We start from the raw sequence: 115,343 nt of genomic DNA, 5'->3' as shown, positions 1-115,343 counted from the left end.
AAACCAATCAGGGGAAATTAGTCATGAATGAACTGGTATTTACTAATCAAGCCAATAAAAAATCGAGTAAATCAGAAAATGACACCAGTTATGAGTATTTAAATCATTTGTGGCAGAAAATAAAGAAACATGAAAAGCGTAATCAAAACTTAGTGAACAAGCAAGCTAAGCTTTATCTGGAGTTTGTTGAGCGTATTGAACCATATGAGCATGCCTATTGTTTGGCTATAGCCAATAAAGCAAAACGTTTGATCAGCTTTATGCCAAGGAAGTCCTTTTCTCATGCCCAACAGCAAGCATTAATTGAGTGGATTGAGGAGGAAATTTCAGATATTGAATATCACCCATTTATTGGCAATGTTGATATTGGGGAGTTGAGAGTTCTATTTCAAAACGGGCTTAGTCACTCGCTAAAAAGCATTGATGTAGATGAGGATACGATTGCTCATATGCGAACCATGTTTAACGACATGTTTGATGGAAAAATTAATTTTTCTGACGAAGAATTAACAAAAATAGCACGCCAACCTGAGTTGCTTAAAGAGTTGGCGATGCAGAAGTTTAATGAACTTTATAGCCGGCAAGAAACAGAGTTTCAGGACGAAAATAGAAAAGGTGAGTACACTGAGCAAAACAGGGATCAAGATGATTTTGATAACGACGAAGATTTCGAGTCCTTCTTTCACAATAATCACCAGCAAGACATGGAAGAAGAAAGACAAAAAGAGCTTGACCAACTGTTTAAATCCAGCCAACTCAATAAAATGTATAAGCGATTGGCATCTGTCCTTCACCCCGATAAAGCTCAGGACAAAGCGCAAAAAGCAGCACGAAAAGAATTAATGCAGTGTTTGTCAGATGCGCGACAAAACAAAGATGCATTCACACTACTAAAACTTTATCAAGAATATATACCTGATGCCGAGTTTAGCTTTGATGACAAGACGCTGGCTGCAATTAAGGACCTGCTAGTAGACAAAGCTGCTATACTGAACGGGCAGTATCATGATTTAAAATCAAATAATACACCGCAGGCTATAGTTTGGAGAAAATTTTCTGCGCGTTCAAAAAAAGCAATAGACCTTAATTTTACGGAACATTTAGAGCTACTACTAAACGAAACGGCTGCTGCCGAAGCTTTCCTCGATAAGGGAAAAACGGTCAAAATAGTCGGCAAAATGCTTTCTGAAAGGCTCAATCAACAACAGCAGTGGTTTTTTTCAAAAGTGGATGGCGATTTTGAGAGTAGTACATCGGATCAATATTTTGATCTATAAGCTGAATTAGTTCAGACCTGAACAAACTGCCTTATGGCAGTGCCAAAGCTCGTTTATTTGTAACGTTGGAATACGGCACTAGTGAGAGTTATATTGAGGCTATTGTTCACCTCATTGAGCGTTCAAATATGTCGTTAGTTTCAACACCTGTGGTGATCAAAGAACGCAGTGTTGGCTAGTCTCGGAAGCCATCACCTTATTGTATTACCCAATGCTAACAATGCAGGCACCTTACTTTTAACAAAACATTAAATCTGTTTACGCATATTATTGATTATCGGTTGTTGGAAAATAGGTTAGCCTCTGCTGCCTTATTCATCTGTCGTACCTAGGTTATTTCCATGCCCAATCACACGTTAGCAATTGCCAGCGCAGTGCTTTATTCACTGTTTAGCTACACAACATTTGCAACCCCGATGGTGGCGAATCAGGCTCCAAGTGACGCTAAAATTGTGTCAGCTGAAAATGTTGATTGGGGTTACCTAAACCCGCTGCGCGGTGACAAAAGCCCCGGTGCCGCAAATTTGTGGGGGGATCGTACAAAAGATACAGCAACAGGTATGTTAGTTAGGTTTAAGAAAGGGTTTTTTTCACCACCACATATTCACAATATTACCTATCGCGGTATTGTTATTAACGGCTTATTGCATAATGACGACCCTACAGCAGCAAGAATGTGGATGCCAACAGGATCTTACTGGACGCAACCTGCGGGCGAAGACCACATTACTGCAGCCGACGGCGAGAGCAATTTAATTTATCTAGAAATTGATCGCGGCCCCTATTTAGTTAAGCCGTCAAACCAAGCGTTTAACAATGGTGAAGCGCCGATTAACCTTCATGCAAATAACTTGGTATGGCAGCCATATGGTGCGGGCAAGCGCGCTTTCTTGTGGGGAAATACCAGCAAAGGTGAAATTAATGGCTCGCTGATTAAACTCCCCGCAGGCTTTGCCGGACAATTAATTAGTAGCGCTCAAGAATTTAGAGCGGTTGTCATTACAGGGCAGCTAGGTTTAGTTGATAGCCATTTGGTTGATGGTAATAATGCCAAGGTAAGTCATGCCAACAAAGTGAAAAGTTTAGCGCCAGGTAGCTATTTTGGTGCTGAACAGTCCAATAACTACCAGCTTCATAGTGCGCACGAAACCATTCTTTATATTCGCACCGATGGCCATCTGATGCTAAATACCAGCAATTAGCTTGTTCGTTTATTTAATACCACAAAAACAAAGGAAGCGCATGGTGTGCTTCCTTTTTGAGCTCAGCGTCACTTGATACCTAGTCAGTGAGCGTTAATAAATTTTACCTTCACCGGCAACTTTAGCGGAATCAACTCGGCTCGGGGTTGCGACGCCTGAAACAACTGGCGTGATACCTTTGGCAATTGTGGTTAACACTTGCTCAAGTGAGGCTAGGTTTAATGTCGCGACTTCGTCGCTAACTGCATGATAGTGTTTGTCTTGGTCGAGCTGAACCGTACTAAAACTGTGTGCTGGCACGCCCAGCCTTGCAAACGTGGCATTATCCGAGCGATAAAATAGTTGCTGCTCAGGGTAAGGGTCTGCTTGAATGTAGTGAGCTTGATGCGCGATTGCTTGATTCATAATTGCCGCTAGATTAGAGCGTTCAAAGCCTGTCATCCATAATTTTCCTGCGCCAAACTTAGACGTTTTACCAATCATCTCCATGTTCACCATAGCCACGACATTATCTGCTGGTAAATGTTTAGCAAAGTGCTTGGAGCCGTACCCGCCAATTTCTTCCGCGGTGAAGGCGACGAATATTAGTGTCCGATCATTATTATTCGCTGCGGCAAAATATCTAGCGAGATTAAGCACACCCGCTACACCTGAGGCATTATCGTCAGCACCATTATAAATAAGGTCTTGTTGAACCTTGGTATTGCTGTGCTCATCACTACTTTTGTGGGCACTGAGCTGAGTACCAATATGATCATAATGAGCAGTAAACAACACAACCTCCTCAGGTTTGGTTTTGCCCGGCAACACACCAATAACATTGGTTAGTGCCTTTGTGGTTATTGCATTGCTGCCCGATGCGCTGTATTCATCAATCTGTTGGCTATCGTCAAGCACCATCAAAATAGTGCCTGTTGGGGTATTGTTTAGCTTGGTTAACCCTTTTGCAAAATAGGCTTGATAACGTTGAAATAAGTCTTGGTGGCTAGGGTGAATAACAAGGAAATGGTCGTCCCCTTGCTGGTTAATCTTACTCAGTGTTTGGCGCAGGTCTTGTTCTTTGCCAACAACATGCGTCACGATTTTACTATTCGCAGTCCAATTCAAGCTTTTCGCGGTACTTGCCAATGCGAGCTTTTCTGCGGGCACTTTTTTCCCATTAAGCGTCACCGCTAAAGCAGCTGGTTTGATATTGTAAATATCGAACTGCTGGCGGTAACTTGCTTTAAAAGGCTCAAGTTGGGCTTGTTTAAAGCGGGCGGCGATGTAATTTGCCGCTCGGTCTAGTTCCGGCGTAAATACTTTGCGACCTTTCAGTGCATCACTTGCTAAAAACTCAATATCTTTTTTAATGTTGGCGAGTGAAATGATGTGGTCTTGAGGTGCAGATATTTCGGCATTATGTGACGTTTCTGCATGTGTTGGCTGGCTAATAAAAGCTAATGTGGCTGTCAACACACAGCAATAACTGGCTAAATGTTTGAATTTCATCATGGTTATTATTGTTTACTTTAGGCTGATCTAATCTTACTATTTTTCAAACTGTCGACAAGCGCGATAAACGCTTAGTTTGCAATAGATAAAATAAAATTTGTGAATACGTTACATAGTTTGGATTAATTTAATTGATGGCGTATTCACATGTTACATTGCCCAAAAGACAATATCGGATATTATTGCTATGAATTATTCTTCGTTTATTCCACCGCAACGTACCTTGATGGGCCCTGGCCCTTCGGATGTAAGTGCCCGTGTATTATCTGCTTTAGCGAGACCAACTATTGGTCACCTCGATCCTAAATTTGTCACTATGATGGACGAGGTTAAAGCGCTTTTACAATATGCTTTCCAAACTAAAAACCCATACACAATTGCACTTTCTGCTCCAGGCTCTGCGGGTATGGAAGCCTGTTTTGTCAACTTAGTTACACCTCAAGATACGGTTGTTGTTTGTCGCAACGGTGTATTTGGTGCTCGTATGATTGAAAATGTTGAGCGTATCGGTGCTAAGTTAGTTGTTGTTGATTCACCATGGGGTCGAGCAGTTGACCCACAACAATTAGAAGATGCCTTAAAAGCGAATCCAGACGCCAGTGTTGTGGCATTTGTGCACGCTGAAACTTCTACGGGTGCGCGCTCTGATGCGAAAACACTTTGTGAAATTGCGGCTAAACACGACTGTTTAACGATTGTTGACGCGGTAACATCATTAGGCGGCAGCGAGTTAAAAGTCGATGAGTGGGGAATTGATGCCATCTATTCAGGTAGCCAAAAATGTTTATCTTGCGTACCGGGTATTTCGCCCATTAGCTTTAGTGAAAAAGCGGTCGAAAAATTAAAAGGCCGTACGGATAAAATCCAAAGTTGGTTCTTAGATCAATCACTGGTGATGGGTTACTGGTCTGGCGATGGTAAGCGCGCATACCACCATACCGCGCCTGTTAATTCGCTTTATGCCTTGCATGAATCCTTGGTGATGCTGCACGAAGAAGGTATTGAAAACAGCTGGCAACGTCATCAAAACATGCATAACAAACTGGCTGAAGGTCTAGCGGCGTTAGACATTGAATTTATCGTACCGGAAAATGAGCGCTTAGCTCAGTTAAACACCATTAAAATTCCAACTGGCCTTGATGATGCACAAGTGCGCTCGTACTTATTAAACGAATTTAATCTTGAAATTGGTGCTGGCCTTGGGCAATTTGCTGGCGAAGCGTGGCGCATTGGCTTGATGGGCTTTGCTGCTCGCCAAGAAAACGTCACCTTGTGCTTAGCGGCATTAGAGCAGGCGATCAATAAGTTTAAGTAAAGTTTATACTACCTTTAAATCGCTTAAAAACCATCCAGCGCGGTAAAAACCCAAAGTGCTTTTTACCGCATGGGTGGTTTTTTTATTTCATGTAGTCAAGCGCTTGAGTTTCCCGATGAAGCAACATCACCACTTCACCACGCGTGGCTTCTTTAGCAACTTTTTTCGCTTTACTGGCTTGTAATGAGACGTCGTGAACTGAGTTAATTGAGTCAATATTGGGGCTGATAATGCCGCAGGAAAGCGACAACAAAGGAATGAGGCTATAGTTGCCGGCGCGGTCAACGGCAAAGTAACCTGATTGCTTGACATGCTCCAATGCAAAGTACTGAATGATACGCTTTTCAAAAACTAACAGAATTTCCTGACAGCAGGCAAAGGCGTCACCAGATTGAAAAACAGCGACAAAGTCATCGCCGCCAACATGGCCGATAAAACTGTCTTGATGGTATTTCTTACTGTGCTTATTACTGTATTCAACAATGACATCGGCGACTAATTTAATGACCTGATCGCCTGCCGCATAACCATAAACATCGTTAAACGGTTTAAAGTTATCAAGGTCGAAGTAGGCCAGCTGAAAGTTCTGTTTATGGCTAATTAGTTGATTAACTTTGCGCTCAATCACGATATTACCCGGCAGCATAGTTAAAGGGTTAGCCTGTTGAGCGTGCATAATTTTTTCTTCGGTCATCATCTTGAGTATTGAGCGCACGCTTGCCAAGCCGGAGTATTTTCCGTGAGCGGTGACGATAAACTCTGGATGTAAATCAAATTCACTGTGATCGGTAATAAACTTACTGACGTTATCTAGATCTGAGTTTTCATCAACCATCAAGCTCACTTGACGCATTACTTTGCTGATTGGCTGCTTATCGTAAAGTGCGTGGCCATAATCCGACGACAGTAAGTCGGTCAGCTCATCGCGATAGACCATACCAATAGGTACTTGTGCATTATCGACAACGGCAATACTTTTTAGAGTAGTGTCGCTTTTAAACTGGATATAGACGGCCTTGCACGATACTTGAGCACTAATAGGCTCAATGCGCTGAACAAGCGTACTTAGCTCAAACTGCGTGCTTGACTGTGTCCCCGTGGCTTGTGATGGCTTGTCGATAAATATGTTTGGCAGCTCAGTTATGGGTTCATGTTGCGGCCTACCTAGCAAATACCCTTGCGCATACTTCATGCCCAGTTTGCGCAAAAATAGGTATTCATCTTCATTTTCAATACCTTCGGCGATCACGCTGACGCCAGTGGTTTTACCTAATTCGAAAATAGTTCTGATCAGCTCGCGCTTAACAATGTTGTGTTGGCAGCCACTGATAAAATAACGATCGATTTTGACAATATCGGGCCTCACTTCTGACCATTGTTTTAACCCAGAGTGGCCAGTGCCCAAATCGTCAATTGCGATTTTAAAACCGAGATCTCGATATCGCTGTAACCCCGTTTGTAACAGGTTCTCATTGGTTGCTTCATAACGTTCGGTAATTTCAATCACAATGCGCTGTGGATCTAAACCATAGTCCAGCAAAATAGCAGGCATGGTGCTGGCTTTGTGCTTGGTTTGCTCAATGGCGAGCGGACTGGCGTTGAGAAAGAGCAGGCCAGTTAAGTCTAGCTCAACAAATCGTTTGATGGCGATGCGGCGGCAGCACTGCTCTAACTCTGCCAATAAGTCGTATTCAAAAGCTTTATCAAACAGCTCTGCAGGATTAAACGTCGGGGCAGGGTAAGGGCTGCGAATCAGAGCTTCATAGCCGATAGCCGTGGTTTGGTGAACGTCGAAAATAGGTTGGAAAAAGCAAAGAAAGTTATGCGATTGAATTAATAATTCTAGCTGCGAACGGGTTATCTCTGAACACTTCATAAAGGCCTACGGGTACAACATGGTGGCGCAAAAGCAATAGTGCTGCTGCTAATTTAGCCTTGATGATATGAAAGTTATATGACTAAAAAATGACAAAGAACCTAACTTGGTACTCGTAAATTGCTAATTTAACTCACAAAAAAAGTCAGTGAGTAACTGACTTTAAAAAAGTTGTCGTGCTGGCGATAAACATTCGTTAGCCAATACTTAGGTTAGCTGCTACCAAGTACCAGTGTTTTCCATACTTGCCCATGGCTCTTGTGGCGGTAGGTTACCTTCTTGCAATAGCTCAATAGAAATACCGTCTGGTGAGCGCACAAACGCCATATGACCGTCGCGTGGCGGACGATTAATGGTGACACCTGCATCCATCAATCGCTGACAAGTGTCGTAGATATTTTCAACGCGCAGGGCTAGGTGGCCAAAGTTTCGGCCATCACTGTAAGGCTCTGTTTCACCCCAGTTATAAGTCAATTCAATTTCATGGCCGCCTTCCTCAGCCGCCAAAAAAACGAGCGTAAATTGACCTTGCGGCACTTCGTGGCGACGCAATTCTTTTAAGCCCAGTAAATCGCAGTAAAAATGCAGAGATGCGTCGATATCTAGCACGCGCACCATGGTATGTAATAGTTTCATAGCGGTCTCTTTTGTTCCAAGCAAACGGCTGAAATTCAGCCATCAAAACATCGCAATTATAGCGCTAAGTGGCAGGAAACCAAGGAGAAAGGCGATATGAAAGGTTTACATTGCCAGTTCAGCGTTGTGAAAAATGTATGTTTTGTACCTGTCGGTAGGGTGTTTGTTGCAATAATCTGGTAATCAATTCATGATTGGTTTAATCGTTTGACTTATAAGGTTGCTTTATCTGATGTCCTCATTAGCTTTTGCCGTGGTCGGCTTGGCCGTTTTGTTAGTCGCAATGGTGCAGTACTTTGTTAAAGTAAAGCAGAGTAAAACACCGCGACAGCCGTTATTTTTGCTTGGGGGATTACTACTGAGCTCGGTGTTTTCAGTGATCGCCTTGGCTGCTCACCCATTCGCTCTAAATCTTAATACCATTGTTGTTATTGCGCTGACGTTCAACAATTTATCAACTGCTGGTATGTTTGCGTATTTTCTCGCAACACGAAAGACGCCGCTCGGTGATATTAACGTTAGCCTAGGTGAGCCACTGTTGCCCTTTGCCAGCGGTGAGTTTGATTCAAAAACGCTGGCGGGTCAGCGCAGTTTGATAAAATTTTACCGTGGCTCGTGGTGCCCATACTGCTCTGCCGAGCTTAAAATGCTTGACGATATGCAACCCAAGCTTACGCAATACGGCATCAAACTCATCGCCATTGCCAATGACACAAGTGAACAGCAAGCGCAGCATAAAGTGCGCGATGAATTGACTTGTACGCTGGTATCAGATCAAGATCTCAGGGTTATTCGTCAATACGGCGTAGAGCATCACAAAGGCCTTGGGGCATCGGCTCAAGATACCTTATCTGTGTTTGGTATTGCGATGCCTTTGCCGTGGAAAATGCGCTTCAAAGCTATGGCGATCCCAACGAGTCTGCTGGTTGATGAAAGTGGCAAAATCGTTTGGATAGATCAATCGGATGACTATCGTATTCGTGCGAGTGAAGAGCGCATTTTAGCCGCCGTTTCCAACAGTTTTAGTTAGGCTGTGCACTTACTTAAAGCGAACGAGCGACAATCAGGCATGAGCGCTTATCGCTATCATTTATTGTGTTTTAGCCGATGCGATTAATTTCAGTTTAAGCTGCTTGAATTCTCTGTGCTTTAGAGCAGGTTAGGCCGCGCAGACATAATAAAATAGTATTTACTTGGCTGCTTTGGCTGCTTTGGCTGTTTTACGATCAATACAGCCAAGGTCTCGCGCTGGCGCAACAACATCGCGAACGGCTTGCTTTAACTCTGTTATTTCGGGAAAGCGCCCCATGGTTTTACGTGACCAAATGAGTTGGCCGTTGGCCACAATTTCGTAAATACCACCAGTGCTGGGTTTTAAGCTCACCTCGTCAACTTCTTCTTCAAAGGTAGTGAGAATTTCTTGTGCCATCCAGCTGGCGCGAAGTAACCAGCGACATTTAGCGCAGTAGGTAATTTCAATTTTGTTCATCTTGGGGCAATTAAAAAAGTTATAAATGAAAGTGGCTAGTATACAAGTACAAAGCCTCTATCGCGCAATACTGTTTTGGTAAACCGCCTTATTTAACTCCATTAGATAGAAGAGGGTTGGCTCACCATTAATCTCCATTGCAACCGTTTTTTGGTTTTCAAATCCAAGCTTTTGGTAGAGTGCGATACCGACTTGGTGATTTAGCCGAACTTTGAGGAAGAGCTTCTCAAAGCCAAGTTCGAAGCTTTTGTTAATGGTCGCTATCATGAATTGTTTGCCGTAACCCTTGTTCAAACAACTTGGTTTAATCGCGATATAGAATTCTGCTTGTCCACCTTCAAAAACATCCAGCAAGCTCAGCCCGACCAGATCTGGCGTGTAATAACCAAATGCATGGCAAGTGGCTTTGTTGGCTATGGTGTCTAGCCAACCGCCCGGTTGAATGGCGTAGTCTAAGTCACGAAAAATTTCTGGGTAATGGCCCCATGTGTGAATTTCATCGCGCGCTTGAATGGGTAATGGTTTAAGCATATTCATGGCGTTTAGATTGGTGTTGCTTGGCTGAACATATGATTGTAAAAGGCTTTGTACCTGACTAATTCTTCTGATTTTAGCTTAATTTCGCCACCAACAAACGAGCGCTCCTTGAGTTTCCAAATAAACACTGAGCTATCGTCAAAAATACCAAAATCAATGGATTCGATTTCATTTGATTCTGCTTTTAAGGTGATCGAATTTTCAATATCGTTTTTAAGAATATAACGAGTGTTAATACCCGCGTCTTTTTGGGCTTCAATTGTTGGCATTAGCCGCGCTAATTCGTCTTCTGAGTCAACTATAAAGACCTTTTTAATATCGACGTTTTCACCAAAGGTTTTGGCTTTTTGAATGGCTAATGCAGCATCCGCCCAAGGATTGTTGTAAATATCATCGCTTCGAATATAGTTAGTCGCGTAGTAACAACTTTTGACGTTCCAGAGTAGCTCTCGCCAAACACTTGGCATGTCTCTATCTTCAAAGGAGACGATGCCGTATTTTAGAATGTACGACATTTTTTGTTCGACTTGGTGCTTGGATTCACTAATAATTTTGATCAGTTGCTCGTAGGTGGATTTTACATCTTTAATATCCGCATGCTGGCGATAGGTTTCTACAAAAAGTACCATGATTAAGGTACTGAGTAGGCCGACAACTACGCTAAGCAAGGCGGATAAAGAAGAGCCGTCGTCGGCTAATTTATAAGTTAAATAGCCCGATGCTAAACCAACAAGGATCTCTATTCCCTTGATAATGTATTCGCTCTCTAAACGCATTATTATTTTTCCATACAAACAAAACTCGTGAAATGGAAAGCTATCAAATCTTTAGTGTGATAGAAACAACTTATATCACTGAATTTTATAAATATTTGTGAGTTGCTAAAAGTTAGTCCGAGTCCCTGTTTATTTCTAGTGAGTGAAAACGCAATTGACTGGCGGTATTCGTTTAATCGAGCGCCAGTTTGCATGAATTTTATTGCCTTCGACAAAGCTCATTGAATAACCTTGATTTTATCGTCGTCACTGATGCAATGAATAGCTGTCCTTTGGTTTTGCCGTAATACTCAGGTGTTTAACCTAGGTACTTTACTTTAATGCTTTACTTTTATTTCGATGATAACAAAAAGTAAACTCAAGAGTGTAGTTAGGTTATTCTGAGTTGAATCATAGAATAAGCTAAATTACACTGTGAGGTGTAAAATAATATGAGGTCGAGAAGTTGTCTGCAATTAAACGCCGCGATACCAGTAAAAAAAGAAATACGATCCTAGATGCCGCTATTGAGTGCTTTATTGAGCTTGGCTATGAGCGCACCAGCATGGACTATATCGCAGAGCGCGCGTGTGCGTCTAAACGCACCGTATACAATCACTTCGCTAGCAAAGAATTGTTGTTTAATGCGGTTATCGCTCGGTTTATTGTTGCCAATGAAGAGCAAAAGCAAATTGATTATCAGCCAGCGACTTCTTTAGCAGTGCAACTGCGCCAGTTTGCCCAATTGAAAATTGCGGTCTCGCAAGATGCTAAGCAATTAAGCTTTATGCGTATGGCATTCGGGGTTTTGCTAACGCACCCAGAAATTGCAGAGCGCGTGATGCAAAATACCGATAAAAGTGAAGATGGTTTACATCATTGGCTGCAAGCGGCGGTTGATGATGGCAAATTAGCGATCCGAGATATCACACTTGCTGCTGAAGTGTTCTGGTCAATGTTTTCATCATCATTTTTTTGGATGGCATTATTGCAGGGGCCTCAAGAAAAAGAGCGTACCGAGCAGTTAACGCAAGAATTCCTCGAAACATTTTTAGCTAAGTATCAAGTTGTATAAGCTGCTCTATCGCATAATTGCTGCCGTTTGGGCTGTAGCGGTTTGTGATTTACATTGGGTTTGGAAAGACCAACAAAAATGCCGCGTTAAAGCGGCATTTTTGTTTTAATGTTAGGTTTTATTGCTAGGTTTTAGTGTTAACTTAACGAGCTAAGCGCGATTGACCTAGGTATGTTTTATCAACATTTGTCTTTTAGTAAGCGAACTAGCGGCGGTGTGCCAGCGGTTGGGCCAATGTAGTTCACAGAGCACTCGGTTTCACCAGCATTTATCCCTTGTGGAATAATTCTGACAATGTCGACTAAACCGCCATCACTCACTGCACACCAATCATCAGGGCAGGCCTCGTTTGCACTAAGTGGCTGAGTGTCCAAGTTTCTAATATTGTTAGTGTTAACAAAATGCCTAAGCGATTCGTTCCAACGGCCAAGTGGGAAACCATTTAATAACGGTACGTTGACAGTTTGTGAACTGCCCGGAGTAGTAGGTAGGGCGATAGTATCTGAGCCAGAAGTGGCATTTTCGATAGTCGCTTTTGCATTGGCGAGCTCTATTGTGCCTCTAAGTGCACCTTCCATTCCTTCTAATGCGGAAATGCGGGCATCTCTACTAAGATTAATAAATCTAGGAACAGCAACCGCTGCTAGAATACCGAGAATCACGATAACAACCACTAACTCGATAAGGGTAAAACCTTTTTGCGACTGAACTTTTGGGGAACTGCTATTAACCAACAAAATAATACCTTTAGTTTTGTTTGTTTATTTATGACTAATCAATTCGATTGTGGACATGCATCTTACTCAAAGCCACAAATAAAGATATTGATCACTATCAACACTTTGACAACTGCCCGAAAAACTTAAAGAATTTGTGGTTAACTTTGTCTTTTCAGTCAATCGTCGGCGGTGGATTTTAGACAATCATGAAGCAAAATAATATTGCTATTTTGCACGATTCAAACAGGTCGGATGAGTGGTTAGTGACCTCACTTGCTCAATTGGGTATATAAGCCTGCTCTTCGCGTTACATCATACGGGCTAACACATTGTGTGTTAGCCGATTTTTTGCCAATAGCGGCTAGTCTATTATTTCGAGGTTTCGTTAATCAGTTTTATCTTTATATTCACAAAGATCTTCAATAATACACGAACCGCATTTGGGTTTAAGAGCGGTGCACATATAACGAACGTGTAAAAATTAGCCAGTGATGAACATCAACGTTAAATTCTTTTGGCACGACTTTTAAAAGCTTTTGCTCTACTTCTACTGCGTTTTTACCCATGGCAAATTTTTTGCGATTTGAGACGCGGTCAATATGAGTATCAACGGCAATTGTTGGTTAGCCAAACGATAGTGAAAGTAGATGTAAATAAACATTTACTAAGACCTAAAATCACGCTATATCAGCATTTTACTTAGATTGTGATGATTAACGTAAAATGTTGGTTAACACCTCAATCAGCTCTTGATCTTGCCAATCATCTAACGCATCTCCTACTTGAATTTCAAAGCGGCAGCTCTTACCTCCTGTGCTTACAATTCTGTCGAATAACCAAATCTTGTCAGTTTTAGCGAGCGCAAGTGCTTTGCGTTCTAATTCATCCGCTTCAATAGGTAGCTCAACTAAAAATCCATTGCACTGTACAGGATAAGGAATCGCTTGGGAGCCAAACACTTGTTGAATTGAGTTGCTCAATTTGAGCGCTCGTTCATGAAATTCTGGAATTCTCGGCAAATAGTTTTCTATCCCCCATAAAGCGGTCAATACATAAGGAAATGCCGTAAAAAAATCCCCGCCTAACCGACTTCTCCAAGGCTTTATTTGCTCTATGAAATCTGCATTTCCAGCAATAATTCCGCCAGCCGCTGCACCGAGTGTTTTATACAAAGAGATGTATACGGAATCTCCAAGTGCGGCAACTTCTTCATATGGTTTTTTATAGTGACATGCGGCCTCCAAAAGCCTAGCTCCATCGATATGCAATGGAATGCTATTCTCTATTGAGAATTGCTTTAAATCTATGAGCGATTGCCATGTAGGTAATTTAAACCCGGCTCTTCTAGTAGGTAATTCTACACATATAGCAGAAAGGTCTTTAGGGAGTTTTTTGATATCTGTGTCGTCAATTGCTTTATCAGGTTTGCCGAACATAACGGCTTCTAACCCTAGCAGCTCTTTGTAAGCAAGCTCTTCGTCAACTTCCATATGTGATTGAGGGTGTATCGCAATTGTTTTGAAATTAGAAAGTGATGACCAGTGCAGCAATGCACTATGCTGACCAACCATACCTTTATGAACAAAAAGCGCGCGCTCTTTTCCTAAAATATTTGCTACTTTTTGCTCAAGTAACTCAACTGTCGGCCCTGTACCAAAGAAGTCAATCTGTTGGTCTAATTCTGGACTTTGCGCCAATCTTTCAAGCCACTGCCTATGACTGAGTGGCTTGTGGCGAGTTAAGAACTTATTACATTCCGACATTAATGGGTGACCGAGTAAAATTCCTTTGTACATCTAGTATCCTTTTCTTCAGTGTTGAAAACTAACAGTCTACATATAGAGAAAACTGCTGATTATTCCGTTTTTTCCTTAAACTCACATAGATCTTCAATAATACACGAACCACATTTTGGCTTGCGGGCAGTGCAGACATAACGGCCGTGTAGAATCAGCCAGTGATGAACATCGACTTTAAATTCTTTTGGTACGACTTTTAAAAGCTTTTGCTCTACTTCTACTACGTTTTTACCCATAGCAAATTTACTGCGATTTGAGACGCGATCGATATGGGTATCAACGGCAATTGTCGGCCAGCCAAATGCGGTGTTAAGCACAACGTTAGCAGTTTTACGGCCAACGCCAGGTAGTGCCTCTAGTGCTTCGCGGTTTTCTGGTACTTCGCCGCCATGTAAGTCCACCAACATTTGGCAGGTTTTGATGGTGTTTTCGGCTTTAGTATTAAACAGGCCAATGGTTTTTATGTAATCTTTAAGCTTGTCTAAGCCTAAATCCAATATGGCCTGTGGTGTATTTGCCGCGGCATAAAGCTTTTCAGTGGCCTTATTAACACCCACATCGGTGGCCTGTGCTGATAGTAATACCGCGATTAGCAGTTCAAAAGGCGTTGAGAAGTTAAGTTCGGTAGTAGGGTGCGGGTTGTCATCCCTTAACCGAGTGAGAATTTCCAAGCGTTTTTCTTTATTCATTTTTCTTATCTGTGATTGGTTTTCTTATTCTGCGATGGTATTAATGAGTAAGGTGACTAGTGTGCCTTGCTAGTCTATGTTTACTCGGACATCGAATGGTAACATTTTAATAGGTAAATCTGCTGTCCAGTAGCTAAATATCGCCTTAGGTAGCTATTGCCCTTTATCGCGATAGTAGCTTGGCGTTACCCCAGTATTTTCTCTAAACATATAGGTAAATGCAGACGGGGATTCGTAGCCAAGGTCACTCGCTATGTTTGAGATTGCGTCACCATGACTTAGCTTGCTAATGGCAATTTGCACATTCAGCCTTTGTCGCCAAGCGTTGTAGGTAAGCCCTGTTTCTGCCTTAAATAGTCGAGATAGTGTTCTGCTTGAAGCGCCAACAACCTTTCCCCATTGCGTTAGATTATTCTTGTTTGCCGGGTTGTTTTGGATAATTGAGAGCATAGTAAGTAGTCGTTTGTCTTGCGGGTAAGGGAGTTGCAGCTTAACTTTTGGCGCGATGGCTAGTTTTAATCGAATGAGTGACAGCAATAAATCGTCTGCATCATCGCTTTGATAGTCATTGCGACAGCTTTTTGCTTCCAGAATGAGTGTTTTAAGAAAATGATTAATTTCAAATACGCAACACTCGTTAGGGAGTTTATTGTTTGCATCATTACCAATATAAAAACTTGTGAGTTCGACTTCTGTGAGCGCTGTGACTTCATGGCTAATGTTAGGGAGCACCCACACACCTTGCTCGGGCGGTACTATATATCGGTCAGTGTCTGTTACCACAGACAAAACCCCTTTGTTAGCGTAGATAAATTGCCCCCAGTCATGGCTGTGCCGTTTGACGACTGTGTTACTGGCAATAGATCGGTTAACGACTTTGACTGGCCTGTCTAAGCGTTGTTCACTTTCGATAGACGGAGGAATGGTTGGCATAAATTCGACATATGTTTACTCGGTGTCGATACCTTACCATTTGATTTACTGATTAGCATGAACAACTTCATTTGATAGACGAGGTTAACATGTTAGAAGTAAGTGCTATTTTAGTGTTTTTAGCGCTGGGAAGCGTGGTTGGTTTTTTGGCTGGCTTACTTGGCGTGGGTGGTGGCGGCATATTAGTACCAGCGCTATCTTATTTTTTTATATGGACAGGCGCAGGGGGCGATAACCTGATGCATATTGCACTGGGTACCTCAATGGCTTGTATTATCGTTACGTCATTCTCTAGCTTGCGTGCTCATCAGCAAAAAGGAGCGGTTGTCTGGGATATTGTCAAGGTTATGTCGCTTGGCATTGTACTCGGTACTTTCGCCGCAACTTATATCGCCTCGTATATAAATTCACTTTATCTGGCGATATTATTCTCATGCTTTATGTTTTGGACTGCGATGCGCATGATAAAAGGTCAGGCTCACGTAGAAACACAACCGACTTTAGACAAGGCTAATATGTTTTATACCGCAAACGGCATTGGGGCAATGTCTGCGTTGGTATCAATTGGGGGAGGGTCGTTAACTGTCCCTTATTTGGTAAAGCACAGTGTTGATGTAAAAAAAGCTATTGGCACATCAGCTGCGATAGGTTTACCTATTTCAGTGACTGCAACTTTGGGGTATTTACTTAACGGTTGGAGTGCCGAATTAGCAATGGTTCACACGATAGGGTTTGTGTATTGGCCTGCGGTTATTTTTATATCAATCACCAGCTTTTTCTTCGCTCCGCTGGGCGCAAAAGCCGCACACTATTTACCTGTTGACGTATTAAAGAAAATATTCGCCGCTTTACTGATATTACTGAGCGTTAAGATGACGTTGCTTTTACTTTAGAGGGGGCCTAAAAAGTGAGTAAGCTATTATTTTTATAGGTGAACCTGCCGATTACTGCTAGATGCTGAATGGGCCAGCTTACTCTGTTTATCCTTAAACTCTCGCCAGTATTCTTTAAAAAGTGCGCTGCAACTGATGCGATTCACCTGTTTTTGCTGTCTGCATAAGTGTGCGAGAGTGTTTAGGTAGCGCTGACTTTACTTCTGCTTTTTGGCTTGCTCTTTTAGCACTTCGTTAATAAAGCTTTTGCGGCCATATTGGCGAGTGATAATACACTTGTCTAAGTTAAAGCCTCTCGCTGGGCAATATTCTCGGCCGTAGTAGATAATTTGTAGGTGCAAGTCGTTCCATCTTTCTTTGGGGAATAAGCGTCTACCATCGCGCTCTGTTTGCTCTACGCTTTTGCCATTTGATAGGCCCCAGCGATACATCAAGCGATGAATGTGGGTATCAACGGGAAATGCTGGTACATTGAAGGCCTGCGCCATTACCACCGACGCGGTTTTATGACCAACACCTGGCATGGCTTCAAGCGCTTTGAGGTCTTGCGGCACTTCGCCGTTGTGTTGCTCGATAATCATTTGTGACAGGTGCCAAATGCCTTTTGACTTCATTGGTGATAAGCCACACGGTTTGATGATAGCTTTAATTTCATCAATGGTCATTTTCACCATGTCGTAGGGATTATTGGCTTTAGCAAAGAGCTTGGGGGTGATTTGATTAACGCGCTCATCGGTGCATTGGGCGGATAAGAGTACAGCAACTAAGAGCGTGTAGGGATCTGTGTGATCTAACGGGATGGGGACTTCTGGATAAAGTTCGTCAAGAATCTCAATGATTGCCTGTACTTTTTCCTTTTTTGAAACGGGTTTAAGCGTGTTCGTCATACAATAAATTCTCTAGTCTTTTCTGGCTGTTGGGGGAAGCAGGCGCTGTGTTTTAGCCTCTAGCCAAGGCGTATAAGAACTCACCTCAGCGTGTTTCTACGTTGGTGAGTTCAGTGCTAGTTGTAGCTTTAGTCCCTTACTAGTCAAAGTTGACGCGCACGCGCTCAATGTTTTCTTGTTGCTCTGGTGCAGGTTGGCGCGCTGCGGCTTGGCTATCAATATAGTTTTTAATCGCGATTAGAAAGCCCATGCCAATAAAGGCACCGGGGGGGAGAATGGCTAATAAAAACTGACTGTCTAGGTGCAATACTTCAATGCGCAAGCTGGTTGCCCATTCGCCAAAGAGTAAGTTTGCGCCGTCAAATAACGTACCTTGGCCTAGTAATTCACGCATTGCCCCCAAAACAACGAGTACAGCGGCAAAGCCAAGACCCATCATCAGGCCGTCAAAGCTCGCTTGCTTGATTGGGTTTTTCGAGGCATATGCTTCCGCGCGGCCGATAATGGCGCAATTAGTTACAATCAGTGGTAAGAAAATACCAAGTGATTCGTAAATACCGTAGGTAAAAGCATTCATTAATAATTGAACGCAGGTTACAAAAGCCGCAATGATCAACACGAAAATAGGGATGCGTATTTCTTTTGGCACCCAGTGTCGAATTGCTGATACCGTTGCGTTAGAGCCGATCAATACCAGCAAAGTCGCCAGTCCTAAACCTAGCGCATTGGTAACCGTTGAGGTTACGGCAAGTAGCGGACACAGGCCCAATAATTGCACAAGCCCTGGGTTGTTTTTCCACAAGCCTTGCCATGCCAGTTCTTTATATTCTTGCGTTAATTTCACTGCTCAACCTCACAGGCATTTTCTCGTTGAAATAGTGTGGCTTTGTGTTGCTCAAAGTATGTCGTTGTATTTTTAACGGCTTTAACCACAGCGCGAGGTGTGATAGTCGCCCCAGTAAATTGATCAATCATGCCGCCGTCTTTTTCCACTGCCCAGCGGCTGCTCGCGAGTTCAGCTTGGCTGCGGTTGTCGAAGCTGAAAATCCAATCGCTTTTTCGCTCTTCAACTTTATCACCTAAGCCAGGTGTTTCTTGATGCTTTAATACACGTACTGCGCCGAGTTTGCCATCAATGTGCATAGCGACCATCAAGAATATTTTTCCGCTGTAGCCATCAGGTGCAACGCTGGTGATTGCTGCTGCCACAGGGGCGTCATTTTGGGTTGCGAGATAAGCGAGCTGATTTTCATCGGTGCCAAGTAGCGGGTCATTGATGCTAACGCAGCGCTGTGACATGTCATTGTCGTGAATATCATCAGGCACTACAGCGTGCAGTGTGCTCAAGAGTTGTTTCTGCTCTTGTTGTTTAATGCGATTTTTCGTTAGCTCAAAGGTCAAGGCAACAACGGCAGTACAAGCAATCGCAAATAGCGCGAGAATTTTGGCGTTCTTGGTAATGGCTAGTTTCACGAGTTGCCTCCTGCTTGATGTCCGAAAGTGCGCGGGCGAGTGTAAACATCAATCAGCGGTGCCGCCATATTACAGAGCAACACAGCAAACGCGACGGCGTCTGGATAGCCGCCAAATTTTCGGATTAAGAACACCAAGGCACCGGCAAGGGCGCCAAAAGCTATACGCCCTTTAACACTTGTTGCACCTGAAACAGGGTCGGTGATGATGAAAAATGCACCGAGCATTGTTGCCCCCGATAACCAGTAAAACATGGTTGAAGGGTTGAGATCTGGGCTAATTAAATGAGCGATTAGGCTGCAAACAAATAAGCTCGCTAAAAAGCTTAATGGTGTCGAAAGGGGAATGGCTTTTTTAGCCAGTAGTAATAGGCCGCCAGCTAAAAACCCTAAATTAACCCACTCCCAGCCAAGCGCAAAGTGCTCGCCAAAGACAGGCGATTTTGCTGCTTCTGCTAATGTAAAGCCTGTGGCAATCGTCGTTTTTAACGTATCTAACGGCGTTGCCATGGTAAAGCCATCAACGTGGGTACGCAGCTGCTCGGCTGAGTAGCCTAGGCTGGTACTTTCAGTGAAAATCATCCACAAGGTATCATTGAAGCTGTATTCAATTGAGAGCAGTGGTGCTGGCGGTAACCAGGTGGTCATTTGCACAGGAAAAGATATTAACAACATCACGTAAGCCGCCATCGCAGGGTTGAACGGGTTGTGACCCAGTCCGCCATAAAGCTGCTTGACGATCAGAATGGCGAATGCTGCGCCAATGATCGAAATCCACCAAGGAGCGACTGCGGGCAAACAAATGCCCAATAACACTGCCGTTAAAATGGCGCTGCCATCAAAGAGCTCAGTGTTAATTGGTTTATCGCGCAGTGATAACACTAAAAACTCACACAACAGGGCAGTAATTACTGCCAAGCCTATGTGAATGAGGTTACCCCAGCCGAAAAAATACCATTGTGCCGCAATGCCAGGAATGGTGGCGAGAATAACCAAGCGCATTAGCGCTGACGTTTGCTTTTGTATGTGGTTATGGGGGGAGCTTGCTATCCAAAATGCCATGGCTTACTTTGACTCTTCTCTTTGTTGCTTCTTTGCTTTGGCTTTGGCAACTGCCGCGGCGATTCGTGCTTTTTTCTGCTCAGCAGCACTGACTGGCTCACTATCTGTTTCATTACCTGAATCAGGGGCGTTTATTTTAACTTCAGCAGTAGTTTGGCTAGTTGAAGTTAGCTTATTATCAGTGTTGATATCCGTAGTGTTAGCTTGCTGGCCTGCATCGTCTTGCTCTGCTGATGTGTTGACGTCTTCACTTACTAAAGAGGCACTATCTTGAGATGGTGACGATTGCTTCGCCTGCTTTTTCGCTTTGGCTTTCGCTACCGCGTTGGCGATGCGTTGTTTTTTTGCAGCCGCTGCACTGTCTTGTGGTGGCATACGCTCTTCTGATGCTGCATGCTCTTGTGGTGATGCACTTTCTTGAGCTTGAACTGTCTCTAGCGCGTCTGTCGACAGCTTTGGCGCATCTTCTTGTTTGCCTGTGTCTGCGTCACGCGGGTCGCCCGCTTTTTCAGCAATGTTATTGCTATCGGCCTGCTTCGCTTGTGCTTGCTTTTTAGCCTTGGCTTTCGCTATTGCCGCGGCAATTTTCGCCTTTTTATTATCAGTGCTATTCGCTGAACTTTCGTCCTCAGGTTGTTGTCTATCTCCCTCATGCTCAGCTGTAGCGTCATTTTGGGTCGATGAGTCACTAGTTTCAGCGGCTTTCGCAGCTTTCTTGGCTTTTGCTTTGGCAATAGCTGCCGCTACGCGATCACTTTTGGCGTTGCCTTTATCGTTAGCTTTATCTTTAGTTTCAGGGTCACTAACGACCTTATTAGCTGAACTTTCCGACGCTTGTACTTCACTCTCTGCGCTTTGTGTCGGTAAGCTTTCACTCTCGGCTTTAGCGGCTTTTTTGGCTTTCGCTCTGGCAATAGCCGCTGCAACGCGATCGTTTTTAGGAGCCGCAGTCGCATTACTATTGGCTTGGGTTTCAGTGCTTGGTGCTGCAGTTAAAGCCTCAGTTTGAGGTGTATCAGCTGATGTACTTGCCGATTGGTTTGCTTTAGCGGCTTTTTTTGCCTTGGCGCGTGCGATGGCGGCAGCTGCTCTTGATTTCTCAGGGCTAACTGACTGGGTTTCATTTGTTGGCGCTTGCGGGGCATCATCCGTTTGTGCTTTTTTCGCTTTCACACGAGCAAGTGCCGCTGCTACAGCTGACTTGGCTGAAGCGCCTTCACCTGAATCCGCATTCATTGCTGCTCTGCGCGCTTCCGATGCCTTGCGCTGTTTTTCTTCACGCGCTTTTTTCTCGCGCTCTAGCCTTGCCTTGCGCGCTTCAAAACGCGCTTTCGCTTTTTCTGCTTTTAAATCTTGCAGTTCTTGCTGGCGTATTTCTGCCTTGGCAATACGGTAGTAGTGTACTAGTGGTATATGACTAGGGCATACATAAGCACACGCACCGCAATCGATACAATCAAAAAGGTTGAGCGCTTTTAATTTACTTTGATCTTTGGCTTTGGCAGACCATTGTAATTCTTGTGGCAGTAATCGGCTTGGACACACTTCTGCACATTGACCACAACGAATGCATTCAACTTCTTTGTTGTTGAGGTTCAATTCGTGACTTGCTGGCACCAACACACAGTTAGATGTTTTAACGACTGGTACCATGTCTGTTGGCAGGGTAAAGCCCATCATTGGCCCACCCATAATAACGGCTTGTTGTGAGCCGTTTACGTTTGCCGGAAGGCATTGGGTAATCAAATCTTTGACAGGTGTCCCAATGGCGGCCCAAACATTTTGTGGCTTTTCAAGTCCTTGGCCAGAGACGGTAACAACACGTTTGATCAGCGGCGTGTCGTGAATGACGGCTTCGGCAATGGCAAAGCAGCTTGCCACGTTTTGCATCACTATGCCTTGGTGAATCGGCAGGCTGCCACTTGCCACTTCTTGCCCGGTGAGCGCTTTGATCAATTGCTTTTCACCACCCGTGGGGTAAACCGTTGGTAGCACGCACACTTTCACGTTATCAAGATCTGCCGTTGCATTGCGCAGTGCTGCAATCGCTTGTGGTTTGTTGTCTTCAATGCCGATAAGCACCATACGTGGGATTAACAAGTGCTTTAAGATATTAATACCATCGACGATGGTTGCCGTTTGCTCCCGCATCAATAAATCGTCGGCAGTGATGTATGGTTCACACTCAGCGGCATTGATAATCAGAAAATCAATGTGGGGTTTGCTGTCTACTTTGATGTGCGTTGGGAAGCCAGCACCCCCCATGCCACTGATGCCGGCACTGGCAATTTTTTGGATAATGTCAGTGCGCTCAAGTGTTGTGAAATCTTCACAAACGTGACGCTCTCGCCAGCTATCAAGATTATCTGGCTTGAGGAAAATACAAAGTTCGCTTAGCCCAGAAGGGTGAGCAATAACGTGTAAGGCAATTTTCTCAATCGTGCCGCTTGTCGGCGCGTGAATGGGAACCGCCATTGGTGAACTAGGCGCTGTTAGCGGTTCACCTTTGAGTACATGATCGCCTACTTTTATTTGAATATCGCCGGGCACGCCAATGTGTTGCTGTACCGGGATAATTAATAGCTCTGGTAGTTGTAGCGGCTTGATCGGCTTGTCTGCCGTCAGAAATTTTTGCTCTGGCGGGTGCACGCCACCGTGAAATTTCCAGAACTGATTATTTTGGATTCGACTAATAATATTTTGCACAGAAATACCTAACCAAGCGCTATGACTTTAATTCTACAACGGGAATTGCGTTTAGATCCCATTGCCAGTTCTTTGTTGTTTGGGCGATAGGGCGCATTTCGATACAATCAACAGGGCAAGGTGCGACACATAAGTCACAACCAGTGCACTCGTCGCTGATAATAGTATGCATTTGTTTGGCTGCCCCGATAATGGCATCGACCGGACATGCTTGAATACATTTAGTACAGCCAATGCAGTCTTCTTCAATAATAAAGGCGACTTTTGGCGTGTTGTCATGCTCGTGGCTGGCATCTAGTGGCTCTGGCTCTACGCCCATTAAATCGGCGATTTTTTTAATGGTATCTTCACCGCCGGGCGCACATTTATTGATGGCTTCGCCATTGGCGACGGCTTCAGCATAGGGCTTACAGCCGGGGTAACCACATTGACCACATTGCGTTTGGGGCAATAGCGCGTCAAGCTGCTCGACAAGCGGATCGCCTTCTACTTTAAATTTTACCGAGGCAAAGCCCAGTAACGCACCGAATAGGGCAGCGATCACCCCAAGTACTAAAATTGCAATTATCGCTGTCATTAAAATTTCACCAAACCAGTGAAGCCCATAAAGGCAAGTGACATTAAACCTGCGGTAATCATCGCGATAGCTGATCCTTTAAATGGCCCAGGTACATCGGCATCGGCGAGCTTTTCTCGCATCGCAGAGAACATGATGAGTACGAGTGAGAAGCCTGCAGCTGCACCAAATCCGTAGACAATCGAGGATAGGAAGTTGTGCTGTTCTTTAATATTAAGCAGGGCGACACCGAGCACGGCGCAGTTGGTTGTGATCAGGGGCAAAAATATCCCTAACAAACGATATAAGTTGGCGCTGGTTTTGTGCACTACCATTTCGGTAAACTGCACAACCACGGCGATAACCAATATAAACGCCATGGTTTGCAAAAATTCTAGACCAAGCGGTGCGAGAATATAAGAGTGAACTAGGTAACTCAGCATTGACGCCAATGTCATTACGAACGTGGTTGCGAACGACATACCAATAGCGGTTTCTGTTTTTGAAGAAACCCCCATAAACGGACACAAGCCCAAAAACTGAACTAAAACAAAATTATTCACTAACACTGTGCCGATCAGCAACAGCAGGTAATCAGTCATACAGGAAAAAGATCGTCGGATAAATTCGCCATATTATCCGCGTTTATCGTCAAATTAACAACTTATGGATGGTAGGGTTTTTCACTTTTTGCCTGTGTAAAGCGCAAGGTAAAACCCTTTTCCGCCACATGAGTGGGATATTACGAAGTTTAGATAGGTTTGGGTTTACCTATATAAAAGCCTTGGCAACCGTCAATAAATAAGCGCTCTAGTGTGTGCTTTTCTTCCTGACTCTCAACACTCTCTGCGAGTACGTTGATACTCAAGCGATGGGCTAAATCAACCATCACGCGCAGGAAGTACTGATTGTTTTTATCATCATCAATGTCACGGGTGTACGTGCTGTCCATTTTGATAAAGTCGGGTTTTAAGTCGCGGAAGAACTTAAATGAGGTTAAACCAACACCAAAGCGCTCTACCGTAATACGAGCACCGGCTCTGTGCACTAAATCAATAAAGCGTTTACTGGTTTTGATATTTTGCTGTAAGCCAAACTCGGTGATTTCGAAAATAATACGCGGTGCAATACTCGCTTCACGTAGTAATTTTCGCTCAAGCCAGATCAAGAAATGTTCATCGCTAATAGAGCGTGAACTTACGTTGATACCAAAGCTTTGTTCAACAAGGTTTTTCGAGATGATTTCGTTGATGGCCGTGTCGATAATAAGCTTGTCGACAGCGGTAATTTTGTCGAGCCTTTCCGCCATGGCAATAAATGAAGCTGTTGGCAGCATTTCATTATTGGAATTTAAAAAGCGCGCCAGTACTTCGCTATATACCTTACTATTGCGCGTTGTTGGCTGAATGGGTTGCACTAAAAGGCTGATGCGTTGATTCTCGATAACGTTATCAATCTCTTGACGCCAGTTTTGGTTGCCTTGATTAAAGTCAGCGTTTTTAAGCGCCTCAGAATCCTTTTGCACATACCAAGCGTTAATGTGTTGTGTTTGCGCAATACTAATGCCGGTGTCGACTAGTGCCAGCAACTCGCCCAGTGGTTTAGTCTGATCAAAATAAACGAGTCCCGTATAGGCAATCGAATCGAGGTCTGCACTTTGTTGAAATTCATTAAAGCGTTGGGTTAAATCCTGGGCAAAGTTTTCTGCTTCTTTAAGCGTCACGTTTGGCAATATAGTGGCAAAATCAGAGCTACTCAGTTTAAACAAACGGCCAGAGCGATAGGCGGTAACAGCACTTTTAATCAAGTTTCCGACATTCTTTATGTAGTTGTCGCCTTCTTGGTAGCCATGAACTTGGTTAACGGTTTGTAGTTCACTACAGCGAGTGGTTACGAGTACACCAAATTTGGTGGCGCTTTCTGGTGCAAGTAATGACTCGTAAAATTGCACAAAGCGATTGCGGTTGTCTAAGCCTGTGAGGTGATCGGTGTAGGCGTGTTGCTCTAGCACGGAAGAGTTACTCACTTGTCTTTCAATCAGTTGCTTAATTTCTGCAATGCCCGCTTTAAGTTCAGGTATGTCAATTAAGTCATCGTGCTGCTCTACATCATCTGAAGAAAGCAATGACAGATCTTTTTTGATTTGATGATTTATCGCCGACATAAACCGCCCGTTTTTGCGCACGCTCATTTGCGCAGCTAGCACAACTAAAAGCACAATTACGCCAGTTAACGAAAACAATAGTTTGATGACAAATAGCGAGTCTTTTGACGTGTTGAGCTGATAGCTAATGGTTAAATCAACTGTGCTCAAGGTGACCTTTTGCGCCGGGGGCTGCGTCATTGGAAAAGTAAACCCAGGACTTGGGTTAGTGTAGCTATATATTTTCTCACCTTTATAGGTGTTTATTGCCAACTGAGTATAGTCTTGAGTTTTTCGAAGAATGTTGGCTAACTCTTTATTCTTGCTTAATTGTTGTGCAATCGCAGTAATCGTCGATTGGTGTTGATGATGCTTTTGCGCGGTATAGTCAGCCAAAAAAAACACCGCCAATGCAGTACTTATAATGACAAATACAGCACCTAACAGAATATTTCTCGCCAACAATTGAGAAAATGAGTACATGACTTAGCTGCAAATCCTATTGAGAAATTAAACACGTTGCCGCAATTGTATAACATTAATACAGATATGGCATTAACCTATTGTAAACAAGCGTGTTATCAGACTCAAAATGTTAAAAATTTCGACATTTCGAGCTTCTTGGCAAAAAACAAATAAAACTGCGCTTTTACTGATTTTAACTTGCTTATATAGTGGGCTAACTATATAATTCCGGCCATCTATTTGAGCGGCATGATTGCACTGAGAAGTAAACGTCTGCGTTTATTTTGATCATGTAGCGTTTCACCTATGTAACAGTAGTCATTTAGTGACTACTGACGGGGTGATTATAATGGGCTCAGTGAAATTAAAGCCCCATGTATTGGGGCTTTTTTGTTTACTGCGCTAACGCGAATTACGTTAGCTGCGAAACAATCAGCTTTATTTCGCTGGGCTTTATGCCCTTTTTTTATATCTGGAGATTTAGGATTGGCAAAATTCGAGCATAAGTTAACCGACATGCTACGCCCAGCTGTAGAGCAGCTTGGCAAAGAGCTTTTAGGTGTTGAATTTATTAGTGCGGGTAAGCACTCAACATTACGACTTTTTATTGATCACGAAAATGGCATCAATGTTGATGACTGTGCGGAAGTCAGTCGTCAAGTCAGTGCTATTTTGGACGTTGAAGATCCAATTAGTACTGAATATAACCTAGAAGTGTCGTCTCCAGGCTTAGACAGACCATTATTTGATGTTGCGCATTTTGAAGCGGTTGTCGGTGAAACTGTCGAAGTTAAATTGGGCTTGCCGTTAAATGGTCGTCGCAAATTTAAAGGGTTACTAGAGGCCGTTGAAGGAGAAACACTTGTTGTTATCGTTGACGGCGAAACGTATGAGTTAGCACACGCTAATGTCGACAAAGCCAATCTGGTCCCACAGTTTTAATTATTGAGTAAGTAGAAGGCTAAAGAACATGAGTAAGGAAGTTTTACTGGTCGTAGATGCCGTATCGAACGAAAAAGCGGTACCTCGCGAGAGCATTTTCCAGGCGATGGAAACTGCGCTAGAAACTGCTACTAAGAAAAAGTACGAAGGCGATATTGAAGTACGTGTGTGCATCGATCGCAAAACTGGTGATTTTGACACCTTCCGTCGTTGGTTAATTATCGACGACGCTGAGCAAGAAATGGAAAATCCATTTGCTGAAATCAGCTTAGCGGCTGCTCAATTTGAAAACCCAGAATTGAACGTGGGTGACTACGTTGAAGAACAAATTGAATCCGTTAAGTTTGACCGCATTACGACACAAACCGCTAAGCAAGTGATTGTCCAAAAAGTACGTGAAGCTGAACGCGCATTAATCGTTGACGCCTACCAAGAACAAGTCGGTGAGCTAATCACTGGTGTTGTGAAAAAAGCGAACCGCGATAGTGTCATCTTAGATTTAGGCAACAACGCAGAAGCAATTGTGTATCGCGATGACATGCTACCACGCGAAGTGTTCCGTCCGGGCGACCGTGTGCGTGGTTTATTGTACGCCATCAAACCAGAAGCTCGTGGCGCACAATTATTTGTGAGCCGCACTAAGCCTGAAATGCTAATTGAGCTATTCCGCGTTGAAGTGCCAGAAATTGGCGAAGAAATGTTGGAAATCAAAGGTGCTGCACGTGATCCAGGTTCACGCGCGAAAATTGCCGTGAAAAGCAATGACAAGCGTATCGACCCTGTGGGTGCTTGTGTTGGTATGCGTGGCTCACGTGTACAAGCAGTATCAGGTGAGCTTGGTGGCGAACGTGTTGATATCGTATTGTTCGATGACAACCCAGCTCAGTTTGTTATCAATGCCATGGCACCAGCTGAAGTTGCCTCTATCATCGTTGATGAAGATAAAGGCACCATGGATATCGCGGTTGAAGAAGGCAACCTTGCAATGGCGATTGGTCGCAACGGTCAAAACATTCGTTTAGCAAGCCAGTTAACTGGTTGGGAACTAAACGTGATGACAGTTGACGACATGAACGCTAAGCACCAAGCGGAAAATGACAAAGTATTAAACCTATTCACTGAAAAACTAGACATCGACGACGAGTTCGCAGGTGTCTTAGTTGACGAAGGTTTCACATCGTTAGAAGAAATTGCCTACGTACCGGTGAATGAGTTACTAGAAATTGACGGTATGGACGAAGATATCGTTAACGAATTACGTGAGCGTGCGAAAGGTGCATTAACCACTCAGGCATTAGCGAGCGAAGAATCATTAGAAGGTGCTGAGCCTGCAGAAGACTTATTAGCACTTGAAGGTTTAGATCGTCACTTAGCATTTGTACTTGCAAGCAAGGGTGTAGTAACACTTGAAGACCTTGCAGAGCAAGGTGTTGATGATTTAGTAGAAATTGAAGAACTTGATGAAACCAAAGCAGGTGAGCTTATTATGGCTGCTCGTAACATCTGTTGGTTTAACGAAGAATAGAACGCCGGGGGAATTATTTAGATGGCAGAAGTAACCATATCCGAACTTGCCAGTGAAGTCGGTACGCCGGTTGATACACTAATCAGTCAATTTGCTGAAACAGGTGTTACCAAAACGTCAAACGACACAGTCACCGAGCAAGAAAAAGAAGCATTGTTGACTCACCTGCGCAAGCAACACGGTGATGACAGCGATGCTCAGCCAAGTAAAATGACGCTTAGCCGCAAAAAGAAAACCACACTTTCTGTGGGCAGCGGTTCAAAAGCGAAACAAGTGCAAGTGGAAGTACGTAAAACACGTACTTACGTGAAGCGCAGCGACCTAGAAGAGCAGCAACAAGCAGAAGCGGAAGCGAAGGCAAAAGCTGAAGCTGAAGAAAAGGCAGCTCAAGAAGCTAAAGCGGCTGCAGAGGCGGAAGCAAAAGCCAAGGCTGATGCCGAGGCGAAAGCGAAAGTAGAAGCGGAAGAGAAAGCTAAGGCGAAAGCGGAAGCGGATGCCAAAGCGAAAGAAGCTGCACAAGCGAAAGCGCAAGAAATTGAAGCGGCAAAAGCACTAACACCTGAGCAGCAAGCAGAAGCTGATGAAGCTGAGCGTATTCGCAAGCAACAAGAAGCTGAAGCAAAAGCAAAAGCGGAAGAAGAAGCGAAAGCGGCAGCCGAAGCAGCACGCAAGCTTGCCGAAGAAAACGAAGCGCGTTGGAAAGCGGAAGAAGAAGAGCGTAAAAAGCATGAAAACGATGTGGTTCACGTAACTTCTTCAGTATATGCGCAAGAAGCTGAAGATAAAGTGGATGCGGAAGATGAAGGTGGCGGTCGTCGTCGCAAGAAGAAAAAGCAGCCAGAAAAACCAACAAGAATGGGTAAAGGTAAGAAGAAAACCTTATCTGCGCCGCAAAGCTTAAAACACGGCTTCCAAAAGCCAGCTGAAACGAAATTGCAAGATGTACGCATTGGCGAAACAATTTCAGTCGCTGACCTTGCCAATAAAATGTCGGTGAAAGGCGCTGAAGTTGTTAAAGTGATGTTCAAAATGGGCGCGATGGCGACCATTAACCAAGTGATTGACCAAGAAACAGCGGCGCTTGTTGCTGAAGAAATGGGTCGTAAAGTTGTACTGGTGAAAGAAAACGCCCTAGAAGAAGCGGTATTATCTGATCGCGGCGATGCAGGTGAAGCTGAAAACCGTGCACCAGTAGTGACTATCATGGGTCACGTTGACCACGGTAAAACATCATTACTTGATCACATTCGTGAAGCAAAAGTTGCCGCAGGCGAAGCGGGTGGTATTACTCAACACATTGGTGCTTACCACGTAGACACTGATCACGGCATGGTCACTTTCCTAGATACTCCGGGTCACGCCGCGTTTACCGCAATGCGTTCTCGTGGTGCGAAAGCTACCGATATTGTTATCATTGTTGTAGCAGCTGACGATGGTGTAATGCCACAAACGATTGAAGCTATTCAGCATGCGAAAGCCGCAGAAGCGCCAATTGTTATCGCAGTTAACAAAATGGATAAAGAAACCGCTGATCCAGATCGCGTTAAAACTGAGCTTTCTCAACACGACATTATCCCAGAAGACTGGGGCGGTGATGTGCAGTTTGTTCACGTTTCAGCGAAAACTGGCCTTGGTATCGACGAACTATTAGATGCGGTATTGCTTCAAGCTGAAGTATTAGAGCTAACGGCTGTTGTTGATAAGATGGCAAGCGGTGTCGTGGTTGAATCTAAACTTGATAAAGGCCGTGGCCCGGTAGCTACTGTACTTGTTCAAGAAGGTACATTGAAGCAAGGCGATATCGTACTTTGTGGTTTAGAGTATGGCCGTGTTCGTGCGATGCGCGATGAATTAGGTCGTCAAATCAAATCAGCTGGCCCGTCAATTCCTGTAGAGATTTTAGGTCTTTCTGGTGTACCGCAATCAGGTGACGAAGCAACGGTTGTTAAAGATGAGAAGAAAGCACGTGAAGTAGCGCTTTACCGCCAAGGTAAATTCCGTGACGTGAAACTGGCTCGCCAGCAAAAAGCGAAACTTGAGAACATGTTCTCAGACATGGCAGAAGGCGATGTTTCTGAAGTTAACGTGGTACTGAAATCTGACGTTCAAGGTTCACTTGAAGCGATTTCTGACGCACTTGTTAAGCTGTCAACTGACGAAGTTAAAGTGAAAATCATCGGCTCTGGTGTGGGTGGTATCACAGAAACTGACGCATCACTTGCAGCAGCATCAAATGCTATCGTGGTTGGTTTCAACGTTCGTGCCGATGCGTCTGCACGTAAAGTGATTGAAGCGGAAGGCGTTGATTTACGTTACTACAGCGTTATCTACGACTTAATCGACGAAGTGAAACAAGCAATGAGTGGTTTACTTGCGCCGGAATTCAAGCAAGAAATCATTGGTCTTGCTGAAGTACGTGACGTATTCAAGTCACCTAAGTTGGGTGCAATCGCGGGTTGTATGGTAACCGAAGGTATCATCAAGCGCAGCGCGCCAATTCGTGTACTACGTGAAAACGTGGTTATCTACGAAGGTGAGCTTGAGTCACTACGCCGCTTTAAAGACGACGTACAAGAAGTTCGCAACGGTACAGAGTGTGGTATCGGTGTTAAGAACTACAACGACGTTAAAGTCGGTGACCAAATCGAAGTATTTGAAACCGTAGAAGTTAAGCGTACGCTATAATAGCGTCACTTAGCTAAATCATATTGTTAAATGGGGGCTTTGCCCCCGTTTTTTATCTCAGCTATCCTGTTTTTATTAGCCGTTTCAATAACTGCCGTTTAAGCAGCAAAGTATAGCGTTGAGAGTAGACTAGGAGTTTTTATGAGCAGAGATTTTTCTCGTACCGATCGCGTTGCTCAACAAATTCAAAAAGAAGTAGCCACCATTATTCAACGTGAAGTCAAAGATCCACGTTTAGGTATGGTGACAGTGAATGCCGTTGAAGTAACGCGCGATTTAGCCTATGCCAAAGTGTTTGTCACTTTCTTCACCCTTGAAGGCCAAGACGAAGAAGTATCGGTTAAAATTTTAAATGAAGCGGCCAGCTTTATTCGTACCTTATTAGCCAAGCGCATTAAAGCACGCATTATGCCTGAGCTACGATTTGAATATGACAAATCCTTGGTTGAAGGTGTGCGTATGACGAACTTGGTTAACCAAGCAGTTGCCGAAGATCAACGCCGCGCTGGTGAAGATGCGACTGATGAGCAGAACTCAGACGAAGGCGGGGAAGCATAACCCATGGCGAAACGCAGAAAAGGCCGTGCAGTTAACGGCATTGTACTGTTAGACAAGCCATTGGAGATCTCGTCAAACAAGGCGTTGCAGCAAGTGAGAGGAATTTACTTCGCGCAAAAAGCAGGTCATACCGGTGCGCTTGACCCACTAGCAACTGGCATGCTGCCGATTTGTTTGGGTGAAGGGACTAAGTTTTCTCAGTTTTTATTAGATACTGATAAAACTTATATTGTTACCGCCAAGTTAGGCGTGCGCACCACCACCAGTGATGCGGATGGCGAAGTGGTCAGTACTAAGCCAGTTGACGTGACTGATGCGGATATCTTGATTGCCGTTGACAAGTTTCGCGGTAAATCAAAGCAAATTCCGTCAATGTACTCGGCATTGAAATATCAAGGCCAGCCGCTATATAAGTATGCCCGCGAAGGTATTGAAGTACCACGTGAAGCACGTGATATCGAAGTGTTTCGTTTAGAGGTGCTACGCATCGATGGCGATGAAATTGATATGGAGCTGCATGTATCAAAAGGCACTTATATTCGCACCATCGTTGATGACTTAGGTGAACTACTTGGCTGTGGTGCTCATGTTTCTATGTTGCGTCGCGTAAGTGTAGGCAGCTATCCTCGCGATAAAATGGTGACCATTGAGCAGTTAGAAGCAAAGCTTCAGCAAGCGAAAACCGAGGGTGTTGCGCCATCAACCTATTTAGATGAGTTGCTATTACCAATGGAAACGGCACTTGAAGGTATGCCTAAAGTTGAAGTAGACGATGCTTCTGTGGTTTACCTTCGCCACGGTAACCCGGTGCAAGCATCGGGTGCGCCGCTAGATGGCCTAGTGCAAGTCTTTACCGAGCAAGGTGAATTTTTAGGTGTTGGTCACATCAATGATGATGGCCTAGTTGCGCCTAAGCGTATTATTGTGCCTGCGGCAGAAGAATAAGCTAGATAACTTTTGTAGCGAAGCGATTTATCTATTCCGGTTTAGCTAAGGCGATTTATCTGTGTCGGTTTAACTATGGCCGTTAAACGCTTGGTTGCAAAAAAAAGCGAGGGTGCTAGAATACGCGCTCTTTTGAACGTCTTGCTGATTTAGTGTTCGGCTAGACGCGATTTTTAACACTAAACTATATAAGGTATTTATTATGTCTTTATCAACTGAGCAAAAAGCAGCTATCGTTGCTGAATACGCAGTTAAAGAAGGTGACACTGGTTCTCCAGAAGTACAAGTTGCTTTGTTAACAACACAAATCAACCACTTACAAGGTCACTTCAAAGCGCACATCCATGATCACCACTCACGTCGTGGTCTACTACGCATGGTTAGCCAACGTCGTAAGCTTTTAGACTACTTAAAGCGTAAAGATGTTGAGCGTTACACTGCGCTTATCGGTAAATTAGGTCTACGTCGTTAATCGACGGCTTATTTGCCCATCAAACTCAAATGAGTTTGATAAAAGAAAGGCGCTTAGGCGCCTTTTTTGATCTTTGTAATTTTTTCATCGAACCTCTGCCACTATTCAACATTCCAAAACACCAACTCTCTGGTTGCTCTGCTAACGTAAAATAGCGACTGAAATCTCTTTAATAAACTCAATCAACTAAGTAATTGTGACAATCTGGTTTTAATTGATTTAAGCGCTAGTAATAGCGGTTGTTATCGCTATAATTAGCGGGCAAATTAAACGAATGAAAACAGAGCTGACTTAAATAGGTAAGTTGGTGTCTTAAACTAAGGAATCTGTAAATGTTTACTCCGGTAACTAAAACATTTGAGTACGGTCAACATACCGTAACATTAGAAACGGGTGTTATTGCTCGTCAAGCAACAGCAGCTGTAATGGCTTCAATGGATGATACGTCGGTATTAGTATCTGTTGTTGCTAAAAAAGAGGCGGTAGAAGGTCAAGACTTCTTCCCATTAACGGTAAATTATCAAGAAAAAACATACGCCGCGGGTAAAATCCCTGGTGGTTTCTTTAAGCGTGAAGGTCGTCCTTCTGAAGAAGAAACATTGATTGCACGTTTGATTGACCGTCCAATTCGTCCGTTATTTCCGGAAGGCTTCACCAATGAAGTACAGGTAATTATTACCGTTGTTTCTGCTAACCCAGAAATTTCACCTGACATTATTTCATTACTAGGTACATCTGCTGCGTTAGCAATTACAGGTACACCTTTTAATGGTCCTGTAGGTGCTGCGCGTGTTGGTTATAAAGATGGCCAGTATCTATTAAACCCGCTTCAGTCTGAGTTGGCAGAAAGCCAATTAGACTTAGTGGTAGCAGGTACGGACTCTGCTGTATTAATGGTTGAATCAGAAGCTGAAATTCTTTCTGAAGAAGTGATGTTAGGTGCCGTAGTATACGGTCACGAACAATCACAAAAAGCTATCGAAGCGATCAAAGAGTTTGCCGCTGAAGTTAACACGCCTGCTTGGAACTGGGAAGCGCCAGTAAAAAATGCAGAGCTTATCGCGAAAATCGACGAGCTAGCGTCTGCCCAAGTAAACGAAGCTTACCAAATTACTGAAAAAGCTAAGCGTTACGAGCGTGTTGCTGAAATTCGCAATGAAGTTGTTGAAAAGCTACTTGCTCAAGATGAAGCACTAAACGTTCAAGAAGCAAAAGATTTATTCCACGACTTAGAGAAAAATGTTGTCCGTGGTCGTATCACCCAAGGTCACCCTCGTATTGATGGTCGCGACCCTGAAATGATCCGTTCACTAGACGTAATGACTGGCGTGTTACCACGAACTCACGGTAGTGCCGTATTCACACGTGGTGAAACCCAAGCATTAGTGACAGCTACACTAGGTACACAACGTGATGCACAGAAAGTTGAAACCATTTTAGGTGAGAAAACTGACAACTTTATGTTGCACTACAACTTCCCTCCGTACTCAGTCGGTGAAACTGGTTTTATCGGTTCTCCTAAGCGCCGTGAAATCGGTCACGGTCGCCTAGCGAAGCGCGGTGTGTTAGCGGTAATGCCAACAGTCGAAGAATTCCCGTACGCAGTGCGTGTGGTATCAGAAATCACTGAGTCAAATGGTTCATCATCAATGGCTTCTGTCTGTGGTACTTCATTAGCACTAATGGACGCTGGTGTGCCAATTAAGGCCTCTGTTGCTGGTATCGCAATGGGTCTAGTGAAAGAAGGTGACAGCCACGTTGTACTTTCTGACATTCTTGGTGATGAAGATCACTTAGGTGATATGGACTTTAAAGTAGCAGGTACTTCTGAAGGTATTACTGCACTACAAATGGATATCAAGATCGAAGGTATCACCCAAGATATTATGCAAACTGCGCTTAACCAAGCAAAAGCAGCACGTATTCATATCTTGAGCGTAATGGACCAAGCGATTGATTCAGCACGTGACGATATCTCTGATTTCGCACCACGTATTCACACCATGAAAATCAGTGCTGACAAGATCCGTGAAGTTATCGGTAAAGGTGGCGCAACGATTCGTCAGCTTACGGAAGAAACGGGTACAACGATTGAAATCGAAGATGACGGTACGGTTAAGATTGCTGCGACTGATGCTGGCCAAGCAGAAGATGCAATTAGCCGCATTAAAGCGCTAACCGCTGAAATCGAAGTCGGTGAAATCTACACAGGTAAAGTGGTTCGTATCGTAGATTTCGGTGCGTTCGTTAACGTTTTACCGGGCAAAGACGGTCTAGTTCATATCTCGCAAATTTCAGAAGAGCGCGTAAATGCAGTAGCTGACGTGTTAACTGAAGGTCAAGAAGTGACGGTTAAAGTACTTGAAGTTGACCGCCAAGGTCGCGTGCGTTTAAGCATGAAAGAAGCAGCAGCTAAGCCTGAAGCTCAAGAAGCGGCTGACGCACCAAGCGAAGACGCTTAATCTTCAACGCTAAGCATTAGCTTATTTGAACGAGAAAAAGGGAGCTATCAAGCTCCCTTTTTTATATACTCGAAAAGTGATTCATTACTCTTTCAATCAAACCTAAACGAATTGTCGTATTAGCATTAAGTTATCCGCTAGCTAGATGAATTTCGCGCATCACCTTTAACACTAGCGCTGATGACAAAATATCAAACGCAGTATTTGAAGCGTTTTTGGGGTTTGAAAAGTTAAATATAGGTATCTTACTGAGTGAAAAAATTAGCTATTCTTGCGTTAACTACTAGCTTTTTGTTTATCCAAGGCTGTGCATCAACCACGCAATCAACGTCAGCCGTGAACAACTTAGTGATTGCTGAGCCTTTACCCGTTAATTTTAAAAGTGAAATTGCGCTTGCACGCCTGAGTGAAGTGATTCAAAGAGCAGAAATTAGCGATGGTGAGCGTGCCCAGCTTTATTACGATCGCGGTGTGATTTACGACAGCGTTGGCCTGAGAAACCTAGCACGCTTGGACTTTAATCGCGCTTTGCGCCTTAAACCAGACCTCGTCGATGCCTATAATTTCCTTGGTATTCACTTCACCCAAATGCAGGAATTTAACCAAGCTTACGACCAATTTGATTCTGCTATTGATTTAGCCCCAGAGCACGAATATGCCTTTTTAAATCGCGGTATCGCGCTTTATTACGGTGGTCGAGCAGAGCTAGCTGCTGATGACTTAGCGGTTTTTTTAAGCAAACAAACGAACGATCCTTATCGTATTTTGTGGCTTTATATTGCTGAACGAGAATATTCGCCGGAGCAGGCTGAAATAAACTTGCGCGCCCGAGCCCGCCGCGTTGGTGATCAAGTATGGGCAAAACAGATTATTCAACTGTATTTAGGTGAACTTTCTCAGCGTCAGTTTATTGGGCAATTGACGCAAGATGTTGCTTCCAATAAAGCATTAACTGACCGCCTTTGTGAGGCTTACTTCTACCTTGGCAAGTTTGCGCAGTTTAACGGCCAAGAAAAAGTCGCACTCAATTTTTTCAAATTGGCATTAAGTACCAATGTGTATGAGTTTGTTGAACATAGGTACGCAAAGCTTGAGCTTGACCTTGTTAGACAAGGTGAGCAGTTCTAACTTCACCACTTTACCTAACGATAGTGATTTTGCCTAAATTGATAATAGCAAGATTGGCAATAAGAAGGTTGGTGTTCGCTAGGTTGATAATTGCGAGCTTGATGGTGTTGCTGCCATCAAGCTCTTTTTCGTTTACGGACTACTATACTCGGCTAAGCGACAGCCACGTGTTAGGTGAAAGTATCCAAGCGTTTGCCTTGGCAAAAAACCATACTAAAGCCCATCAGAAAAACTTAACACTAGCTAAGATAGGTGATATTGCCTGGTTAAATAGTGCAACTAAACTCGCTGCTGTTGACCAAACTGTTAGCATGCAATTGGCAGCTTGGTATTTGTCCCAAAATAAACTTACTAGTGCCGAGCATTACTTATTAACTGCCAAGTCATTGGGCAGTACTGCGGCGATCAGCGAGCTGGCAGTCCTTTGGCACACACAAGAGCGCTTTGACAAAGTGCTCAATGAATTGACTAATGAAATAACGCTGTGGGATGAAGCTGTCGCAAATGCCAAGGTTCACGCGCTTGTGGCAACTGGGCAGATTTCGGTATTAGAAGAATTGCTCAATAAGTTGCAAGTTACACCTGAATTGGCTCCTCTTTATCAATCAACATACCAAACGCTGGTTGATTTTGATGTGCTCAATACAGCAAATGTTCAGCAAGAGAGGGGTGATCAACCAGTTGCGCGTGAGCAGCATTGCCCATTGTCAATTACCCTAGCAGCTAGCCAATTGAACGACTTAAAGCGTTGGCAAAACCTAGCGCAAACATACAAAGGTTCTAAGTTAAGCCAGTTCTTGTGTGTTAGCCGTATTAAGTATATTCCGCCATTTGCGCATGACTGCAATTTATCGCCGCAACCCCCCATTATGTGTGATGAGGCAAAGCTCGGGAGTAAACTAAGTGCGATAGGAGATATTAGTAGCGATTACCTTGCCTTAATGCTACCCAAAGGGGGAGCAAATGTTCATATGGGGATACTTTATTTGGATAGGGCAGATGATTTTACTGTGTTTAGCCATGAATTAACTCACCTGCTAGGCTTTATCGATGAATATACGCTAAGTGCTACTCATCCAGTTTGCCAGCGACCGAGCAATGAATTGGGGTGGAATATTGCAACGTTGCCGAGCACTGCATTGCAAGATGGTTACCTATCACGTGCGGTAGCTAAGCAGATGCCTTGGTATAGTGAAGTAAGCCAATATATTGAAAATGTCGATGAAAGAATACCACTTAATCGCCCTTTGTCACCCAACGGGTTTGGTTTTTTTCAAGCAGATACCTGCACTTCAAGTGAAAAGAACAGTGCCATTAAACCTTTGCAACAGGCAACCTTGTTGCGAAATCACGACTTTGCTATTCCTGAGCAATATCTAACGCTGCTGGCAAAAGATGTTCACAAGTACAAAATGCCTTCTTATCACTACAACATTGGTGTCGCATTGTATCGCGAGAAACAGGGCAGTGACGCTTTGAAGTGGCTTAATCAAGCCGTTCACTGAACTTGTGTTTGCTGCTTCCGGCTCTCTTTCATAAATAGTATAAATAGAGCAAACAATAGCGGTTTAAACGAAGCTTCTCTATCAGCGGGGGAATCGCTGCTTGTGTTGGCTTGAGTACTAGCTTTACTAATAGAAACTACTAATACTGGAGCTTGTGTTGAGGGTTGACTTCTTCTACTGCAAGACCGTCAGTAGTGTTAATGGAATGCTTAGGTTGTTGTTTGTTGGCTACTTCGTCCGGCGTTATTGCTGACGCTAACAAAGACTCTCTCACCTGTGCTATCGGCCACATGGCCTGATTTAACGTTGTTTTGACTGAATTGTCCTTTACTGGGGCATCTTGCTTTACTGCATCTCTAAACCAAGAGTAGAGCGTCATATTTATTATCCTTCTTTTATTGTCTATTAGGTATAGACCACAATGGGCTAAATTAACAACGCACGAACTTAATAAATGCTCTGTCGTTTTAGGATACTACGTTATAATTGCGGCAGTTTTATGTCGGTATAATGTCAACACAGTGATGACTGAATTCTCCCCCCAAGCTTTTCGCAACCAATTCCCACTACTCGCAAAACCTCAATCAACTCAGCCGATCGTGTATTTTGATAACGCCGCAACCACGCAAAAACCAAATTGTGTGATTGATGAAATGACGCGATTTTATCAAACCACCAATGCGAATGTTCACCGTGCTTCTCATCAATTGAGTGCTATGGCAACAACTCAGTTTGAGCGTGCCAGAGAAACAGCAAAGCACTTTATTAATGCGCACAGTGAAAAAGAAATTATTTGGACAAAAGGGACAACCGAGGCCATCAATATTGTTGCGCAGTGTTATGCCAAGCCGCTGTTCAAAGCGGGTGACGAGATAATCGTTAGCTATAGCGAGCATCACGCTAACATAGTGCCTTGGCAACAAGTCGCTGCGCATTGCGGCGCATTTATCAAGGTACTTCCGCTAGACAAAACGGGACGTATTGATATTGCCGCTATCGACGCCATTATCACGAATAAAACTAAATTAGTGGCCGTAAATTTGGTGTCCAACGTTATTGGCAAGCGCAATCCTATCGAAGCGATTATTGACCGAGCCAAAGCGGTTAATGCCAAAGTACTTGTCGATGGTGCCCAAGCAGTAGCGCATGAAGCCATTGATGTCCAAAAACTGGGCTGTGACTTTTTTGTATTCTCAGCGCACAAGGTTTATGGCCCGACTGGGGTAGGAGTGTTGTACGGTCGGGAAGCTTTATTAGAAGCCATGCCACCATATCAGTTCGGTGGCGAAATGATTAAAAAGGTGAGTTTCAGTGGAACAACCTTTGCACAATTACCGTTTAAATTTGAAACCGGTACGCCCAATATTGCCGGTGTGCTAGGGCTAGCAAAAGCGTTAGCGTTTACGGGTAACAACCGTCAGTTGATGGCCGATTACGAGCAAACGCTTATTGATTACACCTACGAGCGATTAGTGAGTATATCTGGGGTAAAGCTGCTGTTTGCTGATAAACCCGATATTCCAATTTTTTCTTTTGTGCTTGATAACGCGCACCACCAAGATGTTGCGACATTTTTAAATGGACAAAATATCGCTATTCGCGCGGGTCATCACTGTGCAATGCCGCTCATGGAATACCTTGGTGAATCTGGATGTTTACGTATTTCGCTAGCACCTTACAATTTAACCCGTGAGGTGGATACTTTTATCGATGCAATGCGTGCTTTTAATCATATGTCAGCTAGTTCATCAACCAGTTTGCCCGCTGATTTATCAGCCATTTCATTGGAAAGTTATGTAGATCGAAAAGGCGTTGAAAAACAAAACGCGCTTGAAGAGATTCAAGCACGTTTTAATTCAGCAAAAGGTTGGGACGGGCGACATCGCGAGATAATGTTATTGAGTAAGCAGCTTGAGCGCTTATCAAGAGACCAGCGCTTGGATCAGTATTTAGTTCAAGGCTGTGAAAGTGATGTTTGGCTCAAGGCTCAGGTAAATCAAGATGGGGAGTGGTCTTTTCAGGCTGACAGCGATGCTAAAGTTATTCGCGGCTTACTGGTCATTGTTTTCGCGATGTTCAATCATCAAAATGCTGGGTATATTGAGTCATTCGATGTTGAACATCACTTTAAACAGTTAGGCTTAATGGAGCACCTAAGCCCATCTCGTGGTAATGGTGTTCGCGCGATTGTTGCAAGAATAAAAGACCTTGCTGGTTAATTCATACCTGCAGAAGTACCGATACAAATACTAGCCCAGTTTTCGCTTTAAGAGCTTGTCTATCGCTTTACCAACAGCAAAAAAACCAAAGGTGGCCGTGATGTGCGTTGCGGCACCAAAGCCGCCACTGCAATCTAGGCGCATTGCCCCTTCCTGACTTTGCTTGGCATGACAAACGTTACCATCAGCATCTGGATATACCAGCTGCTGTGTCGAAAATATCGCGTCTATGCTGAATTTCCGCTTGGTATTGCGAGAAAAGTTATATTCGCGGCGCAAGGTATTGCGTACTTTGGCGAGTAATGGGTCTTGGTATGTCTGGCTGAGATCTGCAACGGTAATTTGTGTCGGATCTGTTTGACCGCCTGCACCACCGATGGTGATCATCGGAATTTTATTTCTTTTACAGTGAGCGATAAGCGCCGATTTGACCTGAACAGAATCAATAGCATCAAAGACATAATCAAAGGCTGAGGTGATTAGCGCTCGAGTATTTTCAAGCGTAATAAAATCCTCTACAACAGTCACTTCGCAGTCAGGATTAATGTGCTTAATACGCTCTGCCATGACCTCTACTTTGCTCTCACCAACGGTTTCGGTAAGCGCATGAATTTGGCGGTTTGTATTGGTGACACAAATATCATCAAGATCGATTAACGTGATACGGCCAAATCCGGTTCGAGCCAGCGATTCAGCAATCCACGAGCCCACACCACCAATTCCAATCACACATACAGAGGCACTTTTAATAGCTGCTGCGCCTTGCACGCCGTAAAGGCGCTCAATACCACCAAACCTAAGCTGATAATCTGACATACTTCTCTAGATTACTCGAAGTTAAAAAGGCGCGTATTATAGCAGTAAAATAGCGCCTAGTGACAACGCTGACGGGACAGGGTTAATGAGCAGGCAAGGTAACCGTAAAGACGGTGAATTGCTCTTGCTCTATTTCGTATTGAATATGACCACCTTGCGCCTCAGCAAGTAGCTTAGCTGAATATGCCCCTAAGCCAGAGCCTTGCTTGATGTTACCTGTGGCATATTTATCAAACAGAGTGTGACGTAAGGTTTCTGGCACGACACCAGCGTTTTTACAGGTAAACGACAATGCTTGCTCAGCTTCTTCGAGCACAATGGATATCTTGCTATTAGGTGGCGCAGCTTCAACAGCATTTTTTATCAAATTGTTGAATATTGATAGGCACAATAGTGGCTCGACATTGGCGAGTTTTTTTGTATTGTCTTTAAATTTGATGCTGACTTTTTTGCTCTGAGCATCGAGTTGGCAGCCTGTAATAGCGTCGAGTACCAAAGGAGGTAGCTGTGTCGGTGCTGGTGTAAACTCGTATAGACCTTGCTCTATTTTGTAGAGCTCAAGCGATAGGTTGATCATACCGATGACGTTATTTACTGTGGTTTTGATCGCGCTGGCGAGCGGAACATCCTTAATTTTTCCCGCTTGGAAAAGGATACTCGCCAGTGGTGCTTTAAGGTCGTGTTGGGTAATCTTTTCGATGTCTTCACGCAGCTGTGCGGTTTCTTGCAACTGGTGTACTTGCTGGGCGAGCTTTTCTTGGTTGCGCTTCAAACTAATATGCGTGTTCACCCGTGCGAGGAGAATTTCACCTTGCAGAGGCTTAGTTATATAGTCAACGGCGCCAGTTTCAAATCCTTTGGTAATGTCTTCAATCTGTGACTTTGCAGTTAAGAAAATTACCGGTATTTTTTGCGTATCAGAGCTATTTTTTATTGCTTCACAAACCTGATAACCATCCATTTCCGGCATCATAATATCAAGTAGTACTAAATCAATTTTCTGATGCTGTTTGGCTAATATTTGCAGCGCCTGTTTACCGTTTTTAGCGGCGATAATGCGGTAGTGACTGCGTAAAATGCCCGCCGCGACTTCAATATTACTTGACTCGTCGTCGACAATCAGTACTGACCCACCAGTGTCGGATATCACTCGTTTGGGAGCCGCAGTGATAACTTGCTTCTCGCTAAAACAATTTGCCCCCGTTAACTGATGAAGCGATTTACACAGCGCGTCGCGATCAAATGGCTTGGCTAATGTTACTAAGCTTTTATTTATTTGCGACTTAACTGCGTCGAATGTGCTTGGCTCGCGATATAGCAAAAGTACAGGTGCAACATTTAAAATGCCTTCCTCTTTTGCCTTGGCGATGATTTGTGATGGGGTAAAGTCGGCTAAGTTGTCTGCAATGATCACGATATCGGCAGGTTGCATCGCCATAAAGTCGAGTGCGTCCTGACCATTTTCCACACTCGCGATACTGGACTTATCAAAGTTACAATCGATTAATATTTTTGCGATCGCTTCTCTGGCAAGTCTGCTGTCATCAATTATTAGTATGTGCTTCAAGTGAGGGAGACCATAAAGTAAACAACTACACTATCAAGCTTATAAAAGAATGATGGGTTTGTATAGCTTGCTTATTATTAATTATTATTAGGTTATTAAAAAAGCAGCCTTGGAAGGCTGCTTTTTTCGGCTTTTATTTTAACAAATAAATTGGCTTATCTGTCTTTTAACGGTGTGAAATCGCGGTTAATTTCGCCAGTGTATTTTTGACGAGGACGACCGATTTTTTGACCTGGTTGAGATAGCATCTCATCCCAGTGTGCACACCAACCGACAGTACGTGACATCGCAAAAATTACTGTGAACATGCTTGTTGGGATACCGATAGCTTTCAGAATGATACCTGAGTAGAAATCAACATTCGGGTATAGCTTCTTCTCAATAAAGTACGGATCTTCCAGTGCAACTTTTTCTAATGCCATTGCAACGTCTAATAACGGGTCGTTAACACCTAGCTCTTGAAGCACTTCGTGACACGTTTCACGCATTACTGTCGCGCGCGGGTCAAAGTTCTTGTAAACACGGTGACCAAAGCCCATTAAGCGGAATGGATCGTCTTTGTCTTTCGCTTTTGCAACGAATTCATCTACACGCGATACATCACCGATTTCTTCTAACATGTTCAAACATGCTTCGTTAGCACCACCGTGCGCAGGGCCCCATAATGACGCAACACCAGCGGCAATACACGCGTACGGGTTAGCACCAGAAGAACCAGCTAAACGAACGGTTGACGTTGAAGCGTTTTGTTCGTGATCTGCGTGAAGGGTAAAGATGCGATCCATTGCCTTAGCAAGGGTCGGGCTAACTTTGTACTCTTCAGCAGGTACAGAGAACATCATGTGTAAGAAGTTTTCTGCAAAAGTTAAATCGTTACGAGGGTAAACGAATGGTTGGCCAATGCTGTACTTATATGCCATAGCCGCAATAGTTGGCATTTTTGCCACTAGGCGGTGTGCACAACGCATACGTTGCTCAGGATCAGTAATGTCTAAATCACTGTGGTAGAACGAAGACATAGCGCCAACCACACCACAAAGCATTGCCATTGGGTGAGCGTCAGGTAAGAAGCCTTGGAAGAAGTGAGCAATCTTCTCGTGCACCATTGTATGGTTGGTAATGATGTTTTTGAACTCGTCATACTGAGACGTAGTTGGTGCTTGACCGTTAAGCAAGATGTAACAAACTTCAAGGTAATCTGCTTCTTTCGCTAATGCGTCAATAGGGTAGCCACGGTGTTGTAATACACCTTTACCACCATCAATGAAAGTAATCGCAGACTCACAAGAAGCCGTCGCTAAGAAACCAGGGTCATAGGTGAAGTAGCCTGAAGCACCTAATGTTCGGATGTCGATTACGTCGTTGCCAGCGGTACCAGATACTACTGGTAATTCAGCAACTTCTTTGCCGTCAATACTAAGAGAGGCTTTAGAATCAGCCATATGTTATATCCCCTATAATTTTTAAATTACTGTGTAACTAATGACTAGTTAATCAGTTTTTTTGAATATAAAACTGCGGGTATTCTACTTCAAACTCACCCTATAAAGTCAATTCAAATGTGCGTTTGAATTTACGAAACTGTTATGTAACTAGCTCATTAGGTTAAAAAGCGAACGCAACTCGTTAAAATCGAACGGAAATTGTAATTAACAAACTTCAACTATATAATCAGGCTGATCTTCATCTGTTTGCCTGATGCATTCGTATGTATTGACGAACAATTGTAGTTCACTGGGGGGTTGCTCATAGTAAGTAGAACATCATGGGTAACAATAAAAAAAGTTGAAGGCTCCAAGAGCACTTTAGGCATCAATCGTGAAAAAAGAACGTCCTGTAAACCTAGACCTGACTACAATAAAGATGCACCCAGCAGCAAATGCTTCAATCATGCACCGTATTTCCGGTGTTGTGATGATCTTTGCTATCGGTATCTTGTTGTGGGCACTATCATTATCCTTGTCTTCCGCTGAAGAATTCACGCAAGTTAAAGCACTGCTTGACGGCGTGTTCTTTAAACTCATCATGCTCGGCATTGCCACAGCAATTATTTATCATTTATTGGGCGGCATCCGCCATTTATTGATGGATATGGGCCACTTTGAAGAAAAAGCGTCTGGTAACGCCAGTGCTAAATTCATCATTGTGCTGTGGATTGTATTGACCGCTGTAGTGGGAGTTTGGTTATGGTAAACAATGTAGCAACTGTAGGCCGTAGTGGCGTACATGATTTTATCTTATTAAGAGCAAGCGCACTGGTATTAGCTGCTTACGTGCTATTTATCGCTGGCTTTTTCGCTGTCACTCCAGAAGTTACCTATGAAATTTGGCAAGGCTTATTTTCAAACCTTGCGATGAAGGTGTTTACCTTAGTTTCATTATTTGGATTGCTTATCCACGCATGGATTGGTATCTGGCAAGTCTTGTCTGATTACATCAAAGCAACGTTTTTACGTGGTGTATTGCAATTTGTTTTTTCTGTGACCTTGCTGACTTATTTCGTAGCGGGTTTCCTAATCGTATGGGGTGTGTAAGTGAGCATTTCAGTTCGTGAATTTGACGCCATAGTAATTGGCGCTGGCGGCGCTGGTATGCGCGCTGCATTAGCTATTTCAGAATCAGGTCAAAGCTGTGCTTTGATCTCAAAAGTTTTCCCTACTCGTTCGCACACAGTATCTGCGCAAGGTGGTATCACTGTTGCTTTAGGTAACGCGCATGAAGACAACTGGGAATTCCACATGTATGACACCGTTAAAGGCTCTGACTACATCGGTGACCAAGACGCTATCGAATACATGTGTAAAACCGGCCCGGAAGCCATCATCGAAATGGAGAACATGGGTTTACCCTTCTCTCGTTTTAATAACGGTAAAGTATACCAACGTCCATTCGGTGGCCAATCAAAGAATTTTGGTGGTGAACAAGCGGCACGTACCGCAGCAGCAGCTGACCGTACTGGTCATGCACTTCTTCACTGCTTGTACCAACAGAACGTTAAAAACAAAACAAACGTTTTCTCAGAATGGTATGCATTAGACATCGTAAAAAACAGTGAAGGTACCGTTGTTGGTGCAACAGCTATCGATATCGAATCTGGCGAAGTGTGTTACTTCAAAGCGCGTGCAACAGTACTAGCGACTGGTGGTGCGGGTCGTATCTTCGCATCAACTACTAATGCTCACATCAACACGGGCGATGGTGTTGGTATGTCACTTCGTGCTGGCGTGCAAATGCAAGACATGGAAATGTGGCAGTTCCACCCAACAGGTATTGCAGGTGCCGGTACGCTAGTAACTGAAGGTTGTCGTGGTGAAGGTGGTTACCTACTGAACAAAGACGGCGAGCGCTTCATGGAACGTTACGCACCAAATGCTAAAGACTTAGCGGGTCGTGACGTTGTAGCACGTTCAATGATGACGGAAATCCGTGAAGGTCGTGGCTGTGATCACCCTCAATACGGCCCACACATCAAGCTCAAGCTAGACCACTTAGGCCGTGAAACGCTTATGCAACGCTTGCCAGGTGTTTGTGAACTTTCAGAAACCTTTGCTCACGTTCACCCTGCTGACGAGCCAATCCCCGTTATTCCAACGTGTCACTACCAAATGGGTGGTGTACCTTGTAACGTTAATGGTCAAGCAATTAACTTCAACCCAGAAACAGGTGAAGACACTATCATCGAAGGCTTATTCGCTGTTGGTGAAATTGCTAACGTATCCGTTCATGGTGCAAATCGCCTAGGTGGTAATTCACTACTAGATTTAGTGGTATTTGGCCGCGCGGCAGGTAACTTCTTAGGTGAATACCTTGCACAAACGCAAACCGCGAAAGAAGCGACTGAATCAGATCTTGAAACTTCTTTAGCAAGGTATAACCGTTGGGAATCTTCAACCAGTGGTGAAGACCCAGTTCAAATCCGCAAAGATTTACAACAATGTATGCAGATGAACTTCTCTGTATTCCGTGAAGGTGAAGCGATGGCGGAAGGTATGAAGGAGTTAACTGAGATTCGTGAGCGTCTTAAAAATTCTCATCTGGCAGACAAGTCTCGTGAATTCAATACCGATCGTATCGAATGTCTAGAGCTTGATAACCTGATGGAAACAGCATACTGTACGGCGAAAGCTGCGAACTATCGTACCGAATCTCGCGGAGCGCACTCACGTGAAGATTACTTAGAACGTGATGACGAAAACTGGTTATGCCACACAATTTACACGCCTGGCACAGAAGATATGTCTAAGCGTGACGTGAACATGAAGCCAGTTCACCGCGAAGCATTCCCACCGAAAGTTCGTACTTACTAAGGAGCATAACGATGAAACAAATTTTTTCGATTTACCGTTACAATCCTGATGTTGACAACGCACCATACATGAAAGAATACGAGCTGGAAATTCCAGAAGGCTCGGATATGATGGTATTAGATGCGTTGATCTTGTTGAAAGAGCAAGACTCAACATTATCGTTCCGTCGTTCATGTCGTGAGGGCGTATGTGGCTCTGACGGCTTAAACATGAATGGTAAAAATGGCTTGGCTTGTATTACGCCTTTGTCGGCTGTTAAAGCAAACAAAATCGTATTGCGTCCATTACCAGGTTTACCCGTAGTGCGCGATTTAGTTATTGATATGACGCAGTTCTACAATCAATACGAAAAAATTAAGCCGTACTTAATTAACGATGGTAAAGAACAACCAGCACGTGAGCATTTACAGTCTATCGAGGAGCGTGAGCACTTAGATGGTTTGTACGAGTGTATTTTATGTGCATGTTGTTCAACGTCTTGTCCATCATTTTGGTGGAACCCAGACAAGTTTATCGGCCCAGCGGGTCTTCTACACGCTTACCGCTTCTTAATTGATAGCCGTGATACAGCAACAGAAGAGCGCTTGGACGGTTTACAAGATGCGTACAGCGTATTCCGTTGTCACGGCATCATGAACTGTGTTGATGTTTGTCCAAAAGGATTAAACCCAACGAAAGCAATTGGCCACATTAAGTCAATGCTTTTACAAAGAGCCGTTTAATCAAAATGGGTGGGGCGCACAGCCCCACCTAGATTAAACACAATAATTGGTTGCATTTTCCCCTGGTAAAGGAACAGCTAATGCCCGAAGGTGTAATGAAGGCTTGGTTAGAGTCTTCCCATTTAAGTGGCGCAAACGCTACTTATATTGAAGAACTATACGAATTATATTTAGAAAATTCACAATCTGTATCGGCCGAATGGCGCGATGTATTTGATTCTCTCCCCAAAATCGAAGGTGCTGATGTTGAATATAAACATTCAGCCGTTCGCGACGAATTTAAAGAACTAGCAAAACAACCTGCTCGCAATGTGATTGTTTCTGGTGGTTCTGACGCACGACAAGTCAAAGTATTACAACTGATTAATGCGTTCCGCTTCCGTGGTCATCAAAACGCAAGCATCGATCCGCTTGGTTTATGGCAACGTGACAAGGTGAGAGATCTTCAGCTATCACACCACGACTTATCAGAAAACGATTTCGATAAAGAATTCAACGTTGGCTCATTTGCAAGTGGTCAAGAAACCATGAAGTTGGGCGACTTGTACAAGGCATTACGCAAAACATATTGCGGCTCGATCGGTGCAGAATACATGCACATGACATCGACCGAGGAAAAACGTTGGATCCAAAGCCGATTAGAGTCAGTTCAATCACAAGGCCAGTTCAACACTGAGCAAAAAGAAGAAATTCTTAAAGGTTTGATTGCCGCTGACGGCCTTGAAAAGTACTTGGGGGCAAAATTCCCAGGCGCTAAACGCTTCTCACTAGAAGGTGGCGACGCGTTAATTCCAATGTTAAAAGAGTTAATTACGCGTGCAGGTAGCCATGGCACTAAAGAAGTGGTTATGGGGATGGCGCACCGTGGTCGTTTAAATGTTCTTGTGAACGTAATGGGTAAGAACCCAACCAAATTATTCGACGAATTCGCGGGTAAACACGACGATTTAGTCGGCTCAGGTGATGTTAAGTATCACATGGGTTACTCATCTGATTTTGTTACGCCTGGTGGTAATGTTCACTTAGCCCTTGCGTTTAACCCTTCTCACCTTGAAATTGTTAACCCTGTGGTCATGGGGTCAGTACGCGCGCGTCAAGATCGCCGCGAAGGTAGTGAAGGCGATTCTGTATTGCCGATTACGATTCACGGTGACTCTGCTATTGCAGGCCAAGGTGTTGTGCAAGAAACCTTCAACATGTCGCAAGCACGCGCTTTCACTGTTGGTGGTAGTATTCGCATTGTGGTCAATAACCAAGTTGGCTTTACAACCTCTAAGCCAGAAGATACACGTAGTGGTGAGTACTGTACTGAAATTGCCAAAATGGTACAGGCACCTATTTTCCACGTGAACTCTGACGATCCAGAGGCGGTAATTTTAGCGACACAAATCGCATTGGATTTCCGCAACAAGTTCAAACGTGATGTAGTGATTGATTTAGTCTGTTACCGCCGTCACGGCCACAATGAAGCTGATGAGCCAAATGCGACACAGCCATTGATGTATCAAAAAATCAAGAAACACCCAACACCGCGCCAAATTTACGCAGATAAGTTAAATACGGAAGGTTCGATCAAATCGACCAAGTCCGAAGAGCTAACAGCTTATTACCGCAAGTTACTTGACGAAGGCCAGTGTACCGTTGAACAGTGGCGCCCGATGACAGAGCATTCAGTTGACTGGACGCCATTCTTGGGACACGACTGGGATGATGAGTACGATCACGAAATTCCGGTAGAAAAGCTAAAAGAATTGGCAACAGCAATTTCTAGCTACCCAGCAGATCATCCCGTGCACTCTCGCGTTAAGAAAGTGTACGACGATCGCCAAAAAATGGCGGCGGGTGAAAAACTCCTTGATTGGGGTTTTGCTGAAAGCTTAGCCTACGCTGCCATTGTCGATGGTGGTGATCGCGTGCGTATTACTGGTCAAGATGCGGGTCGTGGTACTTTCTTCCACCGCCACGCAGTGCTGCACAACCAAGAAGATGCCAGCACTTATCTACCATTGCAAAACGTGCGTGAAGGCCAAGGTGAGTTTGATGTCCATGACTCAGTGCTGTCAGAAGTTTCTGTGCTAGCGTTTGAGTACGGTTACACGACAGCAGAGCCAAATGGTTTGACGATTTGGGAAGCACAATTTGGTGACTTTGCGAACTGCGCACAAGTGGTATTTGACCAATTTATCTCGTCAGGCGAGCAGAAATGGGGCCGCTTATGTGGCTTAACTATGTTGTTGCCACATGGCTACGAAGGTCAAGGGCCAGAGCATTCATCGGCTCGTTTAGAGCGTTACTTGCAGCTATGTGCTGATCACAACATGCAAGTGTGTGTGCCATCAACACCAGCACAAGTATTCAACATGCTGCGCCGACAAGTCGTTCGTCCAATGCGTCGCCCACTGGTTGTTATGTCACCTAAATCATTGTTGCGTCACCCGCTAGCGGTTTCGTCGTTAGAAGAGTTGGCAAGTGGTGAGTACCACAACGTGATTGGTGAAGTTGATCAAGACATCAAACCAGAAAACGTTGAACGCGTCGTATTTTGTAGCGGTAAGGTTTATTACGAGTTACTAGAGCAACGTCGTAAAAACGAGCAAACCAATGTGGCAATTATCCGCGTTGAGCAACTATACCCATTCCCAGAGAAAGAGTTGGCCGCTGAAATCGCTCAGTACAGCCATGTTAAGCAATTTGTCTGGTGTCAGGAAGAGCCGCAAAACCAAGGTGCTTGGTACTGTTCTCAGCATCACTTCCGTGCGACTATCCCTGAAAGTACATATTTAACTTATGCTGGACGTAAAGCATCTGCTGCACCTGCGGTAGGTTATATGTCTGTGCATGTAAAAGAACAACAGGCGCTAGTTAACGACGCGCTTACTGTAGAATAGACCCTCTTTTTTTAAAGAGATTAATAAAGAGTGTGTAAGGAATAAATTAATGACAACCGAAATCAAGGTTCCCGTTTTACCTGAATCCGTTGCTGACGCAACAGTTGCTACCTGGCATGTACAAGTGGGTGACACAGTTACTCGCGATCAAGTACTCGTTGATATTGAAACCGACAAAGTCGTACTTGAAGTACCAGCCACTTCAGACGGTGTAATTGCCGAAATTAAAGAAGTTGAAGGTACAACTGTATTAGGCGAGCAAGTTATCGCTATTCTTACTGAAGGCGCAGCGGCTCCAGCTCCACAAGCAGATGCGGCGCCAGCTCCAGCACCTGCAGCAGCTGGTAACGTGATTGATATTGTTGTTCCGGTATTACCTGAATCTGTTGCTGATGCAACGGTTGCCACTTGGCATGTAGCTGAAGGCGAAGCCGTATCTCGCGATCAGCAGTTAGTCGACATTGAAACTGACAAAGTTGTACTCGAAGTTGTAGCACAAGAAGACGGCGTGGTTGGCAAAATTATCCACGCAGAAGGCGATACTGTGCTAGGCGAACAAAAAATTGGTGAATTAAATGCAGGCGCAACAGCGGCAGCAGCACCGGCAGCTACTGCTCCAGCAGCAGACGACGCAGCTGGTGACAGCGTAGCTTCACCATCAGTGCGTCGTTTATTAAACGAAAAAGGCTTAACCGAAGCAGACGTTAAAGGCTCTGGTAAAGGTGGTCGTATCACTAAAGAAGATGTTGAAGCAGCGGCTAGCAAGCCAGCAGCACCGGCAGCAAGTGCTGCAACTGCGGCAGCAACAGCTGGCGCAGCAGCGGCATTAGGCGAGCGTAGCCAAAAACGTGTACCAATGACACGTTTACGTAAAACTATCGCTAACCGCCTTCTTGAAGCGAAAAACTCGACGGCAATGTTGACTACGTTCAACGAAGTTAACATGAAGCCTATCATGGATTTGCGTAAGCAATACAAAGACGTATTCGAGAAAACTCACGATACACGTTTAGGCTTTATGTCGTTCTACGTGAAAGCGGTGACTGAAGCCTTAAAACGCTACCCTGCGGTAAATGCGTCAATTGACGGTGACGACATTGTTTACCACAACTTCTTCGATATCTCGATTGCCGTATCTACGCCGCGTGGTCTAGTAACGCCAGTACTTCGCGATGCAGATCAACTAAGTATGGCAGGTATCGAGAAAGGTATTAAAGACCTAGCAATCAAAGGCCGTGACGGTAAGTTAACCATGGACGACATGCAAGGTGGTAACTTCACTATCACTAACGGTGGTGTGTTTGGTTCACTACTTTCAACGCCAATTATCAACCTACCACAAACGGCTATTTTGGGTATGCACAAAATCCAAGATCGCCCAATGGCGGTAGACGGTAAAGTTGAAATCTTACCTATGATGTACTTAGCACTTTCTTACGACCACCGTTTGATCGATGGTAAAGAGTCAGTTGGTTTCCTAGTAACGATTAAAGAATTACTAGAAGATCCAACACGTCTTTTACTGGATATCTAAGTATTAGACATCTAAGCACTTGAGCACAAACGCTCAATTGTAAAAAACGTAAAAGCCGCTGTTTAGCGGCTTTTTTAATGCCTATAATTGTCCGTTCCATAAATACCACTGTCTTAATTTAAAGCGATGTAATTCAACATGTTATTTATTAGAAGTGGTATTACGTATTGTTACATCCTTGTTGCAAACAAAGGCGTACTCTACGCCTCATAGTAATTTGTGGTTAGCGTAGCAACTACCTAATCATGTCTTTCGTATCAATCAGAATAATAAACTTCATGAAGCTAACACAAGCATCTATTGGTGCTCGCTACCGAGTTATCAATTTACCTTCACTACCCGAAGAACTGGTTTCAATCTTAGAGTATGGTTTACTCGTTGGTAGCCAGCTGTCTGTCGTTGCCATTTCACCGTTTAAGGGGCCTATGGCAATTTCGCTCGATGGCACAATGTTGAGCTTGCCAGCCGAGCTTGCCGCGGAAATTGACGTGGAGGGTGTGTAATGACTCAACACCCAAAAAGTAGCATGGCGAATATTGCAATAGTCGGATTTGCTAATAGCGGTAAAACTACGCTGTTTAATCGTCTCACTTCCAGCCACCAGAAAACGGGTAATTTTGCTGGGGTAACCGTTGCGGCAAAAAATGCACAAGTAACAGTGGCTGATATCAAGGCTAACTTAGTCGATTTACCTGGCGTTCCTTCGTTATACAGCGCGATTGAATCTGGCAAAGATATTCAAACAACGCAAACGTATCTAAAGCAAAACAAGGTTGATTGCTTAATCAATGTGGTTGATGCAACACAATTGCGTCGCCAGCTCTATCTCACCAGTCAATTACTAGAGCTTGGTATCCCAGTGCTCGTTGTACTTTCTAAAACAGATCGCAAAGAAGCACAAACGGTGGATGTTGAGGGGTTAGCGAACGCGCTTGGCTGTTCGATTACTTCTAGCCAAGGTATTTTAAACCAAGGTATTGCTAACCAAGCCACTTCTGAGCAGGGTACAAGAGACCGCATCTTATCACTAGCAATTGAACATGCTCAGCAAACGGGTCAACAAAAGCGAAATATTAGTCAGTTGTATCAAACTGATGATGAAGCATTGCTTGAAAGCTTGCAATCTACTTCATTGTTGGCCGTTGAACAGCAAGCTTGTTCTAACGCGTGCAATTGCGCAGCAGGCGCGTCGCAGCTTGCGGCTGTTAAAAAAGCGCGTTTTAACGCAATTGATGCACTGTTAGCGAAAATTAACCTGAGCGCTGAACGCGGTATTAGCCTAACCGAGCGGATAGACAGTTACTTACTGTCTGTGAAATTTGGTATTCCGGTATTTTTACTGATGATGTACCTGCTGTTTATGTTCGCCATTAATGTTGGCAGTGCCTTAATTGATTTTTTCGACATTATGGCCGGCACAGTTTTTGTTGATTACCCGCAATATTGGTTGGCAACATCGGGTTTACCGACATGGCTAACCACTATGGTTGAAGGGCTGGGAATGGGCATACAAACTGTGATGACGTTTATCCCAGTGGTTACCTGTTTGTTTATCGGCTTATCGCTACTAGAAACCAGTGGCTATTTGGCGCGAGCAGCCTTTGTGGTTGATGCGTTGATGCAACGTATTGGCTTGCCGGGCAAAGCGTTTGTACCGCTTATTGTCGGTTTTGGCTGCACAGTACCCGCAGTAATGGCAGCCAGAATACTTGATAGCGAGCGCGAAAGGTTAACGACCATTATGATGGCGCCATTTATGTCGTGCGGAGCGCGTCTGCCAGTCTATGCACTATTTGCCGCAGCCTTTTTTCCTGAATCTGGGCAAAATATCGTGTTTCTGCTGTATCTGATCGGCATTGCCGCAGCAATTGGTACGGGTTTATTGTTAAAAGCGACTGTTTTACAGGGCAGGGCGCAGCACAGTGTGATGGAATTGCCTCTGTACGAGTGGCCGGGGCTAACCGCGCTGCTAAAACGAGTAACACAAAGGGTGAAGTCTTTTATCACAGGGGCGGGAAAAACTATCGTTATCGTCGTCTGTGTGTTGAACTTCTTTAATTCGCTTGGCATTGATGGCGAATTCGGTCACCAAGATACGGACAACTCAGTATTATCGCAAAGTGCGCAAGTGATCACTCCGCTGCTTGCGCCGATGGGTGTTGAAGAAGATAACTGGCAAGCTGGTGTTGGTATTATTACCGGGATTTTCGCTAAAGAAGCACTCGTCGCCACCTTCAATAGCTTGTATTCAAGTGTTGAAACAGACACCTTGAGTGAGCCGTCATTAATCGCAGCTTGGCATGAATCAATCACAACCGTCTCAGAAAACTTACTGGGTATTGAACCGAAAGACCCGCTCGGCGTTGAAATTGGTGAAATTACCGAGCTAAACACCGCAGCAGCAGAGCAAGGCGTAGAAGTTAGCACCTACTTAGCCATGCAACAGGCATTTAATGGCAAGCTTGCGGCGTTTAGTTATCTGTTATTTATATTGTTGTATACACCATGCGCCGCGGCTATGGGGGCGATTAAAAATGAGACTGATAGCAAGTGGGCAACTTTCGCGGCCTTGTGGAGTTTTACCCTCGCTTACCTTTCAGCAACTTTGGTCTATCAGCTGGGGCAAATGGGTAACACGCCGTTAATGTCATCTATAAATATTGGTCTTGTCGCGTTATTGTTTATAGGTATCTATGCTTTGTTAAAGCGCCGTGGTGCAAGGGTTTTAACCATTCCCGTGCGCCCGCTTTAAGCACTTTAATTAGGTGCTTGAGTTAAGTACATTTGGCAAAGCTCGCCAATTAACAATTAAGGCGAGCTTTATCAAATTACAGTGCTATATCGCAGATCTGAACAAGCGATAAGCCAGTGAAAATGGTCTGGTTTATCACATTCTGTACAACCGCTGTATTCCGTGATTTTGCAACTGGTCACAGCACTTTGAAAGTGGCGATAAAAGGGGTTTAAACCCCTGTGCTTTATCTATATAATCACGACACAATTATAATCATTTAGGGTAATTACTCACCTGTAGTTAGCCTAAGTCCATTCATAATAGTAATTGGAAAAACACCATGAATTTGCATGAGTATCAAGCGAAACAATTATTCGCTGAATATGGTTTACCAGTTTCTGAAGGTTTCGCTTGCGATACACCTCAAGAAGCTGCAGAGGCTGCTGACAAAATTGGCGGCGACATGTGGGTTGTTAAAGCTCAGGTTCACGCTGGTGGTCGCGGTAAAGCGGGCGGCGTTAAACTAGTTAAAACAAAGGAAGAAATCAAAGAGTTTGCACAACACTGGTTAGGTAAGAATCTTGTTACTTATCAAACAGATGCAAACGGTCAACCAGTTGCTAAAATCTTAGTAGAAAGCTGCACCGACATCGCCAACGAATTATACCTTGGCGCTGTGGTAGACCGTGGTTCTCGCCGTGTTGTCTTCATGGCATCAACTGAAGGCGGTGTAGACATCGAAACAGTTGCTGAAGAAACGCCACACTTAATTCACAAAGCAGCGATCGACCCATTAGTAGGTCCGCAAGCTTACCAAGCACGTGAATTAGGTTTCAAACTTGGCTTAAACCCAACTCAAATGAAGCAATTCGTTAAGATCTTCATGGGCTTAGGTAACATGTTTACTGATCACGATTTCGATTTATTAGAAATCAACCCACTAGTAATCACAGAAGCTGGTAACCTTCACTGTCTAGACGGCAAAATCGGCGTTGACTCAAACGCGTTATACCGTCAACCAAAAATCCGTGAAATGCACGATCCTTCGCAAGAAGACGAGCGTGAAGCACACGCGGCACAGTGGGAACTTAACTACGTTGCACTAGATGGTAACGTTGGTTGTATGGTTAACGGCGCTGGCCTTGCAATGGGTACAATGGACATCGTAAACCTTCACGGTGGTAAGCCAGCTAACTTCCTAGATGTTGGTGGCGGCGCGACTAAAGAGCGTGTAGCAGAAGCATTCAAAATCATCCTTTCTGATGACAACGTAAAAGCAGTATTAGTAAACATCTTCGGTGGTATCGTTCGTTGTGACATGATCGCTGAAGGTATCATCGGTGCTGTTAAAGAAGTTGGCGTAAACGTTCCTGTTGTTGTTCGTTTAGAAGGTACTAACGCTGAAGCTGGTCGTGAAGTACTTGCTAACTCAGACGTTGACGTAATCGCTGCTGAATCACTAAAAGACGCTGCTGAGAAAGTAGTAGCTGCTGCGGAGGGCAAATAATGTCTGTATTAATTAACAAAGATACTAAAGTTATCTGTCAAGGTTTCACTGGTGGTCAAGGTACGTTCCACTCAGAGCAAGCTATCGCATACGGTACGCAAATGGTTGGTGGTGTATCACCAGGCAAAGGCGGCCAAGAGCACTTAGGTCTTCCAGTATTCAACACAGTACGTGAAGCCGTAGAAGCAACTGGCGCAACAGCAACAGTTATCTACGTTCCAGCACCATTCTGTAAAGATGCAATCTTAGAAGCTATCGATGCAGGTATCGAGCTAATCGTAACGATTACTGAAGGTATCCCAACGTTAGACATGCTTGACGTTAAAGTGAAGCTTGAAGAAACCGGCGTTCGCATGATTGGTCCTAACTGTCCAGGTGTTATCACGCCGGGCGAATCTAAGATTGGTATCATGCCAGGTCACATCCACAAGCCAGGTAAAGTAGGTATCGTATCTCGTTCAGGTACGCTAACTTACGAAGCCGTTAAGCAAACAACTGATGCTGGTTTCGGTCAGTCTTCATGTGTTGGTATCGGTGGTGACCCAATCCCAGGCACTAACTTCATCGACGTGTTAGAAATGTTCGAAAACGACCCGCAAACTGAAGCAATCGTAATGATTGGTGAAATTGGTGGTACGGCTGAAGAAGAAGCTGCTGAGTACATCAAAGCAAACGTTACTAAGCCTGTAGTATCTTACATCGCTGGTGTTACTGCACCTGCTGGTAAGCGTATGGGTCACGCTGGCGCGATTATCGCTGGTGGTAAAGGTACGGCTGACGATAAATTCAAGGCACTTGAAGCGGCTGGTGTTAAAACCGTTCGTTCATTAGCTGATATCGGCACAGCGCTTAAAGAAAAGACTGGCTGGTAATCGACCTTTCTTTTTAAAAGTATTTGAAAAACCCGCCTTTAGGCGGGTTTTTTGTAATTATCGTCTTGACTTATTTCTATCGTAGAAGCGCAACCTTTTACTGTCGATAACGTTTGAAATGCTCATACGATTTAAAGAGTATATGAACATTACCATTTCTATGATCATTTCAATGGAATAAATGACTAAGACTGTCTCAAAAAACAGTGCTACTTTATTTTCATCATTTACAAGTTCTAGAAAGAAACTACCAGCAAGAGCTAAAACAAGTCCCATCAATGGATACGCAACATCTGCGGGGATTTCTTCAATTGGAAATTTTTTTCCGCCTCTTTTCTTAATAAAGTCCTTTAATCCACTTGGTAAGACAAATATCAAAGCAAAGACACCAATCGCGAACCCTAGCAAGTCTGGTACTGCACCTACAATGTATTCACCGGGGTCATAATTTTTGTTATTTGTTAGCTCTACGATATATAAGATTACAAAAGAAAGGATGAAGGAGTTTCTCCATGCTGGAAAAACTCTTTTGCTCCAAAGTTGATATGGAGCAAATTGTTTTGAATATCTAGGGTCACCTTTAAAGGCATAAGCATTTGTAACCTTGAGGTACTTCCCTAATATAGGTAGCTTTAATAGCACTTTAAAAAAATAATCAACCCGAAACATTAGTACTTAACCTTTTGTTTTGTTGTCAGCATCTTCAATTGAAGAATGAATGTCGGTGAAATACTGATCATCAGACATTTTTTTATTTCTGAATAACGGTATCTTGACTGGGAAGTTATGTAGTGCAAAAGACTTATATTTGTCTGCATGTGTATCCCAATACTGGCCTTTTGCATCACCAAATTTAGTCGATAACTTAAGAATAGCTTTTGCTACTTTTGGCAATCCTGTAATGTAGCCTTTTGCGGCTGCCATAAATGTAGCTCCTAGCTTGTTTACTCCATGTTCTCTGAGCTCTCTTTCTAATACGTTTTCTTCAAGAAATTCTTCTATATCCTCAGGGTTAGAGAACGTGATAGACGAATTAATACTTTTGAAGCGCGGAGCGTCAAGTAGCGTTTTTAGCTCTGTCCCGTCTTTAAGTATTATCGACTCAACATGATGATGAGTAGAAACTTTATCAAGTTCCAGAGAAATTAGCTCTTCAAAACACTTCTCCAACACTGATGGAGCAGGAAGCCTATTTTCATAGTCACTTATTGCGAGAATGTGCTTCTTGAAGTCAAAGACAAAGTGAAAGTTATAAGCTTTGCTGGTGACCAATCCTTTTTCACCACGAAACTCAACATCAGAATTAGTGTAAAAGTCTTTTAAAGAGGTTATTTGGTCAAATTTTCTAAAATAACCTTGCGCGTAGTTATCTTTAACTTCAATTTTTACTGGCGCGAAATAAAAATCGTTTTTAAGTTTAACGGCGATTTTACCTATCGTTTTGTTACTCATGTTTTTTTGAGTTTCTTGCGATAAATAGGTAAATATTTGCTTGTAGCCACTTTTCCCTATAAAACCATGCTCTTTTGAGTCAGGTAACACTTGAACATTAAAATAATAAAATACAGCCATACTAATTCCAATCTAATATATTTTTATCATTAGTTCCTGATTATGACACGAGAGAGCCAATTTTTGATAGAAAAAAATTGCATGAAATTTAAATGCTTATCACAATAAATTGGATCAGGAACACATTAAAATACGTTCGAATATAGTGTATTTTTTCTGGTTGTATTGTCGCGGTGGCGACGGCACCCAAAGGGACGTTAACGCCACTGTCCCCTTGGAACCCCATGGCGCTGCTGCAAAATGTTTATTCTTCCTAATTAATAAATTTGTCGAGCTAGCGCTATGAACGAGCATCCATGCTCTACATAGCTTTGCTGGCGTCCTGCCAGCAAAATAAATGGGTCAGATCCAAATTAAAATCATTGAATCAAAAGTTCAGAGTCATTGATTTGTTGAAATTCTTTCTGGCTTTGGTAAATCTATCCAATTTAATTGTCGCGGTGGCGACGGCACCCAAGGGGACGTTAACGCCACTATCCCCTTGGAACCCCATGGCGCTGCTGCCAAACGCTAGTCTTTCATAAATAAACCGATATTCGATGTAGCAACTGTAAAGCACATCCATGTGCAAACAGCTTTCACCTGCATCCATGCAGGCGATACATGAATCGGTTTATTTATTTCAGGCGTTTGTTAAGCAGAGTAGCGCTTCGTTTAGTTTTAGTGATGAATTTCTATGCACTAAGATTTCTTTCAGTAAAACCAATAAGCCTTGAATTCAACACCAATCCCTTGTCAGCGATTCAAATAAAATTTAGGTGGTTCTACCATTATCAGCATTGATGCTGACAACTGACGTTGTGACAGGGATGTCGCATTGGCAGGTATAGTTTAATCACCTAAATTTTATTTGTTGTTTTCGCTGTTTGGGGGCTGCGGCCACTGCCGCAATAGAATCGAAAAGTTTAACTATTCGATAAAGCCTTTTGACTGCTCAAATATACCAGCTCAAGAAATTTAGCTAGGTATTTCTGAAGAGTAACCCTTTAACTCAATAGTGAGTTAAAGGGGGAGTGTTGCGTTTATTGTGGTGCGTTAGCGAGATCTTCGCGTAAGTTTCTCGAAGCAAAATAAAAGTGGCAGATAGACCAAAAGCTAACAATTGGTAAGAGGTATAACATGGCTAAACCAAGTGATTTGTCACCGTGTGTTGCTGATAAAACATCACTTAATACGCCAATTGACGATGGTCCGAGGCCAAGACCAATAATATTGATAATCAAGAAAAATATTGCCGATGACACCGCGCGCATTCGCAAACCAACCAGACTGTGAATGGTTGCGACAACAACACCTAAGTAAATATTACCGACAAAAGCGGGTAAAATTAGACTGATAAGCGCAATATTTTTATCGGTAGCGATACAAAATGAAATTAAAAATGGCAATGCTGTTAACGAGGCCAAACCGGGTAACCAAGCGTACCAGCGTTGATCTTTCTTGGCGAGTTTATCTGCCAGTACGCCACCACTAAAGACCCCAATAGCACCGCCAACCCCGATAATTAGCGCCAACCAAATACCAAGCTCAGTGGTTGGCATATTGTAATTTCTGATCAGCAGTGACGCCGACCAGCTTGCTAAACCGTAACTGACAAATGCGGTAAGGGCTGACGCTAGCGCAATATGTCGAAATGATATACGGCTAAACAGCAAGCTGATCACTTGCTTAAAGGTTGGCGCTTGTTCGGTTGATGTGCGGTTTTCGCTCAAGCCTCTAATGGGTTCTTTCAGGGCCATGCGCACTATGATGGCAAGTAAAATACCCGGTGCACCAACCACAATAAAAGCAACGCGCCAACCGTATAATTCGTTAAGCCAACCGCCAAGCAAAAAGCCAAACAACACACCGATATTTGCGCCTGTTGCATAAAAGCCTAATGCGCCTGCTCTGGCATGAGGCGGAAAGATATCTGAGATAATCGAATGTGAGGGGGGGCTACAGCCCGCTTCACCCACACCCACACCGATACGGGCGAGTAGCAGATGAACAAAGTTTTGAACAAAGCCACTGACAGCGGTCATTAAACTCCAGACAAATGTGGCTAGCGAAATAATGTTGCGACGATTGCCGCTATCGGCCCACTTGGCAATCGGAATGCCTGCGAGTACGTAAAACAGTGCAAACGAGAAGCCTGTTAGTAATCCTAGTTGCGTATCAGAGAGACCAAGATCGACTTTTACGCCTTCTTGCAAAATAGACAGTAATTGTCGGTCAATAAAGTTAAAACTGTAAACGACAGTGAGTAGGCCCAATGCGTAATATTTTTGTCCTGTGGTGGCATAGCTCACTTCTTTGGTCGGCGCTTGTGTGCCCAGATGTTGAGTGTTCGTTTGCGTCATTGTTCCCTCTTGAGGTAATTATTATCATTATTTGGCGCGAGTTTCATACTCAAACGAGAGTATTAATAAGTCAACTGTTTAGTTTGACAATTGTTGAAAGGTTCATCGTTTTTTGGAGATTAGATGTACTAAATTCAATGTGTTTTTTTATTTAATTATTTGAATTTATTGATGAAGTATTGGGGAAGGAAAAGCGTGAACTGAGCATAGTTCACGCTATATTGTTATGCTATGGGTTATAACTTGAACAGTTAAGTGGCAGAACCGGTTAAGTATAAATGGAGAGCAGATCTAATTAAAACTAAAGCGCTAGAAGCGGCTATTGTTAAAACTGTTCGTTCATTAGCGGATATCGGTACTGCGCTTAAAGAGAAGAGTGTTTGGTAAGTAGTATTTAGCTTAAACGCTTGATAAACAGGTCGCTTAGCTGACTTCAAATTATTAAAAACCCTACCATTTTCGATAGGGTTTATTTATATCAGTAGTCAAAATTTTAGTGACTATGTTCTGGTCAACTCCAGCCGGACACTTTTCTAAAAGAATTTTCATACTCTACTGGTGACATATCACCATTAGCTGAATGCAGTCTTTCTAAGTTGTAATACTTCATATAATCGACAACATCATTTTTCATATGCTCACGCGTAGGTTGAGCCACTTTAAGTAACCAATCATGTTTCAAACTGCCAAAGAACCTCTCCACTACTGCGTTATCCCAACAGGCTCCCACATCACCCATACTCGCTCGAATACCAAATTGTTCGAGCAGCTGACGGTAACGCTTACTGGTGTATTGAGAGCCTCGGTCAGAGTGGAATACTAAGCCTTTAGCTGGTTTTCTCAGGTTATAAGCCCTAATCATGGCTTTCATCACTAAGTCAGTCGTCATACGTTTATCTATATGCCAACCAACAATGCGTCGAGAATATAAATCCATCACAACAGCAAGATACATCCAACCTTCGCCTGTTTTTAAATAAGTCACATCACCAGCCCAAATCTGATTTGGCCCCAACGGATTAAAGTTCTGATTAAGCAAATTATCTGCAACTGCATCAGCATGCTTACGCTTCGTTGTTACCTTGTAGGCAACTCGCTGCTTTACTTTCAGGTTCAACGCTTCCATGAGCTTTCGAGTTCTGTGCTTACCAATTTCAAAGCCTTCTTTGCGTAAGTTTTTATGTAGCTCGCGATAGCCCAAGCTTTCACGACTGCGTTTAAACAGCGCTTTAGCTCGCCGATATAAATGAAGCTCTTCTGCCGTAATTAACTTGGCTGGCCGTTTGAGCCATGCATAGTAAGCAGAGCGACTGACTTGCATCACAGCACACATCTTGCGGACGTCATGAGCCTGACTATTGGCTTTGACGAACTCGTACTTTACTTCATTTCTTTCGCAAAGAAGGCGCTTGCCTTTTTTAAGATCTCTTTCTCCATTTTGAGTTCTTTATTTTCTTTTCTGAGCCGTTTTAGCTCTGCTCGTTCATCTTCACTTAACGCATTACCAGCTTGTTGTTGTTCAAGTTTAGCTTTCCAGTTATAAATGAGTTTAGTTGTAATTCCCAAAGAGGCTGCGGCTTGTGAGACCGTATAGCCTTGCTCAGTCACTAAAGCTACAGCTTCTTGTTTAAATTCGGTTGTATAGGTTTTGTTTTTTCGTTTTGTCATTTAACACCTCAATATTGGAACATTGTCCTTTATTAAAGTGTCCGGCTCAATTAAACCAGTTCACTATTTCTTTGGTTCTTGATAATACGGGCCTGTTAACAACCCCCTTTTTTGCGAATAGAAAGCCTGACTATTGGCAATTCGAGCTACCGATGGGGTATTGTCGGTAAGTTCACCTGCAATTTGAGAAACTACCGCACCAACTAAAGCGCCAACTAAGCCACCGCTGTTGCCACTATTAGGATCATGTTGAGCGTAAATAGGAGCATCCCACAGCAATTCGCCTGTTTTAACCGATATTAATTTAATGTTTGCCTTAACTACGGTAACGGACGAAAACACTTGGAATTTTTGTCCCCAATCTTGTATATCAACATACAAAACCGCGTCAGCACCAATAATCTCATCAATTTTTTCAAGTGGCACACTATTCATTTCTACAGGTGTAGGCAAGCCATTTTCTTTTAGAAAGTTATCAATAACAGAGACAGGAAAAACGTAGTAGCCTTTCTCTGCTAATGGCTGAGTGACAGTAGATAAATAGGTATATGGTGCGTTAACTTCTACTGAATTATTAATTGGTGGTATGACCAAAATTGAACGGGGGGCATGTTGTTTCAATGCTTGATAATCATATGGTTCAATTGTAGCGCAACCCGACACAAGCAATATGGAGAAGACTGCAACGCTTAACAATAAATTTTTCATCAATATTCCTTATTTTATCCATTCTCGCTAGAGCGCTTGATCAAACCGTCAATAAAGGTTGCAGACTCAGGGTACAGTTCTTTTTCTTTTTGTAATGATGCTAGTGCCATGCTTTTGTTGCCGTTGCTGGCATACATTAGCCCTAAATGTGCGTAGAGGCCAGGAGGAATAGGCATTCCTGCTTCAGCGGCTTTACTGATATCCGCTTCTAATTTTTCAATTTGAACAATCGGTGTTGCTTCGCCCGGTGTGTGGTAAGTTTGATAAATTAGCTGCTCATACTCACCCCAATAATACTGAGTTTTGGTGGTGGCACAGCCCGTTAATAAAGAACCCAGCAAAGTTGCTGTTAATAAAGATTTATTCATTTTAATTCCTTTCATCATGACTAAAATCTAGAACGCCAGCTTGTAAATCGCGCGTCATATTATTAACCGTTTCTTTGATAGCAAAATCCAAAACCTTGCCGTTTAAGGTTGCGTCATAACCTGCTTTAGAACCAAAGCCAATTACTTGTCGCTCTGTTAATTGATATTCACCCGCACCTTGGGTTGAGTAAATCACTTCAGATGTTAAAACATCAATAACATTGAGTGATACCTTTGCATAAGCTATTTGACTTTTACCTGCGCCTAAAATGCCAAAAAGCTGTTTATCACCAATGGTTTTACGACCAAATTCAGTCACACCACCACTGATCACGTACCTAGCACCTTTAATTTTCTGTTTAACACCCAATAGCTCTGCTTCTTTTTGCAAATTCGCTAAATTTTCTCGATCAACGATTTTAAAGCGGTTGGTTTGCTGTAAATGGGTTTTTAAAATGGTTTTGCCCTGATTGCCAAGCTTATCAATATTAGATGCAAATAAACCTTGCATGTAATTGGAACGATTGTTGAATTCGCCTAACACCAGTGTTGACTTGGTTCCTGTGTATACGGTCTGATTAGTTTCAACTGGAACAACTTCTACTTTTTTGTGACTTTGCGTTGCACATCCTGTTAAAAATAGTAGGCAAGAGATGAGTATGAGTTTGATTTGATGACAATTCATAATTGTAATTTCCTTTTTAAAAAAGACAATTATCTACGAATGCCAAAGATACTCAATAAAAAACTTTAAAAACATAAGGTTATTAGGGCGTAAATGCCATTTTTTGCTGTATTTGACAGGCTTCAACGGTTTGTATTATCAGGTATTCGTGCTCATTTGGGGTAAGGTGCATCGTCCGAATTCAAGTTCATCATGCAGTTTGGCGGGATTCGCTTTGAAATAACTGATTGGTTTGATATTTATAAAGGGTGTGGTTAGAGAGTGTGACTTTACCATTGGGCTAAATACTGCTCTAATTGCTTTAAGCTTTACTCTCGCTTTTATCTATAGAGAAAAAGCGCTATACGAAAACCGTATAGCGCTTATTTTACTAAGCCTGCATTGCCTTATATTACCATGCTTTCGATTACGCTTTTTTAGGCTACATGGCCGCGGCAAATATCGCTTTTATTTGCTTATGGTTAGCTTGAATGGGGTTAGTTAAACCACAGGCATCTTTTAGGGCGTTTTCTGCTAAGGTGTCAAAGTCGCTTTCTTTCACCTCAAGCGCTTGTAAACCCGCTGGAATATTTACATCTTTGGATAGCGACTTAATCGCTTCGATGGCAGCTTGCGCCCCTTGCGCTGGTGTTAAGTTGCTAACATCTACTCCCATCGCCTGAGCGATATCGGTTAAACGCTCTGGGCAGACTTGGGCATTAAAATTTTGCACATGCGGCAATAAAATTGCATTACATACGCCATGGGGCAGGTCATAAAAGCCCCCTAATTGATGTGCCATCGCATGCACATAGCCAAGCGAGGCGTTATTGAATGCCATACCCGCCATAAACTGGGCGTAGGCCATTTGCTCACGCGCTTCAATATTGTGTCCGTCATTAACCGCTTCGCGTAAATGCTGTTGGATCAGCGTAATGGCTTTTAACGCAACGGCATCGGTAATTGGGGTGGCGGCAGTTGAAACATAGGCTTCAACGGCATGAGTTAACGCGTCCATACCCGTGGCGGCAGTTAGCGATGCAGGTTTTTCTAGCATTAAACTTGGATCATTGACCGACATAATTGGCGTTGTATTTTTATCAACAATGGCCATTTTTATATGACGTGCTTCATCGGTGATAATGCAGAATAAGGTCATTTCGGAAGCGGTGCCTGCGGTGGTGTTAATTGCCACTAAGGGTAATTGTGGTTTGCTCGATACGTTAACGCCTTCATAGTCTTTAATTTGCCCACCATTGGTGGCAACTAAGGCAATACCTTTGGCACAATCATGCGGCGAGCCACCACCTAAGCTGATAACAAAGTCGCAATTATTGGCGGTTAATATTGCTAGGCCATCTTCGACATTTTGGATTGTCGGGTTAGGTTGTGTACCATCAAATACGACTGTTTCAATTTGCTGCGCCGCTAGTAGTTTCTGAACCTGCGCAACCATACCAAGGTTAACCAGTACCTGATCGGTGACAATAACGCCTTTTTTGAAACCGAGAGATGTAATGTTTTCGATTGCTTCATTTAAGCAACCTTGGCCGATAAGATTCACTGAGGGCATATAAAAAGCTGACATAGTTAGTCTCCAGTTCAAGCGTATTAAAGGAATAGCCAATAGGGCATAAGTACAAGCAGGAGAATAATAGTGGTTTTTGTGTTACCTGAGATTGATATAAATCAATATGATGACCGACTGCATTTTTGTTTAAATTAAATGAGTGCTTAAATGAGGGGCAGCTCCAAATTAAAGTTGCTTAATTTTTTACTGGTGAGTCAAAGAGATTCGCGTGTCTGATTGAGTTAGTTGAAAAAGCCTTGAGCCTTACACTCAACACTTTTCCCTGCCTACCATCAAAAATGAAATATCAAAGCGAGTTGCGACCCGATATGGGATATCAAGCACTTGCGTTGAGGCATGAATGCCGTGTCGCAATATCTCGGTATAATCGTCTAAAATTTCACTTGAGTGCTAGTGCTGAGCAGGACGTCGATGGGGTTTCAAAGGGCAGTGCGGTGATATGGAGCCCTTTAGGGGCAGTAGCCATCACCGCAATAGAATCAGCCCTGTATTACTGAGGAGAATTCTCCCATGGGTTTTTGGGTGGAGTATGTCCTTTATCCATGTTGGTTCGTTGCTTATGTGGCTTTTTCTTCTCGTTATAGCCACTTTTATCCTTATGCACTGGTCTATGCGCAGGTGCTTGGCCAGCAACCAACACTTTAGGCGCTCTTTGCAGCCGTTTAAGCTAGTCCGGTAGGTAGTTACTTCGCAACACCAAGTGTCCGAGCTTTTTTAATTTTGTCGGTTGATATACGGTGCTCTAATGGTTGTAAAGTCATGGCAATTAGAGCACAGGTTTACTTCAATGGGTATTATACTTTTAACCTTGCCAATTGATCGTTAACCTCATTAATCAGCTCGGTAGACTCAAGGCTCAATTGATTGAGGGCATTACCCAGTGCTGCTAATTGGACACTAGTATCCGATATTTCCACTAGACGCTGGCTAATATCTTCACTGACCTGACTTTGCTCTTCTGCGGCGGTGGCTACTTGAATAGTGCTTTCACTAATGGTGTTGATGTTGTCCAGAGTCGCATTGAGCATAGTGTAGCTTTCGGTAGTTTTGTCGACGGTGTCAACCACTGAGCCTTGAATATGCTCAAGTGCGCCAACGGCATGGCTAACATCTTGTTGCAAGTTGGTAATTAGGCTACTGATTTCCTCTGTTGAGCTTTGCGTGCGGCTGGCTAAGCTGCGCACTTCGTCGGCAACCACGGCAAAGCCTCGACCTTGTTCACCTGCCCGCGCGGCTTCTATTGCAGCATTGAGAGCAAGCAAGTTAGTTTGCTCGGCGATTGCTTGAATCGTTGATACGATACCTGTGATTTCTTGACTGCGATTGGCCACTTGAGACACTTGTAGAGCTGTTGAGTCCATGGTGTTTGCCAATTCGTTTACTTCGTCGACATTGTTTTTCAATGATTGCTGAGTTGACGTTAACGACTCTATTGCCTGATTAGCTCCTGTCGCTGTACTTGAAGCCAAATGCGAGACTTCTGAAGCGGTTGCTGACATTTCGTGTACTGCGGTTGAAATGCTATCTAAGTTCACTTTTTGGCTATCGGTATCGCTTTCTACGTTTTTCGCTTTTTGCTCCAAAATTACAAACTGTTCAGCAAGGTGCTGTGAATTGGTTTTTAAATGAGAGATCATATCGGCCAATTTGATAATAAAACTGTTTAAGCCATTGGCGAGCTTAATCAATTCCTGATGACTGTGCACTTCAACTTTTTGCGTTAAATCGCCCTCATTAGAAGCAAGGTTTTGAATTGACCCAGATACTTTGGCGATGGGGGTCACGATAGAGCGAGCTAACATAATAGCAGCGAAAATACTCAAGCCAGCTAAAAAGAGCAAAAATACAATATACTCAGTCATAACTGCTATGTAGTTACTGTTTGCTTGTGCTTTGAGTTTGTTAACTGGTGCTAACGCAATATCTTTTTTTAGACTAACAATAAGCTGCCATTGGGTGTTAGTGCTGGACAGTTGTATCGGCACTGTGACATGCCAGACATCACCACTGGTGTTAAGAGAGTTATTTGGGTTAGTGGCTGTACTGTTCAGGCTGTTTTCAAATTCATTGAGCTTTTTACCCAAGTGATCTTTATAGGCATTTGATGCCACCAAAAACTGGTTTTGGCTAATAAGGCTTATGGTTGATTGGCCATCGAATAGGTCTTTGGCCTGCTGTGTAATCCACTGTTGCAGAATGGGTAGGTTAATATCTACACCAACTATTCCTCTGAATTGACCGTTGACATTTACAGGTGCACTTAGGGTTGTCATCAGCACTTTACTACCGTTGTCTAACTCGTATAAATAAGGATCTAATATACATGGTTTGTTGGTATCACGAGAGCATAAGTACCATTCAAACTCTCTAATGCCATAACGGTTTAAACTAGTGCCGTATTTGAACCTTGATGTCTCCGTTGGGCTGTAAACAAGTTCATTGCCATCGCGGTAATAGTACAACTCTAGACCGCCCTCGGCTTTACTGCTGTGTGCTGTATTACCAATGTTTTCGCTATCTTTGCCGTCATACCCATTGCTTTCAAAATGGGTATACAAGGCACTTAAATTTGGATTTGCCGTTAAAAAAGATTCACTTAGTGCTTTAATTCGAGCACGTGCCATGGGACTATTCGGTATGGCACTGTCAGATAATATTCTGGCGAACGAAGCAGGTGTGCTGTAACTAAGATTAAGCAGGGCTTTAATTTTTTCTCCTGCTTGTTCACCTGAAGCTTGCATATTGGCGGTGATTGAGTTTTTTAGTTCCTGCTCCATTTTTTGCAGTTGTTGCTCTGATACCTGCTCTAATGACGAGAGAGCCAACCAGGCGGCAGGCAATAAACAGAAAATTGATAGCAAAATAAAAGCAATAATAAGCTTTAATTTTAAACTGCTAGAAGTAAAACTCATATTATTGACCTCGAAGTGCTTGTTAATGCCCATATTGGCTAATCAATGTAAAATATTTTTTATTCTTGGTAAATTCAATATGTTAAAAAGTTTTCACCCAACTCACAGCAAATATAGTATCGTCGTCGCCAGCTTCTTCATCCGCTTTGGAAATCGTCAAGGTGAACTCTCCTTTACTAATATCGGCTTGAAAATGACCATAGTCTAAGTCACTGTCGGCATCAAAAGTATAATAGCCATAGGTTAAGCCTAAGTTGAACTCTTCTGGTAAAGAGAGGTTGTAGCCGATACTGTAGTATAAATCTCCGCTGTCAAAGGGCTGCCCTTTTTCTACTTGGCTATAAACTGTATATGCTAAACCAAAGTTAAAGTCAGCATAACTGCCGTTAAAGTAAGCTTCACCAAAATTAGAATCTTCAAAACCCGTCGTTGGGTAAGCAAACAAGGCATAACCAATATCGTAACTAACAGCACCAATGGTATTTGTGTAACCTAAAAAATAGTCAGTCTCAGTTCCGTTTTTTTGCTGACCATCTGAGCCAAAGTCTATCGAGCTCAACCAGATGCCAGCATAGAAACCGCTAGTGTGGTTATAGTTGATACCGCCAGAGATGGCTGCATCATTGGCACTTTGTGTAACACCGCGAAAAATGTAATTACTGGTAACGCCAATGTTGGTGGAGAGTTCAGCATTCGCATGAGCTGAGAATATTGTTCCAGCAAGAATGACTGATAATAATTTACTTTTCATGTTGATCCCTTTTCATCATATTCGCAATTGTTAGTGCATATTTTGAATGGCCGGCATTATCCTTAATGAGCGCTAGGGTGTAAACGAATTAACTGAATTAAATGGGGTCAGATCCAAATTAAAAATAAATTTTTTGAGTCAACGTTCAGGCCACACGTCCTTATGCTAATTGAACTTTAATGGTTTTCCCTGCCTACCATCAAAAATGAAATATCAAAGCGAGTTGCGACCCGATATGGGATATCAAGCACTTGCGTTGAGGCATGAATGCCGTGTCGCAATATCTCGGTATAATCGTCTAAAATTTCACTTGAGTGCTAGTGCTGAGCAGGACGTCGATGGGGTTTCAAAGGGCAGTGCGGTGATATGGAGCCCTTTAGGGGCAGTAGCCATCACCGCAATAGAATCAGCCCTGTATTACTGAGGAGAATTCTCCCATGGGTTTTTGGGTGGAGTATGTCCTTTATCCATGTTGGTTCGTTGCTTATGCGGTTTTTTCTTGTCGTTATAGCCACTTTTAACCTTATGCACAGGTCTGGGCGCAGGTGCTTGGCCAGCAATTAACACTTTAGGCGCTCTTGGCTTTTGATGAGCAGGAATTATCCTGTCTCTTGGCGGGATTTCAAATTGATCATCCGGTGCTTTGGGCAGGTTTTTAAATTCGTATAAATAGAAACGCTCTATTTTTTCTCGCGCCCATTCGGTCTTTTTAAAAAACTTAACACTAGACTCCATACTTGGGTTGTTTTTAAAACAGTTAATTCGCGTATATTCGGCCAATATTTCCCACCCGTAGTGCGATATTAACTCTGCTAATAATGTTTCGAGTTTCAAACCGTGTAATGGATTATTTTCGTAAATTGACTGTTCGCTCATGAAAGTGACTAATTGATAAAAACTAACGCTATTATAATGGCTAATCGCTTCATTCGAAAATCAGCTAGCAGCATAAATGGCAGCAGATCGGCATTAAAGGTGCTGTTTCTCGGTGCTGATTGGGCTTGGCTCTGCTGCTAAGCGGGCTTTAGGCAAACCAAAATTTTAGTTTTCTATTGATATAAAAAATTCGATCTTAGATTCGCATAATAAGTGCAATTTCTCAGGTTAGGTGGCCAGCTGTTATAGTTCGGCTACTTTCTCGCCAAAGGAAATAGCCTTATGAACTACAAACAGCTGACACAAGCTGAACGATACCAGATTTACGCTTTGTTAAAAGCAAAACATAGTCAAAAAGAGATAGCTGAAATTTTAGAGCGCAGTCCGTCATCCATTTCACGCGAGATACGACGCAATAAAGGATTGAGGGGCTATCGACCAAAACAAGCTCACCAATTGGCTAAACAAAGACGTCAATCGGCTACTAAGTCAGTCAAAATCACAGAGCAGGTCCAAGGTTGGATTAAGTGGTTGCTTGAGCAAGACTTTAGCCCAGAGCAAATTACTGGACGGATTAAATTAGAAGAAAAGCTTTCCCTGCACCATGAGAGTATTTACCGCTATATTTATCAGGATAAAGCCCAAGGTGGTCAACTGTATAAATCTCTCACCAGAGCAGGTAAAAAATACCAAAAACGCTATGGCCGCTATAGTAAGCGTGGCCAACTTGTGAACCGTGTCGGTATTGATGAACGCCCAGCGGTAGTTGACACAAAATCTCGTCTTGGTGATTGGGAAGGTGATACTGTTATAGGAAAAGGGCGCCAACACGCCTTTGTCACACTGGTTGAGCGAAAGACACTTTATACCGTTGTTAGGCGTATTGAGAGCAAACATGCTGATATTACAGCAGACGCTATCATTGATAGTGTTATGCCACTCAAAGAAAAGGTACTGACGATTACCTTCGATAATGGTAAAGAATTTGCTCAACATGAGCGAATTGCTCAAGCGCTAGAAGCGGATGTGTACTTCGCCCACCCTTACGCTTCGTGGGAGCGAGGTATCAATGAGAATACTAACGGTTTACTGCGACGTTACTTTCCCAAAGGCACAGACTTTATGGCGCTTAGTGAAGAAGAAATTCAGGCGGCAGTTGATAAGCTCAATCACCGCCCAAGAAAGACAAGAGGTTATAAAACACCTTATGAATTATTTACCGGTCAGCCAGAGAAATTAGTGGCTGCATAAACGATTGCACTTATTAGTTGAATTCAAGGATATAAAAAATCCGCAGCCCGTTAAGGTTGCGGATTTTCAGTCGTTGATGAGCAAATTGATGTGCAATAAGTACAACGTTACTTTTTAGCCGCTTTTGCTTTCGCTTTTTCCCAGCTTACGTCAGCGTTACTAATGTAGTAAGAAGTATTTTCCAGCCAAGTGTCACGAACGCTTGGTGTGTTGTTTAGGTACAGTTTACCGTCAACTAAACTAAAGGCTTCTGGGTCTGAATCAATAATAAAACCGTTCGATAGGCCGTATGCGCAGTAGCCGCCGTATTGCGGAGCGTATTTTACTGGGTCTGCGTCAAATTTTGCTTTGTTTTCGGCAGACGCAAAGCGCCAAACCGATTCATTGTATAGCGAGGTAAATTGTTCATTACCTTTCACCGCTTTTTCTTCTGTCTGGTAGGCAACCACATCGTAACCGCCAATAGCAGCGCCTTCAAGCGTCAGTACGGGGGTCGATGGCACCGTTGCACATGCTGTTAACAGTAGGGCAAATAACATAGGTATTATTGATACAATTTTACGCATAAGAATTCCTTTAAGATGTAAGTACTTATTTCTAGACCTTGAAAATCGAAAAACCTATTCAAGATTATTAACCAGTTTTGCGTTAACGGTTAATGTTATCGATTTTTAAATGTTAACCTTGCTACCTTTCACCAAACCAAGCGCCTAACGGTGTTTCCTTGATGTTTACGCTTTTGTTGCTTAGTCGAATTCAGTAAACTATTCACCCCTTAAACTGTGCGCCTTAGCACATACCCGTAGGTTCAAAATGAAACGCGTTGTACTGTATATTTCAGATAAATGCCCACATTGTCGCGAGGCAAAAAAGTACTTAGACGACAACAACATTCAATACCGACTCACCAATGCGAAAATGCAGCGGGGCAGGAAAGAGTTAGATGCTATTGGTGCACGCTCTGTCCCCGTAATCAAAATCGGCAATGAGGTGATGATCGGCTGGAACCTGAAGAACTTTAAAAAACTGTATGGTAGCCATTAAACCTTAGCCAAAGTGGTTTGTCGCTAAGGTTAACATCAGTGATGTCCTTGTCTGCGCAATAAAATGCACATAATACCAATTGAAATAACTACTTAATCATTCAGCGAGAATTAAAAGGCTTAGAGGCAAGGCATTAATTGCAGAGAATGGTCGCTCCCTTGTCAAAATTAATAACGCAGCATATGAGCCTTTTAAACTCGCCCTTTGGGAGCGTGGCAGCGTCGCGATAACTACGCCAAATTGATGAGATGTAGAACAACTATATCAACAAAAATTTGGCTTGTTCTCCCACCGCTGACAGCGCTCTGAATTGATCAATTAATTAATTCAATTGGTATAAGCCACCTGCTTGTGTGCATTTTTCAATTTTAAGTGACTCGTACTTGCTAAGACGGGCTTGGTGAGCCGAAACTGCAATCAGGGTGAGAGCGTTTAAATACCTCTTTACGCCAAACTTGGCGGTTTTCATCGGTAATGACTTCTTTACTGAGCGGATAAATTAATAGCAAGTAGTCACCAGTTTCCATGTCTTGTTCGCTAAATGTTGGTTGCTCAGGGTTATTCACTAGCACTGGTTGAATCACGGCAAGTTTGTCGTTGCGCAGGCGTTTTAGCCGTTCGACTGTCCCTAACCCTGATGCTGAATGAAAATGCCCGTTAAGGTGGACGACTTTATGGCTCGAATTTGCTTGCATCGCAAGGTGTATCGACTCTGCCATGGTGTCGTCTCGCACTATTTGAGCATGGTAACTGTTCAGTGTTCTTTGGCTAATGTTTTCGCTGCTGCCATGGCTCATAGCGCCGGTAAACTTTTCAAAATAAGCGCCGTGATTAGGTGTGTAAAATGAGGCTGCCACCTGATTTTTACGATTGTTGGGCAGTTTTTTCAACACATCGAGCCCATGGCGACCCGTGCAAACAACGGTATCTTTAGGGGCATTTGCTGCAATTACCGGTAAGCCTCGTTTTTTTGCCATTTCCACCATAGGCCGGTAACTGGTGCGATAGTTGTCCCATGCGCGGCCATAATGTCTCAGCGCCCACTCGCCAATATTCCCAGCAAGATAGGCGTCTAATGTCGCTTGAGTGTCACGCTCAAACTGCTCCATTGACAGAATCACGCGATCTCCTTGAGACAGCATTTTCTGATAAATAAGCGTTTGCGCCAAGTGATTACCCGGGTGCCGATGGTTCTCTCCGATAAAGACGACATTGTAGTCAAGCAAACCACCGTGCTCTTGCCCTAGGTGTACCGCCTTGGGTATGTCTTGACGAACATCAATTAACTGAAATTCAAACATGTTGGATAGTGGCGTTGATGATTGCCAGCCATTGGCCGTGCGCGTTAGTGTGGCTTGGCTGTGTGATGATGAGCGAGCCAAGTTTGGGTCATTGCGGTTTGATTGGCTACTTGGCGAACTTTGCGCTAGCGAAATGGGGAGTGTTGAGCTGCATGCGATAAGCGATAGCGCCACCATCGCAGCACTTAGCATAGTCATATTTTTCACTGTGATACCTAAAAAACACCTTTAATTTTGGCATAGGATAGCGACAAAACGCCCAGATGAAAACAAGAATTATTATTATCTGGGGGTTGTGCTTTCACGAGTTCACACCGCGATGGCGTTATCAAACTCTATGATTTACTTTATTATTTTTATATTAAATCGTAATTTCGAGACCTTCACAAAGTGAAGGGGGCTTGCCTAATTTTTGTAGGTGTTTGAAGCTTGCAAGGGAAAGTGTATCTTGGATAAAAACGCTTTAGGACGAGACAAAGAAAAAGGGAGCCTATTGCTAGGCTCCCTTAAATTCGATTTAGCTTTAGCTTTAGCTGAGCTAAAGGTGATTATTTCGCTGGCGCTTCGCTTTCTTTAGCACCTTTCTTGTACTTTTCAAACCAGGCTAATGTATGCTCAATTTTGGCAATCATGCGCGAAGGTTTGCCAGCGATACCATGAGGGGAGCCAGGCACTTTAACTAGTACCGTATCTACTTTAAGTAGTTTTAGCGCTTGGTAAAACTGCTCGGTTTCTGCCATGGGAGTGCGCAAGTCTTCCTCACCTGTGATCAACATGGTGGGTGTGGTGACATTGCCGACAAGTGACATTGGCGAGCGTTGCCAGTAATGCTCAACGTGCTCCCAAGGCAAACCCGGGAACTGCGTTGGGATTTGGTACAAGCCACTGTCAGCGGTTAACACCTTGCTTAACCAGTTAATCACTGGCTTAGCCACGAGTGCAGCATTAAAGCGATCCGTTAAACCAATCGCGTAGGCCGTGGCGATACCACCAGCCGAGCCGCCAGCAATAAACAGGTTTTGCTCATCAACAAAACCTAGGTCAATCATGGCATCAACACCTGAGTTGTGATCGGCAAAGTCTTCTTTCGAGCTGTACTTGTACTTTAACAGCATGGCAAAGCGTTCGCCGTATGAGCTACTGCCTCTGTGGTTATCGTAAAATACCACGTAGCCTTGCGCTGCAAAGCGTTGCAGTTCCGCAGAAAAATGAGGGCCATAGGCAAGGTGAGGGCCGCCGTGAATTTCAACAATTAATGGGTACTTTTTAGTAGGGTCGAAATTCGGAGGTGTGATGTACCACCCTTGGATTGGCTCGCCATCAAACGATGATTTGTAGTTAATTTCGTGTACTTCCCCTAAGGTTTTATGTGCCAGTAAATCTTCATTGAGTTGTGTGATTGGGGTTACTTTACCTTTTTTCGACACCACTGCAACATCAGCAGGGCGCAGTGTATTGCCGTGCGTGAAGGCGATAGTGCCAGAGCTGTTGGCGTCAAATTGGCCACTGATGTATGGGCGCCCTAAGGTGGTGCCCGTAACCGTGTCAGTGAGGTCTTTGATCTTACCTTTGGTGGTGATAGTGGCGATTTTGCGTCTGCCAAAGTCGTCGTAGCTAAAAGCGAGTTGCGATGAAGAAAGCCATTTAGGGTTTTGAATAGAGCGGTCAAAGTCTTGCGCAAGCATTTTGGCCGATTTATCAGCCCAATTCATTAAGTTTAGTTTGGCATTGCGGTATGGGTTTGGCGCATTCGAAGTTGATAAAAACGCTAAGCTTTTGCCGTTGTCAGAAAATTCTGGGTTAAACTCTCGACCGGGGGCATTGGTTAATTGGCTTAGCTCGCCGTCAGCCACATGTACCGCAAATAAATCGCCCTCTAAGCGTTTGTATTCCCAGTCTTCACTGCGGTTAGCGGAGAAAATAATTTGCTTGCCATCTTGGCTCCATTCCAGCTTACCGCTGTGATGAAAATTACCACTCGTAAGCTGTCTTGGCGTACCGCCATCGGTTGGGATAACGAAAATTTGTTGGTAGCCAGGTTCAACTAGCCCTTTACCGTCTGTCTGGTAATAGGCTTGGTCGATCACCGTCACTGGCTTTGACCATTTCGCGCCTTTGGGCTTTTTCGGCATTTTTACCAGTGAGGTTCGCTTGTCTTTCACCTTGTGGTGAAAAGCAAACCATTGGCCGTTGGGTGACCAAGTTAAGTTGCTAATATTACCTTGAATTTGGCTTACGAGTGCGGTGCGATTTTCTTCAAGGTAATGCACATGTATTTGGCTAGAGCCGGTGAGGTTACTGATAAAAGCGATGCGTGTACTGTCAGGCGACCAAATTGGGGAAGAATACTGCTTGTCGTCGGAAAACAAAGGAACCTGCGTTTTTGAATCGACATCCACTAACCACAGGTTTCTGTTTTTACCATCGGTCATAATATCGTTTGAATTGCGAATATACACTAGCTGTTCGCCATCAGGTGACACTTGTATGTTGCTGGCATACTCGAGCGAAAAGATATCTTCTGCGGTAAAGGTGTTACTTGCCAAAACGGCAGGCGAAGCCACCATTGATAAGGCAAATGCAATTTTACCTAGCTTGTTAACCATGTTGTTACTCCAATCGTTTTTCTTCTTCGTTTTTACTGCTTTAAGACTTTGCACTAAGCTTATCGGTCAAATATGCCGAGATTCCGAGCTGTGTGCAATGTGAAATCGTTAGTTTGCAGTTAATACCAGTTGAATTAATTAATTGAGCAATTCAGAGCGCTGTCAGCGGTGGGAGAACAAGCCAAATTTTTGTTGATATAGTTATTCTACATCTCATCAATTTGGCGCAGTTATCGCGACGCTGACACGCTCCTAAAGGGCGAGTTTAAAAGGCTCATATGCGGCGTTATTGATTTTGCTTTCCATGTAAAATAAGGGGAACGACCATTCTCTGCAATCAATGCCTTGCCTGCATGGAGCATATAGTTTGTGCCTCTGAGCCTTTTAATTCTCGCTGAATGATTAAGTAGTTATTTCAATTGGTATCAGTGTAGATGATTGGAGGCTTTAGTGAAGGCGCTAGCGCGTTAGCGCCTTGGTTTGTTCTTTTTCCACGGATAAAAAGGGAGCGAGCAACAGCTAGTTTAGGCCGATGCCAATCGCTTAAATGCTGGTGTATTACGTTTATTTGAAAGTTCTTTGACTGCCTTTTTAAATTCACCGCGCAGATGAGATTTTAAGTGCTGCGTTACTTGTTTTACCTCAATGTTTTTTAGTACCGTAAACAGTGCGAGGCAGTACACCATTTCATTTTCTGGTAGGGCGACTTCGCGATTAGCATATTTGTTGTAACAACTGCCACAGCCCCCTTTAAACTGGTACGCGGTGTTGGCGAACATAACGCCAAAGCCCAAAAAGCTTGCCATTAAATCGATAGCTTGCGGTAAGAATTTTTCTCCGCCTGGCGGCTCAATACCTTTTTGTGCAATGAGAATTGCGGCAAAAGCTTGGGCATAAGAAGCGACCAAGTCTTGTGGCTGATTGATTTGATTCGGGTTGTAGCTAACATAAATGTGGTTATGTACATTGGCATTCGCGGTTTGGCTAAAATCTTGAGTGAACACTTGTACTGTGTCGCCGCGTATTGCTTCACCAAATTGTAACTTAGGCATTTGCTGATATTGTGGATTTTGGTGATAAGCGGCTGGCGAAATTAGTTTTATCGGCCAATTTTTCATACCGGCATACGCTAACGTTTTTTCAAAAACTGAGGCTGCCATTTCTTCGACACTGGAGACTCTACCGGGGTAAAATTCACTGGTTGGTAAGACGAGCTGGCTATTTGTTTTAAACTCTTGTGCGTCAAAGTGGGTCAGTGCCCATTGGTAGCTATCGATGATCCAATGAGTGGTTGATTCGTCTAGCAAGGGTTTAGATTGAAATAGTGATAACAGCATAGGGTAATTTTTTGAAAACTCGCTTTTGAGGTGGATAAACTAGCACTTTACTTTAGTTAAAGCTACGTAACGCTACGTTAGTTCGTTTCGCTAAGCCGCAGAGCCAAAGTGATTGGTGGATTGACTCACTAGACCGAGAAATTCGCCAATGTATTCACTAATGCATTCACCATTTTAATTATTAGCAACGCACTTGCCGGCGAAAACTAATAAAAAGACCTAACAATGGCAATCACTGCGGTAATGGTACTAAGTACGAGTATCCAGCGCTGGGCTAAATGTGCTTTCACTAGTCCTTGTGCTTTGGTTGACGCGTAAAGGCCAAGCGCTACGCCCGGCGTTGCAATCACCACTACTTTAAGGGTCGTTAACGTGATTTCGCCAATACTGGCCAGTGTGATAATGGCCACTACATTAAGAAAGAGAAAAAATGCCGTGAGATTAGCAATGATATTTTTAATCGCACCGTGTTGGTAAAGCAGGGCGATAGGTGGGCCTCCAACCGCAGTTAAGGTCCCCATAAAACCCGAGGTGAAGCCCGCAATCACATTGTTGCGTTTCGTCACTTTAGGCTTAAAACCGAGTAATGAAATAAGTACAGCGGTAAGAATTAGCAGGCCAAAAAAGAGTTCAAATTGGTCTTTTGTGGCAACTTTTAACACTAAACCCGCCAATACAGTACCGACAAAACCACCTTTCATCGCCCATGACACTTGGTCAAACTGTAAATGACGTTTGTCTCGCGCCATCATCATGATCGTGAGTACCGTGGAAATGAGAATCAGTGGTGCAGGTACTAAGCTGGGGCTGATCAGAAAAAGTAAAGGCGCACAAAACATCCCAACGCCATAACCGATAAGCCCTTGCAGTAAGCTACCTAGAAAAACCACTAAGTTGATTAGTAGCAGGGAAATTAAATCGAATTCCATTGGCGTGTGTTGTCTCTCTTTTTCGCTAACTAGCGACTCACGCGTCACTAACTAGCTCTAGTTTGGGCATGGAGTATAACCCATTACCCGCAAAACCACGAAGTAGCAGATGATTGCAGGGTAAGCGGCAATCACCTGCAAACACGCTAAATTATTCAGGATTTATTGCTGAAATATCCACCGATTGGGCAGGGTGACGCTGGCTTACTTGCTGATAAGTCTCGGCGTCGATTGGCACACCCCACTGGCTAAAGTGACGACCTATGTCTTCGCCAATAATATCGCTCAGCAGCTCATACGTTTTGTTGTAACTCGCTTGAAATACGTTGCAAACGTAGGTTTGTTGATCGGGTGTCATTTCTCGGTAACGGCGATTCAGCTGGCGAATAATGTCGAAGCCTTTATCCGGGTAGGCGTGAACTATTTGCATAAAGAACACTAATTTGTCCCAGACATCGGCATCGCGCTCAAAACTGAAATCACTGATCGATTGCAGTTTACCAATGGCATTGGTGTAGCGCTTTTCATGGATAATGCGCGAGCCACCAGTAAATGCTTTCTCTACGTACAAAGAAAAGAGGTTAACGGTTGATTCAATACCAAAGTCTTGGCTCCACAGGCAAAACTGTTGATGATTGTGGCCGATTTCGTGCCAGTTTCCCCAGCCGTTGAGGGCCACAGCATCAAGCTCGTGTAATTGCCAGCCCGGACTGGTCATAATTGGGTAACCTGCATGGGCAAAACCAACAGAAATTTGCTCGTCGGCGACTATACGTTGCTTTAAAGTGGAAGGGCGATGAGGGCCAAAAGTGCTATCAGGCTCAAAGCCCGCTAAGTCACGAATCAGCTCGACAACACGATCAAAAGTTGTCAGTAAGGCAACAGGGTCAGCAATGGTTTGCAGGTGTTGCTTGCTGATGTCGAGCAGCACATTTTTCCCCTCTAACACACCCCAAGGCGCGGCTTGCTGAGCTATGCTAGGCCAGTCTTCCAGTGAATCGCGGCCAAGCTTGAAGTGAGGAGCTGCCACGACATTGCGAAATTCAATTGCGACTTGCGCTGCTAAAGAAACCCTTGATTCAATGATAATTTGGCCACCATATTGGCTACGCAAGCGATTGACACCGGGTGCTAGCGCAATGCGCTGAGTGACATTGCCATAGCGATTTAACTGAAATGCACTGGCAACATTGTGCGAGCTTGCACTGAGCTTGTCGGTATGCACGTTAACTAAGGCGAATAAGCCCTGTTGGTTCGTTGAAGATAGGTTGGCAGTAGGCTGATTCGCTTGGTCACTGCTCCCCGTTGGCAAGACGATTTCAACCACATCACCAGCGCCAGCATATAAGCCGGTACTTACCCAATGTTGGCTTTCTGGCCAACCTGAATGGCGCGGCTCGAAATATTCCCGATCAATGGTAATCACCTTATCAATGCGTCTTGTATTACTTTCAATCTCACCGGGAAACTGGCTGACATCGCGTGGGTAAGGCAGCGGTTTATCGAGTGGTGTGAGTCGGTTTAAGGCGTCTTTAAAACTCTCTAATTTTATTGCCAGATTTTGCCCGCCATCGAGCGCGATAGGGTATTGCGCTGCACCTTGGTCATTTGCGCTGATATAGCGTTGTACAATACTAGGCACTACCCATTGCTGGTTAAGTTGGCTGTGGCTTGGATATAAAATGACAGCGGTATTGTGTTGATCAAAATCAATGGCGAAGCCAGATTGGGTAAATTGATCATTTGCATAGTGCCATTGTTGTCTGGTCTCATCGCGACAGTCTTCCATAATCAAGTTAATCCCAAGGCTCGCTAAGCACTGGCTTGATTCACAGTTGATCACTTGCTGTGTTTCAGGTTGATAACGCCATCGCTGTGCTTTCGCACTGTGCGAGCAGTTCGACAAACTAGCCTGATTGCTTTGCTGTGTAATGCAAAGCTCAGCATTGGCTGCACTTGCGATCAATTGGTTGTCAAACTTGCTACTTTGATCTGTTGGTGGTTCAACGGGCGGCTCTGTTGGTGGTTCAACGGGCGGCTCTGTTGGCGGTTCAACGGGTGGCTCTGTTGGCGGTTCAACGGGCGGCTCTGTTGGTGGTTCAACGGGCGGCTCTGTTGGTGGTTCAACGGGTGGCTCTGTTGGTGGTTCAACAGGTGGCTGAACTGGCGGTGTTACCTCGGCACTGCTTGAACCACCACCGCAACCGGCAACCGTAACTGCGATCAGTAAACTCGCCAGGTAGTGTCGTTTATTTTTTGAGACTAAATGACCACTTGTTATGCGGCTTTTATCGGCGTGCGAGTCTTTACTGGGGGAGAAAAAACGCTGAATCATTTTGTTGAGGCACCAATAGCTATCTGCGTTATTAACCAAAGGCTAATGACAAGGGAGGCAAAATTTTGCGCTATCTTACCTGATAAAATTTTAACCGTATTGCCGGGTTACAAATTTATGCAATTGTTCACAAAATAATGGGCTTTATCGAGGCTCGCAGTGATGAATGAGGGAAAGAGGAAGTGTTAGCGCGAAAGAGCAAGAGATACATGGTGCAATAAAAGTGCAACCAATGAACCGTATGTTAGTTGAAATTAAATGAAAGTTTTTTGTGCAAATGACAGTCTAGATGCCGAGCATCAAATTTGGTCGCTTGATTCTCAATAAGGCACTCGCGAGTGGTGTTCCTTATTGACCGTGTTTTTAGTTGCTGCAGACATGCTGTAACCACAGTGTGTTATATGCAACTCAATTGTTTTTTTTATGGTTTTTTGGATCGCCATATGGCGCAATTGAGACAATAACGTCGACTAAATTTGAATAAATACGTAAAAAACTTATAATCGGCCACTCGTATCTACGAACAGTTTACTACGTCATTGCTGAATTAGCGCTAATTTCGTTAAATTAGAGCAGAATTTAAGCGAATGGTTAGCCGAAATGTAGTGACTAGAGTGGGCTGATAAGCAATTGTTATCATTATAAAAGTGTGATGGATATTTAATGGATTATCCTTGTAGTTCTGCTTTAAAATTTACTTTTCCTCTATTCACTGTTTCGGCATTACTGTCTTTTCAATCGCAGGCTAACACACCGTCTGAAATGGCTGATATGAGCCTTCAACAATTGTTATCACTGACAATTGAAGAAGCCCCAACGCTCGATAAGCGCTGGCAATTGGCTGTGCTATACAAGCAAATGCGCCTTGAAGGCTACATGAGTGGTAGCACTGAATTAAGCAACGATGACGTGCTTTTTCGCCCGGGACAGGTGCGTACTAATGCCAATTATCCTGTTTTGCCTACGGTCATCATGCAAGAAGCCGTGGTGACTCAGTTGTCTTATCGCATCGACCAAGATCAGCGTATTGGCTTGTCGATACCCGTGATTCGCCAGAGTACTGACCACGAGAGCATCGTGCCGAACTACGCAGAATTTACCATTGATTCTGAGGGCTTAGGTGATATTGCCATTGATTATCAGGCGGTCTTGTATCGCGCACTTGCACATCAGCTTACTTATTCCCTTGGCTTTTCAATCCCAACTGGCTCAATTGACCAAGAAGGCGACACGCCAAGAGCCTCAGGTGATCAGCAACTACCATATACCATGCAGCTCGGCTCTGGTACGTGGGATTTTGTTGGTGGCTTAGGTTATCAATACAACATTGACAACTGGCGTTTGGGGGCAGATTTACACCTTAAACTGAGAACCGGTAAAAACGACAGAAACTATCGTTTGGGTAACCGTTTGGCGATTTCCGCTTGGGGCCGCTATACGCTAAACGACAACGCGCAACCCTTTATCAAACTCAGTTACCACGATTGGGGACGCATAGATGGCCGAGATGATGAAATTACTGTGCCGGGGCCATTTCCATACCCAGCCAATATTACCAACCCTAATAACTATGGCGGTAAGCAGCTAAATACGGCAGCAGGTATCGAATTTCGCATCGCTGCACACACTCTTTCGCTTGAATATAATACGCCTATTTATCAATCGTTAAACGGTGTGCAAAGTAAAGAAAAAGGCAATGCAGCAGTGCGTTGGCAAACTGATTTTTAAGTATTATTTGTTTTCCAATACACATGTTTTCTCGTTATTTACATACCCGAGTGTCAAGGACCTTGCTTAAAAAAGTAGGGCTTGCTTGCGCGCTGGCCTTGTGGTCGGTTAGTCAAAGTTACGCCAATCCTAAAAGCGTCACTGAAATAAGCACTAAGCATCAAGTAATGGCTGGCTTTTTATTGCAGCTGCCATCTTATGTTACTTGGCCTGATAAGTCTGGCAATGCGCGTATTTGTTTAGTTGGCAAAGATGTTTTTGGCAGCTATATCGACCAAGTATTAGCGGCAAAAATTGACAAAGGGGCAGCACAAAACATTCGCATCGACCGCGTTGCCGATGGGCAAGATGTCAGCCATTGCCACTTGGCATTTTTCAGTGAACTACCGGATACCCGTTATTTGGCGGCGCAGCGAGGGGTGTTATTAGTCGGGGAGCAGCAAGCATTTATTGATGTTGGCGGTATGGTGAACTTTTACCTTGAGCGTAGCCGATTGCGATTTGAAATTAACCTAAAAACGGTGACAGCGCAGGGGCTTAAAATGAGTTCACAACTGCTCAAACTTGCCAAGATTACTGGGCGATAGAAGGAACATTCTGTGTTAACTGCCATGTTTAATAAAATTCATCGCCTATCAATTCGCTACAAGTTGAGTTTGATGATGATGTTGATTAGCGTCATTGTGCTAACCAGCTCAACCGTGTTTATTTATCGCCATGAAATTCGCCAAATAGAGTCGTCAGAAGTCAGTCATGTGCAGATGCAGGCTTCGCTGATCAGCGCATCGATTGAGTCGGCCTTGGCGTTTAATGACTTGGCAACCGTGCGTGATACCTTGCGCCTACTCAAGCATAAAGGCGGCATTGAGTATGTTGCAGTGGTGCTTGCAGATAACACATTGTTTGCTGATTGTGACGAAAATACGGTATTAAAACCGGATCAAATTCACCTTAATACTAGCCCCTTGATGACTGATGAGTATTTCGATGTTGCCGAACCTGTGACATTGCAAGGGGAGCTTCTTGGCCATGTTTTTATTCGCGCTAATGTGGATAAAATTAACGACAAGCGAGATTACTACCAAAAAGTCATTTTTAGCGTGCTCTTGCTGAGCTTGGTACTAACTTATGTGCTTGCCCGCTTGCTACAACGCATTATTACGGTGCCGCTCGCTACAATGGTTAACCATGTAAAACAGATCAGCGATGAAAAAAACTACCAAGGTCGTTTGGCACTCGAGAGTCAGGATGAGTTCTCGACCTTGGCCAATGGTTTTAACCACATGCTAGATGTTGTGCAAGAGCGTGAACACGCGCTAACAGCACACAGTACTAACTTACAAAAACTGGTCGATGAGCGTACCAAGCAGTTATACCACCAAGCCAACTACGATTCGCTCACTAAGCTCCCCAATCGCCATTACTTAATGATGCGCTTAGAAAAAGCCATCGCAATGGCCAAGCAACGAGGTCATCAGTTAGCGGTGCTGTTTATGGATATCGATCGCTTTAAGGTTATTAACGACAGTTTAGGACACAATGTTGGTGACCAATTACTGCAGGAAATCGCGGCTAGGCTCGCGCACCTTGAACACGCTAATACACGCGAACATGACGTGGTTGCTCGCCTTGGCGGTGATGAATTTGTTTACTTAATTGAGCAATTACCAAGCACAGTTGATGCAATCAATACGGCGGGTCAAATCAATCAGGTCTTCGCCCAACCTGTCGTTATCGGCAGCAGAGTTTTACACGTGAGTACCAGTGTTGGCATTAGCATATACCCAGAGCATGGCAGCGACAGTGTAACGCTGCTGAAAAATGCTGACGCCAGTATGTACTTTGCCAAAGCTAAGGGGCCAGGCAACTACAGTTTGTACGATAAGCAAATGAACGTGCTATCTTACAAGCGTTTAGAGCTTGAAAACCATCTTCGCTCCGCGATTGCCAACAACGAGTTTTATTTAGTGTATCAACCACAAGTGTCGCTAAAGGGCGAAGATTATCGCAAAGCTGAAGCTTTGATTCGTTGGCATCATCCGGAGCTAGGTCGTGTTAGCCCGGGAGAGTTTATTCCTGTCGCTGAAGAAATTGGCTATATCAATGAGCTGGGCAAATGGGTTATTGCCACTGTGTGTAAACAGTTAAAAGTATGGCAAAACCAAGGTGTTAGCGATTTGGTGATCGGTATTAACATTTCTTCAAGCCACTTATTGGCCCCCGATCTTGTCGAATTTATTCAAGCGCAAGTTACTACGAACGCTATTGGTTATCATCAACTTGAGTTGGAAATTACCGAAGAGGTATTTTTGGCACACTCTGGCGCAACTATTGCGCAGTTAAAGCGCTTACAAGCATTGGGTATTCGCATTGCGATTGATGATTTTGGCACGGGTTATTCGTCTTTACAGTATTTAAAGAACTTGCCTGTTGATACCTTGAAACTCGATGGCATGTTTATTGACGATATTGAAGACAACGAAGCGACTCGGGGTATTACCTGCGCAAGTATTATTTTGGCACACAGCTTAAAGCTCAGATTGGTCGCAGAATGCGTCGAAAGCCAAGCACAGCTTGATTTTTTACGTAAACACGGGTGTGATTTTGTCCAAGGCTACTATTTGCACCGGCCGCTAACGGTTGCCCAGCTTACCGGGATTTATCGTCAAGAGAGCCTAGCATTAGCTTAATATTATGGTTGGCATTAGTGGACAGTATTGCTAGCACTTGCCAGTTAAGCTGTTTTGCAAATGCTGCTAGCCAACGAATGGTTGAATGTTAGGAAGTGCTTTTTATTGCAAGGGAACATCCCTTATTACACAGAACACAAGGATGAATCACTTATGGCAGTATCGCCGATAACGACTACCCAACGCCTGATCAATATCGACATTATTCGCGGCGTCGCCTTACTTGGCATCTTGATCATGAATATTCAAGCCTTTGCCATGGTGGAGGCTGCCTATGGTAACCCTACGGCGTTTGGTGATCTCAGTGGTATTAACTTTGTGGTTTACTACCTGTCGCACCTATTCGCTGATCAAAAGTTTATGACGCTGTTTTCCGTGCTATTTGGCACCAGTATGATGCTGATGGCCGATAATATTCGCGACCAAGGAAGAAAAGCCAGCGAGCGCCATTATCGACGTCTGTATATACTTGCTGCGATCGGTATACTTCATTCATTATTGCTGTGGTGGGGTGATATTTTATTTTCTTACGCGATTGCCGGCCTTATTGCCTTTCAATATCGCGATAAAACACCTAAGGCATTGTTTAAATGGGCTGTTTTTTCTCTTTTGCTGTGCTCGCTATTGCTAGCCCTGTTTGGCTTGGCGGTGCAAGCCGCACCTGCAGATGAGCTGGCGGACTTTTACAGTGTTTGGCAACCAACCCGTGAAGAAATTGCACTTGAAATCGCGTTAATGCAATCAGGCTGGCTTGCGCAGCTTGGTCACCGCTTTATCGCAATGGTAGAGATGATGATGAGCCTTTTTATCTATTTACCTAGAATTGTAGGCTTAATGCTGGTTGGCATGGCGTTGTACAAATTGGATGTCTATCGCGATAGATACTCGAATAAGCAGTTACTCAGCCTGGCATTGATTGGCTTAATGCTTGGGCTGGCGCTCACGGTTTATGGTAACGCGCAAGACTTTGCCAACGGCTGGCCAATAACATCCATGTTTTTTGGATTGCAATACAGTTACTGGGGCAGTCTAGGCATCGCATGTGCGTATTTGTGCTTGTTATTGGTGTTTTGCCGTTTACCTGTTTTGCAAGGGGTTAAGCGTTTACTGGCTAACGTTGGACAAATGGCGCTGACGAACTACTTATCACAATCGCTGATTTGCGGTTTTGTGTTTTATGGCTGGGGGCTGGGGTTATTTGGCGAGCTAGCCCGCTATCAACAGCTACTTGTTGTGTTTTTCGTGTGGGCGGTTTTGATCAGCGTCTCACAATTTTGGTTGGCAAGGTTTAGATTTGGCCCATGCGAATGGCTGTGGCGCAGTCTAACTTATAAAAGCCTGCAACCATTGCGCCGTCAAGTATCTAATGAACAGCCCGGCTATCAACGTTAGGCAGTTAATTGGTAGGCAATCGTGAGGCAAAAGTTAGACAAGAGTTAGACAAGAGTATGCCAAGGCGAGTGTAAGACAGGGAATACGCCAGAACACTTTACTGCTAGCCGACGTTTTCGCTATTAAAGGTGAGCGGCTTCTAACAATAAGCTGCGAATGTAGGCGTGTAACTTATCTTGCCCTGAACGTTGGTGCCATACGGCAATAACGTCAAAACCGGGCACTTGTTTATCTAGTTCAATCACCTTGAGCAAAGGGTCGGGCAATAATCTAGCGGGCATAAAACCGCACAAGTCACTGTTCGCGATACAAGCTTTTGCCGCGCTAAAAGTGGGCACGGATAAAACCACATTGCGAGGGTGACCTTGCTCGATAAACCACTGGTTCGCTGCGCCACTGAATTCTCCCCTTGATGGCGACACCACCAATTGAGGAATTTTCGCAATATCTGCAATAGCTAAGCGCTGCTCAACAGCGTCGTTATGAGCCGATGCCACACACAAATAATCTTCTTGATAGAGTGTTAGGCTAGGGTAGTGCTTTGGGGCGAAAAAAGGGTTCGTGATCACTAGATCGACTTGGCCTGTGAGTAAACTTGAACTGATTTCATCAAGGCTCAGGGTTTTCACTGCAAGCTTGACATTGGGCGCTTGGGCACGCAGTAGGGTTAAAAATTTCGGCAGGATGACCGTCTGTTCGAGATCGGTTGAACAGATGGTAAAAGTAGCCGTTATCGTTTTCGGGTCAAACTCTTCCGCCGTGAGCAATGCTTCGATGCTATTGAGTGCCGCGACAACTTTTACTTGCAGTGATTCCGCAAACGGCGTTGGTACGACCCCATTACTGGTGCGCACAAACAGGCGGTCGTCAAAGTTGTTGCGCAGTTTTTTTAGTTGCTCGCTTACCGCTTGTTGGCTGATACCCAATTGATCTGCCACTTTCGATAGGTTGCGCTTTTCCAATAAGGCTTTAAGTACCTGTAGCTGACGAATGTCAATTTTAGATAACGAATTCACTTGTATCACTAACAGCTAAATCTTGTTTTTAATTGTATCTCGTCAATTTTAGAATTGCAGCTAATTCAACAACAAACAAGTGGTAGGAAAGAAGTATGCAGTATTCCTCGCTGTTCAACGCGGTTAAATTAGGCCCCTATTCATTGCGCAATCGTATTGTATTGCCACCATTAACGCGCTCGCGCAGCTCGCAACCGGGAGACATCCCTAATCAGCTAATGGCTGAATACTATACTCAGCGAGCCACAGCTGGCTTTATGGTAACCGAAGGCACGCAAATTGAGCCGCGTGGCCAAGGTTACGCGTGGACGCCCGGTATTTATAGTGATGAGCAAGTTGCCGGTTGGCGTTTGGTCACCGATGCGGTGCATCAAGCGGGTGGTACGATATTCGCACAGCTGTGGCATGTTGGTCGCGTTTCACATACATCACTTCAACCAAATGGTGATGCCCCTGTCGCACCTTCGGCAATTCGCGCAGATGCGGTAAGTGTTTTCGTTGAGACAGCCCCAGGCCAAGGGGCATTAGCTGAGCCGAGCCAGCCAAGAGCGTTAACGACAGAAGAAGTTGAAGAGCTAGTAAAGCTGTACAAGCAGGCGGCGATTAATGCTAAAGCCGCTGGTTTTGACGGCGTTGAGCTACATTGTGCCAATGGCTATTTGGTTAATCAGTTTATTTCTGAGCATACCAACCAACGTACCGATAAATACGGTGGCAGCCTTGAGAATCGTTTGCGCTTTTTAAAAGAGATAACGCAAGCCGTCGCGGATGTGATGGGCTCAGATAAAGTCGGTGTTCGTTTTGCACCATTGTTTGAAAGCACGACTGAAAGTAGAGTATATCTGGGTTTAGTCGAAAGTGATCCTCAGCAAACTTATATGGAAGCAGTGAAAACCGTTAATGAAATTGGCGTAGCTTATGTTTCACTTGCCGAAGCTGACTGGGATGAGGCATCGGGTTTACCGGAAGCGTTTTATCAAGGTGTGCGAGATAACTTTGATGGCTTGGTGATGTATGCCGGTAAATATACCGCAAAACGAGCTGAGCAAATGTTAGCGAACAATCTGGGGGATATTTTTGGCTTTGGCCGAGGTTTTATTGCGAATCCTGATCTACCCGCGCGCATCGCCAATAATTGGCCTTTAAATCCTGTTGATCCAACAACCATGTACGGTGGTACTGAGGTGGGCTATACCGATTACCCAGTTTTTGATGAAAACGTGTGTAGCAATAACGAGTTAGATAAACAGATGGTTTAAGGTAGCGCACGCCTTGTCCCGTCTTAAATGTGTCGACACATTTAAGACGGGACAAGAATCACAAAAAGGGCGAACGACTAAGTTCGCCCTTTTACGTTTAATTTTTTTAATATGCCGAGTATCCAAACTCTGTTGTAGAGCTTTGGCTAAGCAGGTGTTTTATCGCCAAGCTTTCGCGCTGCGCGCTTTTGCTTGGGAGCAATAATAAATTTGTTTATGCTTTGGTGCGCAACGGTCATGACCATGACCAAAACCACAACGCCAACAAATATCGAGCTAAAGCGGTAGAGTATTGAGAAGGTTGCATCTTGCTGACCCGGAATAAATGCCGTTGTCAACGGCACTGAAAATGCCGAGGTTGCTGAAAAACCGATCGCTGATGGGATCATGCCTTTGTTAAATAACAGGCTGATCACGCCCATCAAAATGGTAAAGCCAAGCCAGAATAGCAGTGGATTATTTATCCATTTGCCCAGTATCACGTGCAGCACAAGTCCCATAATACAGCCAAGCGCAGTGCCGATCACCCGTACTTTGCCGACGCCAATGCCACCTTGCAGACTCAATGGTGAAAGCATAATGACCACCGATACGAGTACCGCTAGCGAGTCAATAAGTTCCATGGTTTGGAAAACAAAGAACAGGCTCATCGCAACAATCCAGCCCATCGCAACTTGTGCAATTTTTTCGGCTTCGGTTTTGGCGGCAAATGGATCTTCTTCTGGCGCGGGTTCTGCACTTTTAGGATTAGGAAAAAGCCAGTGTGCGAGTAAATAGTTGAAGACACTAATGAGTGCGATAATCCACATATTGATATTAAAATCGGTAATATCAAAGTAGTCATAGCTGGCGTAATTAAACACCATAGAGCCAATAAAGATCCCCATAAAACCAAAGAGATAGGTAATTTGGTGCATCATGGCAATGCACTTAATCAGCATAAAGATGCCAACGGCACCGGTGAGCAATAACGGATGCGTTTGGAATAGCTCAAGAATAATGGTGGCTTCGGCTGAGCCAAAAATGATGGAAAACACCAGCATGACAATAAATGGCAGGCCAAAACCTTTTTCTAAATTCAGCACAAAGGCTGGAATGAGTACCGCTAAGAAGCCGTAGTTCCAGTCAAAAATCATGCTGAGTGCCAACCCGAGCGAGCTGACAAACCAAATACGCATTGCTTTCATGCCAATAGCTCCGTCAATACGCCTTAGTAAATGTAGTGATACCAGCTCACTAATTTAATTTGTGCTTTTGCCATCATTGACCAGAAATCGCTTTGGTTAGGGGAGATGGTGACCGTTGCGCGTGAACCAACGAATAAGCCAGCAGGTAACTCATCTTCGCTGTCAAAATTCACGCGAATACGCTGTGCGTCTCGTACCCAACGGTTGTTCACTTCAACTTTTGCTAGTGTGCCATCAGGCGCTTGCTGCACGGCTGAGATACCAAAGTCTCGGCTTGCCAAGCTAAAGCGATAAATTTTGCCCGGAAAAGCATCAAAGGTGACAAAAGCACTGTTGCCTTGCGTGGTGTTAGCCAGTGATTTTTCACGAAAATCAGCCGTTACCCACATAGTTTCGGTTGGGACAAACGTTAAGATCGGCTGGTTGGCTCTGGCAATGGTGCCTTTTTGTACTTGCAAGTTAGTGACGATACCATCGTTTGGCGCAAGAATTTGCGTGTACTGTAAGTCAAGCTCTGCTTGCTCAATGCTATTACGTGCGATTTTAACTGGCGTGCTTTGGCCGCGTGCTGCACCTAACTGGCTTTCAACGACATTGAGACTTTCTTGCTCTGCTCTTAGGTTGGCTGAAGCGACTTGCAACGCGGCAAGCGCATCGTCTAATTGAGCTTTTGAAATTAATGCTTGGTCAAATAACTTTTCAATGCGGGCATGCTCAAGCTTGGCATTGTTGTAGGTCGCGTTAGCGCGAGCGATTCGCGCTTGTGCTGCTTCGCGTTGCGAGTACAGGGTGTTTTCTTGATCAATGGCGGATTGCAAAGACAACTTGGCTTTATCTAAGGCAATTTCAAATTTACGGCGATCAATTGAGATAATCACGTCGCCTTTTTTGACCTGCTGGTTGTTGTGAACATGCACGTCAACTACTGTACCTGTGATTTCAGGTGACAGCTGTACAACATAGCTTTGTACACGACCTTCACTTGTTAATGGCGCATGACGATCTGCAATAACAATATATGCAAATAGTAAAATAAATAGGACAATTAGTGACCCCATCCAGCGCTTAAACGTTTTTTCAGCAGACAAAACTGTTACCTCAGTTACCAAAATCGCGCGAATTATATATATATTCTCAGTTGTGCAGTAGAATGATAGATAACACACTTGAGTACTAAAAATAGGACAATGAAAGCTAGCCTCGACGATATTTACTTATTTTCACAAACGGTATTACACGAAGGCATAAGTGCGGCGGCGTATGCCAACGGTTTGCAGCGCTCAAAGGTCAGTCGTCGATTGCGAATGCTCGAAGAAGCACTGGGTACTGAGTTACTAATTCGTACAACTCGTAACATAGAATTAACAGCCCAAGGTAAAGAACTCTTTGAACTGGCCAGGCAACCGCTTGAGCAAATATTAGAAGGAGTGGGTGCGCTGAGCGGCGATTTAGAAGAGCTTTCCGGCAAGTTGCGAATAGCGATCCCTTCGGCGTTAATGAGTACCAGCCTGTTTAACAATATACTGACAGAGTATATGGATGCCTACCCGGAAATAAATATTGAAGTTGAAAACCATCAAGAAGGGGTTGATTTAAAACGCCAATCATTTGATATTCAGGTACTGCCAAGCGTTGTGAAAGTGGCTGATGACAGCTATGTGCAATTTAGTATTTTATCGTATCGCTGCCATTTAGTGGCTTCTCCGGCGTACTTGGAAAAGTACGGCGCTGTCTCCTCTCCACTTGATTTAAAAAAGCATCGCGTGCTAACCAACAGATACAATGCTGACCTATTGGCGCCTCATCTCGACATTTCGCTTAAATCTGACGATCTTTATATCTTGCTGAATATGGCTATTGCAGGCACTGGTATTGCGTTTTTGCCGAAAGTGAATTCAAAACTGGCGATTGAGCAGGGGAGTTTAGTGGAAGTATTGCCTGGCATCGCTTATCCCGAACAACATTTGACGTTAATTTATCCTTCGTCGTCTTATTTGCCGCGAAAAGTAAAACTACTCATCGATATTTTTCGAGAAAAGTACCAGTAAAAAGTGCCCGTGTTTTAGCGAGCGTCTATTAACCTGCGTTGGCTTGCTGCTTGTCGGGCATTGATTCGAGAATCCAGTTGATTTGCTTTATCAAGGTATTCGCGGTGAATGGCTTAAACATAATGCCACTTACCCCAGCTTGGATAAAAGACTCTAACTCGCTGCGCTTGTCCTCGCAGGTCACCAGCAGCACTGGCAGTTTGGCAATTGGCTCGTGTTGGCGAATGTGCTCCAACAATCGCAAGCCGTCGAGTTTGGGCATGTGGTAGTCGGTGATGAGTAGATCGTATTGACGAGACATCAATAAGTTAAGTGCTTGTTGGCCATTAACGGCTTCTTCGACTTGATCGTAGCCGATGCCTTTTAACATATGAATTATTACATGACGCATTGAGTCCATATCATCTACAACAAGAATCCGCATAATTTGCTTCCCTTTAAATTACGGTTTACACCCTATTAACATAAGATATAGTAGGGGAAGATGAAGAGAGAGTAAATCCTTTCCCTGCATCTTAATCGCTCGGTCTTTTTCTGGCCTTTGCTAGCAAGAAAATTTTGCTGATGGTAATGCCAATTTACGCATTAATAGCTGACCTTACGTAAGTATACTCATGTTAAAAATAAGTAAAGCAGAAATTAGCAAAAAAGCCGTTAGTATTCCCTTCGTTGTCTTCCGCACCGTTTTTAAGCACTACCTAAACACCGATAGCGTAAAGCTCTGTCGGTGTACTGAATTTAAAAGGCTTTTTGGTGTTTTTTCACCATCTGGATTGAACCTGCTTATGTGTTGAGTGAGCTGAATCGCCAGATTTTGACATCTGGCTCGAAACTTGACTGTTGCCTCGCTATAATGCTGATAATTTTTGTTAATGCAGATACGAGTGAATGAACCCAATTATTCAAGTGCTACAGGCCAATAATATTGCCCAAGCGCAAATTAACGACATTTTTACAGAGCTAACCACCAATCCGCTAATGGCGATGAATACCATTGCTAGCTTAGGTATTCCGCAAGAGCAGTTGCAACCAGTCATGATGCAAGTAATGACCAACCCAGGGTTAATCAAAGAAGCGGTACAAGAGTTAGGCTTGGATGTTGAGGCGATGGAAAAAGCCAAGCAAGCTTTTCAACAAGAAAAAGAATAGCGTACGACAGTTTATCTTTCGCCATAACTTTTATGGCAACTCTCACAGCAACTCTCGCAGCAAAAAAAGAGCAGGTCGTTAATGCGCTACCTGCTCTTACTAGCTCGTACTTCAAACCTATTTTCGACGGCCGCTAATGGCGTTTGCGAGCAAATGATGCCGCAAGCCAAGCTTTTGCCTGATTTCGCGCCAAGCAACTCGCCAAGGGTTTCTCAGTAAATGCTGCGTTCGTCACTGTTACTTTAGGTGAATCGAATACCTCGTTGCCCAAGGCGACATTGACTCGACATGTTACAAGCTTTTTCGCTTTTGATTCAGTAAAGCTAAGCTTAACTTGGTTTGCTCGGTTAATAAGTTGTTTATACGGATAGCCTTGGTGACTGTACAACTTGGCTGAGATTGTTTCTGTGCTTTTCTCGTCTATTGACGTATCAATTGCAAATAGATTAAAGCTAGTTAACGCCAGTAATATTAATGTAATAGCTTTCATTTTGATTGCCTCACTTGGTTGGGAACGTTTTAGTTTGCGATTAAACTAAGGGTAAGTGTGGCTGGCATTGACGGGCTAGACAAACGATAATAAATTAACTGGACATTAGAAAATGTTAACTCAAAGCTAAGTTTGTTTGTCAGCTGCTTAGATGAACAGACTTTTTGAATTGTGTAGCTAAGGTATTAACGTTGAGGCCGTCTTGCGCCGATATAGCTACCGAACAATATAGCGACTAAACAACAGAGCCAATGGTTAGTTATTGATAAACTGGAAAATACCGATGCATATTCCACTAAAATCACTGCGATTTTTTATGCTTGCTGCGCGCCATGGGAGCTTCAAAGCCGCGGCAGAGTCTTTGTTTGTCACGCAGGCGGCGGTTAGCCAGCAAATTCGCTTATTGGAGGAGAATGTCGGGTGCAAGTTATTTGTTAGGCATGGCGGAAAAACCACGTTAACGGCTCAAGGGGAGCAGCTACTGCCCCATATTGAGCAAGCGTTTAGCCATATTGAGCTGGGCTTGGCGAGCATAGGTAAAAGCAGCAACCCAAATGAACTGCGAATTACCGCGTTTCACTCATTGACTTCGCTGTTGTTAATTCCAAATATTGAACAATTCAATGCTGCTCACCCTGACATTCACGTGCAGTTTTCGCCGAGCAACAAGCTCGATGATATTCGCGCGCAGCAATTAGATGTCGCAATAAGACGAGGTAACGGTGATTATCCTGGGCTAGAGAGTAAAAAGCTTATTGATGATGAAATTGTGCTGGTGGCAAGTCCAACCTTAGTAAGCAAGCAGTCGCTAACTGCCGCGCAATTATTAACGCTTCCGCTATTAGAAGACACGAGTGAGGAGTACCAAAGTTCGATTGACCAGTTTTTGGCGAACTGCAGCGCGACACGTGATCAGCTTAATCCAATACTGCGAACAAGTGACTCATTACCTTTGATACAATATGCGTTAGCGGGTAAAGGTATGATGTTTGTGAGCCGGGCATTGATCAATCATTTACTGGTTGACGGAACACTCGTCGAACTATTAGAACATCGCTTTGCGACGGATAGAACCCTGTACCTCGTTGCCCCTAGTCACCACTTTTCATTTGCTAAAGTGAGGCATTTTGAGCACTGGATTCGCCAATTGTTTTTACAAGATTAACTAGGCTTGCACTCAATGTGGTTTGTGTTCACTTTTAAGTGCGGTCAAGCCTTCTTTCAATAGTGATAGACGTAATTTTAGTTACCGTTACAGGTCGTTATCGCTGCTAGCGAGAGGACTAAATAGAGAATAAATAAGGCCAAGCGGTTAAGGTTAGTGTTATAGTGCCTTAGCAATAAAGCAACAAAATAAAAGATTGATTGATTGTAAAACAATGCGATAAAAGTTATTTGAAGATTTAGTACGAAATATTACATGTTGTAATATAGTTGTCATAAAAATATGCTAGGTGATTAAGGGGCCTGTTTGCTACTATGTTGCTATAGATGGTTAACGGAGGTCGTTTATGATCAAACATATTGTTGCAGTAGTTGCCACAGTAGTAGTTAGTCAGTCAGCAGTGGCAGGCAATGACGTTGAAGGTAATGATAAAATTTGGCAGTGTGTTGATAAAACCACACTAGCGGCAGACCAAGCATGTGTGGCTGCGACAATTGCACAAAACCATGATAACGCAGAGTTTTTTAATCAGCTGGCAAATCAAACATTTGAAACAAAACGCGATGCACTTGCGACAGTAACTTACTTCCCTAAGCGCAGTTTAATTGAAGTCAAATCGCTGGAAGATAAAGCGACTGAGGTATTGATGGCAAGCCGATAGGCATTAGCTGCCATTTCAGCGCTAAACAAGTGATACAGCTAAGACAGCGAACAACTAAGATAAACAGCAAAACACCAGTCATGTAAATGGCTGGTGTTTTTTTTCGTCGGTTGAAAAATTGAGGCTAATAAAAAACTAAGGCTAATAAAAAACAGCGATAAAATAATCAGTTGCTCGTGGGCTTGGTTATATCCTTATTAAAAGTATTATTTTTAAATAAGTCGAGCTAGGAAAATCAAACGCAATTAAGTTATAATCGCGCCCTTGATTATTCACCTAGTTTATTTACGCTTCATGAAGTTTCCCGGTCGCCGCCAGCACAAACACTATTTTCCTGTCGACAATAAAAATCCATTAACCAACCAAGTTAACCGCGCCTCTCAGTTAGTGAGAAATTACATCGTGGGTATCGATCAAACCTTGGTAGATATTGAAGCGAAAGTGGATCAAGCATTCCTCGACGAATTTGGCTTGCAGCGCGGTATGTCGCAAGTTATCTCTGATGAGGTAACAGAGCGCTTGTATCAAAGACTAAAAGATGAAGCATTAGTAAATTACGAATTTGCCGGCGGCACGATAGCTAACACCATTCACAACTACTCAGTATTGGCGGATGATCGCTCGGTGTTATTAGGGGTAATGTCGAACAATATTAAAGTAGGTGATTATGCCTACCGCTTTTTGAGTAATACCTCATCGCGTGTTGACTTAAACCATTTACAACCCGTAGATGGCCCAATTGGTCGTTGTTTCACACTGATTGACGACTCAGGTGAGCGCACTTTTGGTATTAACGCGGGGCTGATTAATCACCTGCATCCCGACTCTATTAATGAAGAACTCATTGCCAGTGCGTCGGCATTAGTGATCAGCTCATATTTAATGCGCACTCAACCGGGCGACACCATGACCCAAGCTGCCATTAAAGCGGTAAAATGTGCCAATGCAGCCAATGTACCTGTGGTGCTTACCTTAGGAACGAAACACCTGATCGAAAAAGAGCCTGAGTTTTGGCGAGAATTTGTTAAAAAGCACGTCAATATCTTAACCATGAATGAAGAAGAGGCGCTGGCGATCACAGGTTATAGCGATCCACTGCAAGCGGCTGATTGTTGCTTAGATTGGGTTGATTTAGTGATCTGTACAGCTGGGCCAGAAGGCTTGTACATGGCAGGTTACGTTGATGACAAATTTAAACGTGAAACCGAGTACCCATTAATGCCTGGCCATATTGCCGACTTTAACCGCTACGAATATTCACGCCCAATGCGTTTAGATGATTGTGAACAACCGGTTCGAATTTATACCCATACTGCGCCTTATATGGGTGGCCCAGATGCCATTAAAAATACCAATGGTGCAGGCGATGCAGCCCTTGCGGCCATTTTGCATGATTTAAGCGCTAATGTTTATCACAAGCGCAATGTTGAGAACTCGAGCAAGCACAATCAACCTGCGTTGACGTACTCATCGTTATCGCAAATGAGTAAATACGCCAACCGTGCTAGTTATGAAGTGTTGGTGCAGCACTCACCGCGTTTATCTCGCGGTCTGCCAGAGCGAGAAGACAGCCTTGAGCAGGCGTACTGGGCGAAATAAATAACTTGGCAAAAAGTAATGAAAAATAGGCAGCATTTTAGCTGCCTATTTTTTTAGGTGCGCATAACAAGGGGGTTAATAGCCCTGTGCTTGCCCATCTTTACGCATTTCACTGGCGCCGTGATACACCCCGGTTTTTGGATCTTTTAAAATCGCTTGGTAGCCACCAAACGGACCGCTGGTAATGTGTATTTTATGTCCGCGTTTTTGTAGCTCGCGTACCGCTTGAGCGGTCACACCACTTTCTAGCTCTAGCGTGCCGCCATCTTTCATACGGCCCTTCCATGTGGGTGAGGTTGAACCTCTGTGATGAAAACGCGCTGCGTCACCCGCTTGTTGCACGTTCATGCCAAAATCAATGATGTTGGTGACCATTTGCACATGTCCTTGAGGTTGCATCGCGCCGCCCATTAAGCCAAAGCTCAGATAAGGTTTATCGTCTTTGGTAATAAAAGCTGGGATGATGGTATGAAAGGGGCGTTTGCCCGGTGCATAAACATTGGGATGGTCTTGTGTTAGTGAGTATTGTGCGCCCCGATTTTGAAAAATAAAGCCTAGGCCGTCAGCCACTAACCCTGTACCCATGCCGCGGTAGTTACTTTGAATTAAACTCACCATCATGCCGTTGTTATCGGCTACGGTGAGGTAAATGGTATCACCTTCGATAAGTTTTGGGTCACCATGATCCACTTGAGTTGCCGCCTGTTTCATATCAATAAGTTTGGCGCGAGCTTTACCGTATTGCTTTGACAGCAAATAACTCAAATTGATTTGCTGATACGCTGGATCGGCATAAAAACGCGCCCGGTCTTCAAATGCCAATTTTTTCGCTTCGGTCATCACATGTAGATAATCAGCGCTGTTATGACCCATGCTCGCAAGATCAAAATTTTCGAGTACGGTCAGCATTTGCAATGCGGCGATACCTTGGCCGTTAGGCGGTAGCTCCCAAACATCATAACAGCGATAGTTCACTGACACTGGCGATACCCACGTGCTGGTGTGGCTGGCAAAATCTTCATACCTGAGAGGGCCGCCGATACGTTTGAAGTACGCATCCATGGTTTTTGCGATATTGCCCTTGTAAAACGCATCTCGGCCACCTTTGGCAATTTGTTCAAGTGTTTTGGCAAGGTCAGGGTTTTTAAACATTTCTCCTGCTTTGGGTGCGACTCCTTCAATCAGAAATGTCGCTTGATAATTGTCAATTTCCTCGATTTCGCCCGCTTTGTAGAGCTTGGCATAATGCTGTTGGTAACGGCCCATGTAATAAGCGATGACTTCAGTGACAGGGAAGCCCTGATTGGCATATTGAATGGCTGGTGCCAGGTTTTTTGCCATTGGCAGTTTGCCGAATTTTTGATGTAATTCGAACCACGCATCAACAGTCCCTGGCACTGTGACTGGCGGTGTCCCCCAATTAGGAATTTGTGATACGTTACCGATTTTTGCTTTTAATTGTGCCAGAGTTTGCCCTTTCGCAGAGCGCCCTGAGCCATTTAATCCGTAGAGCTTTTTAGTGATGGGATCCCAAACGATGGCAAATAAATCACCACCGATACCATTACCGGTTGGCTCCATTAAACCAATCGCGGCATTTGCCGCAATTGCTGCGTCTATGGCATTGCCGCCAGCTTGTAAAATATCAATAGCTACTTGTGATGCTAATGGGTGAGAAGTCGCTGCCATGCCATTGATGGCTAGCACTGGTGAGCGCGTTGCCCAAGGTGCGCCAATCACGCGATCACCACGTCCATCTTCCCTGAGTTTTACTGGCTTACCTGTAGCGTCATCAATAATGATGTCGCTGTCATTGCTGTGTGCGGCGGCAGAAAAGGTTAACACACCAATTATGATGGCGAATACGTTGAGTTTCATATTAAGCTCCGTAATTATCCTTGTTGTGACAGCTAGGGATTGGGCTAGCAGAGTCTCTCTGCTAGCTAGGTTTTAGATTAGCACGTGTAACGTTCAAGTCTTGAATACTTGACAAATGAGGTCGAATCAAAGGATCAAAAGCGCCAGCAGTCGAACACTGCTAGCACTTGTATGACTGCCCATTGGGCTAGTGAAACACTTCATGGCTGAAGGTAAGGTGCATGCATCTGCTGACTAACTTTTCAAAGTCGTCATGCGAAAGCTTGAGCAAATGTTCATGGTCGCCGGCTTCTAAATAGACAAAATCCAATAAGTCTAGTTCGTTGTCGCATACACTGGTCATGTTAAAAGCTTCTGCTACAGGCGGTATTGCACCGCGTTCGCAATCATCAAATAATTGATAGACTTCCCGCTCTTTTAACAAGCGATAACTGCCCATCAGCTGCTCGTTAATTGCCGAAATGCTTATCTTTCGGTTGGCCGGTAATACCGCCATGACAATACGGTCTTCATGGTTTTGTAGCAGCACAGCCTTGGCGAGATGTTGCAACGGTATTTGCGCGCTGATGGCACTGCCTATTGAGCTATTTGAGTGCGCGTGTTTGATGGTTTGAAAGTTTATCTGTTGATCTTCAAGGTAGTTCATTAGTTTTGTAGAAATAGTCATGGTCACCTCCACAAGTGAAATCGTAGCGAAGCGCAACGGCCAAGCTACATTAGCAACTTTTAAGTATAGCGCTTAGCAAGGCCAGCGCTGTATGCAACCCCCATTTATTCTGGCGATATAAACTAAGGACATGACTGACTATAGCAATTGAGCTAATTGGCTAGTGTGAGTTGTGTAGTTCACGCAACATTTTTAACCAGTTATACCAATTGAAATAACTACTTAATCATTCAGCGAGAATTAAAAGGCTTAGAGGCAAGGCATTGATTGCAGAGAATGGTCGTTCCCTTGTCAAAATCAATAACGCCGCATATGAGCCTTTTAAACTCGCCCTTGGGAGCGTGTCAGCGTCGCGATAACTGCGCAAATTGATGAGATGTAGAATAACTATATCAACAAAAATTTGGCTTGCTCTCCCACCGCTGACAGCGCTCTGAATTGATCAATTAATTAATTCAATTGGTATTAAATGAAAAACACTGGGTAAGTTTGCTAAGGTGTTTGTAGCAAGCAACAAAGGAGTCGTTATGTCCAATACGCAAGTCAATACCATAGCCAATACAGCCGTCAATAACCTGCCAAACGCGGTATCGAGTGACGAACATTCAGTTATTCATTTACTCAATGGCGATGTATTGCTGCGCCGATTTCCGGCGGAAATTACCGGTGAGCAATTAGTGATGCGTGAGTGCTTAATCGATGGCCCCGCGACTAAAGCTTCGGGTACTGCACTTTATGCCCAACGTTCAGATTATTTACAAAAGTACGCCAATGGTGAGGATTTCCCTGATTATCACGAATTCGTTGTACCGACCTTTGATAAGCTGATGGAGTTAAGTGGCGAAGAAGCTGTGTTTTGCTGGTTTGAACATGACTTATTTTGCCAATGTAACTTGTGGTTTTGTTTGTTTTTACTATTACAAGGTAAAGCAAACCCGGTCTATTTAGTCCAACCAAACCAGGGAAATGAATACTGTTACGCAGCCATGTCTAACGCTGAGCTGGTTACCTCTTTTGAGCGTGCAGTACCTTTATCTCGTGATGATATCAATAGCTTTGCCGCGCTGTGGTTAGCGTATGCAGCCAAAGATCACGCCCAGATGACAGCTATAGCAAGTCGCGCTCTATCTCACTTCTCGTTTGTTGCAGCTGCGGTGAATGCAGAGTTGGCAAGAGTGCCAGACCAGCAAGGCTTGGGCGAACCAGAGCGCGTGTTATGCCAAATAATGCATGAGTTATCATCTGGCAGTAAACAGCAAGGGCCAGAATTTTCAGCAGTATTTAGCGAGTTCTCACGTCAGATGGAGAGATACAGTTTTGGCGATTTACAAGTAAAAGCCATGTTTGACGAGCTTAGGGCAAGCTAGCTTCACTTTGCCCGTTTATCCACATACGCTTGGGCACTTTGTTCTTTATCATCGCCGCTTGATAATAACCTTTGGCAACACTGTGCGCGATGGCTTGATTTAAAATCTGTAAAACTCGCTCTTTGTTGGGGTGTTGTTTGGAAATGGCGATGTGTAAGCTGCGTATTTCACTGTTTTCAGGATTAAAGCGAATATGTGACTGCATATTTTTTAGCTCAGTATTGAGCAGGTACTGACCATAACCGTACGACATGGCAAATCGGTCAACTTTACCGTCACTTAACAGTTTTAAGCCGCGCTGAGCCGTAGGCACATAGAGCAGTTGTTCAGGTGGTATAAAAGACAGCACTCGGTCTTCTCCCCCTAAGCGAATACCCGCGTAAATTTGTGCTGGTGGGGTAAAGGTGCTTCGCTCGAAAAAACCATATATCTCATAACCTATGGTGTCAGTAAACACTGCCCACTTGTCACGTGCCGGTAATCGGGCAGCAATAAATAACCCGTCTAACTGGCCTGATTGCACATAAGCTTTTGCTCGCGCCCAAGGTGCTGCGCTTGCCTCCAATTGATGACCTAGATCCTCCAGCCCCATTTTTAGCGCGTCCCAGTTGGCGCGATACACGTCGTAGCGATTATCAAGCATGCTTTGATGATCGTGTCCCACAGCGAGAGTAATGGTCTCGCCATTTGAAGGTTTAGCAAAGGCACATAGGTGGAATGCGTAAATAGCAAATGCTAATAAAACAACGCGCGTCATAGTCAATTTAGTGTTAAGCGAAAGTGCTGCATGCGGTCAATTATAATTTATCGACTAAAATAATACTCGATAAAAAATGTTACTAGGAGCGCCCATGTCAGTTTCTACTATTCCAGACGGCTATCACGCCATTACTCCGTACCTCGTTGCTAAAGATGCTAAAGCCGCACTAGCTTTTTATCAAAGCGCTTTTAACGCTCAGCCTTGGCTAGAGCTTAATACCCCTGACGGTGGTGTTGCCCACGCAGATATGAAGATCGGCAATTCACACTTTATGATCGCAGATGAACAACCTGAGATGGGGGCATTGAGTCCCGAAACGCTCGGCGGTGCAGGGGTTAGCCTGATGATTTACTGCGATGATGTTGATGCGCTTTTTGCCCAAGCGATTGCCGCTGGCGGTAAAGAACTAAGAGCTGTTGCCGATCAGTTTTACGGTGATCGCGCTGGCACCTTGCAAGACCCTTTCGGCCATGTCTGGACGGTTGCAACGCAAATTGAAGTGCTGGATGAACAAGAGTTGAACAGTCGTATGAAAGCGTTTTTTGACGACGGTGATTGATCTCTCAAGTCAAGCGGCATGACTTGTTGGTATTCTTCATAATTTATGGTCTGTAAACTCGCATCTTTGCTCGGCTTAGGTATATAATGCCGAGCTATTATCTTGTTATTTTCTTTTAGTTTAGAGGCCTTTTGGATGTCGGATACTGAAAACCGTCCAACTAACTTTATTCGTCAAATTATTGATGCTGATTTAAGTAGTGGTAAGCACAACCACGTGCAAACCCGCTTCCCGCCTGAGCCGAATGGTTATTTACATATCGGTCATGCCAAATCTATTTGTTTAAACTTTGGTATTGCTCAGGATTATCAAGGCCTTTGTAACCTGCGTTTCGACGATACTAACCCTGAAAAAGAAGACATCGATTACGTCAATTCTATTCAAGAAGACGTTAAGTGGTTAGGCTTTGATTGGGCGGGTGATATTCGCTACTCGTCAGATTACTTCGACCGTTTGCACGGCTACGCAGTAGAGTTAATTGAGAAGGGCTTAGCCTATGTGTGTTTCTTAAATGGTGAAGAAATGCGCGAGTACCGTGGTACGTTAAAAGCGCCAGGTAAAAATAGCCCGCATCGTGACACTTCTGTAGCAGAAAACTTAGCCTTATTTGAAAAAATGAAAAACGGCGAGTTTAAAGAAGGCGAATGTTCATTGCGCGCAAAAATTGACATGAGCTCTAGCTTTATGTGTATGCGCGACCCGGTGATTTATCGCGTTAAGTTTGCGCACCATCACCAAACCGGTGACAAATGGTGCATTTACCCAATGTATGACTTCACGCACTGCTTATCGGATGCGATCGAAGGTATTACCCACTCGTTATGTACGCTAGAATTTCAGGATAACCGCCGCTTATATGACTGGGTTATTGACAATGTTTCGATTGAAACACAGCCACGTCAGTATGAATTCTCGCGTTTAAACCTTGAATACACAGTAATGAGTAAGCGCAAGCTAAACACTTTAGTTGAAGAAAACTTAGTGTCTGGTTGGGACGACCCACGTATGCCGACAATTGCGGGCTTCCGCCGTCGCGGTTATACGCCAGCGTCGATTCGCGAGTTTACCAAGCGTATCGGTGTCACCAAAATGGATAACACTGTCGAAATGGGCGTTTTAGAAGCCTGTATTCGCGAAGATTTAAACGACAACGCACCGCGTGCGATGGCGGTGCTTGATCCCATCAAACTCGTGATTGAAAACTACGATGAAGGCAAGGTTGAAGAGCTCACAGTAAAAAATCATCCAAGTGATGAAAGCCAAGGTGATCGCATCGTGCCATTTTCAAAAGAAATCTTGATTGAAGCCGAAGACTTCCGTGAAGAGGCCAATAAAAAGTACAAGCGTTTAGTACTGGGTAAAGCCGTGCGTTTACGTGGTGCCTATGTTGTGACCGCAACGCGTTGTGACAAAGACGAACAAGGCAATGTGACTACGGTTTACTGTACGTACGATCCAAACACTTTAGGTAAGAATCCAGAAGATGGTACTAAACCCAAAGGTGTGATTCATTGGGTGAGTGCAGGGCAAGCATTAGATGCAGAAGTGCGTCTCTACGATCGCTTGTTCAACGTGCCAAACCCAGGCGGCGCAGATGATTTCCACTCGGTATTGAATGAAGACTCTTTGGTGGTGATTAATACCGCCAAAGTTGAACCTTCTTTAGCAAATGCACAAGCAGAGAAGGCGTTCCAGTTCGAACGCCAAGGTTACTTCTGTCTAGACAGCAAAGATGCTCGCAATGACAAATTAGTGTTCAACCGCACTGTCGGTCTGCGTGATACATGGGCAAAAATTGGCGACTAGTACTCACTGCTGACACGCTAAAGGTTTTGTTTAAATAGACGCCTTTACTGGTTAAGGGCTAGTTAAGAGCTAGACAAGCGCTAAACAGAGCCAAAGAGAATTTAAAAAGGAAGCTTGCTTCCTTTTTTTGTGCCAATTGGTTGATAGCAAACGCAGTTTTTAGTTGCTAAGGCGATTAACTATTGCTAGCTTTAGCTATGAATCAAGCCACTAAAATTGTTGTTACTCGCATGGATGTTATGCCCAACATAGATACACTAATGTTAAGGCCCTTTGAGCCGCAGGATGACCTGCTACTTGTTGAATACCTCAATGATCCGCAAGTTATTCACTACCTTTCCTCTCGTATTCCATCTCCTTACAAAGCAGAGGATGCCAAATGGTGGATTAACAAAGGTAGTCGCAGTGGCTTTATACGAGCCATTACGGTTAACGGCGAATTAGCGGGCTGTGTTGGCGCCGAAGTAGGGCAGCATGAATATCAGCATTGCGCTCAAGTAGGCTATTGGTTGGCAAAAGGTTTTTGGGGACATGGCTTTGCTACGCAGGCGTTGTCCTTACTGGTCGACGAGCTAAAACAAATCACTCAAGTTATTCGATTACAAGCAAGTGTATACGAAGGTAACCAAAGCTCGGCCAAGGTGTTAGAAAAGTGTGGCTTTGTCCAGCAAGGCTATTTCCCTAAAGCAGTATACAAGAACGATCGCTTCTACCATGAAGTCGTTTACGGAAGAACAATTGCCTAACCGATAAGTTGGACTGTTTGCATTGGGCTGTTTGAATGTGGGGGCGCACAAGGCTTGCCCGTTAGCACCACTGCCCGAGTCAGCATAAACAGCTTGTCTTGAGCCCTGTCATTATAATTTAGATAAAAATAACACGATGGAATTTCCCAAACTCACCACGACTCGAACCCGATTAACACCGCTTTCTTCAGCTGATGAAGCTGATGTTTTTACCCTGTTTTCAAATCAAGAGCTGGTTAAGTATTATGATTTAGCGGCATTTACCGATATCGCTCAAGCAAAAAATCTGATCGAATTTTTCAATCAGCGCTTTACCCAAGGTAGCGGTATTCGCTGGGCGATTAGGTATAAATCATCAAATCAACTCATGGGAACTTGTGGCTTTAATTCATGGAGCCAAGCAATGCGAAATGCCAGTATAGGTTACGACTTGCATCCCAAGTACTGGCGACAAGGTTATGCCTTTGAAGCTGTCGAAGCGATTATCGAAGCGGCATTTTCTGGCTTGTTACCGTGCGGGCCAATTCATCGAATTCAAGCGGATACTGTATTGGGAAATACCAGTTCAGAGGCCTTACTCAGCAAGCTAGGGTTTAACATGGAAGGTGTTCGCCGTGAAAGTGGTTATTGGAAGGGAGAGTTTCACGATCTAAAATGTTTTGGCTTGCTGGCAAGCGAATTTAACCAAGCTTAACCGTTAACCTGCTTTGTCATTAAGCGATTGAGCAAATAGGCGGTTAACGAACTGCGCAATGAATCAGCACAAACAAGCTGTCAAAAGCAAAAAGGCAACATTGTGTTGCCTTTGTCACCTTTAATGAGCTGTGCTAAACAACATTCAGGTGCTTACTGGTGAGATTTACGGTATGTCTCACAAGCTGCTTCGTCTTCACATTCGCCGTACAAATATAAGCTGTGGTTGGTTAGCTTGATATTATTTTCCTTGGCGATGTCTAACTGGCGTTGCTCGATAGTGTCGTCTTCAAATTCAACTACCTTACCACACTTCAAACACACCAAGTGGTCGTGATGCTTCTTGTGTGATAATTCAAATACAGATTTTCCGCCTTCAAAATGGTGGCGAGTGACAATACCTGCATCGTCAAACTGGTTAAGTACGCGGTAAACAGTTGCTAAGCCAATTTCTTCTTGTTGTTCCAGCAAAATTTTGTACACGTCTTCGGCACTAATATGCTGATTATTTGGGTCTTGCAGTATGGTTAAGATCTTTACACGAGGTAGAGTAATCTTTAGGCCTGCACGTTTTAGCTCTTCGTTTTGTTCTGACATACATACTTTCTATCAAATATAATTATCAAAAATTATAGAAGTTTATTGCGCGAGATAAAAGCCCTAGTTAATTGCTCAGGTAATTTTCTTTGCTTTTTTCGACAATTAGTTGCGATAATTGACTGGTACGATGAGTTTTTGTCCAATTACCTTTCGGAAGTAGTAAATGAATTTAATGTTTTCTAAAGCTTGGCTATTTAGGTTGTTGATCAATCTTTGGCCACCACTGTTATTTACCCGTATAAAACTTGACTATATGAGCGCTGATTTTCGCGAAGCCCGTGTCTCAATGAAATTATCGGCCTGGAATCGCAATGGCGTTGGTACCTTGTTTGGCGGCGCCTTGTTTTCAATGACAGATCCGTTTTATATGTTGATGTTAATGGCGCGTATGCGCGATGAATACATTGTTTGGGATAAATGTGCGGATATCGATTTTGTCAAACCGGGTAAAGGGCGTGTATATGCAGAGTTTATTATTACCGACGAGATGCTGGCAGACATTGAGCAGTATACGGTTAATGGTGATAAATACTTGCCGCAAGTGGTCACTTATATCAAAGATGAAGCGGGTGAGGTTGTCGCTAAGGTCAATCGCACTTTGTATATTCGCCGTAAAAACGGCTTAGGTAATAAACGATAAACAGATTGAGCATTGAACTGCATAAAAATAAAGGGGACAAATTGTCCCCTTTGTTATGCACAATGCTTTATCGCTAAAAATAGCGGTTTAGAATTAAAGCTTATAGCTTAAAGCGTTTAACCTGCTCTTCCAATTCATACGCTAGTTCAAGCAGGTGCACACTGACTGATTTGCCGCGAATCACATCGTCGCTCGATTGCTCGGCAATATCTTTAATATTGACGATGTGCTGGTTAATTTCTTCGGCGGCTAAGTTTTGTTGCTTGGCAGCATTGTCGATCTGGCAGTTCATATCGTCGAGCGCGTGAATATTATCGGTTATCTGCACGAGCAGTTGCGATACACTGTCAACATCTTCTGCTTTAAGCTGTGCTTGTTCGCTGGTTTTCGTCATCGAATCCACCGCCTCTGCAGCATTCGATTGCAAGCTGGTGATGGTTTCTTGAATTTGACCAATAGCGTCTTGGGTGCGCATTGCAAGCGAGCGAACTTCTTCTGCTACCACCGCGAAACCTCGGCCTTGTTCGCCAGCACGTGCCGCTTCAATTGCCGCATTCAGTGCCAGTAGGTTGGTTTGCTCAGCAATACCTGTGATCATCTCAAGTACGACATTCACTTCTTTAGTTTGCGCGTTAAGTTGCTCAATCATTTCGGCGTTTTCAGCAATTTCATTTTTTAGTTGGTTAATGCCGTGGTTCGCTTGCTGCGCTAGGTTGTGTCCTTGTTCGGATATATCTTTCGCTTCAACAGATTTATGTGCAGTTTGCGTGGCATTGCTTTCAATTTCCGAGGCTGAAACGTCTAATTCATTAATAGCCGTCGCCACAGACTCCGTGGCTTGGCGCTGAGAAAGAACGGCAGATTTACTGATATCGGCAATGTCATCAACTTCTTTTGCTGACGAAATCATTTTTTCCGTGGCGCTAGAAACTGTTTCAAAGCTCGCTCTGAAATTATCGACTAGATGATTAAGGGCGCTGCTGACAGCACCTAGTTCGTCATTGTAGTGTACTTTAATGTTTTGACTTAAATCTAAATTGTCGGCAACGTTGTTAATGTTACTGCGCAATCGGCGTAAACGGAAAATAACTAAACGGTAAAACACAAGTCCGAGTAAGCCAAAACCGACAAGAGAAATCAGTAACTGCATAAAGGAAACGCGATATAGCGACCCTTTAATTTGTTGGTCTAGTTGCGAGAGGTTATAGCTAATTTTCACCGCGCCGAGAATGTCACCTTCTTTGGCTTGGTGACAGCCTAAACAGTTTGTCCCTCGGTAATTTTCGCTCGCGGTGATGGGCATTATGTACTCCATTACATGCAAGTCACCTTTTTGCGAAATTTGTGTGATTTGTTGACCACTAAGCCCTTTTTCATCGATGGCTGACTCAACACTTTGGTCGGCAAAGCCCTTACCGTAGACATCAACAACTTTTTGGCCGCGAATAATTCGCGCCTCGATAATACCTTGCTGCTCTTTGAGTTTATTTTGTACAATTTGGCGGTTTGCTGTAGTGCCTGTCAGCATCATGGTATTTACCGAGTCAAAGTAGTTTTGTGCAGTGCTCGCCAAGTTTTGCTCAATCAATTGCTCTGCCAGTGCCTTTTCGTCGTGATAGAAATAAGCAATGGTGGTGATCAGTAGCGTCAAACTGGTCACGATAATGGCAGTATAAATTTTTTGTGCGATAGTAAATTGCATAAGGGGCCTATATTGTTTTAGTGCTCTTTAATGATAGGTCGAATATTCATTGAATTCGTATTTGCCGCATTTTTTGTTTGTGTGTCTACCTGCGGACTTTTTTTGGCGCGCATCTTATCAAACCCTTGCATTTTTGCACTATCCGCGTTCAGTGAAATAACTCCTGTCTGTTGGTCACAAGTATCAAATAAGTGGTCTGCATTGGTTGGTCTTAAATAGTAATAGCCTTGGTGCGTGTTACATTGATTATTAGACAAAAAACCTTGCTGTGCTTTATTTTCAACACCCTCTGCGACTATGTTCATGGATAAACTTTGTGCCATGTTGATTATCGTTTTCACCAATTGGCAGTCGCGCGGGTTTTCGGGCGTTTTTTGAATAAAGCTGGCGTCTATTTTTAACGTGTCAATCGACAGTTTAGTCAAATAACTCAGTGATGAGTAACCTGTGCCAAAATCATCCAGTGCAACGGTTACGCCCAGTGCTTTAATTTCTTGTAGCTTTTGTTTAGCCTCATCAATATTCTCAATAAAGCAAGACTCAGTGACTTCTATTTCAAGGTATTTTGCTGGTAGCTCGGAAATTTCTAGTGCCGATAAAATGGATTGCAGCAAATTGTTGTTAAAGTGGATTGCTGAAACATTAACGGCGATACGGCCGATGTCCTGTTGCTGCTCAAGCCAAGTTTTACGTTGAATACAGGCTTGGGTCAGCACCCAGCGCTCAATATCAACAATAATGCCAAGCTCTTCGGCAAGGGGAATAAAGTCGGCTGGTGAGATCGCGCCCAGCTCTCGTTGGTACCAACGCAGTAGGGTTTCAACCGCGACGATTTTGCCACTTTCACTGTCGATTTGTGGCTGATAGCTCAATTCGAACTCTTCATCTTTAAGGGCAACACGCAGCTTATTTTGCAATTGCAACTTGTTGTTTAACGATTCGTGCATTTGGCGTTGATAAAATGCATAGCCATTGCGACCTTGCTGTTTAGTTTGGTACATCGCAATATCGGCTTGTTTGAGCAATTCTTCGGCAGTGGTGCCGTTAAAAGGATAAATTGAAGCGCCGATAGAGCAGGTCACATAAGTTTCTTTACCGTCTAAATAGAAAGCTTCATTGAATTGGCGATAGATGCGGTTGATCACCCCTTCAATGTCTTCCATACAGTGCATTTCGGTGAGTAAGATGACAAATTCATCACCACCAAAACGCGATACGGTATCGCCTTCTTTGATTGAGTTAGAAATGCGTTTTGCTGCCGATACCAGTAGCTCGTCGCCAACGTCATGGCCTAATGTGTCGTTGATTTGTTTGAAGCGATCTAAATCAATAAATAAAATGGCGGCCAATTGCTTGTTGCGATGCGCCGTGGAAATAGCAATGTCTAGTCGGTCTGAAAACAGGCGACGGTTGGGCAGCTTAGTGAGTTCATCATAAAACGCTAGGGATTTTATCCGCGCTTCGTTAAGCTTACGCTCGGTAATATCTGAAAATATGCCGGTATAAAACACTTCGCCGTTTAAGTCGTCACCAATTTTCACTATGGTGAGCCATTCAGGGAAAATTTCCCCATTTTTGCGTTTATTCCAAATTTCGCCTTGCCATTTACCTTCAGTATTTAGCTTGCCCCACATCTGCTGATAAAACGCTTGGTCGTGACGGCCAGAATTTAAAATATTGGCATTGCCACCAATAACTTCTCTTGGTTTATACCCAGTCACTGAAGTAAATGCCGGGTTAACGGAAATGATAGTGCCAGACTGGTCGCTGATCATAATCGCGTCAAGTGAAGACTCAATAACCTTCTGCGCTAAAAACAAATGTTTTTGCGAGGCATTCAGGGCGTGATCGCGCTCGTGAATGATCTCTTCTAGCTGCTGAAAATAGGAGTGTTCAATATCTGATAAGATATTTTGTTGCGATAACACACCGAGAATTTTTCCTTGGTTGTTTACCACCCCCAGATGGCGGATTCTAAAGCGCTGTAGTGTTAAATAGCCTTCAAGTAGTGATTGTTCAACATTAATTGAAATAAGTGGTGATGCGGCGATGTCCCAAAGTGGTTTCTCATTAATGCCTTTGGCGAGTACCTTGAGTAAGTCGCGTTCTGTGATAATGCCGTAGTCGCCAGTTTCAGTATGTTGAATAATCACCGATGAGTGTTTGTTATTCGCCATTGCCTGCACCACATCCGATAGCGAGTCCTGCTCGGTGAGCAGATGAATGCGCGGGTTGTAACTTTGCTTAACTTTTCTCAGTTGCAAATAATGTTCGATTCGTTGGCGTTTGATGACATCAGATTGGCTAATAATACCAATCGCTTTGTCGTCGTTTTCAGTGACCAATAAGTGTCGAATCTTATGGCGATGAAATGCCAAGATAACTTCTTGCAGTGACGTATTGGCGTCTACGGAAATTACCGGTGAACTCATAAAGCGTTCAATCGGTTGCTGGAATAATTCAGGTTGGTTGAAGTCGAGTTTAGTGCAATCAGCTTCGGTCCATATGCCCAGTACTTTTTCGCCTTGTTTGATCAAAATAGAACTGGTTTGATGCTCTTTAACCAAGGTTGCTGCTTGGTTAATGCTGGCTTTGGGATCACACCACAGAATATCCTTTTGAACGATGTCTATCGCTCGAATTAATTTTTGTTGATTCACTTCGCTTCTCAACTACTACATCCTAGTGAAGCGGAACTTATAGCAAAGCTGAATAATTGAAAGCTTGATCTAAGTCAAAGGAATGGGAGTCTTGTTAAGTTATTGAAAATATAGGATTGTTGTTACAAAAAATTAACGCTTATGTTACTTGTGTTAACATTTTGGGCAGTTCTTTTGAATCGCTATGACTAATTATACCCATTTAAATCAATACTTGATTGCGCTGACTGGTTAAATTATCGGCGTTGTTAGTTTTGAGATTAGAACAACTAGCTACCTGCAAATAACGCCTTGCTCATATGGTGGTAGGTACTAGCGCTTTTGCAATAAAAAAGCCGGCATAGCCGGCTTTTAAGTATTGTTGCGTTGTGAATGCTTTAGCTTGAGAACTAGTCAGCTAGCTCTGCTAGGCACATTTCGTCGTAAATTTGCTTAACCCATTTGTCAACGCGCTCTTCGGTTAATTCAGGTTGGCGGTCTTCGTCAATACATAAACCGATAAAGTTGTTGTCATCAATAAGGGCTTTTGATGCTTCAAATTCGTAACCTTGCGTTGGCCACTGACCTACCAAGATAGCGCCTTTCGATTCCGCAATTTCTTTCAGCGGTAACATCGCATCACAGAAGTACTCAGCGTAATCTTCTTGGTCACCTAAACCGAAAATAGCGACGAGTTTGTCGGTAAAATCTACTTCTTCTAGGTCAGGTAGGAAATCGTCCCAGTCACACTGGTTTTCACCGTAATACCAAGTAGGAATACCTAGAATGATTAAATCGAACTCAGCGATTTCTTCTTTGGTACTTTTGGCGATGTCTTTGACTTCAACCATTTTCTTACCCAGTTTTTTCTGGATCATTTTACTAACGGCTTCAGTGTTACCTGTATCGCTGCCGAAAAATAAACCTACAATTGCCATTTACTTACAACCTTTTTATTAACTTGCGTTTAACTTTGCTTGGCTAGCGATTCAATGAGCATAGATTCAATGAGCTCACTGCGGCTGATACCTTGATCTTTCGCTAGCGCATCTAACTGGTCGAATAAACTTTGATGAATTTTAAATTCAACCCGTTTTAAACCTTTGTTTTTATCTCGTTTGACTTGATTTCGCTTGTTGATTTTGATTTGTACGCTGCGCGGATGCGGGTTGGTTTTTGGTCGACCCGGTCGCTTCTCGTCACTAAATAAATCAATAGTGGTTAAATCTGCTGCTTCTTTTGCCATGGTTAGCCAACGCCCTGACTTTCCCAGACAAATTGAATAATGCCTTTAGCGATAAAACCCACACAACCTAAAAACAATACGAAATAGACAACGAATTGTCCCATTTTGGGGACATCATTTTTTTTCATAACATCGTTGATCGATAAGCCTATGAAAATAAATATAAAAGCAAAAAATAAATTGAGACCAATTGTCTCTATTAATTCAAAATGCTCTGCTAACATCTTACTACCCCAAAAAATCTGGCGGCACTATATCACAACCCATTAGGCCAATCACTTATCTGTTTAAAAAATCTTTAACAATCTTATTAAACGCGACTGTTTTTTCGGCGTGCAGCCAATGGCCTGCGCCTGAGATGATTTTGGCGCGGCTATTTGGGAACATAGTTTTAATAATGTCGCTGTGCTCCGCAGTAATATAATTAGAGGCTCCGCCTTTAATAAACAAGGTGTCGCCGTTAAAAGTTTGATGTGGATCAAGCGCTTGCATAATTTGTGGGTAACACTTGGCGATATTATCTAGATGGCACTTAAAGTGCAGCTTGCCATCAGTAGTGGTGAGATTGCGCAGTAAGAACTGGCGGACACCAAGTGTCTCCACATAGGCACTGAGTACGTCATCAGCTTGCCTACGGGTTGTCACTTGGCCATTAGCCAGTTGCGTTGCGACGTGTTGTAAACCATGAATAATTTCTTGGTGATGTGCAGGGTAGGCGATAGGTGCAATATCAGCAACGATTAACTTGTTCACGTATTCGCTAAACGATTGTGCTACCTGCATAGCGATTTTGCCGCCCATAGAATGACCGAGAAAATTTGCTTGTTTTATCTTGAGGTGATCGAGCACGGCAATTACGTCTTGAGCCAGCAGTGAATAATCCATGTCTGGGCGGTGCATTGAAGTACCGTGATTACAGACATCAACATTGATCACTTGGTAATGCTCTGCCATTGGTTTGGCCACCATACCAAGATTGTCTAAGCTACCAAATAAACCGTGAATAAGTACCAGTGGCTGGCCTTGGCCGCGAACTTGAAAATTTAACAATGACATAAGTGTTCTTGAGTGCTGCGAGAGAAAACCGCCTTTCAATTTCTCTTGTTAAAACCGGGCGAAAAGGCGTTTTACAAACGAATAAAATGAAGCCAAATTGTCGCGTAAATGCAAGGCGAGTTGCAAGTCGTGTTTCGCTGAACAATATGTTTGGTTGAATATTGAACAGATTAGCTAAAATAAAAGTGTATTGAAGCAGATTTAGCGCTGGTGAGAATTTTTCTTCATTAGTATAATCGGCTCGCTTGAAAAAAATATACGGACCATGAATGAAGAACATCGAAATAGACGAAGAGCTATATCAATATATTGCTAGTCAAACTCAATTTATTGGCGAAAGTGCCTCTTCTATTTTACGTCGTCTGCTGGCTATTGGCGAAGCAGTACCTACGGCACCTACAACTCCCTCAAGTAAGCCCGCTACGGTCAAAAAAACAGTCGAGCCAGCGGCGAAAAAGCCAGTAGGCTCAGTATTTGATCATATCAATAAGGAAGAGCTAGCAACGCAAAGAGGCGCAGTAGGCCGATTTTTATTGATCCTTCAGGCCTTGTATCGCGTGCACCAAGAAGAGTTTAAAGTGGTGCGTGAGATTCGTGGTAGAGACCGTTTATATTTTGCCGACAACGAAAGTGCGTTGGCAGAGAGTGGCAGCAGTACAAAGCCACGCCAAATTCCAGAAAGCCCGTTTTGGGTAATCACCAACTCAAATACTACACGTAAAAAAATGATGTTGACTGAAGTCGCTGTGGCATTAGGTTACTCAGATGGGGATGCAGAGCGCATTCGCGAATTGTTGTCATAACGTTAAGGCTGACTAGTCGCCAGTGCACAAATAAAAGTACAAATATGTGCTCGGTATATCATTGCTCACCCTTGAGCAGCTGATATCGGTTATTGTGGCTGAGGTTGGTATATTACGGTGACGTAAAATTAGCGGTTTAAATTAGGGACAAGCAAGGGAATAACATGACAGTAC

101 protein-coding genes and 2 pseudogenes (1 of these 103 cut by a window edge) are annotated in these 115,343 nt (G+C 43.7%); 47 read left to right on the top strand and 56 right to left on the bottom strand.

The features are described from left to right. Nucleotides 1–23 precede the first annotated feature (23 nt). Together DXX93_RS13020 and DXX93_RS13015 are read left to right on the top strand one after the other, a co-directional pair. Nucleotides 24–1,277: a hypothetical protein gene (locus DXX93_RS13020; RefSeq protein ID WP_116008477.1), complete on the top strand. Its 1,254-nt coding sequence runs from the start codon at nucleotides 24–26 to the stop codon at nucleotides 1,275–1,277. 341 nt (nucleotides 1,278–1,618) lie between these two features. Then, nucleotides 1,619–2,479: a DUF4437 domain-containing protein gene (locus DXX93_RS13015; protein ID WP_116008476.1), complete on the top strand. Its 861-nt coding sequence runs from the start codon at nucleotides 1,619–1,621 to the stop codon at nucleotides 2,477–2,479. Nucleotides 2,480–2,572: 93 nt separating this feature from the next. Here the strand turns inward: DXX93_RS13015 and DXX93_RS13010 are convergent, their stop codons facing one another. Continuing rightward, a complete protein-coding gene (locus DXX93_RS13010) occupies nucleotides 2,573–3,973 on the bottom strand; it encodes a M28 family metallopeptidase (RefSeq protein WP_116008475.1) in 1,401 nt (466 codons plus the stop codon). A 187-nt stretch (nucleotides 3,974–4,160) separates the two neighbouring features. Between DXX93_RS13010 and DXX93_RS13005 the strand changes: the two genes are divergently transcribed. Continuing rightward, on the top strand, nucleotides 4,161–5,288 hold the full coding sequence (locus tag DXX93_RS13005) for a pyridoxal-phosphate-dependent aminotransferase family protein (protein WP_116008474.1): 1,128 nt from the start codon (nucleotides 4,161–4,163) through the stop codon (nucleotides 5,286–5,288). 82 nt (nucleotides 5,289–5,370) lie between these two features. Here DXX93_RS13005 and DXX93_RS13000 read toward each other — a convergent pair whose 3' ends face one another. After that, nucleotides 5,371–7,164, bottom strand: coding sequence for a bifunctional diguanylate cyclase/phosphodiesterase (locus DXX93_RS13000; protein WP_116008473.1), 1,794 nt, complete (start codon nucleotides 7,162–7,164; stop codon nucleotides 5,371–5,373). Nucleotides 7,165–7,383: 219 nt separating this feature from the next. Next, nucleotides 7,384–7,800, bottom strand: coding sequence for a VOC family protein (locus DXX93_RS12995; RefSeq protein ID WP_116008472.1), 417 nt, complete (start codon nucleotides 7,798–7,800; stop codon nucleotides 7,384–7,386). 232 nt (nucleotides 7,801–8,032) lie between these two features. Here DXX93_RS12995 and DXX93_RS12990 point away from each other — a divergent pair, with 232 nt between their 5' ends. Further along, on the top strand, nucleotides 8,033–8,830 hold the full coding sequence (locus DXX93_RS12990; RefSeq protein WP_116008471.1) for a redoxin domain-containing protein: 798 nt from the start codon (nucleotides 8,033–8,035) through the stop codon (nucleotides 8,828–8,830). Nucleotides 8,831–8,989: 159 nt separating this feature from the next. Here DXX93_RS12990 and DXX93_RS12985 read toward each other — a convergent pair whose 3' ends face one another. Genes DXX93_RS12985 through DXX93_RS12975 form a run of 3 tightly spaced genes read right to left on the bottom strand, consistent with a single transcriptional unit; the run spans nucleotide 8,990 to nucleotide 10,602 of the window. Next, nucleotides 8,990–9,289: a SelT/SelW/SelH family protein gene (locus DXX93_RS12985; protein ID WP_116008470.1), complete on the bottom strand. Its 300-nt coding sequence runs from the start codon at nucleotides 9,287–9,289 to the stop codon at nucleotides 8,990–8,992. A 57-nt stretch (nucleotides 9,290–9,346) separates the two neighbouring features. Beyond that, nucleotides 9,347–9,820 carry a GNAT family N-acetyltransferase gene (locus tag DXX93_RS12980; protein ID WP_181902221.1) on the bottom strand — a complete coding sequence of 158 codons (474 nt, stop codon included), beginning with the start codon at nucleotides 9,818–9,820 and terminating at the stop codon, nucleotides 9,347–9,349. Between the two features lie 11 nt (nucleotides 9,821–9,831). Then, nucleotides 9,832–10,602: a hypothetical protein gene (locus tag DXX93_RS12975; protein WP_116008468.1), complete on the bottom strand. Its 771-nt coding sequence runs from the start codon at nucleotides 10,600–10,602 to the stop codon at nucleotides 9,832–9,834. Nucleotides 10,603–11,047: 445 nt separating this feature from the next. On the opposite strand from DXX93_RS12975, the gene DXX93_RS12970 reads away from it, so the two are divergent. Then, nucleotides 11,048–11,656, top strand: coding sequence for a TetR/AcrR family transcriptional regulator (locus DXX93_RS12970; protein WP_116008467.1), 609 nt, complete (start codon nucleotides 11,048–11,050; stop codon nucleotides 11,654–11,656). Nucleotides 11,657–11,835: 179 nt separating this feature from the next. On the opposite strand, the gene DXX93_RS21125 is transcribed toward DXX93_RS12970, so the two are convergent. The 5 genes and pseudogenes from DXX93_RS21125 to DXX93_RS12945 form a co-directional block, all read right to left on the bottom strand. Beyond that, the gene (locus tag DXX93_RS21125; RefSeq protein WP_116009949.1) at nucleotides 11,836–12,390 is read right to left on the bottom strand and encodes a type II secretion system protein; all 555 of its coding nucleotides are present in this window, start codon (nucleotides 12,388–12,390) and stop codon (nucleotides 11,836–11,838) included. Nucleotides 12,391–12,760: 370 nt separating this feature from the next. Next, nucleotides 12,761–12,998 (bottom strand): annotated as a pseudogene (locus DXX93_RS12960) (endonuclease III); the annotation flags it as partial. 90 nt (nucleotides 12,999–13,088) lie between these two features. Continuing rightward, the gene (locus tag DXX93_RS12955; RefSeq protein ID WP_116008466.1) at nucleotides 13,089–14,171 is read right to left on the bottom strand and encodes a threonine aldolase family protein; all 1,083 of its coding nucleotides are present in this window, start codon (nucleotides 14,169–14,171) and stop codon (nucleotides 13,089–13,091) included. A gap of 59 nt (nucleotides 14,172–14,230) precedes the next feature. After that, a complete protein-coding gene (gene nth / locus DXX93_RS12950; protein WP_116008465.1) occupies nucleotides 14,231–14,863 on the bottom strand; it encodes an endonuclease III in 633 nt (210 codons plus the stop codon). Nucleotides 14,864–15,016: 153 nt separating this feature from the next. Then, a complete protein-coding gene (locus DXX93_RS12945) occupies nucleotides 15,017–15,796 on the bottom strand; it encodes an AraC family transcriptional regulator (RefSeq protein WP_116008464.1) in 780 nt (259 codons plus the stop codon). A gap of 89 nt (nucleotides 15,797–15,885) precedes the next feature. Between DXX93_RS12945 and DXX93_RS12940 the strand changes: the two genes are divergently transcribed. Beyond that, nucleotides 15,886–16,689: a sulfite exporter TauE/SafE family protein gene (locus tag DXX93_RS12940; RefSeq protein ID WP_116008463.1), complete on the top strand. Its 804-nt coding sequence runs from the start codon at nucleotides 15,886–15,888 to the stop codon at nucleotides 16,687–16,689. A gap of 197 nt (nucleotides 16,690–16,886) precedes the next feature. Here DXX93_RS12940 and nth (DXX93_RS12935) read toward each other — a convergent pair whose 3' ends face one another. The 8 genes from nth (DXX93_RS12935) to DXX93_RS12900 all read right to left on the bottom strand — a co-directional run bounded on the left by nth (DXX93_RS12935) (nucleotide 16,887) and on the right by DXX93_RS12900 (nucleotide 25,998). Beyond that, nucleotides 16,887–17,576 carry an endonuclease III gene (nth, locus tag DXX93_RS12935; RefSeq protein WP_116008462.1) on the bottom strand — a complete coding sequence of 230 codons (690 nt, stop codon included), beginning with the start codon at nucleotides 17,574–17,576 and terminating at the stop codon, nucleotides 16,887–16,889. 139 nt (nucleotides 17,577–17,715) lie between these two features. Next, on the bottom strand, nucleotides 17,716–18,420 hold the full coding sequence (locus DXX93_RS12930; protein ID WP_116008461.1) for an electron transport complex subunit E: 705 nt from the start codon (nucleotides 18,418–18,420) through the stop codon (nucleotides 17,716–17,718). Further along, the gene (rsxG, locus tag DXX93_RS12925; protein WP_116008460.1) at nucleotides 18,417–19,049 is read right to left on the bottom strand and encodes an electron transport complex subunit RsxG; all 633 of its coding nucleotides are present in this window, start codon (nucleotides 19,047–19,049) and stop codon (nucleotides 18,417–18,419) included. The genes DXX93_RS12930 and rsxG overlap by 4 nt, the downstream gene beginning before the upstream one ends. Continuing rightward, nucleotides 19,046–20,110: an electron transport complex subunit RsxD gene (rsxD, locus tag DXX93_RS12920; protein WP_116008459.1), complete on the bottom strand. Its 1,065-nt coding sequence runs from the start codon at nucleotides 20,108–20,110 to the stop codon at nucleotides 19,046–19,048. Before rsxD ends, rsxG begins: the two co-directional genes overlap by 4 nt. 3 nt (nucleotides 20,111–20,113) lie before the next feature. Continuing rightward, nucleotides 20,114–22,816: an electron transport complex subunit RsxC gene (gene rsxC / locus DXX93_RS12915; protein WP_258872664.1), complete on the bottom strand. Its 2,703-nt coding sequence runs from the start codon at nucleotides 22,814–22,816 to the stop codon at nucleotides 20,114–20,116. Between the two features lie 19 nt (nucleotides 22,817–22,835). Next, entirely contained in the window at nucleotides 22,836–23,393 is a 558-nt protein-coding gene (gene rsxB, locus DXX93_RS12910) for an electron transport complex subunit RsxB (RefSeq protein WP_116008457.1), read from the bottom strand. Next, nucleotides 23,393–23,974, bottom strand: a complete 582-nt coding sequence (gene rsxA / locus DXX93_RS12905) for an electron transport complex subunit RsxA (protein ID WP_116008456.1) — start codon at nucleotides 23,972–23,974, stop codon at nucleotides 23,393–23,395. Before rsxA ends, rsxB begins: the two co-directional genes overlap by 1 nt. A gap of 149 nt (nucleotides 23,975–24,123) precedes the next feature. Beyond that, on the bottom strand, nucleotides 24,124–25,998 hold the full coding sequence (locus tag DXX93_RS12900) for an EAL domain-containing protein (protein ID WP_116008455.1): 1,875 nt from the start codon (nucleotides 25,996–25,998) through the stop codon (nucleotides 24,124–24,126). A gap of 468 nt (nucleotides 25,999–26,466) precedes the next feature. Here DXX93_RS12900 and rimP point away from each other — a divergent pair, with 468 nt between their 5' ends. From rimP to DXX93_RS12855, 9 genes are all read left to right on the top strand, one after another. Next, nucleotides 26,467–26,922, top strand: coding sequence for a ribosome maturation factor RimP (rimP, locus tag DXX93_RS12895; RefSeq protein WP_116009948.1), 456 nt, complete (start codon nucleotides 26,467–26,469; stop codon nucleotides 26,920–26,922). Between the two features lie 28 nt (nucleotides 26,923–26,950). Beyond that, nucleotides 26,951–28,447 carry a transcription termination factor NusA gene (gene nusA / locus DXX93_RS12890; protein ID WP_116008454.1) on the top strand — a complete coding sequence of 499 codons (1,497 nt, stop codon included), beginning with the start codon at nucleotides 26,951–26,953 and terminating at the stop codon, nucleotides 28,445–28,447. A gap of 21 nt (nucleotides 28,448–28,468) precedes the next feature. Beyond that, entirely contained in the window at nucleotides 28,469–31,132 is a 2,664-nt protein-coding gene (infB, locus tag DXX93_RS12885) for a translation initiation factor IF-2 (protein ID WP_116008453.1), read from the top strand. A 141-nt stretch (nucleotides 31,133–31,273) separates the two neighbouring features. Then, on the top strand, nucleotides 31,274–31,690 hold the full coding sequence (gene rbfA, locus DXX93_RS12880; RefSeq protein ID WP_116008452.1) for a 30S ribosome-binding factor RbfA: 417 nt from the start codon (nucleotides 31,274–31,276) through the stop codon (nucleotides 31,688–31,690). Between the two features lie 3 nt (nucleotides 31,691–31,693). Continuing rightward, nucleotides 31,694–32,635 carry a tRNA pseudouridine(55) synthase TruB gene (truB, locus tag DXX93_RS12875; protein ID WP_116008451.1) on the top strand — a complete coding sequence of 314 codons (942 nt, stop codon included), beginning with the start codon at nucleotides 31,694–31,696 and terminating at the stop codon, nucleotides 32,633–32,635. A 202-nt stretch (nucleotides 32,636–32,837) separates the two neighbouring features. Next, nucleotides 32,838–33,107 (top strand): 30S ribosomal protein S15, encoded by a 270-nt coding sequence (gene rpsO / locus DXX93_RS12870; protein WP_116000636.1) that lies wholly within the window; start codon nucleotides 32,838–32,840, stop codon nucleotides 33,105–33,107. Nucleotides 33,108–33,439: 332 nt separating this feature from the next. After that, complete coding sequence (gene pnp / locus DXX93_RS12865; RefSeq protein ID WP_116008450.1) at nucleotides 33,440–35,569, top strand: polyribonucleotide nucleotidyltransferase; 2,130 nt, start codon at nucleotides 33,440–33,442, stop codon at nucleotides 35,567–35,569. Nucleotides 35,570–35,821: 252 nt separating this feature from the next. Continuing rightward, nucleotides 35,822–36,697: a lipoprotein NlpI gene (gene nlpI / locus DXX93_RS12860; protein WP_116008449.1), complete on the top strand. Its 876-nt coding sequence runs from the start codon at nucleotides 35,822–35,824 to the stop codon at nucleotides 36,695–36,697. 167 nt (nucleotides 36,698–36,864) lie between these two features. Then, nucleotides 36,865–38,202, top strand: coding sequence for a hypothetical protein (locus DXX93_RS12855; protein WP_147302689.1), 1,338 nt, complete (start codon nucleotides 36,865–36,867; stop codon nucleotides 38,200–38,202). Between the two features lie 139 nt (nucleotides 38,203–38,341). Here the strand turns inward: DXX93_RS12855 and DXX93_RS12850 are convergent, their stop codons facing one another. Then, the gene (locus DXX93_RS12850; RefSeq protein ID WP_116008447.1) at nucleotides 38,342–38,581 is read right to left on the bottom strand and encodes a hypothetical protein; all 240 of its coding nucleotides are present in this window, start codon (nucleotides 38,579–38,581) and stop codon (nucleotides 38,342–38,344) included. 145 nt (nucleotides 38,582–38,726) lie between these two features. On the opposite strand from DXX93_RS12850, the gene DXX93_RS12845 reads away from it, so the two are divergent. Further along, nucleotides 38,727–40,421, top strand: coding sequence for a SufS family cysteine desulfurase (locus DXX93_RS12845; protein WP_116008446.1), 1,695 nt, complete (start codon nucleotides 38,727–38,729; stop codon nucleotides 40,419–40,421). Nucleotides 40,422–40,451: 30 nt separating this feature from the next. Here DXX93_RS12845 and tcdA read toward each other — a convergent pair whose 3' ends face one another. The 3 genes from tcdA to DXX93_RS12830 all read right to left on the bottom strand — a co-directional run bounded on the left by tcdA (nucleotide 40,452) and on the right by DXX93_RS12830 (nucleotide 44,246). Continuing rightward, complete coding sequence (gene tcdA, locus DXX93_RS12840) at nucleotides 40,452–41,237, bottom strand: tRNA cyclic N6-threonylcarbamoyladenosine(37) synthase TcdA (protein WP_116008445.1); 786 nt, start codon at nucleotides 41,235–41,237, stop codon at nucleotides 40,452–40,454. A gap of 82 nt (nucleotides 41,238–41,319) precedes the next feature. After that, nucleotides 41,320–42,804 (bottom strand): response regulator, encoded by a 1,485-nt coding sequence (locus tag DXX93_RS12835; RefSeq protein ID WP_116008444.1) that lies wholly within the window; start codon nucleotides 42,802–42,804, stop codon nucleotides 41,320–41,322. Nucleotides 42,805–42,959: 155 nt separating this feature from the next. After that, on the bottom strand, nucleotides 42,960–44,246 hold the full coding sequence (locus DXX93_RS12830) for a citrate synthase (protein ID WP_116008443.1): 1,287 nt from the start codon (nucleotides 44,244–44,246) through the stop codon (nucleotides 42,960–42,962). Nucleotides 44,247–44,622: 376 nt separating this feature from the next. Between DXX93_RS12830 and sdhC the strand changes: the two genes are divergently transcribed. The 10 genes from sdhC to sucD all read left to right on the top strand — a co-directional run bounded on the left by sdhC (nucleotide 44,623) and on the right by sucD (nucleotide 57,368). Further along, complete coding sequence (gene sdhC, locus DXX93_RS12825; RefSeq protein WP_116008442.1) at nucleotides 44,623–44,997, top strand: succinate dehydrogenase, cytochrome b556 subunit; 375 nt, start codon at nucleotides 44,623–44,625, stop codon at nucleotides 44,995–44,997. After that, nucleotides 44,991–45,338: a succinate dehydrogenase, hydrophobic membrane anchor protein gene (gene sdhD / locus DXX93_RS12820; protein ID WP_116008441.1), complete on the top strand. Its 348-nt coding sequence runs from the start codon at nucleotides 44,991–44,993 to the stop codon at nucleotides 45,336–45,338. The genes sdhC and sdhD overlap by 7 nt, the downstream gene beginning before the upstream one ends. Beyond that, a complete protein-coding gene (gene sdhA / locus DXX93_RS12815) occupies nucleotides 45,339–47,111 on the top strand; it encodes a succinate dehydrogenase flavoprotein subunit (RefSeq protein WP_116008440.1) in 1,773 nt (590 codons plus the stop codon). 11 nt (nucleotides 47,112–47,122) lie between these two features. After that, nucleotides 47,123–47,833 (top strand): succinate dehydrogenase iron-sulfur subunit, encoded by a 711-nt coding sequence (locus DXX93_RS12810; protein ID WP_116008439.1) that lies wholly within the window; start codon nucleotides 47,123–47,125, stop codon nucleotides 47,831–47,833. An 80-nt stretch (nucleotides 47,834–47,913) separates the two neighbouring features. Then, a complete protein-coding gene (locus DXX93_RS12805) occupies nucleotides 47,914–50,721 on the top strand; it encodes a 2-oxoglutarate dehydrogenase E1 component (RefSeq protein WP_116008438.1) in 2,808 nt (935 codons plus the stop codon). Nucleotides 50,722–50,770: 49 nt separating this feature from the next. Beyond that, on the top strand, nucleotides 50,771–52,255 hold the full coding sequence (gene odhB, locus DXX93_RS12800; protein ID WP_116008437.1) for a 2-oxoglutarate dehydrogenase complex dihydrolipoyllysine-residue succinyltransferase: 1,485 nt from the start codon (nucleotides 50,771–50,773) through the stop codon (nucleotides 52,253–52,255). A 278-nt stretch (nucleotides 52,256–52,533) separates the two neighbouring features. Further along, a complete protein-coding gene (locus DXX93_RS12795; protein ID WP_181902220.1) occupies nucleotides 52,534–52,758 on the top strand; it encodes a FeoA family protein in 225 nt (74 codons plus the stop codon). Continuing rightward, a complete protein-coding gene (gene feoB / locus DXX93_RS12790; RefSeq protein WP_258872663.1) occupies nucleotides 52,758–55,007 on the top strand; it encodes a ferrous iron transport protein B in 2,250 nt (749 codons plus the stop codon). The genes DXX93_RS12795 and feoB overlap by 1 nt, the downstream gene beginning before the upstream one ends. Before the next feature lie 322 nt (nucleotides 55,008–55,329). After that, on the top strand, nucleotides 55,330–56,496 hold the full coding sequence (sucC, locus tag DXX93_RS12785) for an ADP-forming succinate--CoA ligase subunit beta (RefSeq protein ID WP_116008435.1): 1,167 nt from the start codon (nucleotides 55,330–55,332) through the stop codon (nucleotides 56,494–56,496). Then, nucleotides 56,496–57,368 (top strand): succinate--CoA ligase subunit alpha, encoded by an 873-nt coding sequence (sucD, locus tag DXX93_RS12780; protein ID WP_116000620.1) that lies wholly within the window; start codon nucleotides 56,496–56,498, stop codon nucleotides 57,366–57,368. The genes sucC and sucD overlap by 1 nt, the downstream gene beginning before the upstream one ends. A 57-nt stretch (nucleotides 57,369–57,425) precedes the next feature. Here the strand turns inward: sucD and DXX93_RS12775 are convergent, their stop codons facing one another. The 4 genes from DXX93_RS12775 to DXX93_RS12760 form a co-directional block, all read right to left on the bottom strand. After that, nucleotides 57,426–58,037 (bottom strand): hypothetical protein, encoded by a 612-nt coding sequence (locus DXX93_RS12775; RefSeq protein ID WP_116008434.1) that lies wholly within the window; start codon nucleotides 58,035–58,037, stop codon nucleotides 57,426–57,428. Nucleotides 58,038–58,043: 6 nt separating this feature from the next. Beyond that, nucleotides 58,044–58,940, bottom strand: a complete 897-nt coding sequence (locus DXX93_RS12770; protein WP_116008433.1) for a DUF4747 family protein — start codon at nucleotides 58,938–58,940, stop codon at nucleotides 58,044–58,046. Between the two features lie 367 nt (nucleotides 58,941–59,307). After that, nucleotides 59,308–59,532 carry a hypothetical protein gene (locus DXX93_RS12765; protein ID WP_147302688.1) on the bottom strand — a complete coding sequence of 75 codons (225 nt, stop codon included), beginning with the start codon at nucleotides 59,530–59,532 and terminating at the stop codon, nucleotides 59,308–59,310. A gap of 430 nt (nucleotides 59,533–59,962) precedes the next feature. Then, nucleotides 59,963–61,282 carry a spinster family MFS transporter gene (locus DXX93_RS12760; RefSeq protein WP_116008431.1) on the bottom strand — a complete coding sequence of 440 codons (1,320 nt, stop codon included), beginning with the start codon at nucleotides 61,280–61,282 and terminating at the stop codon, nucleotides 59,963–59,965. A 297-nt stretch (nucleotides 61,283–61,579) separates the two neighbouring features. Here DXX93_RS12760 and DXX93_RS21200 point away from each other — a divergent pair. Beyond that, nucleotides 61,580–61,669 (top strand): annotated as a pseudogene (locus DXX93_RS21200) (succinate--CoA ligase subunit alpha); the annotation flags it as partial. A gap of 124 nt (nucleotides 61,670–61,793) precedes the next feature. On the opposite strand, the gene DXX93_RS12755 reads toward DXX93_RS21200, so the two are convergent. From DXX93_RS12755 to DXX93_RS12710, 8 genes are all read right to left on the bottom strand, one after another. Then, nucleotides 61,794–62,950, bottom strand: a protein-coding gene (locus DXX93_RS12755; RefSeq protein ID WP_116008430.1) for an IS3 family transposase whose coding sequence is annotated in 2 segments (ribosomal slippage) — nucleotides 61,794–62,707 and nucleotides 62,707–62,950 — 1,158 coding nt in all. Because the reading frame shifts where the segments join, the coding sequence is not laid out codon by codon here. 63 nt (nucleotides 62,951–63,013) lie between these two features. Next, on the bottom strand, nucleotides 63,014–63,658 hold the full coding sequence (locus DXX93_RS12750) for a DUF799 domain-containing protein (RefSeq protein WP_116008429.1): 645 nt from the start codon (nucleotides 63,656–63,658) through the stop codon (nucleotides 63,014–63,016). A 14-nt stretch (nucleotides 63,659–63,672) separates the two neighbouring features. Then, the gene (locus DXX93_RS12745) at nucleotides 63,673–64,026 is read right to left on the bottom strand and encodes a DUF4810 domain-containing protein (RefSeq protein ID WP_258872662.1); all 354 of its coding nucleotides are present in this window, start codon (nucleotides 64,024–64,026) and stop codon (nucleotides 63,673–63,675) included. A gap of 1 nt (nucleotide 64,027) precedes the next feature. Next, on the bottom strand, nucleotides 64,028–64,711 hold the full coding sequence (locus tag DXX93_RS12740; protein ID WP_116008427.1) for a CsgG/HfaB family protein: 684 nt from the start codon (nucleotides 64,709–64,711) through the stop codon (nucleotides 64,028–64,030). 421 nt (nucleotides 64,712–65,132) lie between these two features. Continuing rightward, the gene (gene yiaY / locus DXX93_RS12735) at nucleotides 65,133–66,278 is read right to left on the bottom strand and encodes an L-threonine dehydrogenase (RefSeq protein ID WP_116008426.1); all 1,146 of its coding nucleotides are present in this window, start codon (nucleotides 66,276–66,278) and stop codon (nucleotides 65,133–65,135) included. A 797-nt stretch (nucleotides 66,279–67,075) separates the two neighbouring features. After that, nucleotides 67,076–69,193 (bottom strand): methyl-accepting chemotaxis protein, encoded by a 2,118-nt coding sequence (locus DXX93_RS12725; RefSeq protein ID WP_181902219.1) that lies wholly within the window; start codon nucleotides 69,191–69,193, stop codon nucleotides 67,076–67,078. A gap of 82 nt (nucleotides 69,194–69,275) precedes the next feature. After that, nucleotides 69,276–69,944 carry a TorF family putative porin gene (locus tag DXX93_RS12720; RefSeq protein WP_116008424.1) on the bottom strand — a complete coding sequence of 223 codons (669 nt, stop codon included), beginning with the start codon at nucleotides 69,942–69,944 and terminating at the stop codon, nucleotides 69,276–69,278. 417 nt (nucleotides 69,945–70,361) lie between these two features. Continuing rightward, nucleotides 70,362–70,820, bottom strand: coding sequence for a VF530 family DNA-binding protein (locus DXX93_RS12710; protein ID WP_116008422.1), 459 nt, complete (start codon nucleotides 70,818–70,820; stop codon nucleotides 70,362–70,364). A gap of 282 nt (nucleotides 70,821–71,102) precedes the next feature. On the opposite strand from DXX93_RS12710, the gene DXX93_RS12705 reads away from it, so the two are divergent. Then, a complete protein-coding gene (locus DXX93_RS12705) occupies nucleotides 71,103–72,071 on the top strand; it encodes an IS30 family transposase (RefSeq protein WP_116006822.1) in 969 nt (322 codons plus the stop codon). A gap of 107 nt (nucleotides 72,072–72,178) precedes the next feature. On the opposite strand, the gene DXX93_RS12700 is transcribed toward DXX93_RS12705, so the two are convergent. After that, nucleotides 72,179–72,637: a YHS domain-containing (seleno)protein gene (locus DXX93_RS12700; RefSeq protein ID WP_220347570.1), complete on the bottom strand. Its 459-nt coding sequence runs from the start codon at nucleotides 72,635–72,637 to the stop codon at nucleotides 72,179–72,181. A gap of 247 nt (nucleotides 72,638–72,884) precedes the next feature. On the opposite strand from DXX93_RS12700, the gene DXX93_RS12695 reads away from it, so the two are divergent. Then, a complete protein-coding gene (locus DXX93_RS12695; RefSeq protein WP_116008420.1) occupies nucleotides 72,885–73,115 on the top strand; it encodes a glutaredoxin family protein in 231 nt (76 codons plus the stop codon). 386 nt (nucleotides 73,116–73,501) lie between these two features. On the opposite strand, the gene DXX93_RS12690 is transcribed toward DXX93_RS12695, so the two are convergent. The 5 genes from DXX93_RS12690 to DXX93_RS12670 all read right to left on the bottom strand — a co-directional run bounded on the left by DXX93_RS12690 (nucleotide 73,502) and on the right by DXX93_RS12670 (nucleotide 81,623). Continuing rightward, nucleotides 73,502–74,614, bottom strand: coding sequence for a ChaN family lipoprotein (locus DXX93_RS12690; RefSeq protein ID WP_258872766.1), 1,113 nt, complete (start codon nucleotides 74,612–74,614; stop codon nucleotides 73,502–73,504). Between the two features lie 350 nt (nucleotides 74,615–74,964). Continuing rightward, a complete protein-coding gene (locus DXX93_RS12685) occupies nucleotides 74,965–76,983 on the bottom strand; it encodes a S9 family peptidase (RefSeq protein WP_258872765.1) in 2,019 nt (672 codons plus the stop codon). 563 nt (nucleotides 76,984–77,546) lie between these two features. Next, entirely contained in the window at nucleotides 77,547–78,356 is an 810-nt protein-coding gene (locus DXX93_RS12680; RefSeq protein WP_116009945.1) for a hypothetical protein, read from the bottom strand. A 209-nt stretch (nucleotides 78,357–78,565) separates the two neighbouring features. Further along, on the bottom strand, nucleotides 78,566–79,288 hold the full coding sequence (locus tag DXX93_RS12675; protein ID WP_116008418.1) for a sulfite exporter TauE/SafE family protein: 723 nt from the start codon (nucleotides 79,286–79,288) through the stop codon (nucleotides 78,566–78,568). Between the two features lie 151 nt (nucleotides 79,289–79,439). Further along, nucleotides 79,440–81,623 carry a M60 family metallopeptidase gene (locus DXX93_RS12670; RefSeq protein ID WP_116008417.1) on the bottom strand — a complete coding sequence of 728 codons (2,184 nt, stop codon included), beginning with the start codon at nucleotides 81,621–81,623 and terminating at the stop codon, nucleotides 79,440–79,442. A gap of 663 nt (nucleotides 81,624–82,286) precedes the next feature. On the opposite strand from DXX93_RS12670, the gene DXX93_RS12665 reads away from it, so the two are divergent. From DXX93_RS12665 to DXX93_RS12650, 4 genes are all read left to right on the top strand, one after another. Further along, complete coding sequence (locus DXX93_RS12665; RefSeq protein WP_116008416.1) at nucleotides 82,287–83,351, top strand: transporter; 1,065 nt, start codon at nucleotides 82,287–82,289, stop codon at nucleotides 83,349–83,351. A 62-nt stretch (nucleotides 83,352–83,413) separates the two neighbouring features. Further along, entirely contained in the window at nucleotides 83,414–83,938 is a 525-nt protein-coding gene (locus DXX93_RS12660; RefSeq protein ID WP_181902218.1) for a YfiR family protein, read from the top strand. A gap of 12 nt (nucleotides 83,939–83,950) precedes the next feature. After that, complete coding sequence (locus DXX93_RS12655; RefSeq protein WP_116008414.1) at nucleotides 83,951–86,041, top strand: EAL domain-containing protein; 2,091 nt, start codon at nucleotides 83,951–83,953, stop codon at nucleotides 86,039–86,041. A gap of 105 nt (nucleotides 86,042–86,146) precedes the next feature. Then, complete coding sequence (locus DXX93_RS12650) at nucleotides 86,147–87,433, top strand: DUF418 domain-containing protein (RefSeq protein WP_181902217.1); 1,287 nt, start codon at nucleotides 86,147–86,149, stop codon at nucleotides 87,431–87,433. Nucleotides 87,434–87,555: 122 nt separating this feature from the next. On the opposite strand, the gene DXX93_RS12645 is transcribed toward DXX93_RS12650, so the two are convergent. After that, a complete protein-coding gene (locus DXX93_RS12645; protein ID WP_116009944.1) occupies nucleotides 87,556–88,449 on the bottom strand; it encodes a LysR family transcriptional regulator in 894 nt (297 codons plus the stop codon). Between the two features lie 95 nt (nucleotides 88,450–88,544). Here DXX93_RS12645 and DXX93_RS12640 point away from each other — a divergent pair, with 95 nt between their 5' ends. Beyond that, nucleotides 88,545–89,708 (top strand): alkene reductase, encoded by a 1,164-nt coding sequence (locus DXX93_RS12640; protein ID WP_116008412.1) that lies wholly within the window; start codon nucleotides 88,545–88,547, stop codon nucleotides 89,706–89,708. A gap of 146 nt (nucleotides 89,709–89,854) precedes the next feature. On the opposite strand, the gene DXX93_RS12635 is transcribed toward DXX93_RS12640, so the two are convergent. Both DXX93_RS12635 and DXX93_RS12630 read right to left on the bottom strand, forming a co-directional pair. Further along, the gene (locus DXX93_RS12635) at nucleotides 89,855–90,895 is read right to left on the bottom strand and encodes a DUF2955 domain-containing protein (protein WP_116008411.1); all 1,041 of its coding nucleotides are present in this window, start codon (nucleotides 90,893–90,895) and stop codon (nucleotides 89,855–89,857) included. A gap of 23 nt (nucleotides 90,896–90,918) precedes the next feature. Next, nucleotides 90,919–91,983: an HlyD family secretion protein gene (locus DXX93_RS12630; RefSeq protein ID WP_116008410.1), complete on the bottom strand. Its 1,065-nt coding sequence runs from the start codon at nucleotides 91,981–91,983 to the stop codon at nucleotides 90,919–90,921. Between the two features lie 99 nt (nucleotides 91,984–92,082). Here DXX93_RS12630 and DXX93_RS12625 point away from each other — a divergent pair, with 99 nt between their 5' ends. Next, complete coding sequence (locus tag DXX93_RS12625) at nucleotides 92,083–92,943, top strand: LysR family transcriptional regulator (protein WP_116008409.1); 861 nt, start codon at nucleotides 92,083–92,085, stop codon at nucleotides 92,941–92,943. A gap of 28 nt (nucleotides 92,944–92,971) precedes the next feature. Here the strand turns inward: DXX93_RS12625 and DXX93_RS12620 are convergent, their stop codons facing one another. Continuing rightward, entirely contained in the window at nucleotides 92,972–93,367 is a 396-nt protein-coding gene (locus tag DXX93_RS12620) for a response regulator (protein WP_116008408.1), read from the bottom strand. Nucleotides 93,368–93,831: 464 nt separating this feature from the next. On the opposite strand from DXX93_RS12620, the gene DXX93_RS12615 reads away from it, so the two are divergent. Further along, a complete protein-coding gene (locus tag DXX93_RS12615) occupies nucleotides 93,832–94,092 on the top strand; it encodes a DUF2999 family protein (protein WP_116008407.1) in 261 nt (86 codons plus the stop codon). Between the two features lie 133 nt (nucleotides 94,093–94,225). Here the strand turns inward: DXX93_RS12615 and DXX93_RS12610 are convergent, their stop codons facing one another. Beyond that, nucleotides 94,226–94,582 carry a hypothetical protein gene (locus DXX93_RS12610; RefSeq protein WP_116008406.1) on the bottom strand — a complete coding sequence of 119 codons (357 nt, stop codon included), beginning with the start codon at nucleotides 94,580–94,582 and terminating at the stop codon, nucleotides 94,226–94,228. A 283-nt stretch (nucleotides 94,583–94,865) separates the two neighbouring features. Here DXX93_RS12610 and DXX93_RS12605 point away from each other — a divergent pair, with 283 nt between their 5' ends. From DXX93_RS12605 to DXX93_RS12595, 3 genes are all read left to right on the top strand, one after another. Then, nucleotides 94,866–95,747 (top strand): LysR substrate-binding domain-containing protein, encoded by an 882-nt coding sequence (locus tag DXX93_RS12605; protein WP_116008405.1) that lies wholly within the window; start codon nucleotides 94,866–94,868, stop codon nucleotides 95,745–95,747. Between the two features lie 346 nt (nucleotides 95,748–96,093). After that, entirely contained in the window at nucleotides 96,094–96,408 is a 315-nt protein-coding gene (locus DXX93_RS12600) for a hypothetical protein (RefSeq protein WP_116008404.1), read from the top strand. A gap of 294 nt (nucleotides 96,409–96,702) precedes the next feature. After that, nucleotides 96,703–98,007, top strand: a complete 1,305-nt coding sequence (locus tag DXX93_RS12595; RefSeq protein WP_116009943.1) for an inosine/guanosine kinase — start codon at nucleotides 96,703–96,705, stop codon at nucleotides 98,005–98,007. Between the two features lie 75 nt (nucleotides 98,008–98,082). On the opposite strand, the gene ggt is transcribed toward DXX93_RS12595, so the two are convergent. Continuing rightward, entirely contained in the window at nucleotides 98,083–99,885 is a 1,803-nt protein-coding gene (ggt, locus tag DXX93_RS12590; RefSeq protein WP_116008403.1) for a gamma-glutamyltransferase, read from the bottom strand. A 187-nt stretch (nucleotides 99,886–100,072) separates the two neighbouring features. After that, nucleotides 100,073–100,552, bottom strand: coding sequence for an aminoacyl-tRNA deacylase (locus DXX93_RS12585; protein WP_116008402.1), 480 nt, complete (start codon nucleotides 100,550–100,552; stop codon nucleotides 100,073–100,075). 527 nt (nucleotides 100,553–101,079) lie between these two features. Between DXX93_RS12585 and DXX93_RS12580 the strand changes: the two genes are divergently transcribed. Next, nucleotides 101,080–101,919 (top strand): hypothetical protein, encoded by an 840-nt coding sequence (locus DXX93_RS12580; protein ID WP_116008401.1) that lies wholly within the window; start codon nucleotides 101,080–101,082, stop codon nucleotides 101,917–101,919. Here DXX93_RS12580 and DXX93_RS12575 read toward each other — a convergent pair. Continuing rightward, on the bottom strand, nucleotides 101,906–102,676 hold the full coding sequence (locus DXX93_RS12575; protein WP_116008400.1) for a substrate-binding periplasmic protein: 771 nt from the start codon (nucleotides 102,674–102,676) through the stop codon (nucleotides 101,906–101,908). The genes DXX93_RS12580 and DXX93_RS12575 overlap by 14 nt on opposite strands. A gap of 94 nt (nucleotides 102,677–102,770) precedes the next feature. Between DXX93_RS12575 and DXX93_RS12570 the strand changes: the two genes are divergently transcribed. The 4 genes from DXX93_RS12570 to DXX93_RS12555 all read left to right on the top strand — a co-directional run bounded on the left by DXX93_RS12570 (nucleotide 102,771) and on the right by DXX93_RS12555 (nucleotide 106,484). Next, nucleotides 102,771–103,238 carry a VOC family protein gene (locus DXX93_RS12570; protein WP_116008399.1) on the top strand — a complete coding sequence of 156 codons (468 nt, stop codon included), beginning with the start codon at nucleotides 102,771–102,773 and terminating at the stop codon, nucleotides 103,236–103,238. Nucleotides 103,239–103,373: 135 nt separating this feature from the next. Then, nucleotides 103,374–105,044 carry a glutamine--tRNA ligase gene (gene glnS, locus DXX93_RS12565; RefSeq protein WP_116008398.1) on the top strand — a complete coding sequence of 557 codons (1,671 nt, stop codon included), beginning with the start codon at nucleotides 103,374–103,376 and terminating at the stop codon, nucleotides 105,042–105,044. Nucleotides 105,045–105,241: 197 nt separating this feature from the next. Further along, nucleotides 105,242–105,790, top strand: coding sequence for a GNAT family N-acetyltransferase (locus DXX93_RS12560; RefSeq protein WP_258872660.1), 549 nt, complete (start codon nucleotides 105,242–105,244; stop codon nucleotides 105,788–105,790). 136 nt (nucleotides 105,791–105,926) lie between these two features. Continuing rightward, entirely contained in the window at nucleotides 105,927–106,484 is a 558-nt protein-coding gene (locus tag DXX93_RS12555) for a GNAT family N-acetyltransferase (protein ID WP_116008397.1), read from the top strand. Nucleotides 106,485–106,636: 152 nt separating this feature from the next. Here the strand turns inward: DXX93_RS12555 and fur are convergent, their stop codons facing one another. Then, complete coding sequence (gene fur, locus DXX93_RS12550) at nucleotides 106,637–107,080, bottom strand: ferric iron uptake transcriptional regulator (protein ID WP_116008396.1); 444 nt, start codon at nucleotides 107,078–107,080, stop codon at nucleotides 106,637–106,639. Between the two features lie 166 nt (nucleotides 107,081–107,246). Between fur and DXX93_RS12545 the strand changes: the two genes are divergently transcribed. Further along, nucleotides 107,247–107,723, top strand: coding sequence for a DUF4442 domain-containing protein (locus tag DXX93_RS12545; RefSeq protein ID WP_116008395.1), 477 nt, complete (start codon nucleotides 107,247–107,249; stop codon nucleotides 107,721–107,723). A 100-nt stretch (nucleotides 107,724–107,823) separates the two neighbouring features. On the opposite strand, the gene DXX93_RS12540 is transcribed toward DXX93_RS12545, so the two are convergent. The 6 genes from DXX93_RS12540 to DXX93_RS12515 form a co-directional block, all read right to left on the bottom strand. Beyond that, nucleotides 107,824–109,425 (bottom strand): methyl-accepting chemotaxis protein, encoded by a 1,602-nt coding sequence (locus DXX93_RS12540; protein ID WP_116008394.1) that lies wholly within the window; start codon nucleotides 109,423–109,425, stop codon nucleotides 107,824–107,826. A 17-nt stretch (nucleotides 109,426–109,442) separates the two neighbouring features. Then, nucleotides 109,443–112,085 carry an EAL domain-containing protein gene (locus DXX93_RS12535; RefSeq protein ID WP_116008393.1) on the bottom strand — a complete coding sequence of 881 codons (2,643 nt, stop codon included), beginning with the start codon at nucleotides 112,083–112,085 and terminating at the stop codon, nucleotides 109,443–109,445. Between the two features lie 389 nt (nucleotides 112,086–112,474). Next, nucleotides 112,475–113,002 carry a flavodoxin FldA gene (gene fldA, locus DXX93_RS12530; protein ID WP_116008392.1) on the bottom strand — a complete coding sequence of 176 codons (528 nt, stop codon included), beginning with the start codon at nucleotides 113,000–113,002 and terminating at the stop codon, nucleotides 112,475–112,477. A 29-nt stretch (nucleotides 113,003–113,031) separates the two neighbouring features. Further along, nucleotides 113,032–113,310: a LexA regulated protein gene (gene ybfE / locus DXX93_RS12525; RefSeq protein WP_116008391.1), complete on the bottom strand. Its 279-nt coding sequence runs from the start codon at nucleotides 113,308–113,310 to the stop codon at nucleotides 113,032–113,034. A gap of 2 nt (nucleotides 113,311–113,312) precedes the next feature. Next, nucleotides 113,313–113,534, bottom strand: coding sequence for a DUF2788 domain-containing protein (locus DXX93_RS12520; RefSeq protein ID WP_116008390.1), 222 nt, complete (start codon nucleotides 113,532–113,534; stop codon nucleotides 113,313–113,315). A 55-nt stretch (nucleotides 113,535–113,589) separates the two neighbouring features. After that, nucleotides 113,590–114,366, bottom strand: coding sequence for an alpha/beta fold hydrolase (locus tag DXX93_RS12515; protein WP_116008389.1), 777 nt, complete (start codon nucleotides 114,364–114,366; stop codon nucleotides 113,590–113,592). Nucleotides 114,367–114,635: 269 nt separating this feature from the next. On the opposite strand from DXX93_RS12515, the gene seqA reads away from it, so the two are divergent. Further along, a complete protein-coding gene (gene seqA / locus DXX93_RS12510; protein ID WP_116008388.1) occupies nucleotides 114,636–115,169 on the top strand; it encodes a replication initiation negative regulator SeqA in 534 nt (177 codons plus the stop codon). Between the two features lie 164 nt (nucleotides 115,170–115,333). Further along, nucleotides 115,334–115,343 carry the start of a phosphoglucomutase (alpha-D-glucose-1,6-bisphosphate-dependent) gene (gene pgm, locus DXX93_RS12505; protein WP_116008387.1) on the top strand. 1,637 nt of this gene lie beyond the right edge of the window, so only the first 10 of its 1,647 coding nucleotides appear in the window; it begins with the start codon at nucleotides 115,334–115,336; its stop codon lies beyond the right edge, outside the window.

Source organism: Thalassotalea euphylliae (assembly GCF_003390335.1).
GTDB classification, from domain to species: Bacteria; Pseudomonadota; Gammaproteobacteria; order Enterobacterales; family Alteromonadaceae; genus Thalassotalea_F; species Thalassotalea_F euphylliae_B.
This window is presented reverse-complemented; position numbering and strand designations above follow the sequence as displayed.

Excerpts from the sequence above, each read along its gene's own strand:
- odhB (WP_116008437.1), top strand. The coding sequence starts at position 50,771 with ATGACAACCGAAATCAAGGTTCCCGTTTTACCTGAATCCGTTGCTGAC.
- DXX93_RS12775 (WP_116008434.1), bottom strand. The coding sequence starts at position 58,037 with ATGTTTCGGGTTGATTATTTTTTTAAAGTGCTATTAAAGCTACCTATA.
- DXX93_RS12640 (WP_116008412.1), top strand. The coding sequence starts at position 88,545 with ATGCAGTATTCCTCGCTGTTCAACGCGGTTAAATTAGGCCCCTATTCA.
- DXX93_RS12615 (WP_116008407.1), top strand. The coding sequence starts at position 93,832 with ATGAACCCAATTATTCAAGTGCTACAGGCCAATAATATTGCCCAAGCG.
- DXX93_RS12745 (WP_258872662.1), bottom strand. The coding sequence starts at position 64,026 with ATGAATAAATCTTTATTAACAGCAACTTTGCTGGGTTCTTTATTAACG.
- ybfE (WP_116008391.1), bottom strand. The coding sequence starts at position 113,310 with ATGGCAAAAGAAGCAGCAGATTTAACCACTATTGATTTATTTAGTGAC.
- fldA (WP_116008392.1), bottom strand. The coding sequence starts at position 113,002 with ATGGCAATTGTAGGTTTATTTTTCGGCAGCGATACAGGTAACACTGAA.
- DXX93_RS12725 (WP_181902219.1), bottom strand. The coding sequence starts at position 69,193 with ATGAGTTTTACTTCTAGCAGTTTAAAATTAAAGCTTATTATTGCTTTT.
- DXX93_RS13005 (WP_116008474.1), top strand. The coding sequence starts at position 4,161 with ATGAATTATTCTTCGTTTATTCCACCGCAACGTACCTTGATGGGCCCT.
- DXX93_RS12685 (WP_258872765.1), bottom strand. The coding sequence starts at position 76,983 with ATGGTGGCTTCGCCTGCCGTTTTGGCAAGTAACACCTTTACCGCAGAA.
- DXX93_RS12585 (WP_116008402.1), bottom strand. The coding sequence starts at position 100,552 with ATGACTATTTCTACAAAACTAATGAACTACCTTGAAGATCAACAGATA.
- DXX93_RS12750 (WP_116008429.1), bottom strand. The coding sequence starts at position 63,658 with ATGAAAAATTTATTGTTAAGCGTTGCAGTCTTCTCCATATTGCTTGTG.
- DXX93_RS12845 (WP_116008446.1), top strand. The coding sequence starts at position 38,727 with ATGACTGAATTCTCCCCCCAAGCTTTTCGCAACCAATTCCCACTACTC.
- DXX93_RS12900 (WP_116008455.1), bottom strand. The coding sequence starts at position 25,998 with ATGTACTCATTTTCTCAATTGTTGGCGAGAAATATTCTGTTAGGTGCT.
- DXX93_RS12940 (WP_116008463.1), top strand. The coding sequence starts at position 15,886 with ATGTTAGAAGTAAGTGCTATTTTAGTGTTTTTAGCGCTGGGAAGCGTG.
- nusA (WP_116008454.1), top strand. The coding sequence starts at position 26,951 with ATGAGTAAGGAAGTTTTACTGGTCGTAGATGCCGTATCGAACGAAAAA.
- rbfA (WP_116008452.1), top strand. The coding sequence starts at position 31,274 with ATGAGCAGAGATTTTTCTCGTACCGATCGCGTTGCTCAACAAATTCAA.
- glnS (WP_116008398.1), top strand. The coding sequence starts at position 103,374 with ATGTCGGATACTGAAAACCGTCCAACTAACTTTATTCGTCAAATTATT.
- DXX93_RS12850 (WP_116008447.1), bottom strand. The coding sequence starts at position 38,581 with ATGACGCTCTACTCTTGGTTTAGAGATGCAGTAAAGCAAGATGCCCCA.
- tcdA (WP_116008445.1), bottom strand. The coding sequence starts at position 41,237 with ATGTCAGATTATCAGCTTAGGTTTGGTGGTATTGAGCGCCTTTACGGC.
- truB (WP_116008451.1), top strand. The coding sequence starts at position 31,694 with ATGGCGAAACGCAGAAAAGGCCGTGCAGTTAACGGCATTGTACTGTTA.
- DXX93_RS12830 (WP_116008443.1), bottom strand. The coding sequence starts at position 44,246 with ATGGCTGATTCTAAAGCCTCTCTTAGTATTGACGGCAAAGAAGTTGCT.
- DXX93_RS12760 (WP_116008431.1), bottom strand. The coding sequence starts at position 61,282 with ATGACGCAAACGAACACTCAACATCTGGGCACACAAGCGCCGACCAAA.
- DXX93_RS12740 (WP_116008427.1), bottom strand. The coding sequence starts at position 64,711 with ATGAATTGTCATCAAATCAAACTCATACTCATCTCTTGCCTACTATTT.
- DXX93_RS12665 (WP_116008416.1), top strand. The coding sequence starts at position 82,287 with ATGGATTATCCTTGTAGTTCTGCTTTAAAATTTACTTTTCCTCTATTC.
- DXX93_RS12975 (WP_116008468.1), bottom strand. The coding sequence starts at position 10,602 with ATGCGTTTAGAGAGCGAATACATTATCAAGGGAATAGAGATCCTTGTT.
- nth (WP_116008462.1), bottom strand. The coding sequence starts at position 17,576 with ATGACGAACACGCTTAAACCCGTTTCAAAAAAGGAAAAAGTACAGGCA.
- DXX93_RS12705 (WP_116006822.1), top strand. The coding sequence starts at position 71,103 with ATGAACTACAAACAGCTGACACAAGCTGAACGATACCAGATTTACGCT.
- yiaY (WP_116008426.1), bottom strand. The coding sequence starts at position 66,278 with ATGTCAGCTTTTTATATGCCCTCAGTGAATCTTATCGGCCAAGGTTGC.
- DXX93_RS13020 (WP_116008477.1), top strand. The coding sequence starts at position 24 with ATGAATGAACTGGTATTTACTAATCAAGCCAATAAAAAATCGAGTAAA.
- sucD (WP_116000620.1), top strand. The coding sequence starts at position 56,496 with ATGTCTGTATTAATTAACAAAGATACTAAAGTTATCTGTCAAGGTTTC.
- DXX93_RS12580 (WP_116008401.1), top strand. The coding sequence starts at position 101,080 with ATGTCCAATACGCAAGTCAATACCATAGCCAATACAGCCGTCAATAAC.
- DXX93_RS12765 (WP_147302688.1), bottom strand. The coding sequence starts at position 59,532 with ATGGATGCAGGTGAAAGCTGTTTGCACATGGATGTGCTTTACAGTTGC.
- sdhD (WP_116008441.1), top strand. The coding sequence starts at position 44,991 with ATGGTAAACAATGTAGCAACTGTAGGCCGTAGTGGCGTACATGATTTT.
- DXX93_RS12995 (WP_116008472.1), bottom strand. The coding sequence starts at position 7,800 with ATGAAACTATTACATACCATGGTGCGCGTGCTAGATATCGACGCATCT.
- DXX93_RS12605 (WP_116008405.1), top strand. The coding sequence starts at position 94,866 with ATGCATATTCCACTAAAATCACTGCGATTTTTTATGCTTGCTGCGCGC.
- DXX93_RS12595 (WP_116009943.1), top strand. The coding sequence starts at position 96,703 with ATGAAGTTTCCCGGTCGCCGCCAGCACAAACACTATTTTCCTGTCGAC.
- DXX93_RS12980 (WP_181902221.1), bottom strand. The coding sequence starts at position 9,820 with ATGCTTAAACCATTACCCATTCAAGCGCGCGATGAAATTCACACATGG.
- nth (WP_116008465.1), bottom strand. The coding sequence starts at position 14,863 with ATGAATAAAGAAAAACGCTTGGAAATTCTCACTCGGTTAAGGGATGAC.
- DXX93_RS12675 (WP_116008418.1), bottom strand. The coding sequence starts at position 79,288 with ATGGAATTCGATTTAATTTCCCTGCTACTAATCAACTTAGTGGTTTTT.
- DXX93_RS12560 (WP_258872660.1), top strand. The coding sequence starts at position 105,242 with ATGAATCAAGCCACTAAAATTGTTGTTACTCGCATGGATGTTATGCCC.
- sucC (WP_116008435.1), top strand. The coding sequence starts at position 55,330 with ATGAATTTGCATGAGTATCAAGCGAAACAATTATTCGCTGAATATGGT.
- DXX93_RS13010 (WP_116008475.1), bottom strand. The coding sequence starts at position 3,973 with ATGATGAAATTCAAACATTTAGCCAGTTATTGCTGTGTGTTGACAGCC.
- DXX93_RS12575 (WP_116008400.1), bottom strand. The coding sequence starts at position 102,676 with ATGACGCGCGTTGTTTTATTAGCATTTGCTATTTACGCATTCCACCTA.
- DXX93_RS12610 (WP_116008406.1), bottom strand. The coding sequence starts at position 94,582 with ATGAAAGCTATTACATTAATATTACTGGCGTTAACTAGCTTTAATCTA.
- fur (WP_116008396.1), bottom strand. The coding sequence starts at position 107,080 with ATGTCAGAACAAAACGAAGAGCTAAAACGTGCAGGCCTAAAGATTACT.
- DXX93_RS13000 (WP_116008473.1), bottom strand. The coding sequence starts at position 7,164 with ATGAAGTGTTCAGAGATAACCCGTTCGCAGCTAGAATTATTAATTCAA.
- DXX93_RS12540 (WP_116008394.1), bottom strand. The coding sequence starts at position 109,425 with ATGCAATTTACTATCGCACAAAAAATTTATACTGCCATTATCGTGACC.
- rsxB (WP_116008457.1), bottom strand. The coding sequence starts at position 23,393 with ATGACAGCGATAATTGCAATTTTAGTACTTGGGGTGATCGCTGCCCTA.
- DXX93_RS12720 (WP_116008424.1), bottom strand. The coding sequence starts at position 69,944 with ATGAAAAGTAAATTATTATCAGTCATTCTTGCTGGAACAATATTCTCA.
- infB (WP_116008453.1), top strand. The coding sequence starts at position 28,469 with ATGGCAGAAGTAACCATATCCGAACTTGCCAGTGAAGTCGGTACGCCG.
- DXX93_RS12985 (WP_116008470.1), bottom strand. The coding sequence starts at position 9,289 with ATGAACAAAATTGAAATTACCTACTGCGCTAAATGTCGCTGGTTACTT.
- DXX93_RS12555 (WP_116008397.1), top strand. The coding sequence starts at position 105,927 with ATGGAATTTCCCAAACTCACCACGACTCGAACCCGATTAACACCGCTT.
- DXX93_RS12515 (WP_116008389.1), bottom strand. The coding sequence starts at position 114,366 with ATGTCATTGTTAAATTTTCAAGTTCGCGGCCAAGGCCAGCCACTGGTA.
- DXX93_RS12810 (WP_116008439.1), top strand. The coding sequence starts at position 47,123 with ATGAAACAAATTTTTTCGATTTACCGTTACAATCCTGATGTTGACAAC.
- DXX93_RS12600 (WP_116008404.1), top strand. The coding sequence starts at position 96,094 with ATGATCAAACATATTGTTGCAGTAGTTGCCACAGTAGTAGTTAGTCAG.
- rsxD (WP_116008459.1), bottom strand. The coding sequence starts at position 20,110 with ATGGCATTTTGGATAGCAAGCTCCCCCCATAACCACATACAAAAGCAA.
- DXX93_RS12770 (WP_116008433.1), bottom strand. The coding sequence starts at position 58,940 with ATGGCTGTATTTTATTATTTTAATGTTCAAGTGTTACCTGACTCAAAA.
- feoB (WP_258872663.1), top strand. The coding sequence starts at position 52,758 with ATGACTCAACACCCAAAAAGTAGCATGGCGAATATTGCAATAGTCGGA.
- rsxA (WP_116008456.1), bottom strand. The coding sequence starts at position 23,974 with ATGACTGATTACCTGCTGTTGCTGATCGGCACAGTGTTAGTGAATAAT.
- DXX93_RS13015 (WP_116008476.1), top strand. The coding sequence starts at position 1,619 with ATGCCCAATCACACGTTAGCAATTGCCAGCGCAGTGCTTTATTCACTG.
- DXX93_RS12520 (WP_116008390.1), bottom strand. The coding sequence starts at position 113,534 with ATGTTAGCAGAGCATTTTGAATTAATAGAGACAATTGGTCTCAATTTA.
- DXX93_RS12990 (WP_116008471.1), top strand. The coding sequence starts at position 8,033 with ATGTCCTCATTAGCTTTTGCCGTGGTCGGCTTGGCCGTTTTGTTAGTC.
- DXX93_RS12625 (WP_116008409.1), top strand. The coding sequence starts at position 92,083 with ATGAAAGCTAGCCTCGACGATATTTACTTATTTTCACAAACGGTATTA.
- DXX93_RS12690 (WP_258872766.1), bottom strand. The coding sequence starts at position 74,614 with ATGACTATGCTAAGTGCTGCGATGGTGGCGCTATCGCTTATCGCATGC.
- DXX93_RS12805 (WP_116008438.1), top strand. The coding sequence starts at position 47,914 with ATGCCCGAAGGTGTAATGAAGGCTTGGTTAGAGTCTTCCCATTTAAGT.
- DXX93_RS12795 (WP_181902220.1), top strand. The coding sequence starts at position 52,534 with ATGAAGCTAACACAAGCATCTATTGGTGCTCGCTACCGAGTTATCAAT.
- DXX93_RS12635 (WP_116008411.1), bottom strand. The coding sequence starts at position 90,895 with ATGAAAGCAATGCGTATTTGGTTTGTCAGCTCGCTCGGGTTGGCACTC.
- DXX93_RS12945 (WP_116008464.1), bottom strand. The coding sequence starts at position 15,796 with ATGCCAACCATTCCTCCGTCTATCGAAAGTGAACAACGCTTAGACAGG.
- pnp (WP_116008450.1), top strand. The coding sequence starts at position 33,440 with ATGTTTACTCCGGTAACTAAAACATTTGAGTACGGTCAACATACCGTA.
- DXX93_RS12570 (WP_116008399.1), top strand. The coding sequence starts at position 102,771 with ATGTCAGTTTCTACTATTCCAGACGGCTATCACGCCATTACTCCGTAC.
- DXX93_RS12670 (WP_116008417.1), bottom strand. The coding sequence starts at position 81,623 with ATGATTCAGCGTTTTTTCTCCCCCAGTAAAGACTCGCACGCCGATAAA.
- DXX93_RS12695 (WP_116008420.1), top strand. The coding sequence starts at position 72,885 with ATGAAACGCGTTGTACTGTATATTTCAGATAAATGCCCACATTGTCGC.
- ggt (WP_116008403.1), bottom strand. The coding sequence starts at position 99,885 with ATGAAACTCAACGTATTCGCCATCATAATTGGTGTGTTAACCTTTTCT.
- seqA (WP_116008388.1), top strand. The coding sequence starts at position 114,636 with ATGAAGAACATCGAAATAGACGAAGAGCTATATCAATATATTGCTAGT.
- DXX93_RS12955 (WP_116008466.1), bottom strand. The coding sequence starts at position 14,171 with ATGTACAAAGGAATTTTACTCGGTCACCCATTAATGTCGGAATGTAAT.
- DXX93_RS12700 (WP_220347570.1), bottom strand. The coding sequence starts at position 72,637 with ATGCGTAAAATTGTATCAATAATACCTATGTTATTTGCCCTACTGTTA.
- DXX93_RS12545 (WP_116008395.1), top strand. The coding sequence starts at position 107,247 with ATGAATTTAATGTTTTCTAAAGCTTGGCTATTTAGGTTGTTGATCAAT.
- DXX93_RS12710 (WP_116008422.1), bottom strand. The coding sequence starts at position 70,820 with ATGAGCGAACAGTCAATTTACGAAAATAATCCATTACACGGTTTGAAA.
- rpsO (WP_116000636.1), top strand. The coding sequence starts at position 32,838 with ATGTCTTTATCAACTGAGCAAAAAGCAGCTATCGTTGCTGAATACGCA.
- DXX93_RS12620 (WP_116008408.1), bottom strand. The coding sequence starts at position 93,367 with ATGCGGATTCTTGTTGTAGATGATATGGACTCAATGCGTCATGTAATA.